Genomic DNA, 115343 nt, shown 5'->3' on the forward strand with positions numbered 1-115343 from the left:
TCCTTCCCGCCCGTCGGCTGTGCGGTAGTATCGTCGTTATCCGAACCGTCCGGATTGTGGCTACTTGCCATCGGTCGGTAGAATTAGCCTACTTTTGAAACAGTTATTACAGCCTCACGGTCGGTTCCCTCCGGGTACAGCATGGATGGGGTTCCGATAGTTACCAGACGTCTCCCTCCTTACCATACGAACGTCAGAACACCCCGTAACTATTGCCGACAGTTCCCGGTGCGCGATATAACGCGGTACGGTAACGTTTCTCGGGGAGTAAGGGGCCGAAAATACGATCGACGGCCGGTTGGCCAGGATGCCCGCCCGGTCCGACCGGTCGTCGGCCACTCGGCCGTCAGACCGCGGACACGCGAGGGGATATGTGGTGGTTACCCACGACGCTCGACAGCCGGGCGGTGGTCGACGACCGAGAGGCGAGACACAACCGAGAGGCGAGATACAAGTGTGACCCCCGCGCGTACTCGCAACCTGACTCGTGGCTGTCGTCGTGTGACGCGAGCGCGGGACGCGCGGACGTAGCCGGCTCTTACTGACAGTGACGAACCCTCGGACCCGATCGTCCCGCACCACCAGCGGTCCTCCTGCGGTCGAGCCCGATCCAGTCACGTTCGGGGGCGTCGACGGCGCTGGCCAGATGCAGGGACCGTTCGTCCGCGCCGGCTCAGACCATCTCGATCAGGTCCGTCACGAGGCCCGGCTCGACGACCATAAACGTCGCGTCCCGGATCATGTCCTTCTCGTTGGGCATGACGATGCAGTGCTCTTTCGACCCGCACGTCGACGTGATCAGCTCGAGTTCCAGCAGCTCGTAGCCGAGGTCGTGCTCGAGGTGGGGGTGGAGCGGCGTGTCCCGCCACTCCGGGGGCTCGGCGGACGCCACGTCAGCACCTCCCCGCCGGCCGTCCGGCGTCGAGAGCGTCGACTGCGTGCATCGACTAGAGCGCTCCCACGTCGACCTGGCTCCCGTCGACCGCGACGATCGCCTCGCCCTCGACGAACGTGACGGCGGTGAGTTCGCCGGTGAACTGGTAGGTGTCGACGTCGCCCTCGTTGGTGACCCAGCCCGTGACGGTCTGGCCGACGATCTCGTCCCACGACTCGACGTCGTTCGCGTCCGGATCCGCCTCCAGCCCGTCGCTGACGGTGATCTCGTAGTTGGTCTGCGTCCCCGTCCCCTCGACCGTCAGGGTGTGTGACTCCGGAGTGCCGGTACCGCCGTAGGGTTCGCCGTCGACCGTGACGGTCGCCTCGCCCTCGATGAACGTGAGATCGGTCACCTCGCCGGTGAACTGGTAGGTGTCGACGTCGCCCTCGTCGGTGACCCAGCCGGTGACGGTCGAGCCGGAGATCTCGTCCCACGACTCGACGTCGTCCGCGTCGGCGTCGGCCCCGAGCTCGCCGCTGACGGTGATCTCGTAGTTGGTCTGCGTCCCCGTCCCCTCGACCGCGAGGGTGTGTGACTCAGGGGCGTCGTCACCGCCGTCGCCGTAGGGTTCGCCGTCGACCACGACGGTCGCCTCGCCCTCGACGAACGTGACGTCCGACACCTCACCGGAGAACCGGTACGAGTCGACGTCGCCCTCGTCGGTGACCCAGCCGGTGACGGTCGAGCCGGAGATCTCGTCCCACGACTCGACGTCGTCCGCGTCGGCGTCGACCGCCAACTCGTCGCTGACGGTGATCTCGTAGTTGGTCTGCGTCCCCGTCCCCTCGACCGTCAGGCTGCGTGGGAGGGGTTGCTCCTCCGGTGCGTCGGACTCGTCGCTCCCGCCGCCGGGGGCGGGATTGCCGGTCGGCACCGGGCAGGTGCCGTCGGTCGAGATCCCGCTCGTCTGGACGTTCGACTGCGGCGTCGCCACGTCGGTCCCGGTCACGTTGACCGTGCTGTCGGTGACGGTGCTCCCGCTGGACCTGACGAACCGGATGCCGTCGCGATCGGTTCCCGTCTGCTGGATACAGCAGTTCGTGAGCTCCGACTGTTCGGCGTCGACGAACTGGAGCGCGCTCCCGTTGTTCGCGTCGCCGGTCACGCTCACGTCGCTCATCCGCACCCACCGCGCACCGGTCGAGGCGGGGTGTTTCCCGAAGTCGTTCTCGCCCTCGCGCAGGACGGCGGGGACGTTCGCGTTGACCTGGATCCGCGTGTTCTCGATCGTCACCGTCTTCCCCGGCCCGCGAACCATCACGCCGGGGCCCGGCGACGGGTGATCATTGATCACGATCTCGCAGTTGCGGATCGCCGCCCCCGGCGGTTTGTTGATGTACGCCGTCTTCTGGTTGATCACGATCCCGCGGTGACGGAAGGCGCGGCGCTCGTACTCCGACTCGCGCGCGCCGGTGTACTTGCTCGCGTCGATCTCGATCCGCGCGCCGTCGACGTAGCTCCCCTCGCCGCCGAAGCGCATCGCCTGGCCGTTGTTGTTCCGGTAGAGACCGCCTTCGATCTGGATCTTCCCACGGATGGCCGTCGCGTAGAGCCCCGATCCGCCGAACTCCTCGAAGTGGCAGTCGATCACGCGGAGCGTCCCGCGCGTCCCTGCGCCGGACCACAGCGGCGCACGCCCACCGCCGTAGCGCGCCCAGTGAGACCCTTTCTTCGCGACGACGTTCTTGAGCGTGCCGACGCCGTCGGGGTCGGTGACGCGGACGACGAAACAGTCGGTACTGCCGTCGCCCCGCTTGTACGAGTTGGCGTCGCCGCGGCCGATGAACTCCACGTTCTCGATGTGGAACCCTCTCCGTACCAGGATCTTCAGGCCGGTCGTGGTGTCGTTGGCCTGGATGTCGAAGTCGATGTTCTTGAAGAGGAACCGACCGACCGTGTTGTTCCCACCGCCGATGGTGAACAGGTAGTCGTCCCCTCTCGTCCCCGACGGCGGGACGAACGTGACGTCGCCGCGGCCGATGAAGCCGACCGTCGCCTTGTTGAGAATCGCTCGGTTCCGCTGGCTGAACCGGTACCGACCCTCGGGGAACTCGATGAGGGTTCGGTCGCTGATGGCGCGCTGGACGGCGTCGTCGACCGGTTCGTTGCCGGTCGGGTCCGCGCCGTAGTCGTCGACGATGTTGACGACGCGGTCGAACGGGATGCCGTTGACTCTCGTCGCTGCCGCCGCACTCCCGGCGGCCGCGGCGGAACCGACGCCGAGTGCCGCGGTCGCACCCGCGGCTTTCAGGACCGATCGGCGGTGGATCCGTCCTGCCGCCAGGCCACCGTCGGCGGTAGCCGTGTCTTTCGGGTCGGTAGATTCGCCTTTCCCGTGATCCGCCGCAGTAGTAGTATCTTTATCCGGACAGTCTGGATCGTGGCTACTTGCCATCGACCGGTAGAATTAGCCTACTTTTGAAACAGTTATTACGCCCTCGCAGTCAGTTACTGCCGGATACAATCCATATACGGATAGATACGTACCACGTACGTCTCTCCTTGCGGTAAGAAGGTCAGAATTCCCAGTAAGTGTTGCCTATAGATCCCGGTGCGCGGACGGCCGACGGCGAAGCGTGTATGAGGTTCCTACCTCGTGCCCGTCCCGACCCGACACCGGCGTCGGGCCCACGACCGAGCGGCGGCTCCGGATCGACCGACGACGGCCTCTCGCGGCTGATAAGTAGTAACTACCTGTGGTGAGCGACCGTCGAACTGGCGGACTCGGAGTGGGACACGACACGCCGAGGATGCCGAGTTGTTCTGTTCTCCGGTTGTTCGCTGCTCGCCGCGCGCACGCACGGGTTCAACGTGAATCCACGAGTCAGAGCGGGTTCGGTCGAGGCACCTGGGCAGACCGAGTAAGAACGGGTTCGTCGAGGACACCCGGAACGACCGAGTGAGAACGGCGTTCTCGCTCACGCCTCCAGCGACGACTGACGATCGACCCGAGACGCGTGCGGGTCGATCAGCGGCTGTTCTGGACGCTCTGGAGACACGGGAGGACGGTCCCGTCGGCGAGTCGCACCCCAGCCGTATCCTCGGTCCGACTCGTCAACTTCGGAGCGTTCTGGATGTCGACGTAACACTCCCCGTCGCTCCCACCCGAGCCGGGATCGACGACGACGGGGTACCGTGAGGCGACCACCGACCCGCCGTCGAGGACGCAGTTGCCCGACGCGACGATGTGGATGCCGTCGCGTCCCTCTCCCGTCTGGACGATGTCGCAGCCACGGAGGATCGATCCCGGCGCGCCCTCGATGATCACCGCGGCGCGACCGGACGCCTTGCCGGTGATCCGGACGTTCTCGAGCCGGATCCACCGAGGGTCCTCCGACGGGGGGTGCTTCTCGAACGACACTCGTCCGAACCGGTGGATCGCGGGGGTCTCCGGGGTGTCGACTCGTATCTCCGTGTCCCGAATCGTCGACTCCCTGGCGGGCCCCATGACGGCGATCGCCGGTCCGGGGCTCGGTGCCTTCCGGATGTGGATCGAACAGTTCCTGATCTCGGCCCCGCCCGGTTTGGCGATGTACGCCGACTTCTGGTTGATGATGATGCCGCGGAGCCTGAACGCGTTCTGTTCTTGCGTGCGCGGGCCCGTATACTGGTCGAGATCGATCTCGATCGAGGCCCCGTCGACGTAGCTCCCGTCGCCGCCGATCCGGATGGACGCGACGTTGTTGTTCTTGAACGTCCCCCCGACGACCTGGACGTTCCCCTGCGTGGCCGTGGCGTAGATCCCGGCCCCCCCGAACTCCTCGAAGTGGCAGTCGACGACCCTGATCGTCCCGCGGTTCAGCTGGCCGATGTAGATCCCCGTTCGGCCGTTCCCGTAGTGACCCCACGCGGACCCCTTCCTGGCGACGTAGTTCCGAACGATCCCCACCCCAGAGGGGTCCTTGACCACGGGGACCAGCGCGTCCACCTCGTAGGGCGCGGAGTGGGTCCCGCGACCGACGTGCTCGACGTTCTCGATCCGAAAGCCGGTCTCCGTGATGGCCCTGATGCCGGCGTTGACGTCCGACTGCCGGATGTCGATGTCGAAGTTGTCGATCAGGAGCTCTCCCACGTCGATGTCGAGCAACCAGTGGTTGAACCCCTTGGGGGGAACGAGTCGGACCTGCCCCTCGCCGACGAAGCCCAGCCGCGAGTAGCCGTCGATGGCGATCCCATCGTCGAACTGGTACCGGCCGGCCGGAAACCGAAACAGGGTGTTCGAGGACATGGCGTCCTTGATCGTCCGATCACAGGGCGACTCGCCGGTGGGGTCACACCCCAGATCGTCGACCACGTCGACGACCCGATCGAACGACTCGGCCACCTCCGGGGTCGCCGTCTCCGGCGTCGACGTGGGCTGTGGCGTCTCCGGCTCCGACTCGTCCGGGGAGCGTCCCCCACACCCGGCCAGCCCGGCCGCTCCGCCGGCGAGAAGCGCGAGGTATCTCCGTCGGTTCATCATGTTCGGTGAGCGGGCTTCGGTCGCATCGGTGAACGTAGTAGCCTGACGCGTATTGTTATTGATCGACATTCGTCAGAAACGTGCACCTACCCGATCACGTGCCGCCCAGGAACGTCGAGCGCAGCGGCACTCACTCGGAGTAAGAGCGTCCTACTCCGGCTCACCCGCCGTCCGCGCTCCCGATGTCGTGGTGGGGACATCGAGACGAGCGCGCGCCGCCGACTGTACGAAGAACTGACCTATTACTCATAACTATACCACATAGCTATACTTTTTCGGATCCTCGGAGCCGCCGGCTGACGCGTGCGGCCCCCAGAGTTCGGGCTCAGGCAGCCGGACGCTCCTCGACCGCGAGCTTCAGCCCGAAGCCGAGCAACACGCTCCCGCTCGCGTACCGGACGACCCGACGGGCGACCGTGGAGTCGAGCAGGAGGTGGCGAACCCGGCTGGCGAACAGGGCGACGCCGCCGAGGTAGAGGAAACTCAGCCCCGCGTAGAGCACGCCGAGGACCGACATCTGGAGGGCCGCGTTCGCGGTCGCCGGCACGAACTGCGGGAAGAACGCGAGCACGAACACCGCGACCTTCGGATTGGAGACGTTGACGACGACCGCCTTCCGGTACGACCGGAACAGCGAGCGCTCCTCGTCGACGAGTTCGCTCTCGATCTCGAACTCCTCGTCGTTCCGAAGCACCTGGATCCCGAGATACACCAGGTACGCGGCTCCGACGTACTTCACGAGGACGTACGCGACGGCGCTGGTGCGCAAGAGCGCGGACAACCCGAGGACGGCGGCGGTCGTGTGGACCAACACGCCCGTCGCCGTTCCAAGCCCCGCGGTGATCCCGGCCGCACGCCCGCTGGTGAGGCTCTGGGTCACCGCGTAGATGGTGTCGGGCCCGGGAGCCATGATGATCATCACGACGGCGGGGGCGAACGCGACTAGCGTTCCGACTTCGATCATTCGATGCCGTGTTCGACGCTCCGCCACTAAGTTCGTCCGGTCGGGGCTGTCGCGTCGACGGCCCTTCGACAGTCGATCGTCGATCGCGTCGCCCCGTCGGTCGGCGACATATAAATTCAAATACCGCACAATTCTAACCCGACGACGGACGATCGTCGATCCTCCACTCGTCGTGGCAATCGGTTCTCACTCGACGCGCCGATGGACGGTTCGCCGACGGCTCGATCGACGTATCGAGACGACGACCTGAGCCGATCGAACGGCAGACGTGGCGTCGATCCGATCCGCTCTGTCCCTCGGTTCCGAACGGTCGCGCTTCCCGGTTCGTCGCTGAGACCGGTTCGTCTCGGATCGATTTACCCCGTCAGATACTACCGATTTCGCGGAGTCAGTTCCGGGATCGATTTTGCGCTTTAGTAGCACTACTACTCACTGTCGACAGCGCTCGTGTCGGGTCGTCGTCCGCGATCCGACGTTCGTCGAACGCTCCCGCGAGACGCCCGCCGCGTGGATCCGCGAGTGTCGCCCCGACCGAACCCGCCGGCGAACTCACCGCGGTGCACGGTCGGTCAGGCCGGGGGACGAGCGTCGGCCCGCGCGGCGGCCCGCTCGAGCGCTCGTTCCGTCTCGACGGGGAGCACGTCCGCACGGAACGCCGCCGACGCCTCGCTGTCGTCTTTCATCGTCGACTCGTCGACGTCGGCCGTCGCTTGGGCCGCCGCCGCGGCAATCGTCTCGCCGTCGAGCGTCGCCCCGCCGAGCGCGCCCTCGACCGACGGGAGTCGCACGGCGTGGTCCGTCACGCCGGTGACGGCGACGCCGGCGTTCGACACCGTTCCGTCTCTGACTGCCAGGCGGACGGCGACACCGAGCAGGGTGTACCGCGACGTCGTGCTGGACCGTTTCACGTACGCGCCGCCGACGGCCCCGGTCGCGTGTGGCACCTCGATCCGGGTGAGCAGTTCGGTCGCACCGACGGTCGCGTGGGGTACGCGCAGGAACGCCTCGGCCTCGACGCGGCGTTCGCCGTCGACCCCCTCGAAGACGAGCGTCACGTCGCCGGCGACGGCGGCGGCGGACAGATCCGACACCGGATACGGGGCGACGAGGTTGCCGCCGACCGTCGCCCGGTTGCGGATCTGTGTGTCGGCGGTCGCGCCGACCGCCTCCACCAGCGCTGGCGCCTCCGGCCGGAGCCCGTCCGTGGCCTCGACCGTCGCGTACGTCGTCAGCGCACCGATACGCACCGCGTCGCCGTCGTCGACGCCGGTGATCCCACGCAGGGCGTCGATCTCGCCGACGTCGACGACGGTGTCCGGGTCGACGTGGCCGCGTTTCAGCCTCGGCAGGAAGCTGTGCCCGCCAGCCAGCAGTTCGGCGGCGGGGTCGTCGGCCAACAGTTCCAGCGCGTGGTCGACGCTGTCGGCCCGGACGTAGTCGAACTCGTCGGGCCGCATCAGTCGCGCGCTCCGTTCGGTCGGGTCGCGGTCCGGCCGCGCCGGCCGTGCGCCCCAGGGCGACGACGCCGGTGTGGACGGTGGCAGGTCATTCCACGGCGGCGTGGATCCGTCTGACGATCTCGTCCGGCGAGACCGCGATCTGCTCGGCGGCCAGCGACCGGGAGACGACGTGGACCAGGCCGAACTCCCGGAGGAGCCGCTCGGCCGTCTCCCGGGTGAGGCCGGTGTACTGGGTCACCTCGTGGACCGTCCGCGACCGATTGATCGCGTCCGTGAGCCCGGCGACGGTCAGCGTGTCGGGGAGAGCGACCCCCGCCGGCGACCCGTCCCGCCGTCGAGCGGACGCCTCGGCCAGCAGTTCCCCGACGGGCGTCGTCGCCACCGGCGACCCGGCACGGGCCCTCGACTCGCCGACGACAGCGTTCCCCCCGTCCGTGACGGCGCTCCGGGCGGCCGTCTCTTGCCGTGTGGGCGATCTCCGTGACGCCGGGTCGGACCTCCCTCTCCCGGACCCAGTGGCCGTACTCGCGTCCGCGTGGCTCGCCGTCTCGGGGTTCGGTTCGACCACACCGTCGACGGGACTTTGTAGATCGGTCCCGCCTTCGTCCACCCCGGTTTTCGCACACTGCGGGGTGGCGTCGTCCGGGTCGTGGATGTCGTGTTTGATCATGTGTCGGCGGACGGTCTCGGGGGTGACGTCCACGTCGAGTGCGTCCGTCATCTCCGGGAACGTGTCGTACCGCTCGTACGCCGCCCGCAGCGCGTCGGGTCGTTTGTACGCGGGGCGCGTGGACTCGGACCCCGAGCTGGTACCGCCGTCTGTACACTGCTCGCCGGTCGACGGAGCCACCGCTCCGTCGTCGGGTGAGACCGTCACTGTCAGATCGACAGCGACCCGTCCACCGTCCACGTCGGTGCCGTCGGCCGTAACCGACACCGCCTCGCTCGTCTCCAGCCCCGACGCGAGCGGCACTCCGACGGACAACTCGGCCGTGACGTCGTCCGTTCCTGTCAGTCGCTGGTCGACCGTAGCGTGTCGGACCTCGGTGCCGGACGATTCTAACCGCGCGAGTACCTCTGATAGCTCTTTGAACGCGCTACTGGCGACCATACTTGCGTTTCTCCAACCGAATCACGTTCTTTCCTGTGCTCACATAAATATTTCTCTCTTTGTTCAGACTCGACCGAACAACGAAGACGATCGAAGAGGAGATTATCGAATTCCCGGACGTTCGAGTAGTGTGGTCTGTTCGGCCCCCTGTCCGACCCGCCGTGGCGCGCTGGACCGGATCGGCGTCCTGCGGCGCATCCCCTGCCGACGAAAAGAGCAGGGAGACACGACGACACTCCCGCGTCGGGCGTCGGGTCGACACACCTGGCACATCTCCGACCACGTGTGTCGGCCGGGACCGTGCGTGTGTCGGTCGCCGGCCGGCGCAAACGCGTTCGCCGCCACCGACGCGTGCGGGTGGGGTCGTCCCGTTCGAGCCACTGCTCCAGACCGGGTGGGTTTGGAATTTTACCTGGTAGATGGGTACGAAACGACTGCACGAACGAGATATGCTTGTCGAACTTGGTCGAAATAAGTTGATTCAACGCAAAGATTAACATCGGTCCTCGGTAGACGTACGCCCATGAGAGGCGACGGCAAAGCGAGTCCGGAGAGCGGTTCGACCGCCGAACGTCACGGACGGGGATACGCATGGAACTCGAACTCACACTGAACGGCGACGACGCAACGCTCACCGTCGCGCGGTCGGCGTCGCTGCTCGACGCGCTCCGTCGGGCGGGGTACACCGGGGCGAAGCGTGGCTGTGACACCGGCGACTGCGGGTTCTGTACCGTCCTCGTCGACGGCGACCCGGTGAAGTCGTGCGTCCAGCCCGCCGTGCGGACCGACGGTGCGGCGGTCGAGACCGTCGAGGGGCTGGGGAGCCAAGACGACCTCCACCCGATCCAGGCGGCGTTCGTCGACAACGCGGCCCTCCAGTGCGGTTTCTGTATCCCGGGGATGATCATGCGGACGAAGGGGCTCCTCGACGCGAACCCGGACCCCGACGAAGGGGAGATCCGGGAGTCGCTCTCGGGGAACCTCTGTCGGTGCACCGGCTACGAGCGGATCCTCGACGCCGTGGACGACGCCGCGGGTCGGCTGGCGCGCACGGACGACGTCGCGGCCGACGGCGGCCGTCCGGTCCCGGAGAGACGGTCGTGTGCCGGCCCTGCCCCCGGCGGTGAACAGGAGTGAGCCGGACCGACGATCCCGACGACGGACGAGCCGGCGAACTCCCACCCGACGAAGCCGAGCGCGATGCAGGGGCAGACGCGGCTGACGACCCGGCCGGGGGGGAGTACGCCACGGTCGCGAGCCGCGAAGAGAAGGTCGACGCGCGCTCGATCGTCACCGGGGACGCGCGGTACACCGCCGACTACGCCGGCACCGTCCCGGACCTCGCCGAGGCCGCGGTGCTCCGTTCGGCGGTCGCACACGGCGTCGTCACGGAGATCGACACGAGCCGGGCCGCGGAGATGGACGGCGTCTACGCCGTCATCACGCCCGACTCGCCGTCGGTCCCGGACCGCCCGTACACGTCGGCGGGCCAGTCGTACCCCGAGCCGTCGCCGTGGGACCTGCACGTCCTTCGGAGGCGCGTCCGGTACGTCGGCGACCCGATCGCTGCCGTCGCCGCCGAAGACACCGCGACCGCCCGCGCGGCCGTCAGGCGGATCGACGTCACCTACGAGGAGTTCGACGCCGTCTTCAGCCCCGAGGCGGCGATGGCCGACGGCGCGCCGCGGCTGCACGACGCCGACGAGGTCGAGAACGTCCAGCCCGGTGCCGACTACGAACGGAACGTCGAGGCCCGCGTCGCCGGCGAGATCGGCGACGTCGACGCGGCGTTCGAGGCCGCGGCCGCTCGGCCGGACCGGACCGTCGTCGAGACGGAGTGGGAGACGCCACACCAGTCCCACTGCGTACCCGAGCCCCACACTACGATCGCCCGTCGCGACGAGGACGACCGCTACCACCTGGTGACGAGCACACAGGTCCCCTGGCACGTGCGCAGGCAGTTAGCCCACCTGTTCGACGTCCCCGTCCGGGACGTCCGGGTGACGAAACCCCGGATCGGTGCCGGCTTCGGCGGCAAGCAGTCGATGGTGATCGAACCGATCGCGCTCGCGCTCGCGCTGGCCGCCGACCGGCCGGTCAAACTGGAGGCGACCCGCACCGAGGAGTTCCACGCGATGCGGCTCCGCCGCCCCTCGCGCGTCACGGTGCGGAGCGTCGTGACCGACGAGGGCGATCTGGAAGCGCTCGACGTGTCGGTCGTGACGAACTCCGGGGCATACGGTCCCCACGGGATGACCGCGAGCGGGGCCGTCGGCAAGAAGCCGCTGCCGCTGTACACCCACACGCCGAACGTCCGCCTCGAGGCGACGGCCGTCCACACGAACCTGCCCGTCGCGGGCGCGATGCGCGGCTACGGCGCGCCACAGGGCCACTTCGCGATCGAGGGGCACATGGACGAGGTGGCCCGCGAACTGGGGCTGGACCCCATCGAGTTCCGCTCGCGCAACCTGATCGGCGAGGGGGACCTCGACGTCGCCTCGAAGATCCTCGACCCGGGCGAGGGCCACGGCCGGCGGATCCGTTCCTGTGGGCTGGACGAGTGCATCGACCGGGGGAAAGACGCGATCGGGTGGAACGACGTCGATCAGCCCGAGGAGGACCATCTCCACCGCGCCTGCGGCGTCGCGCTGGCGATGCAGGGCAGTGGCATCCCCGGCGACGAACTCGGGGCCGCCCACATCAGGATGAACGAGGACGGCTCGTTCGTTCTCCAGACCGGCGCTGTCGACATCGGCCCTGGGGCCGACACCGCGATGGCACAGATCGCCGCCGAGGTGTTGGGTGCCCGCCCCGCGGACATCGTCGTCCAGCCGTCGGACACGGACGTCTCGCCGTTCGACTACGGCGCGTACGCCTCGTCGACGACGTACGTCACCGGGCAGGCAGTAAAGAAGGCCGCCGAGGACGCGCGCGAGCAGTTGTTCGGGGTCGCCGCGCGACTGCTGGACGAACCGGCCGACGCGCTCACCGCCCGCGGCGGGGCCGTGCGCTCCGAGCGGACGGGCGAGTCGGTTTCGCTCGAGGCGATCGGCTACGAGTCCATCTACGGCGACGACGTGCGCGCGCAGGTGATGGGGCAGGCGAGCCACAGCACGGACGAGTCACCGCCGCCGTTCGGCGCGCAGTTCGTCGACGTCACCGTGGACGAGCGGACCGGGGAGTTCGAGATCCACGACCTCGTGTTCGCCGTCGACTGCGGCGTCGCGATCAATCCGGACCTCGCGGCGGGACAGGTCACGGGCGCGATGCACATGAGCTACGAGCTGGCGGTCGGCGGCGGGCTCTCGTTCGACGACGAGGGGGCTCCCGAGGTGTGCGGGTTCCGCGACTACGGCATGCCGCGGACGGACGACCAGCCACCCCTGACGCCGATCCTCGTCGAGACGCACGAACCGACCGGCCCGTTCGGCGCGAAGTCCGTGGCGGAAGTCCCGACCAACGCCGTCCCACCGGCGCTGAGCAACGCGATCCGCCGCGCCGTCGGCGTCCGCGTGAGCGACCTGCCGATCACCCCGGAGAAAGTGAACGCGGCGCTGGACACACAGTGACGCCGTCGCCCCGTCTCTCGTGTCGCGACCGTGCCCGCGGTCGACCCACGGCGACCGCCACCGCAACCGACACCGCCGCCCCGGGAGCGCCGCGGTGAGCGACACCGTCGACCTCCTGGTCAGGGGGACGGTCGTCGACGTCACCGCCGGGACTCTGAAAGAGCGGGCGGTCGCCGTCGACGACGGCACCGTCGTCGGGTTCGGGGAGCATCCGGCCGACCGGGTGCTGGAGGCGGCGTACGTGACGCCCGGCCTCGTCGACGCACACACGCACGTCGAGGCGGCGATGGTCACGCTCCCGCAGTACGGCGCGGCGGTTGTGCCACACGGCGTGACGAGCGTCGTCCACGACCCACACGAGATCGCCAACGTGCTGGGACCCGAGGGCGTCCGGGCGTTCTGTGCCGACGCCGAACGAACCCCGCTGAAACCCCGGCTGACCGTGCCGTCGTCGGTGCCGGCGACGGACCTCCAGGACGCCGGGAGCACCGTCGACGCCGCCGCGGTCGCGGAGTTACTCGAGATGGACCGGGCGGTCGCGCTCGGCGAGGTGATGGACCTCCCTGGCGTGCTCGACGGCGACGACGAGATCCACGCGAAGATCGCGGCCGCACGCGACCACGGCGTGACGGTCGACGGCCACGTCCCCGGCGTGACCGACCCGTCGTCGCTGGCAGAACTTGCCCGTCACCTCGACACCGATCACGAGAGCGTCACGCTGGCGGAGGCGCGGGCCAAGGCCGACGCCGGCTTCCGGCTCTTCCTCCGGGAGGGCTCGACGAGTCGGAACCTCGCGGCGCTCGTCGACCTCGTCGACGAGGTCGACACTCGGCGCCTCTCGCTGTGCACCGACGACCGGAACGTGGTCGACCTCCACGAGCGGGGCGGGATCAACGTCGCCGTCGAGCGGGCGATCGAACTGGGCGTCGACCCCGTCACGGCGGTCCAGATGGCGACGCTGCACACGGCCGAGGCGTACGACCTCCCGTTCGGCCGCATCGAACCCGGCGCGCCCGCGGATCTCGTGCTCCTCTCGGCTCTCGACTCGTGGGCCGTCGAGCACGTCGTCGTCGACGGCGTCGTCGATCCGACGGCCGACGCCGATCCGCCGACGGGGTCGGCGGTCGCCACGGAGACCGTCACGTTCGATCCCGTGACGCCGTCGGATCTGGCGATCGAACACGACGGGTCGGGCCCGGTCACGGTGCGCGTCGCGTCCGTCGTCGGGAGCTTCCGTACCGAGGAGACACGCGCGTCGGTGCCCGTGGACCCGGTCGGCGCGTCGGCGGGAGCTGGCGTCCTCGCGGCCGATCGCGACGCGGACGTCCTGCCGATGGCCGTCATCGAACGCCACGGCGGGCCCGGCACCATCGGTCGTGGCTTCGTTCACAACCTCGGGCTCGACCGAGGGGCCATCGGAACGACCGTCGCCCACGACGCACACAACTGTCTCGTCGCCGGCGTCACGCACGGCGCGATGGCCCGGGTCGCGAACCACCTGCGGGACGTCGGCGGCGGCATCGCCGTCTTCGACCCCGCGACCGACGGCTTCACGACCCTCCCGTTGCCGGTGGCCGGCCTCGTCGCGGCCGCCCCGGTCGACGAGACGGCTCGCTCGTTCGCGGCCGTCGTCGACGCGGCGGCCGACATCGGGCTGTCCGTTCCCGGGGGGCTGCTCGAACTGACGTACCTCGCGCTGGAAGTCATCCCGGCGCTTCGCCTGACGAACAACGGGCTCGTCGACGTCGCGGCCGGCGAGTACGTCGACGTGGTCGTCTGACTCTTTCCTGGCAAAGGGCTATGAGGGCACGGCTTCCTGGTCTCTTATGGACGTCGTTCGATTCGAAGAGCTGGGGCTGGACACCGTCGAGCAGGACACCGAGGGAGCACGCTGGCGGGCGGGGTTCCCGTTCAGCCCGGACCGCCCCGGCGAGACGACCGGCGACGCGGCGGACTGCACGGTGGTCTACAACGAACTCGACCCCGGCAGCCGTCTCGGCCGCCACCGCGACGGGAATGAGGAGCTCCTGTTCGTCCTCAGCGGGACCGTCGAGACCAGCGTCGACGGGACGACCACGACGGTCGACGCCGGGTCGCTCGCGGTGATCCCGGCCGGTGAGCCACACGCGGTGCGGAACGTCGGGTCGACGCCGGCGCGGCTGGTCGGCGTCTTCGGGTCGACGACGGTCGACTCCGCGTTCGAGTCCGACCCGACCGTCGCGGACGGGGCAGACAGGGTGGACGACAGATAACTCACCGAGCCGTGACGTGGCTCACCCGTCGCCCCACGAGCGCCCCTCGAACGCCTCGCGGGCGCGGCGGTACACCTCGTCGGTCCGCACGGTGGTCACGTCGCCGTCTTCGACGACCACTCGGCCGTCGACCATGGCGAACACGACGTCAGATCCGGTGGCCGCGTAGACGAGGTACGAGTGGACGTCGTGCAGCGGCACGCCGCGGCTGGTGTCGGTCCGGAGACCGACGAGGTCGGCCTTCCACCCCGCTTCGAGCCGGCCGACGCGGTCGAACCCTGCCGCCCTCGCGCCGTTTCGCGTCGCCATCCGGAACACCGTCTCTGCGGGCAGCGTCCGCGGGTTCTCGTGGGCGACCTTCTGGAGGAGCGTCGCCTGGCGCATCTCGGCGAGCGGGTCGAGCGTGTTGTTCGCCGGCGCGCCGTCGTTGCCCAGCGCGACGTTGATCCCGCGGTCGAGGTAGTCGACGATCGGGGCGATGCCCGCGCCGACCTTCATGTTCGACGACGGGCAGTACGTCACGTGCGTCCCCGTCTGGGCGAGGAGTTCGCGCTCGCGCTCGTCCGTCAGGATCACGTGCGCGAGGACGACGTCCTCGCCCGTGAGGCCGACCTCGTGGAGCCACTCGACGTCGCCCATGCCGCGTTCCTCGGTGACGTCGTCGATGACGGACGCGTGTTCGCTGGCGTGGGTGTGGATCCGGACGCCGTCGTATCTGTCCGTGAGCTCGCGCGCGCCTCGGAGACAGCTCTCCGAACAGGTCGGGGTGAACCGCGGGGTGACGGCGTAGCGGAGCCGGTCGTCGAACGCGCCGTGGTAGCGCTGGATGAGCCGTTCGGACTCGGCGAGCGCCACCTCGGTGTCCTCACGGAGCCCCTCGGGCGCGTTCCGATCCATCAGCACCTTCCCGAGCACGCCGCGGATTCCCATCTCTCCGGCGGCCTCGAACGCTCGCTCGGAGTGCGCAACCGAGAGGTGGTCGACACAGCAGGTCGTCCCGTGGGCGAGCAGTTCGACGTAGCTCAGCGTCGACGCCAGCGCCAGTTCGTCGGCCGTCATCCCGGCCTCGATCGGGAGGATGTGGTCGTCGAGCCACTCGAACAGGTCGGTGTCGTCCGCGAGCCCTCGGCCCGGGCTCTGGACGGAGTGGACGTGCGTCTGGACGAAGCCCGGGCAGACGACGTCGAACGCGCGGCGTGCATGCTCCGGGTACCGATCCACGACGTCGGCCGCCGGTCCCACGGCCTCGATCTCGTCCCCGTCGACGACGACCGCCCCGTCGTCGAGCACCGTCTCGGCGTCGACGACGACGGTCCCAGTGAGGAGCATCTACAGCGGTCCCTCGACCGCCGTGTCCTCGGGCCCGAACGGGGTCTGGAACCAGACGGAGAAGACGTACGTGTCCTCGACCCTCGCGAGCACCCGGAGCGACTGCACCCCGAGCGTGATCGACGTCCCCCGACCCGGCGTCGTGATCGCGAGGGCGTCGCCGGCCGGCGTCGTCACGTCGCGGACGAACACGTGTGAGTACTCGCTCGACACCGAGAGCGCCCCGTCGGCCTCGGCGGTCACGACGGGTTGTTCCGTGTCCCCGTCGGCCGTGGCGGCCGGGTCGGTCGCGACGGCGGTGTCGGAGCCGAGCAGGTCGTCGACCGCCGCCCGGTCGCGCTGCCACGACAGCCCCTCGAGCAAGAGCGCGTCGAGGCTGACACGCGCGTCGCCGCTGTCGATCGCCAGCCGCTCGCCCTTCGAGACGAGTTTCCTGACCGTGACCGTCGCGTCGCCGTCCGTGAGCCGGCGTTCGGCGACCGTCCGCGTCTCCCCGATGGTGTGGTCGTCGGCCATGGTTAGAGGAGCGGGAGGGTCAGGTTCTTCGTATTCAAGATCGCGTGGTCGAGGTAGACGGTTCGGTGGCCGATGGTGAAGCCGTCGTCCCCCCGCCGGAGCACGGTGTGTCGCTGTGCGGAGAGCAGGTCGTGATCGGCCGTGTCGCCGTAGCTCCGGAACACGTGCTGGTTGTTGGCGACCGTCAGCTCCTCGTCGGTCGCCTCAAGCACCCGCACGTTGCCGATGACGTGGCGGATCCGCGACCGCGGGTTCTCCGACCAGGCGTACTCCTTCGCCAGCCGGCCGACCCGCTCGCGGATCATCTCGTAATCCTCGCGCAGGTAGTTCGTCTCCTCGCTGAACGTCGGGCGCTCCGATCCCGGGTGGCGTGCGACACGGACCGGCACTTCGAGCAGGACGTCTTCGTCGAGCAGGTCGAGCCACGCCTCGAGCGCGAACGTGTCGAGCAGCTCCGCCTCGCGGGAGAGGAACTGCTCGACGGCGTGCTGTGTCTCCACGTCCACGGTCGTCTCCGGCGACACCGGACTCACGCCTCGCCCTCCGTCGTCGGCTCCGCGTCCGGGTCGCCCGTCGCCCCCTCGCGCATCAGCTCGTACCACGACCGCAGGATCGTTCGGGAGTTGCGCTCGTCGAAGTACAACCCCTTCGTGGTCACCTCGGCGGGGCCGTGGAGGGGGTCGTCGACAGTCTCCACCTCGTCGGTCATCGCGCCCAGCCCCTGTTGCATGTTGCCTCGTGTGTCGCGCAGTTCGTGCGTGACCGCGCCGCTGCTGTCGGAGATCCCCTCCCAGATGGTGAGGTCGTCGGACTCGAACGCGCCACCGGGGCTGAGGCTCTCCCAGCCGCGGTGAGAGTCGGCGAGGAAAGAGTCGTCGTCGGCGAACTCCCGCGGGACGAGCCACCAGCTCGTGGTCTCGGTCGTCCCCGGGCCGCGCGGGTTCCACTTCCGGATACAGGCCCACGGCCCGCCCCAGCCGCCCGACTGGATGCCGTGGATGATCGACATGTTGGGAAAGACCGTCCCGAAGTGGAACACGGAGCGACTGAACAGCTCCCGCTGTGCCGCCGAGAGGTCGGGGTGCAGACACTCGCCGATCCCGTCGGGATAGCCCATGAACGTCCCCGGTTCCTCGGAGAGGTAGTAGCCCATCGAGTGGCGGTCGGTGCAGGCGAGATACGACGCCGCCGGGAAGTCGGTGAGTTCCTCCCACGGTCCCTTGGCGAGGGTTTCAGTTTCGAGCCCCGCCTGGTGGGTCGTGAGGACGTGGTACGAGTCGCCGGAGAAGTTGTCCGCCGACGTCTTCCAGTCGTGGTCGGACTCCCAGCGGTGGGGTTCGCCGACGACCGTCATGCCTCTCTCGGTCGTGCCGAACAGCACGTCGAGATACCAGGTGAAGTCGCCGAGGTACGCCTCCAGCGACGGGCCCTCCTCGGCGATCCGACCGAAGATCAGCCCCTGATACGTCTCCAGACACGCCTCCTCGAGCGTGATCTCCTCCTCGTCGAGGTCCTGATACGCCTCCTTCATATGGGGCATCCCCTGGAGTGTCCCGTCGTTCCTGTACGTCCACCCGTGATACGGACACCGGAAGTGCGAGGTGTTGCCGTTCTCGGCGGTACAGAACTGCGCGCCGCGGTGCATACAGCTGTCGAGAAAGGCGTGTAGTTCCCCCCGTTCGTCCCGCGTCAGGATGAACGGGTCCTCGCCGATGTACCGGCGGGCGTAGTCGCCCGGCTCCCCGAACTCCGAGACGTGCCCGAGATACACCCACGCCCGCCCGAAGATCCGCCGCAGCTCCAGGCGGTACAGCGCCGGGTTGTTCGTGATGGCCAGCGGATACCGGCCGGATTCGAGCGCGCTCCCCGTTCGTTCGATAATTCGCTCTGTCGCTTCCTGTTCGTCACGCGTATGCGGCCCGCTCATCTACGAGTGACTGTCAAACCCCGCGATACTAACAGTTGTGTCTACCACAATCGGCGGGTCGCGGTGCGTGACCGGGGCCCGCCCCGGCCAGCCGGCGCACACTACCTGTGTGTGGCGACGGCTTCGATCTCGATGGCGGCCCCGTCGGCGATCCGCTGCACTTCGATCGCCGTTCGCGCCGGGGGAGCCGCGTCGAAAAAGGAGCGGTACGCCGCGTTCATGCCGTCGAACTCGTCGATATCGGTCATGTACACCGTCGTCTTGAGGACGTCGTCCATCCCGAGGGTCTCCTCGGCGAGGATCCGCTCGACGTTCGCCAGCGACTGTTCCGTCTGCACCTCGATGGGTTCGTCGGCGAGGACGTCGCCCGCCGGCGTGATCGGGATCTGTCCGGCGGTGAACAGGACCCGTCCGTCCGTCGCCCCGTGGCTGTAGGGGCCGAGGACGTCCGCGTTCTCCGTCGCGTCGATCGTTCGTCTCACGGGCGGACCACGGACGGCTCCGGGTTAAACACTCGCCGCGACACACGGAGTGACCACGGTCGTCGGCAGGGGCGTCGACACGAGATGTGGCCCGGGCGGCATCGGGAGGCGATGTGGTTCGGCTGACGGCGACGGTCCCCGATCAGGAGCTGGGTACCTCGCCGTTGATGCCCTCGACGTAGCTCTGCATCTCGCCGAAGAGGAACGAGTCGGACTCGCCCTCGAACTGCGTCCCCTGCCAGACCGTCCGGTCGCCGGCGACGAGTTCTTCTTGGTACGACTCGACCTCGCTCACGACGCTGTCGGGGACCTGCGGACCGAAGTCGTCGACGCCGACGACGCCGGCGTCCAGCCCCTCCCAGTACGCGTCGGAGCTCCAACTGCCGTCGTTGATGGCCTGCAGCGTCGGCGCGTAGAACTCCTCCCAGTTGAACAGCGCCGAACTGCCGTACCAGTCGCCGCCGGCCTCGGCCATCGAGGTGGTGTAGGTGAACGCCCAGGCCTCGTTCTCCGCGGCGGTCTGGGTCGCCGCGGTCGTCGTCTGGTGGTTGTTGATCACGTCGGCCCCGTCGCTCGTGAGGGCGTTGACCGCCTGCGTTACGGCCGGCGGGTCCACCCACGCGTTCGTCCACCTGACGTCCGCGGTCACGTCGGGGTTGACGGTCCGCGCGCCCTGGACGAACGCGTTGATCTGCCGGACGAGTTCGGGGATGGGGAACGCCGCGACGTACCCCAGCTGGTTCGTCTCGGTCAGGAGGCCCGCGGCGACCCCGCACAGGTACCGCGCCTGGTAGAGCCGGCCGTAGTACCGGCCCATGTTCTCCATCGTCTGAAAGCCCGAACAGTGCTCGAAGACGGTGTCGGGGTGGTCGGGAGCCATGCTCGCCATCGGGTCCATGTACCCGAACGTCGTCCCGAAGATGACGTCCATCCCGCTGGCGATGTACTGCTCCATGACCCGCTGGACGTCGCCGGGGGCGACCGCCTCCGAGAACTCCGTCTCGAGCCAGTCGAAGCGGTCGGTGACGGCCTGGCGCGCGTCCTCGTGGGCGCGATCCCAGCCGACGTCGCCGACCTCGGCCTGGTAGATGAACGCCGCCCGCACGCCGTCGCCGCCGGACGACCCGCCACTGCCGGACGAGTCAGTCCCGCTCGACGTGGAGCCGCCGGACGTCTCGGTCCCGTCCGACGTGGAGCCGCCGGACTCGCCGGAGCCCCCGGAACAGCCGGCGAGCCCGAGGGCCCCGGCGAGTCCGGCTGTGGTCTTCAGTGCGTTCCGTCGCGTGAGTGTCTCTCTCGTCATTGTTGATCCATTATTGTGTATGACTTCGGCTACTGAGGACTACAATCGTCCACCGAGTAGCGCGTTTTTGTGTTACATAGACACCTTATTTCACAGGAACATAAACATTCCCGATACGGCGTGTTTTTCGAGACCGGCGTCGTCAGCAGTCGTGTCGGCCGCCCACGACTGTCCGGACCGATCGCCCCCACTCCGCGCGTCGTGTCGGCGTCTGCCACGTCGGCTCCGGACGGGTGGGCGCTCTCGGGGCCCGTCGGAATCAGTCGGACTCGCGGCTGTACGACTCCACCAGCGCCGACGGCTGTGCGAGTTCGCGGTTCTCCGCGCGTACGACGGTGACGACTAACACGAGCAGGGTCGCCAGGTAGGGGTACGTCGACATGATCGTCGGGTTCATGACGAAGTCGATGACGGGGTTGAAAAGCGACGCAAAGGGCGTCCCCGCCGCGAGGGTCAGATCGAGCGCCTGCGAGTACAGCTGCAGCGCGTTGAACAGGCCGAACAGGTACGCCCCGAGGAGGATGCGCTCGGGCCGCCACCGCGCGAAGATGACGAGCGCGACCGCGATCCACCCGCGGCCGGCGGTCATCCCCGCCGACCAGATCTGGTTGAACGCCAACGAGAGGTGTGCCCCCGCCGCGCCGGCGAACGCCCCACCGACGATCACGGCCAGGTAGCGCATGCGGTAGACGTCGACGCCCATCGTGTCCGCCGTCTCGGGGTCCTCGCCCACGGAGACGAGTTCCAACCCGAGGTTCGTCCGGTAGAGGAACAGCCAGACGCACGGCACGAGCAGTAGCGCGGCGTAGTCGGTCACGGTGCTCTGAAAGAGCGCCGGCCCGACGATCGGGATCCCCACGAGAACCTCGCCGACGAACGGGATGGTGCGCTCGGGGAAGCCCGAGATGGAGTTGCCGGAGTAGCTGTTTCCGAAGTACGTCGTCAGCCCCGTCCCGAGGAGCGTCAGCATGATCCCGCTGACGGCCTGGTCGGAGTTGAGCGAGATACAGAGGAAGGCGTGGACGAGCGACAGCAGCCCGCCGGCGATGATGGCGACGCCCAACCCGAGCCAGTAGCTGCCGGTCACGACGGTGGTGACGAAACCCGACAGCGCGCCGACGAGCATGATCCCCTCGACACCCAGGTTGAGCACCCCGGCCCGCTCGCTGATGAGTTCGCCCAATCCGGCGAGGATGAGCACGGTGCTCGCGTTGACCGTCGCGTTCGCCAGCCCCGCGAGGAGGCCGGCCATCAGAGCTCACCCTCCGGCTCCGCCCGCGCGGCGGCCTGTGGCTCCGGGCCGGGCTTTCGACCGACCGAGAGCGCCACGCTGTAGCGCTTGAAGAACTCGGCGGTGATCAAAAAGAGGATGATGAGCGCCTGGATGACGTCGACGATGGCGGCGGGGACGCTCATGAGCGTCTGGACGCTCGACCCGCCGACGAAGATCACGGCGAAAAAGAGCGCGGCGAGCAACACCTGAAACGCGCCGTTGCGGCCGAGCAGGGCGATGGGGATCGCGGTGAAGCCGTACCCCGGCGCGAAGAAGGCGCGCAGCCGCGTCTGGACGCCGGAGATCTCGCTGATGCCGGCGAACCCGGCGAACGCCCCGCCGACCATGAGCACGAACAGGTAGATCTTCGAGGTGCTCATCCCGGCCTGTTCGGCCGCCTCGTCGTTGGCCCCGATGAAGGTGATCTCGAACCCCAGCCGGGTGTGGTTGACGAGCAGGTACGTCAGCGCGACGAAGACGACGGCGAGGAGCACCCCGACGGGGAGCCCGACGCCGGGGACGGTCGGCAGTTGCCCGGCGACCGGGAGCTGTGCGGTCTGCGGGAAGTTCGCGCCGGGAGCCTGCATCGGCCCCCGGACGACGTAGTTCTTGATGTCGGCGGCGACGAAGGTGAACAACAGCGTGGTGATGATCTCGTTGATGCCCCAGCGTGCGCGGAGCCACGCTGGCACGGCGATCCAGAGCGCGCCCGCGGCGCCGGCTCCGACGAACATCAGCGGGAGGAGCCCGATCATCGGCAGCGACACGTTCAATCCGATCCAGGTCCCGACGACCGCGCCCATGAACAGTTGGCCCTCCGCGCCGATGTTCCACAGCTGCGCTTTGAGCGGGAGGTAGACCGCCAGCCCCGCGAAGATCAGCGGGACGGCCTTGGCCACCGTCTCGGTGAGACCGAACTCCGTCGTGACCGTCTGGACGAACATGACCTCGTAGGCGGCGAGCGGGCTCACGTCCAGCGCGACCAGCGCCACGGCACTCACCGCGAGGGCCGCCAACACGGTGAACACGGGCGTCCCGTACACCATCCACCGCGGGACCTCCTCGCGGGCCGTGAGTTCGACGTCGACCTGCATCACGACCCGTCCCCGCCGCCGTCGGCCGCGACTTTCGCGTTCGGCGTCGGCTGGCTCCCGCCTTCGCCGCCGTTCATCTCCAGGCCGAGGCGGCGACGGTCGGCCGCCTCCGGCGTCGTCTCGTGGACGAACTCACCCTCGTAGATGACCAGGATGCGGTCGCTGAGGTCCATGATCTCGTCTAAGTCCTCCGAGAGGAGCAACACGCCCGTCCCCCGGTCGCGTTGCTCGATGAGGCGTTTCCGGATGAACTCGATCGCGCCGACGTCGACCCCGCGCGTCGGTTGGCTGGCGACGAGCAGATCGGGGTCGCGGTCCATCTCCCGTGCGAGGATCAGCTTCTGCAGGTTCCCGCCGGACAGTTCGCCGGCCCGGGCCGCCGAGACGTCGTCGACCCCGCGGACGTCGAACTCCTCGACGAGCGTCTCGGCGTACGCGGCCGTCGACTCGTAGTCGAGGCGGATGCCCTCGCCAAACTCCGTGCTCTTGTACCGCTTCAACACCGCGTTGTGCATGACCGAGAGCGTCTCCGCACAGCCGGTCCGGTGTCGGTCCTCGGGGACGAACGACACGCCGGCGTCGATGAACGCGCGCGGCGGGGCCCCCGTCAGCTCCTCGCCGCCGACGCTGATCGATCCGGCCGTGGCCTCGCGGACGCCGACCAGCGTCTCCGCCAGCTCCATCTGTCCGTTCCCGCTGACGCCCGCGACGCCGACGATCTCCCCCTCGTGGATCGTCAGGTCGACCCCCGAGAGCGCCTCGATCCCGCGCTGGTCGTCGGCGTGCAGGTTCGACGCTTCGAGCACCGACTCGCCGGCCGTCACGGCCGCCTTGTCGACGTCGAACAGCACCTCCCGCCCGACCATCATCCGGGCGAGGCCGTCGCGGGAGACGTCGGCTGTCTCGACCGTCCCGACCCGCTCGCCGTCCCGCAGGACGGTCACGCGGTCGGTGACCGACTCGACCTCCTTGAGCTTGTGCGTGATGATGATGATCGACAGCCCGCGTTTCGCCAGCCGCCGGAGCGTGTCGAAGAGCCGTTCCGCTTCGGTCGGCGTGAGGACGGCCGTCGGCTCGTCGAGGATCAGCAGGTCGACGTCGCGGTACAGCGCCTTGAGGATCTCCACGCGCTGGCGCTCGCCGACGTCGAGTTCCCACACCGGCGCGCCCACGTCGATGTCGAAGCCGTACTCGTCGGCGAGCGACTGGATCTTCGCTTCGGGCGCGTCGAGCCCGAGCGTGAACCGAGCGGCGAGCCCCCGCACCAGCGGGTTCGAGGCGACCGACCCGAGCAGTCCGTCGGCCGTCGCGTCCTCCCTGAACGGCCCGCTGGGCTCGCGCATGCCGAGGACGATGTTCTTCGAGACCGACAGCCGCGGGATGAGCTTGAAGTGCTGGTGGACCATCCCGATACCGGCGTCGATCGCGTCCTGCGGTGAGGCCATCTCGACGCGCTCGCCGTCGACGTAAATCTCGCCGCTGTCGGCCGAGTACAGCCCGTAGAGGACCTTCATCAGCGTGCTCTTGCCGGCCCCGTTCTCCCCGAGCAGCCCGTGGATCTCCCCCTTCCGGACCGACATCGAGACGTCGTCGTTCGCGACTACCCCGGGAAAGGTCTTCGTGACGTGTTCCAACCGGACGAAATCGTCCTTACTCATGATCTGTCGTTGTCCAGTACGCTCGGCCCATTAATATATAAGTCCTGCCACATTGGCGGATTTGGCGGGGAATGTTCTACCTTTCACTCTCTCTGCTCCCGGTTCGTCAAATCCGACGCGGCCGGTCGGTCCCGCGGGCGCTCGATCGGCGTTCGATCACTTCGGGACCGCGCGCGGCCCCGAAGATCGAACGTCACTCCGCATCCGACTGTCCGAATGTTTATTTCTGTCGGACATAACACCGGCTGTATGAACCGAACTCGGTGCCGCGGAGGACTCCTCGACAGCCGGACGCCCGCACTCCCCGAGGGGGCCGAATGACGGACCTCCTCGTGACCAACGGCCGGGTCGTCACCCAGAACGCCGCCCGCGAGGTGATCGACGACGGGGCCGTCGCCGTCGCGGGCGACGAGATCCAGGCGGTGGGGCCGGCCGAGGAACTCGCGGCCGACGCCGACCGGGTCGTCGACGCTGAGGGCGGGGCGGTGATCCCGGGGCTGGTGAACCCCCACACGCACGTCTCGGACATCCTCCTTCGGGGGTCGTTCGCCGAGGACCGCGGCCTCTTAGACTGGCTCTACAACGTCAAACGCCCCGGGACGCTGGCGATGACGGTCGACGAGCACGCGCTCGCGGCGACGCTGTACTGCATCGAGGCGATCCGGGCGGGCGTGACGACGTTCGTCGAGAACGACACGGAGGTCGTCTGGGACGACTGGTCGACGATCGAGGCCAAACTCGACGTGTACGACCGGTCGGGGATCCGGAACGTCTACGGCGCTGGCATGGTCGACCGCGGTGCGGACCCGGAGTTTCAGGAACTCGTCAGGGACATCCAGGCGCGGGAACCGGGCGTCGACCACCCGCCGCTCGAACTGTTCGTCGAGGAGACCGACACCGTCGTCGACGAGGTTGCGTCGCTGATCGAGACGCACCACGTGCCCGACGGCCGACAGTCGGTCTGGCCCGCCCCGGTCGTCGTCCCGACCACCACGAACCGGTGTTTCAGGGAGGCGTACGCGCTCGCCGAGGAGTACGACGTGATGACGACCGCCCACGTCGCCGAGGCCGAAGCCGAGGAACGCCGCGACATCTCCAGCATCGAGTACCTGCGCAACGTGGGCTACCTCGGCGAGCGCGCCCTCCTGGGTCACTGCGTCCAGATCGACGCCGGTGACGTACGACTCCTAGCGAAGACCGGCACGGCCGTCGCGCACAACTTCATGGCGAACATGCGGCTGGCGACCGGCTTCGCGCCGGTCGTCGCGATGCACGACGCGGGCGTCACCGTCGGGCTCGGCACGGATAACTCGATCCTGAGCGACACGGTCAACCCGCTGAGCGACGCCCGGGCGATGGCCGGCGGCCACAAGGGGTTCCACCGCGACCCCGGAGTCGTCCCCGCCCAGACGGCGTTCGACATGCTCACCATCGACGCCGCGGCGGCGATCGGCCACGCCGACAGCCTCGGGTCGCTGGAGGCGGGCAAGCAGGCAGACCTCGTCGTCGTCGATCTGGACCACCCGCATCTGACCCCCTGCTCGGACCCGGTGTTCACGCTCGTCCACGCCGCCCAGGGGTTCGAGGTCGATACCGTGATCTGCGCCGGCGAGGTCGTCATGGCCGAGCGCGAACTCCGGTCGTTCGACGCGGACGTCGGAGACGTGCTCTCGCGGGCGTCGACGGCGGCGGCTGATCTCGTCGACCGAACCGGCTTCGAGTAGTCGCGGCCGGGCTCAGGGTTTCTGCTGCCGTGCCGCCTCCCGCTCCTCGTCGAGCTCCATCCCGAGGGCGACTTCTCTGCCCCGCCGGCGGATCTCTTCGGCGTCGACGACCGTCACCTCCCCCTCGCGCATGAGGACGTCTCCGTCGACCATGGTGAACCGCACGTCGTCGCCGCGGGCGGCGAAGACGAGATGCGAGAAGACATCGTGGATCGGGACCGACCGGGTCTGGTCTGTGCTCAGGCCGATGACGTCCGCCCGCCAGCCCTCGCGGAGCGCGCCGACGCGCTCGAACCCGGCGGCCTTCGCGCCGTTCAGCGTCCCCATCTCGAAGACGGTCCGGGCCGGGACGGCGGTCGGCTCCAGGCGGTCGACCTTCCCGAGGAGGCTCGCCTGACGCATCTCCGTCAGCGGGTCGAGCGTGTTGTTACACGGCGCGCCGTCGTTGCCCAGCGCGACGTTGATCCCGCGGTCGAGGTAGTCGACGACCGGTGCGACGCCGCTCGCGAGCTTCATGTTCGACGACGGGCAGTGGGTGACGTGCGTGCCCGTCTCGGCGAGCACTTCTCGCTCGCTCTCGTCGGTCCACACGCAGTGTGCTAACACGACGTCCTCGCCCGTGAGGCCGACCTCGTCGAGCCAGTGGACGTTCCGCAGGCCGGTGTCTGATTCGACCGTCTCGATCTCGCCGCGGTTCTCGCTGGCGTGGGTGTGGATCCGGACGCCGTCGTATCTGTCCGTGAGCTCGCGCGCGCCTCGGAGACAGCTCTCCGAGCAGGAGACCGCGAACCGCGGGGTGACGGCGTAGCGGAGCCGGTCGTCGAACGCGCCGTGGTAGCGCTGGATGAGCCGTTCGGACTCGGCGAGCGCCGCCTCGGTGTCCTCACGGAGCGCGTCCGGTGACCGCCGGTCCATCAGCACCTTCCCGAGCACGCCGCGGATTCCCATCTCTCCGGCGGCCTCGAACGCCTCCTCGGCGTGAGCGACCGAGAGGTGGTCGATGCAGCACGTGGTCCCGTTCTCGATCAGTTCGAGGTAGCCGAGTTTCGCGGCGACTGCCATCTCCTCCGCGGAGAGCGACGCCTCCATCGGGAGCACGTAGTCGAACAGCCAATCGAGGAGTTCGGTGTCGTCGGCGATACCGCGGCCGAGGCTCTGGACCGAGTGGACGTGCCCGCCCACGAACCCCGGGAGCAGGAGGTCGTACGAGTGTGTCTCGCGGTCGCCGTAGCGGTCGGCGAGGTCGGCCCGCGGGCCGACGGCCTCGATGCGTGACCCCTCGACCACGACGGCCCCCTCTTCGATCACCGTCTCCGCGTCCGCGACGACCGTCCCTGTGAGCAGCATTCCCCTCCCACGTTACCGGTCGCCGATGAAAAGCTTCCGCTCGCAACACCGCCGCGGCACACCCGCCGGCACTGACACGGGGCACGCAGATCGTGTGGCGGCCCGTGTGGCGTCAGGCACGTTTGCGGAGTCCGTAGCGATCCGACGCGCTGCCGGACGGACGTCGAAAGTATGCCGCGGAACAAGGCCTTTTATACAGCCGGACGGAGTATCACCTGGACAATGACGTTCATCTGTCCCCCGACGAGGAGACGACGGAATCGCGGACGGGACGCTCCGGACGCCGACAGACGGAGGTGTCGGTAACGTATGGTCGACGACGCGGCCGACACCGGCCAGCGCACGATGAACTACGGCAAGGAGCACGTCGCCGTCTACCGCACGTACGGGACCCCGCTCGAAGGGGTGCGGACGATCCCCGAGTCGACGTTCGACGGCCGCGACAACGTGCTCTTCGGATTGGAGGCGCGGATCCAGGTCGAGGGTGAGGCGTTCCTCCCCTCGTTCAGCGAGGGCGACAACAGCATGGTCGTCGCGACGGACTCGATGAAGAACTTCGTGCTCCACCACGCCGGGGAGTACGACGGCGCGACCCTCGAGGGCTTCCTCCACTTCGTGGGAGCGCGGCTGTTGGAGACGTACGAACAGATGGAGGCCGTGCGGCTGTCGGCGGACGAACTCCCCTTCGAGGAGCGACCAGTCCCCACGGGCGACGGCTTCGAGGCGAGCGACCTCGTCTTCCGGGTGTCGCACAACGAGGCGGGGTTCGGCGACGTCTCGCTCGTCCGGAGCGACGACGGGCCGGTCGTCGACGACCACGAGAGCGGCGTCACGGAGATCGAACTGGTGAAAGTGAAGGACAACTCCTTCACCGGCTACGTTCAAGACGAGTACACGACCCTGCCCGAGCGGGAGAACCGCACGCTCTACGTCGCGCTCGACGTCTTCTGGACGTACGCCGAGGCGTCCGACGCGCTCGGCGAGGACCCCGAACGCTACGTCCCGGCCGAGCAGGTGCGAGATATCGCCCAGACCGTCTTCCACGAACACGACGTGAACTCGATCCAGGACCTGATCTACCGGATCGGCCTGCGGGTGCTCGAACGGTTCCCTCAACTCGAAAGCGTCCGCTTCGAGGCGAACAACCGCACGTGGATCAAAGAACGGGACGACCTCGCGGGTGACGGGAAGGTGCTCCGGGAGCCCCCACGGCCCACCGGCTTCCAGCAGTTCTCGATGGACCGCAGCGATCTGGATGGGGAGGACGAGACATGAGCGCGGGGCTGACGACACACGTCCTCGACACGAGCCGGGAGGGGCCCGCCGAGGGCGTCGCGGTGACACTCGACAGGGTAGACGACTCCGGGGGGACAGAGCCGATCGCCAGCGGGACGACGAACGACGACGGGCGTCTCGACGAGCCGCTCCTGACCGGGTCGGAGCTGGAGCCGGGAACGTACGAGCTGACGTTCGACGTCGGTCCCTACTACGAGAAGACCGGCACGGCGTCGACGTTCTTGGAGACGGTCCCGGTGCGGTTCGTCGTCTCGGAGCCCGACGAGCACTACCACGTCCCCCTGTTGCTCTCCCCCGGCGGCTACACGACGTACCGCGGGAGCTGAGCCCGTTGCGGCCGACCGCCCGCCGTTCACCCGCTGGTCGCCGTGACAACTGATAAGACCCGCTCACCACAACCGACACACCATGCCGACAGCCGACGACGAAAGACGATGACCGAGCGAGTGGTACGAGCCGACGTCGATCGCCTCCGGCGGGACATCGAGACCAACGCGCAGTGCGGCGCCGTCGCGACAGACGAGGGCGTGGGGCGGACGGTGCTCCCGGGGACCGAGGCGAACCGCAGGGCCCGGGAGCTTCTCGTCGACCGCATGATCGTCGCGGGACTGGACGTGACCGTCGACACCGTCGGCAACGTCGCCGGGACGTGGCGGCCCGACGGCTGTGACCCCGGGACGGCTCCCGTCGCGGTCGGGAGCCACCTCGACTCCGTCCCGAACGGCGGCATCTTCGACGGCCCGTTGGGTGTCTACGCCGGGCTCGAAGCGGTCCGGGCGATGCAGGACGCCAGTCTGTCCCCGGCCCGTCCGATCCAGGTCGTCTGCTTCACCGGCGAGGAGGGGACCCGGTTCGCCGACGGCGTCCTCGGCTCGTCGGTTGCCGCCGGCGTGCTCGACGTCGAGACGGCGCTCGACCGCTCGGACGGGAGCGAGACCCTCCGCGAGACGCTTTCCGACATCGGCTTCCACGGCGAGGGCCGCCTCGACGCGAGCGAGTGGCACGCGTGGCTGGAGCTCCACGTCGAACAGAGCGATCGGCTCGAACGACTCGACACGCCGGCCGGCGTCGTCACGACTATCACGGGCACGAGTCGTCTCCGCGGGACCATCGAGGGAACGCCCGACCACACCGGATCGACGTCGATGACGGAGCGGACGGACGCGCTCGCGGCCGCCAGCGAGTTCGTGCTCGCGATGGAGGAGGCCGCACGGAGCGCCCCCGACGCCACCGAGACGACCGTCGCGACGGTCGGGGAGCTCACGGTCGACCCGGGCGTCGTCAACGTCGTCCCGGGGCGCGTCGAGTTCAGCGTCGACGTCCGGGACGTCGACGGGACGGTGATCGACGGGCTCGTCGACCGGGCGAGCGCGGAACTCGACCGGATCGAACGGGAACGCGGCGTCACGACGACGGTCACACACCCGTACGAGGTCCCGCCCGTGGAGATGGCCCCCGTCTGCCGCGACGCCCTCCACGACGCCGGGCGGGCGCTCGACCTCGACACTGTCGACCTCCACTCGGGGGCCGGACACGACACGATGCAGGTCGCGGCCGCCACCGACGCCGGGCTGCTGTTCGCGCCCTCGCGCGGCGGCCACTCGCATAACCCGCTGGAGTGGACCGACTGGGTCGACTGTGCCGTCGCGACCGACATCCTTGCGACCGCGCTCGCCTCGCTCGCTGGCGTCGACCACGACGCCGACGCGCGCTCACACCCGAACCACGACTAGTTCCTCCCGACCGGTCGGGCTGGACCTCGTACTCCGTCCGTGGCTCCGCCTTCCCAGTCACACACGGCGTGGCGGTCGCCGCCTCGGAGGCGATGTGCAAAAAGCGAACGGAACGCCAGCGAACCTGCCCGAGCCGAGCGCCGTCGAGGGGCGTTCGAGTTATTGGGCGCCGACCTGCATCGCGCGGTCGACGACGTCCGCGCCGTACATCTCTTCGAGTTCCTCGTGCTGGTCCGGACGGTGCTCGTAGACGTCCTGGAACAGCGCGATCGGAGTCTGTGCGGCCTGGTAGGTCGCCTCGTCCCACATCCGGTCGGCGCTGACCTCGACCTCGACGCCGTCGATGACCAGCGTCGCCGACCGCGTCATCGCGATCGCGCCCTTGCCCGCTTCCTTGGCCGCCTCGAACTCCTCCATCGAGTCGACGATGTCGTCCATGCTCGGGACGTACGCCGTCAGGTTCAGCAGTTCCTCGTGGAGTTCGTCCTTGGCCAGTTCGTGTTCGTCGCCGCCGACGCCCAGCACGTACGTCCCGTCGTCGGTCGTCGCGAGCGTCAGGGCGTCGCCGTCGTACACCTGTTTGCCCTCGACGGCGTCGAGTTCGACCTCGTCGCCGTCGACCTCGACGAGCCACTGCCCGGTCTTCGGCGGGAGCGGGGCGGTGTTGGCCTCGACGACCTGCCCCGGCGTGAGCGACCAGATGCCGAGCATCCCCTTCGCGTGGTTCTCGGTCATCCGGTCGTGGTAGCCCGCCACGTCACGGATGTCGTCGTACGGCCCGTCGACCGCGATCAGGCCCGCCGCGCTGGCACCCCGGGAAGTGTTGTGTCGCAGTTCGGGCCACGGCGGCAGTTCGCCGGTCGGCGTCATCGCCCGCATGTCCTTCGTGTAGTCGACCTCGCCGTCGACGAGCATGAACATTCGCTGGAGGTTGTTCGAGGGCTTGCCCATCTCCGCGCGGAGGTCGCCCATGGCGAGTTCGGCCTCGCCGCTCTCGACGATGACCGACATCGAGAGGCTCCCCTCCTCGAGACCGTGCTCGTTCTCGATGATGGTGAAGAACTCGTCGGCCTTCTTCCAGTCGTCGATGTCGCCCACTTCGGGGATGACGAAGCCGTCGATGTGCTCGACCGCGCCGTTGTCGGGGTCGGCGATCTCGAGCATCTGCTGGAAGCCCTGGTAGCGTGTCGTGGGGCGCTCGCGGTGCCACACCACGCGCGGGTGGATCTCCCCGGGGAACGCCGCGCCGTGTTCGGCGACGACCTCGACGATGTTCTCGACGCCCTCGTCGCGCATCGACGGCGCTGTCGCGTCCTCGTTGTCGGGGATCCACGTGTCCGGGGCCTGCATTCCCCGAAGCTGGGCCGCGCTCCGGAGCATCTTCGCCGAGTCGTCTTCGCCCTCGACGGCGGTCGGGGAAGTGAAGAACGTCCGAACGAACTCGCGCTCGTAGTTTCGGGTCACAGTCATATCGATACTGTATGCCCTCTTGCGACGAGCATTAAAGTTGTGAAACCGTGGATCGTCGCCGCTAGCGCGCCCGCACCGCGCGCGACCGGGTGGAGGCTGTCAGTCGTGGTTGTCAGTCGTCAGTCGTCGGCGGACGCCGGTGCGTCGGGCACGTCGTCCGTCTCGGTCGGTGCGTCGGGCGTGAGCCCGTCGGTGTACTCGGTCGGACCGGTGCCGACGCCGCCGCCGGGGATCACGACGTTGAGGACGAGCGCGGCGATGCCGCCGGTCACGAGCGCGGAGCCGAACAGCGTCTGGACCGCGGCCGGGAACTCCTGGAGGACGGCCGGCTGGAACGCGACGCCGAGGCCGAGCGCCATCGACAGCGCGAGGATCGTCGAGTTGCGGTGGTCGAGCGTGACGTTCTGGGTGATGATCCGCGCGCCCGACGAGAAGATCATCGCGAAGAGGATCAGCGCCCCGCCGCCGAGCACCGCGTCGGGCATCGCCGAGACGACCGCGCCGACCTTCGGGACGAAGCCGAGGACCACGAGGACGACGCCGCCGATCCCCGCGACGTAGCGGCTCGCAACGCCGGTGAAGTTGACGAGCCCGACGTTCTGCGAGTAGGAGGTGTTCGGGAGGGCGTTGAACACCGCCCCGACGACGCTCATCACTCCGTCGGCGAAGAGGCCGCCGCGGAGCTCTCTCCGCGTGGCCTCGCGTCCCGTCGCCGAGACCGTCCCCGAGATGTCGCCGATCGTCTCGATTCCGGTGATGACGTAGAGGAACGCCACGGTGACGCTCCCGTAGCGTATCTCGGACAGTCGGAACAAGATGTGACTGCTGGTGGTGGGTCGGCGTATATCGCGCCCGCTGTCACCCCGACAGAGACGAAAAACAATAGTAGCAAACCTTCCTCGTCAAGCCCAGCGACGTTTGGTGTGTCCCGTTTTGCACGGGTCACTACCAATTGCTACCGAAAGTACGAACGGTTTGTCCTCGATACCGTACAGTACGACGGAGTCGCCGGTCGTGGCTTCCGATCCACCCGTGTGACTTCGTCGCACGGGATCAAATTTCAACGTTTGCATCAAATACCTAATATTCTCGTAGGTATTTTAGCTCGTATCGGATCGATGTCCGTTTTGCATCGGAGACACGGTCGAGACGGATCATCCGTCCACTCCTAACTGCCGCGTATGGCCGCTCCGGACGGCTCCAGCGACGGCCGCACCGGAGCGGTCCCCGGTGCCGCGTACGTCGACCCGCGGCAGTTCGTGATCGAACGGCGTGATTTAAGTAATCGGTCGACAGACGAACGGGAAGCGATGAGCGAACTCACGATCGAGGAACTGAACCGGGCGAACAGGGAGACGTTCGTCGATCTCCTGAGCGGCGTGTACGAGACGTCCCCGTGGGTGGCCGAACGGACCGCCGCGGAGCGGCCGTTCTCCTCGCTCGACGACGTCCACGGCGCGATGCGGGACGCCGTCGAGGAGGCCTCGCGAGCGAAACAGCTCGAACTGCTCCGGGCGCATCCCGACCTCGGCGAGCGGACGGAGATGACCGAGGCGTCACAGGCGGAGCAGGCGTCCGCCGGACTGGACCAACTCAGCCCGGATCAGTACGACGCCTTCCAGCGGCTGAACGACACGTACCGCGAGCGCTTCGGCTTTCCGTTCATCATGGCCGTGAAAGACGAGTCGCCGGACGCGATACAGGACGCGATGGAAACACGGGTCGACCACTCGGAGTCTACGGAGTTTCGGACCGCGCTGGACGAGGTGCACACGATCGCGCGGTTCCGGCTCGAAGCTCTGCTCGGGTCGTGACCGAGTACGCCCCTGGCACTCCGCAGGCGGATGCGTCGCCTGGGTCACGGTGGGTCCCGACGACGAGGTCGCGCTCCGGTCGGTAAACACGGCAGTATTGGCAAATTATATGAACACGTGTCCGCCATAGCGGACGAATGACTGTCGAGACGGTTATCGCGAACGGGACGCTCGTCACCGAACACGGAACCCGGGAGGGGGCGCTCGCGATCGACGAGGGACGCATCGTCGCGGTCGGAAAGCGCGACCGCCTGCCAGTGGCGGACACGGTCGTCGACGCGACGGGGCAGTTGGTCATGCCCGGCGTCGTCGACCCGCACGTCCACGTCGGCGACCACGTCTCCCTGGACACGTACGAGACGGCGTCGAAGGCGGCGGCCCTCGGCGGCGTGACGACGTTCATCGACTTCGCGTGGCAGGGGTTCGACGGCGACGCCGGCCCGGACCCCGAGGTATCGCTGCTCGAGGGCATCGCGGACAAGCGCTCTCGGGCGGCGGCGTCTGTGGTCGACTTCGGCCTTCACGCCGGGCTCCTCCGCGAGGACCCGGCCGCGTTCGACTCGTTCCCCGACCTGGTCGAGGCCGGCGTGACCTCCGTGAAGATGTACACCGCTTACGAGTTCGGCCTGTCGCACGGCTTCATCCGTCGGGCGCTCGATCGACTGGCGGACCACGGGATCGTCGCCCTGTTCCACACGGAGGACGACTCGATCTGTGAGGCACTCACCGAGGAGTTACGGGCGGCGGGACGCACCGACGAGCGGTGGTATCCGCGGTCGCGCCCGGACTACACCGAGGCGATCGCCGCGAACGCCGCCGCCCGCATCGCACGCGAGGTCGGCGCGAAGTACTACGGTGTCCACACCTCGTGCGAAGAGGCGGCCGACGTCCTCGCCGCACACCGCGACGACGGCACGAGGATCCGCGCGGAGACCTGCACGCACTACACGGCCCTCACCGACGAACGGTACGAGTCCGACGGCGCGCTCCCGCGGATCGCCCCGCCGCTCCGGACGGCGGCGGACCGCGACGCGCTGTTCGAGCACCTCCGGCGCGGCAGTCTCCAGGTCGTCTCGACCGACCACGTCGCCCAGTCGGCGGCGACGAAGACCGCGTCGAACTGGTGGGAGGGCCCCTACGGCGCGAACGGCCTCCAGCGGAGCTTGCAGGTGTTTCAGGACGAAGCGGTCGCCGAACGGGGCCTCTCGTACCCGTTCGTCGTCCGCGTGATGTGCGCGAACCCCGCCCGGACGTTCGGTCTGCCGAACAAGGGGACGCTCGACCCCGGGACCGACGCCGACATCGTCCTGTTCGACCCGACCGCGTCCGACGAGATAACCGCCGGAGAAAACGCCTCGGTCGCCGACTACAGCCTGTACGAGGGCCGGCAGGTGACGGGGCGGGTGACGAAGACGTTCGTCCGGGGGGAACTGGTCGCCGACGACGGCGCGGTCGTCGGGACGCCCGGCCACGGCAGGTTCGTCGAGCGAACCGTGCCGGAGTGGACCGCGTGAGGGCTCGTCGGGCGGCGCGAGACGGTTCCCAACCGGGTGGTTCGTTCAGTCGAGGGCCAGCGTGATCGGCTGGACGCCCTCCTGGAGGGTCAGTTCTTCGAGTTCGCGGAGCTCCGACCGGGTCGCGTCGACCATCGCGAAGTGGTTCCCCGCGAGTTCGCCGGCGGGGCTCTTGAAACACGTCGGGCCGCAGGGGAAGAGGATCTCCTGTTCGTTCCGGAACCCGGGGTACAACAGGAGATCCCCCCGCGAGGGGTAGACGGTGTGGTTCTCCCGGGGAACCGCGGGCAGGTCGATGTCGTCGATGTTCATCCACGTCGCGTGGCCGCTCCAGCGGACGTGCATCAACTCTGTCCGCAGTGGCAGGAGGTCGCGGACGGTCTCAACGGTTCGCGGGGCTTCCTCGGGGAGTAGCGTCGCGGTGAACTCGAACGCCCCGTCGGCGATCGTCAGCGTCAGTGCGCCCGGGCCAGCGTCGGCGTTCGTCTCAGTGGATCTCATGGTGGGTCGTATTCGAGCGGAGCGATCTGTCGGGGGGACCCCACAGGCCGCCGTCTCCGGGTGTCGTTCTCGACGCGGGTCACTAAACGTTTCAGTATCACACAGCAGTTGCCGCCGGGGCGCGCTCGGGTGTGGTTTCTCCACCACTGCGGGCGATTCCAGCCTCGTGGGGGCGGGCGGAGGAGTACACAGACCGGACCCACGATCGACCCGTCGGAGCCGCCGATGTAGAATCGGATGGAGCACCCCGTTTATCGAATATTGTAGCCAGAACGTCCAGCAGATAGCGGTTCTCGTTTGGAATATGAAAACAATCAAGTGGTAACCCACGGAATCGTGTGCCATGAACCAGCGCCCCGGGACGAACGGCGGGCGGGAGTTGAAGACCGTCAGGACGGCGACCGAGGTGATCGACGCCCTCTTGGACGGCGGTCCGTGCGGCGTCACGGAGCTCGCAACCCGCCTGTCGCTCCCGAAGAGCACGGTGTACACCCAGCTCAACACGCTCCGCAACGGCGGGTTCGTCACGAAGGACGGCGACGAGTACCAGCTCTCGTACAAGTTCTTGACCCTGGGCGAGTACGTGCGAAACGAGACGACGCTGTACCAGGTGGCACGGACGGAAGTCGACAGGCTGGCCGACGAAACCGGCCAGTACGCACATCTCGTCACCGAGGAGCACGGCCGCGGGATCGACCTCTACAAGGCCAGAGGCGAGACCGGCGTCGGCGACACGTACCAGGCCACGAAGCTTCAGCGGCGCGATCACCTCCACATCACCGCCTCGGGGAAAGCCATTCTGGCCCACCTGCCCCGCCAGCGCGTCGACGAGATCGTCGACGAACACGGGCTGGGCGGACGGACCGACGAGACCATCACCGACCGTGAGACGCTGTACGAGCGGCTGTCCGAGATACGCGAACGTGGGTACGCGTACAACGACGAGGAGGAGGTTGTCGGGCTCCGAGCGGTCGGCGCGCCGATCAGACGGGCAGACGGCGCGGTCCTCGGATCGATCAGCGTCTCCGGGCCGACGAGCTTCGTGCAGGGCGACCGCTTCGAGACGGCGCTCCCGGAGCTCGTGACGAGCGCGGCGAACGTGATCGAGGTGAACATCAACATGGACGACATGCGGTCCGAGCTCTCCGAAACCGGGTCCCGGTGAGGACGTCACGTCGACGTGTCCGACGGCGTGTCTCGTGAACCCGCGTTCGGATATCTCGGACGGTCCTCACCCCGCGTTCGAGGCCGGACCGGCCGCCGGTCAGTTCGAAATCAGTTACAGCCCTACTCGTGTAACACCTCGGCGTCGGAACCGAGAGACTCCCGACCAGACGAGGACGCCCTGGGATCGTCGGTCCGCCGATCAGCCCTCGACGCGGTCGGTCACCGTTCGATCGGCCGGTAGTCGACGCAGCCTATACCCGGATTAGTATTGCTATTTAGAAACAATACTATTACGCGGAGCACCCGTCGACCGATCCGCGACCGACGGAGCGATCGGGCCATCCAGATGCGTGTGAGACAACGTTTCGACGGGAGTCAGACCGACGAAGGCAGGACCATACCCGGTTCTAATCGAACGAACTGTGCCCGATTTCGAAGGATTCGACCGGAGGCCGGTCGTCCGGACGGCGGTGTCTCACAGCGAGTTTGCTTGTGAGTCGCCGTCGCTGTCTCGGTCGCCCGTCCTTCGAGAAGACCGACACTGCCGGGTGTTTCTTCGGCATTTATATTGCATATTAATTGCAATATAAATCGCCCTCGAACCGGGCCACGGTCCCATTGCCCCGACCGGGCTCGCTGCAGCGGTCGGGGGAGTCACGCGCCGTCTCACGAGTGCGGTCGGCACGGCCATCGTCCTCGCGGATATCGAGAGCGATCGCGCGCGACAGATCCACGTCCCGGCTCCGAGATCAGTCGTGATACTGGGAGCGTCGGCGAACCGGGACACGGCCGAGGGCCGTCTCAGCCGGTCGCCGACGCGTTCGTCGCGTTGCCCTGGACGACACGGACGGTCTCGTTGCCGTAGAGTTCGAGAGTCTCGACGACCGTTCCGTTCGGGGCGACCCGCTCGACGACGAGCGTGGGCGTCCGATCCGCCGCGTCGCTCTCCCCCTCGGGCGACGCCGTGACGCGCTCACCTTCGAGGAAGGCGGTCACCTCCGCGGTCGTACTGACTTCGTGGACGTCGCTCGACCGGGCGTTGACGAACGCGATGTACGCGATGCCGCTGCTGTCGCTCGGGACGACCCGCACCTCCCAGTAGAGCTGCCCGTCGACGACGACGGGGATCGGTTCGGACGGGGTGAACCGGTTCCAGTCGGTCGTCCGCGCGGCCTGTCTGACGTAGTCGGTCGCCTTGCGTGCGCCGAACAGTGACTGCCGCGGGGAATAGCTCTCGTACTCGCCGGTTCGACCATCGACCGTCCACACCTCCTTGAGCCCCTGTGCCTGGCCGTACGGTTCGACTGCGACGACGTACTCCGGCCCCTCGGTCGTGAACACGAGGAACGGCTGGTCGTTCCCCTCGCCGGGGACCGGAGCGACCTCGATCTCGTCTTCGTGGCTGGTGAACGTGTTGACGATGCCGTTGCGGTACTTCGTCGCGGCGACCTTCTCGCGGGCCAACGCGAAGGGGTAGAGCTTCTGTTCTTCTAAGACTGAGTGGCCGCGGGCTTCGGCGGGTGAGAGGTCCTCGACGTCCCCGTCCGGGCCGATCAACACCACACCACCCCACTCGGGCGTCGTGTACGGCAGCGGGAGCCAGTGGAACACCGGCTTCGTGTACGGCACCGCGACGTACTGGTCACCCTCGTGGACGACCATGAACGGGTCGCCGTACTCGACCAGGTAGTTCGCCTGTTTCAGCATCGCGAACCGATAGTTGTTGTAAAAGGCCGGTCCGACGCCCTTGTCGAGGTCGCCGACGACCGTGTCGACCTCGGCGTTCTGCTGGGTCACGTCCACGAGGACGGTCCCGTGTTGGCGTTTGGTGTAGTGGTTGTACGCGCCGTCGGGGGCGAGCGCGTACGACCAGTACGGCGTGCCGTTCCGAACGGTGATGTCGCCGCCCTGGATACGATACTGCGGGAAGTTGAGCGTGTTCGAGGCGTACCGCGAGGCGACGCTCTTGGTCACCACGCGGGGCTTCGCCGGGTCGGTCTCGCTCAGGTTCCCCGTCGTGGCCGCACGGTCCATGGTCGTCTTGCCGATGTCCTCGCCGGCGAGCAGGCCGGCCACACCCGCACCCGAGACGAGCACGACGACGAACACCACGACCCCGAACTGACCGCTCACGAGTGAGCCGAAGGACCGTCGGGCGAACAGGGCGATCCCGAGGCCGACCAGGGCGGCGAACGGCAGTATCGGTGTCGTGTAGACGCCGTAGACGATCCCGTGAAGCCATGGCCGGAAGTACCACGCGAGGGCGAGCGCGACGCCGGTCGCAACGAGCGCGAGCCCGGCGAACCGCCGGGGGTTCTCCGCGCGCAATCGCCCGAGACGATCCGCTCCCGCGAGGAGGAGTTCGCCGATGGAGGGCATGTGTCACGGCGTCGTGATCGAACGCTCATTACTGTACCGACATCCGACAAGCGCGAGAATCCAGGCGGGACCGACCCCTTGCGGGCGACGCCGCGCCCCGCGGGGGCGGGCAACGTCAGGCGAACGCAGTCGAGGTCCGACTCGTGTCAGTCGCGATCGTTCGTGCCCGGTGGCTCCGGCGTCGTTGTTTTATGACTGTCTCCGTGCTATGCGGAGGTGAGACATGTACGACCGCATCCTCGTTCCGACCGATGGCAGCGATCACGCCGTTCGGGCCGCCGAACACGCCCTCTATCTCGCGGATGCCTTCGATGCGACGGTGCACGTGATCAGCGTCGTCGACGTCCAGGAGGCGGCCGGTCCGTTCAGCGCCGGCGGCGTGGACCAGTCGTTCATCGCGCGCCTCGAAGCGAACGCCGAATCGACGATCGACGAGATCGAAGCCGCGGGCGACGGCAGCGCCCCGATCGAGTCGACGGTCCGCAAGGGTGAGCCGACCGCGGAGATACTCGCGTACGCGGACGACCACGACGTCGACCTCGTCGTGATGGGGACACACGGCCGCCGCGGGCTCCGTCGCGTCATCGCCGGGAGCGTAACCGAACGCGTCGTTCGAACCGCCGACGTCCCCGTGATCACGGTGAGCGCGAACGAGCGAAGCCGCGTCGACGGTGGGTACGACGAACTCCTCGTGCCGACGGACGGGAGCGAGCCGGCGACCGCGGCCGTCGCCCACGGGCTCGCGATCGCGGAACACACCGGCGCTCGCGTCCACGCGGTGAACGTCGTCGATGTCGGAGCGCTCGTCGCCGGTCCGGAGTACGCGCCGTCGGCCGAACTGGGAGCGCACCTCGAAGCCGCCGGCGAGGCGGCGACCGGGGACATCGCGGAGCGCGCACGGGACCGTGGACTCGACGTGGTCACGGCGGTCGAGACCGGGGTTCCGGCTCGCGCGCTCCTCGCGTACGCCGACGAACACGACATCGACGTCGTCACGATGGGCACACGCGGGCGGACCGGGCTCAGTCGGTACGTCCTAGGCAGTACGGCCGGCCGCGTGATCCGGGACGCCGAGATGCCGGTGCTCTCGCTCAACGTCCGAGGCCCGGGAGCCGACGAGTCGGCCTGAGCGGCTCCCGACGACGCTCCGGACGGGACCGGTCACGGGCGACCGTTATCTGAATCGAGGCGCTAAGACCCCACCCGCAAGCGCGAGCCGTCAGGCGAGCGGTAGAGTAGGGTAGTTCACTGCGCCATGTAGCCACCGTCGACCGGGTACGACGTGCCGGTGACGAACGAGGCCTCGTCGGAGCAGAGCCAGACGACCGCGTTGGCGATCTCTTCCGGCGTCCCCATCCGCCCGAGCGGCTGCATCTGCACGAACCCTTCGATCGAGTCGGGGTCCGCCTCGGCGGCGCGCTGGACCATCGCCGTGTCGATGACGCCGGGACAGACCGCGTTGACGCGGACGTTCTCCGCCGCGTACTGCGTCGCGGCGACCTTCGTCAACCCGAGCACCCCGTGTTTGCTCGCGACGTACGGCGTCCCCCCGGCGGCGACGAGGCCGGCGATCGACGAGGTGTTGACGATCGCTCCACCGCCGTGTTCGACCATCTCCTGGAGTTCGTACTTCATGCACAGCCACACGCCCTTCAGGTTGATGTCGATCACTCGGTCCCAGTTGTCTTCGGTCTGCTCTGCGAGCGGGTCGTCGCGGCCTTCGATCCCCGCGTTGTTGTGGGCGATGTCGACGCTCCCGTACGTCTCGACGGCGGTCTGCACCATCGCCTCGACGTGGGCCGGATCGCTCACGTCCGTCTCGACGAACGTCGCCGTCCCCCCGTCGGACTCGATCTCGTCGACGACGCGCTGCCCCTCGTCACCGACGACGTCCGCGACGACGACGTTCGCGCCCTCTCGGGCGAACCGCGCCGCTGTCTCCTTCCCGATCCCCGATGCGGCACCGGTCACGATTGCCGTCTTGTCAGCAAGGTCGTACGCCATGGCTCCAGTTGCGCCCGCCGAAGAAATGTAGTTTTACAGTCATTCTCGGAGATCGGGAACGAACCTGACTGGCCGACCAGAACCGGGATCGCTTCGGCCACCGTGCGCTCAGGAGTCCCCGAGGAGCGCCGACCGACGGAGGATGCGGAGAGATCGCCGAATGAGGGCACCAGTCCCGTACGCGAGCGTGCCGAAGAAGACGGCCGCAGTGCCGAACACAGCGAGACTGACCGGGTCGAAGAAGAACGCGAGCTCTTCGGCGACCCCCCGTTCCGAGAGTCCGAGGAACGCCCAGTCGGCGTGAAACCCGAGATACGGCGCGAAGAGCGCGAGCCACGCGACGACCAGGCCACCGCTCCGGTAGCCGACCACCGTCGCGACGGCGAGGCCGACGAGCGTCGCGTCCCCCGGAAGGATGAGGACCCCCCCGGAGACGGCGAACAGATCGACGGCGTAGGCGACGAACGTGGCGACGGCGAGACCGACCGCACCGAGGAGGGCGAGGGTGCGCTCGAAGCGACTGTGCGCGGAACCGAGAAGCAGTTCACGGAGCGGAGGGACCATACCGACGCTTCGAGCCGGGGAGGCAACTGTTCTGTGGCACCCAAACGGCCGGCCAGCCTGGTCGACGCCGACGTGATCGGTGCTCCGTGCCCCGACGAAGGGGGGCAGAACCCGCCACGGAGAGACACACGGCTACGGGACTCACTCCGACTCGCGGGATCGTTCCGCGCGGCGAGGAGCCGCGTCGGCTGTCGACTCCACCCGTCTGTCGGCATCGAGGAGTCTGTCGAGTCGCGCCTCGAACTCCGCGTCGGAGAGTTCGCCGTCGGCGTACCGCTGTTTGAGCCTATCGACCGGGTTCGTCCGCTCGGGACTGTCAGTCCGCTCACCGCCGTCGCTTCCGGACCGACCCACCAGACGCAGTCGGAGCCAGCGCACGCCGATCCAGAGCGAGAAGACGAGGAGAACGCCGGCTGCGACGGCACCGGCCATCGTACCGGACAGCCGGCCGACGTACCACAGTGCGGCGACGATGACCAGCGTGTCGGCACCGAACGCGAGGAAGGTGCCCAGCACGAACCCGGTGAGGACGCGCGGTTCGGACCGTGTCACGTCGACATGTCTGCTCCGCTGTCACTTGATGGTTCTGTTCGCGCGCCGACGCCCAGTACGGCGAACGCCGCGGTGGGACGCGTCGGGGAAGGGTGCAAAACCGGCGGGTGTGACAGCGCCCGACGAACGGGACGCCGTGCAACCGCGCGACACCTTCCGGGAGGGCGTACCGACGACAGCGCGTGTCGTCGCCAAAGCCGTCACGAAACGTTCAGGTCGTCAGCTCAGTCCCAGCGTCGGGCGAACCCACGCGCCCATGCGCTCGACCGCGTGATCGGCTTCGCTCTCACGCCCGGCCGAGTACGCAAACGCGTGCTGCACGTCGGGGACGACTTCGACCGTGACGTCGACCCCCGACGTCTCGGCTTTCGCCGCGAACCGCCGGGCGTCGTCGACGAGCGCCTCGCCGCTGCCCACGTGGATCAGCACCGGCGGAACCCCCGTCAGATCGGCGTGTAACGGACTGGCCAACGGATCCGTTGGTGAACCGTCTCCGAGGAACAGGTCGGCCATCACTTCGACGAGCCCCCGCTGGACCAGCGCGTCGGTCGACGCGTTGCTGTCGAGGGAATCACCGTTCAGCTCTATGTCGTACCACGGAGAGATCGGCATGATGGCGGCCGGCAGAGGGTCGCCCTGGCTCACGACAGTACCCATACATAATAAATAAATGCTTAGGTTATGTGATTAACCCGTCTGATCGTACAGGAGAGACGACCGTACGGACGGCTGGGAGACAGGGTCGACGACCGCGTCCCCACAGCACGTGCGTCTCGGTCGTCTCCGGGCCCGGAGCGGTGGCGGGCCGTCGGCGAACGGGTCCGGCCTCCACTCGGCTGCCGTGTAGAACTCCAGCCGAGTGAGAGAATCGAGAGTGGGGGTGCGCGAGATGCGAGTACCTATGGGTCTCCGACCGTGAGAGCGGACGATGACCGAGTTGTCGCACGCGAACGCCGGCTACCGACGACTGTTCGACCGCGAGGGGTTATCGTTCGGGATCGGCTTCCCGCTGACGGGAGTGCGGGAGTCGACACCAGCCGTCGAGCGCGAGGTTCGACTCGCACGTCACGCCGAGTCGGTTGGCTTCGACGGGCTCTGGGCACGGGACGTGCCGACGTACTGGCCGCGGTTCGGAGACGCCGGCGGGGCGTTCGACACCTGGCCGTTGCTCTCGCACGTGGCCGCGGAGACCGACGAGGTCGCACTCGGGACGTCGAGCGTCGTCCTCCCGCTCCGACACCCGATCCACGTCGCGAAGTCCGCCGCGACCGTCGACAGGCTCTCCGGTGGCCGACTCGTCCTCGGCGTCGCCTCGGGCGACCGCGACCCCGAATACCCCGCGTTCGGCGTCGACCCGGCCGACCGAGGACGACTGTTCAGAGAGCGCGTCGACGCCCTCCGGACGCTCTGGCGTGAGCCGTATCCGACGGTCGACGGCTCGTGGGGACACCTCGACGGCGACGTGGACGTCCTCCCGAAGCCGACCACAGAGACGCTCCCCCTCCTGCCGACGGGGAACGCCCGGCAGTCGACGGAGTGGATCGCCCAGCACGGCGACGGCTGGCTGTTCTACCACCTCCCGGACGACACGCTCAGGACGTACGTCGACAGGTGGCGGGAGCTCGCCGGCGACAAACCCTTCCTCATCGCGGTGCGCGTCGCACTCGCGGACGACGCGGACGCCGACCCGGAGCACCTCCACCTCGGCTACCGCGCCGGCACCGAGTGGTTCCGAACGTACTTCGGTCGGCTCGAGGAGTTCGGCGTCGATCACGTGATCGTCGGCCTCCAGGCCGACGACCCACAGCGCGCGATGACGACGTTCGCCACCGAGGTCGTCGACGGACGCTGACCGAATCGCCCGCGACCGACGGTGTACGCCATCGACTCAACAGTCGGTGACGAACGACGACAGCACGTAACGGGGACGTGCGACGTACCCCTCTCGGTACAGGGGACGTGTGCAGCGCGACCACCGAAACCGATCACGTCTCGTGCGTTTCGACAGAGCCGGTGGTTTATATTCGCGCGGAGTAGCTACCGGATATGAACGCGCAGACGCGGACGCTGCTCGATCAGCTTTCGTCCGAGCGGCGAGCCGAGATCGAAGCACACGTCGAGAGGTCGCTCTCCGAGCTATCTCTCGAACAGAAAGTGGGGCAACTGAACCAGGTGAACGCCGACTTCGCGACGGGAACCGCCGTCGGCGATATGGACCTCGAGCAGGGGATTCTGGACGGCGACATCGGTTCGGTTCTCAACTGCAAAGACCTCGAAGAGGCCCGGCGGCTCCAAGAACTCGCAGTCGAGGAGTCCGACCACGGGGTCCCGCTCGTGCTGGCGCTGGACGTCATCCACGGCCATCGGACGATCTTCCCGATCCCGCTCGGCGAGGCGGCCTCGTGGGATCCGGAACTCGCGGAGCTGTCGGCTCGCGTCGCCGCGGTCGAGGCGGCCGCGAACGGGGTGCAGTGGACGTTCGCACCGTCGGTCGACGTCAGCCGCGACCCACGCTGGGGCCGTGTCATGGAGGCGGCGGGCGAGGACCCGTACCTCTCCGGAGCGCTCTCGAACGCACGCGTCCGTGGCTTTCAGGGCGACGACCTCACCGCCGACGACACCGTCCTCGCGTGTGCGAAACACTACGTCGGCTACGGTGCCTCCGAGGCCGGCCGCGAGTACAACACCGTCGACGTCTCCGAGACGAACCTCCGCGAGATCCACCTGCCGCCCTTCGAGGCCAGTCTAGAAGCGGGCGTCGGCAGCGTGATGAACGCGTTCAACCTCTACGAGCGGATCCCGGCCAGCAGCAACGGGGAACTGGTCAACGAGCTGTTGCGCGGGGAACTCGGCTTCGAGGACCTCGTCGTGTCCGACTGGAACTCGTTCGGCGAACTCCTCGAACACGGCGTCGCCGAGGATCTGCGTGACGTGGCCCGGGCGTGCATCGAGGCTGGCTCCGACGTCGACATGGTCAGCGGTGCCTACGCGACCGAACTGGTCGGACTGGTCGAAGACGGCGTCGTCGACGAGTCGCTCGTCGATCAGGCGGTCCGACGCCTGCTCACCGTCAAAGGTGCACTGGGCCTGTTCGAGGACCCTTACCGGTACTTCGACGAGGAGCGCCGATCCGAGCGGACCCTCACCGACGAGCACCGCGAGGCCGCCCGCGAGGTCGCCCGCGCGTCCCAGGTCCTCTTGAAAAACGACGACGAACTGTTGCCACTGAGCGGTGACGACGAGATCGCACTCGTCGGTGGACTCGCAGACAGCGCGACCGACATGCTCGGTGCCTGGCGTGCCGAAGGCACACCGGACGACGTGACCACGCTCAGGACGACACTCACCGACCGCGTCGAGAGCCTGACGTACGTCGAAGGCTGTGATCGGGACGGCGCTGTCAGCGACGAGCAACTGGAGGCGGCGGTCGAGACCGTCGCGTCCGCGGAGGTCGCAGTCGTCGCCGTCGGCGAGCGCTACAGCCAGAGCGGTGAGGCAGCGAGTCGCGCCCACCTCGACCTCCCTGGCGACCAGCGGGCACTGCTCCAAGCACTCCTCGAGACGGGGACGCCCGTCGCCGCCGTGCTGTTCAGCGGCCGACCGTTGGCGATCGACTGGGAGGCCGAACACGTCCCCGCGATCCTCGAAGCCTGGTTCCCCGGTGTCGAGGCTGGGCCCGCGATCGCCGACGTCCTCCTCGGTGCGTACAACCCGTCGGGCCGTCTCCCGATGACGTTTCCCATCACGGAAGGGCAGATACCCATCTACTACAACCGTCTGAAAACCGGGCGGCCGGCGGAGGACGCCGACGTGGACCTGACGGAACCACCGGCGGACCACGCTGAAAAATACGTGTCGCGGTATCTCGACGTTCCGAACGAACCGCTGTACGCCTTCGGCCACGGGGAGAGCTACACCGACTTCGCGTACACCGACGTGTCGCTCGGAGCGACGACGATCACGCCCGAAGACTCCCTCTCCATCGACGTTGCCGTCGAGAACACCGGCGACCGGGCCGGGACCGAGGTGGTTCAGGTGTACGTCAGAGACCCGGTCGGCAGTCGCGCACGACCGGTCAGAGAGCTGGTTCGCTTCGAGAACGCCACCCTCGCTGCTGGCGAGTCGGCGACCGTTTCGTTCGAGTTGACGACTGCCGACCTCGCGTTCTGGACGGCAAACGAAGAGTACGCCGCGGAACCCGGCGAGTTCGAGGTGCAGGTCGGCCACGCAGCCGACGATATCGCCGTCGTCGAGACGTTCGAACTAGCCGAGTAACGGAGCGCGGGCCACGGAGTCGTGAGATCACGACACGGTCCGGTTCGGTGTCCGGAACGGTCCCGACAAGACGGTAGCGTTCGCCGTCACACGACCGCTGGCGTCTGTCGTGACCTCGTCGATCCGACCGGCGGAGCCCGTTGGACGGCAGTTCACCGCACACTTTTGTCGGCGAGTCTATAATAACGACGCATGACGCTCGGGAACCCATCACGCCGAACAGTGGCCACCGTCGTCGCCGCCGTGCTCCTCTCGGCGGTCATAAACGTCGCGGTCGGTGCCGTCAGGCTCGTCCGAACCGACGGCGGGGGCGGTTGGCAGGCCAGCGGGTCCGTGCCGCTCCCGAGCCCGGACCTCACAGGGGACGTGTCCGTCGAGGACGCGATCGCGAACCGGCGTTCCAGACGCGAGTACGACGACCGCGCACTCGACCGTCGGGAGCTGGGGCAGTTACTCTGGGCGACCCAGGGCGTGACCGACCGGGTCGCCGGGTACCGGGCTGCGCCGAGCGCCGGCGCACGCTACCCGCTGGAGGTGTACGTCGTCGTCGGGACACCGGGTGTCGAGGGGCTCGAACGGGGCGTCTATCGGTATCGCCCGCCGATGCACGAACTCGTCCGTGGGAGGACGGGCGATGTCCAACGGGAGCTGCGGGCGGCGTCGGTCGATCAGGAGTTCGTCGAGGCGGCCGCAGTCGACGTCGTCATCTGTGCAGCGGACCAGCGGACGACCGCGAAGTACGGCCCCCGAGGAGAGCGACGGTACGTCCCGATGGAGGCCGGACACGCCGGACAGAACCTCTACCTGCAGGCCGAGACACTGGGACTCGCGACCGTTTCGGTCGGTGCGTTCGACGACGAGCGCGTGCGAGGGATCATCGGTGCCCCGGTCGGACAACGGCCGTTGTACGTCTTCCCCGTCGGAGCGCGGGCGTGACGATGGCCGAGATCGTCTTTAGTCACGTGGGGCTCGCGACGACGACCGTGATCCACGCCCTGTTGACGCTGGTCACGGGGATCGCACTGCTGACACACCGCTACGGCTACCCGCCGCGAGGTCGCCGGTTTGCCGTCGTGCGAGTCGCTCATACGACGTTCGGCGTGCTGATGATCGTCTATCTCGTCGCGACGTATCTCGTCGTCCCGCTTTGAGCGCGCGGGGCACGCCTCGTCGACGACTGTGTTCTCCAGCGCTCACTGCCGATCAGCCCCGCTTCGATCGACCTCGGCCGTGTCCGTGACGCCTCTCGACGGTCGTGTTACAGTTCTCGGTAATTGAGCCTCAGTTCTCAAATTCAGGATGGCCTTCGAGACGGAACGGATAGCCGTCTCCGAACACCTCCCGAACAATATTCAGTACTTCACGAAGCCGGTTAGTTGAGACGTCTGCTTGCGGAAGGTGTGCTTAGAACCCAGCAAGCAGACAGTAGACTCCATGAGGACCAGATTCTTAACTTCCTCGTCAACACCCTTGACGAGGAAGTTTCGATCACTCTCGGTGAGAACGCTCAGATAACGTCGGAAGAGATCTGTGAGGTCCTCGTCGGCGCGTGCGCCGACGGGACCTCAATCTCGACACTTTGTGAGAATAGTGCTAACTCCCCTCGTGCCAACGCCGTCCTCTATCATCTTCGGACGAAGTTCGAGCTGGAACAGCTCGAACGAGTCGGAAACACACTCCTCCAGCGAGATATTCTCGATGCCCTTCCCAAGCAGGTGGAGGTCGTCGCTGACCTCCACCTGCGTCCCTACTACGGTGACGAAGACGGCACAGAGGGCCTCTACCACTCGGAAGCCAAGCGTGGAACAACCGCATTCCACGCGTACGCGACGCTGTACGCACGCGTGAAGAACAAACGCTACACGCTGGCGGTGCGCCGTCTTGTCGACGGCGACACCGCCAGCAGCGTCCTCGCCGAGTTTCTCGGTATCCTTGACGGCCTTGACCTCGGCGTCAAGGCCGTCTACCTCGATCGAGAATTCTACGACAGCAAGTGTCTCACGCTGCTGCAGGCGCACAACCACGCGTACGTCATCCCGATTATCCGGTGGGGTCAGTCGATCAAGCAAGAACTCTCCGAGGGCTGGAGTCGCGTGATTCACCACGACATGACGGCGAAACTCGACGGTCACAGCTGGACCGTCGAGTTTCCCGTCTACATCGACTGTACCTACCAGAACGGACGATACGACGAACATGGCGTGGCGCGTCACGGCTACGCCGCTGACGCGCCGTTCATCAATTCTCCTCGCGACGCTCGATACCACTACGCGAAACGCTTCGGTATCGAGGCCAGCTACCGACTCTCCGAGCAAACGATTGCGACGACTACGACACAGGATCCGGCGGTACGGCTGCTGTACGTCGTAGTGAGTTTGCTGTTACAGAACGTGTGGCGGTATCTGCACTGGGAGTATGTGGCGACGCCCCGCCGAGGCGGGCGTCGCCTCTGGGAGTGGTCGTATAAGGAGTTCACCAACATGATCCGACGGGCAGCGTGGACGGCCCTCGCGACGCGTCGGGCCGTCCCCGCAAACCGACCGCCGGACGACCGGTTCGTCCGGTAACGACCGATCGAGTACGCCCCTGCGGTGAGTGGCAAGGCTGTCGCGTCGGCGGCGGATCGCCGCCGACAGCGACGATCTTCTCTTGATCTTCCGGTGACCCCCTCGTCAAGATCGATAGTGGAGTCGATTCGACACGGAACTTAAGCTTCAGAGGTGGTTAGCCGAGGAAGTTTCGTGAAGTACTGATATTACCTCGAACTGGTGACATCCTCCCCGTGGTAAACGACGGGGCTTCCCGTCCCGCAGGTGGGATATTTGCTGGTCTACGACATGACCTGTTCTCGCGGGGAAAACGCCCTACTCTCTGAATCAAACAAGTATGTGGCTCTGTTGAAATCCTCTAAATCTGATATAAACGGCGTGCTGAATACAGGGCGCGAATCTTGCGAAGTGGCTAGCTGCGGGTTAGCCATAGGATATACACAGCGATTCCAAACAGTGCGACCAAGAGAGAAAGTAGGAATTGCTGGGCAATAATCAAACCGTAGAGGATAACGGCAATGACGAAGACACCTGTGAGACCGAGAGCTATCGCGTGACCTATCAAGTTATACGTCTCATCGGAGGGCATTTTGCCTATATTTTCTGTAGAATGCAAAATGAGTTTTGATACATAGATTATATTCAGCACGACCGCAAAAACATATCACTCTCTGAGGATTTCAACAGAGCCACTGCCGTCTTATTATCCTTAGTGCGAGAGATCTGATCTCAACTGCGTCGAAAAGGTACTGGTATTAGACACTCACGAAAAGGGGGGTGTCTATTATATACTTGACCTGGCAAAATGGAAAGTGTGACTCACGTCGCGTTATGCGCCCGCGTCTCGACCGACCGGCAAGACCACGAACGACAGATGATGGATTTTATGACAGACTCAATTCATTTAGTAACCGCCACCCTCCACTCTTTCGAGTGTTCAACCCGTGACTAGACCGTGGGTAGTTTAACGCTAAATATGGCTCCCCCAGGTTCGTTGTCTTCAATCCACACGTCGCCATTATGTATGTCCACAAGCGTGTTAACAAGGTGTAGTCCTATCCCGGTGCCAGAACTGTCCAGGCCCCGCTCTCCTTTCCCAAAGATCGTTTCTTTTTGATTATCAGGGACCCCAGGACCATTATCAGCAATTGTGACTGTTACTGTATCCTCATGGTCGGTGGCCGAGACAATCACCTCAGCCACCTTCTTGTCATTGTGCTGAACGGCGTTCTTCAACAGGTTCCGAAACACAGAGGAGATCATATCGTTTGCTGCAAGGGTGGCTGACGGTATCTCTGTCCCGAACTCAATAGTAGCGCTGGGGTATGAGGCTTGTACTTCGGTAACTTCGTCTGTCAGTATCGTTTGGAGAGTAACTCGCTGTTCCTCGACGCTGTCAGAGAGCATAACTTCAGATAACTCTCGCGCCGTCTGCGTGAGTTCAATAGCGTGGTCGGCGCTTTTATTGATCGTGTTTATATACTGCTGTTTCTCTTCTGTTTCACACTCGTCATCAAGCATGTCACCGTACGCTGTGATCAGTTGGAGGTCGTTACGTATGTCGTGTCTCAGAACTTGATTGAGAGTCTCAAGGTCATCTCGTTGCTGTTCAATCTGTCGTTCATACTGTTTTTGCGCCGTGATTTCGTGGAAGACGAACGCACGGCCTCTCTCGTCGTCACCGACTGTTGACGCTGACACCGAAAAGCATCGCCTTTCACCGTCAGGCGCGGTTGCGACCTTGATCTCGCTGTCGGCCATGTCGATGATCCAATCGGGACGTCCACCGATGATCGAATCAAAAAGGTCGTCTGCCGACATATCCGTATACTCCCGACCGGTATCAAACACGTCTTTGGCAGTCCGGTTAGCATAAACGAGACGGTCCTGATAATCAAGAACAATCGTCGCATCCTCGATATCCTCTAATAATGTTTTGCGTGCGACAGGAGTCAACTCCAGAAAGTCAGCGTAGAATAGGGCCCAAAGGAACGTCACGGATAGGACTGTACTCCCTGCCATCGTTGCATTATACAACAGATCGGGATACGGCTCAAGTCCGGCAACCTCGACAATCGCTGTAATATACATGGCTGCGACACCACCGAGTATTGCGCGGGTCTGTTGGCGATACGCGCCACTCTCACTCAGATATGCTTGGAAAAACATTCCCAGCATAGCAGTAGCTGCGGTAAACACCACAGCGAGATGAACTGTCCACCAGACGCCGAACTCATATACTGGCGTCCCAGTTTGAACGATTGTCGGCACACGAGTATAGAACAGACCTCTAGGATTAAGCCAGATCAGTAATGCCTCCAAACAGAGGTAGCCACCAATACTACCTAGCACCACTGGCTGTTTGAACCATGTGCGTTCGGTGTACTCAACAGCAACGTACATACCGGAAAAGGCCACGACAACCACGGCAAGCCACGAAAGACCAAGCAGGCTGGGAGCAACCAGTTGGCTATTGAGCCTAGTGCCAGCTCCGTAGCTGAAGATCCACACTGTTGACCCAAGCGCATGGATAACGAGCGGTGTGCCCCCGGGATTCGAGCGATATTGCCACGCAAACAGTGCGACACTTGCTGATAGGATCGCCGGGAGCCCGAATAAAAACAGGCCAGACAGGCTCATCATTACGCTACGTAATCAAGTGAAGGCTCATAGGGTTTTATAATTTGAAACGTTCGGCTCTGTTGAAATCCTCAGAGAATTGCATGTTCGTCCTGTAATTCCATGACATGAAGACCCTCCCGAAGTCGCAGATTCTGCGTTTTACTGAGAAGGCGATCCATCTGGCACGCCGAGCAGTCTCTCGATACTCTTCGAAATTCTCCAAACACCGCTATACACTCCCGCAGCACGTTGTTCTGCTGTGTCTCAAAGTTCGGAAGAACACGACCTATCGTGGTCTGCTTGACGAACTGATCGAAATGCCACGCATTCGTCGAGCTCTTGGATTAGCTGAACTCCCTACGCCATCAACGCTCTGTAAGGCGTTCAATCGGCTTGATATGGCTGTATGGCGTGTTATATTGACTCTCTCAGCAACGGTACTTCCGACAAGTGGAATCGTTGGAGTCGATGCGTCAGGTTTCGACCGGAGTCATGCCTCGAAACACTACACGAAACGGGCTGAGCTTACGATTCAGCAACTCAAAGTGACACTGCTGGTCGATACAAAAGTGAATGCAATTCTCGATCTACACGTGATGACGACACGAAAACACGATAGCTAGATCGCCCCCTCTTTGATTAAGCGCAATCCCGAGAGCATCGATATTCTGCTCGGTGACAAAGGGTACGACGATCAGAAAATTAGACGGCTTGCCCGGCAACACGAGGTTCGACCACTGATTAAGCATCGTGAGTTCACAACGCTTCATAAGGCGTGGAATGCACGGTTGGACGCTGATCTCTACGGCCAGCGGAGTCAATCCGAGACTGTGAACTCAACACTCAAGCGCAAGTACGGTGCGTTCGTCCGCTCACGTCACTGGTGGAAACAGTTCCGTGAACTCACAATCGCCTGCCTCGTTCATAATCTCGACCGGTCGCTCTGAGCGGTCAATACAGGTGGCAAACGTACCGAATGAAGACGACGATCTCGATTCACATTTCGTCCCAGGCAAGGGTGATAAATCCCAGAATGTGTGAAGTGATACTCAATCCTATAACAATGTTTTCCAACTCACCACATTCTGCAGGCTTGGTCACGCCCGGCGGAGACGAACAGAGCAGATTATCGACGACTGGCACTCCGAGGGCTACCTGAACAAGCAACAGGATACCTAGTCCGAGTAGGAGTCCCCCGACAATCCGCATCCTGCTCATATCCTCCGAAAATATCGAACTCTACTTTATCTTCACGAAGTAGACGTCATGTTCTGAGAGATGGTATTCCTCGAACCTTTGTAAGAATAGCCAGACAGCCCCCGGCCGGCACAACTCAAACACCCCCATTCGCTCACTCCGTCACCCCGTTCGGTCGTTCGTTCATCCCTCGCGTAATCGCGGCAGTGAGACCGCGGCTAGCGTGTGCCCCCACACAGCCATTGCTCAGTCCGCACTCTTCAGCGACCAGTTGTTTCAGGAAAGAATATGTTTGAAGAATAGTATTTCAACAAAGCCGGTAGGTTATAAATTAGCAGGTGTCACCTCTCATCCATCCCGATTTCATCCTCCGCACCGTCGTACTGCGATGGGCTCCGGTATCGGGCTTCCTCCCGGTCGTCCCTGGCATCGTACTCGTCGGCACAACCGATCCAATCAATGAACGGTAATAGAGTTCTACGTGGATTTGATAGATTCGTTGGCTTCCTGTTCCTGAGTGCTCACAGCCTCCTCGAACTCACGCATGAACTCATCAACCGTGTTTCCCATGATGACGACAGGCTTGCCCTCTGCGAGAAGATCGGTCAGTACAGTCTCGGCGTCGGTTCCTCTGTCGTGTCGGGTGACCGGTAGCTCGGTATTCTCAGCGAACGCACGCGTGTTGGCCCCACCAACGTGAGCGCTATCGATGTGGCCCTGCTCGTAGAGAAGGTCAACATACTCTGCGAAGGAGGCGGTTCGCCCCCGCCGATCTCGCCTGAGATAGACGAACGGCAGTGTTTTTCATCGGGAACGAGTGCCTGGCGCACCATCTCCGTGCTCTCGACATCGTTCACCTGTGCTGCGTTGAATATACGACCGTTCGGGAGTTGCGTCCATTCCGGCTGGATTGCGTCTAAAAACGCTTCGAGCTCGCCCTCGGGGAGCGGCGATTCGTCGAGAAATGCCAGCACCGCGTCAATTGCGTGAGCGGTCTCTGCCCCAATCATCCCCTCGTGTCGGTCGGGAATCTCGACCTGTTCGATAGTACCGCCCCGTCGTTCGATCTCCTCTTGCATGTAGTCGTGAAGAACAGGATTTTGTTCCCCACTGACGACGTGCGTCCCGGCGAAAATCGACCGTGCGAACGACCGGGCGATATTGGTTCGCGTCTTGCCGAGCGTATCGTTGTGATCCTGGCGGACGTTTGTGAGGACGACGATGTCCGGATTTATCAGTTGCTGATTGATCAGTCGCGTCGTGTATTCGGTGATACCCTGGTTTTCGAAAATGCCGATATCCTCGGCGGCATAGGCATCGAGCTCCGGAGCGAACTCTCCGATCACGCTGATGTTCTCGTACAGCGTGGTCCGAGGGCCGCGTCGTTCGATGGGGTGAACCTCGCCGTTATGGATGAGTGTGGGATGGTTCCCGGTAATCTTCGTCAGCGTATCGTAGCCCCGGCGATTGAACACATCGTCGAGGCGACGGGTCGTCGAGGTCTTGCCACGGCTCCCCGCCACGGCGATGCGAGTGTCCAGACGTCGGAGTCCCTTTCGATGACGGAACCCTCGTGTTAACTCCTTCACAATCCCGGTCAGACTCGGCTTGCCGACCTCGATGGACCGCAGACCACCCCGCCACTCGTATTCGGCACCGACCATGAACATCGGGAGCGCACCGGCGGCACGCGTGAGAAATCGATCCAACGCAGTTCTGGCATCGCTCTCGGTTGGAAACCGGTCTGCGCTGTTTGCGAGGGTGCGCTCTGGCGTCTGTAATTGCCACACCCAATTGTTCCGGTCCTCTGGAAGGTCACCACCCGGGGTCGGGTCTTCTCTGACGACCGTTCGAGGATCGGCAATATCCTCGCTTTCGAACGCCTCGTCATCACCAGTGACCGAGGCAACCGCTCCGCGAACGCTGTCTACAGCCTGTCGGGCCTCTCGTGACGCATCGTAGTGATGTCCTCCGGTTGCAACCACGCGTTCCTGAATGCGAAGTCGCCATGACCAGCCGAATCCCCGTCCATATATTTCGTACGCTCATGGGAAGCACGTTGTTGGTGAGTCAGAGTACAGTTCGAACGACCTCTTTGAGAGCTTCTTGACCAGGTTTGCGTAAGATTTGACGGCGAAGTTGGAACGCTCTGAGATACGGCGTGAGCTTGTCTTTTGAGACGCCTCGATGCGGCGAGAGCCACCGTCGCGCCAGCGACGCGTGGCTCTCGCAAGTGTTCACGTGTGCGTCTCCATCGACGTATTCTCCATCGCCGTGAATCACCGCTTCTCGCTGGAAGTTCTCGTCTTCTTCGAGCGGATCGTACGCTCGAAATCCGTCTGTATAGACGGTTAGCGACTCCTCCTTGCGGTCGCCGAGGAGGAGTCGCACGGTCGATTCACCAGCGGATTTCGCAGGGACGACGTACCGCTGATCGCTGCCGCGATCAACGAGCGTGAACACCGGCGGCTTGTCCTCGGCATAGCTTCCGCGACCACGTTTCGAGAGGCCACGCGAGCGCGATTCCCGGTCACGCTCGCGGCCTTTCAGCCCCGCAGACACGTAGAACTCGTCGATTTCGACCGGACCGACGAGATCGATGGCTGGCGCGTCGAGCGTTCTGGCGAACTGCTCGACGCGCCGCCGAAGCGACCGATACGACACGTCGAGTTCAGCATCAAGTTGGCGGATGCTCGTGTTGAACCGGAGCAACGTGTAGAACGCAAACAAGAGCTTGTCGAGGCCGATCTTCGCGTGCGCGAAGATCGTGCCGGTCTTGGGGTTGAACGTGCGGTCGCAATCCTTACAGAGATACCGCTGATACGTCCGATAGCTGCCGTGTTTGATCACTAACTCAGACCGGCAGCGCGGGCAGTAGAGGCCGTCGCGCCAGCGAACCTGCTCCAGCAGGTTCGCGGCGCTCGCCTCTGAGCTAAGCAATTCAAATGGGAACATTGCGTTCGGGAGACGCTGCCGCGTCACCCTTGCCCGCTACGCTTTGCCAGCGGCGGCTCTACTTGACCAACAACCTGCTTCCGAAGAGCGTATTTCGTATGCAGTCGTGCTCATGAGTTATCCCCCGAAAGAACGGACACAGACCGCACCTCGGCCTCGTCAGGTTGGGCGACTGAATACCAGCGTCCGAGTCCCAAGCCTACAAACACTAGGAGTATGCCCGTCAGTATCACAGGCAGCGTGAGTTCTTGCGGGATACCCCGTGGTTCCGGGTTGGCGAACACCCGTGCGATGAGCAACGCTGGAACGAAAATGACGGCTTGGAGGGGTAGTACCAGCCGCCGCTCGAATGGCCCTGTCACGTGAGCGTTGTATGCTATTATTCCACTGAGGAACGCGACAAAAAACGCAGACAACCCACGATCAATCGGGAACCGGAGCGTGAGTGGAACTGCCATGAGAACCGCAAATGCGATGGTGGTTCCGAGGAGTACCCTGCCATACCGCAGTGTTGCGTGGTTCGCTGCCTGGACAAAGCCGAACGCAAGGATGAACAAAACGACGTACATAACGATAAGCCAGTAGTTCGTGAGGGCGAAGACTGCCAACAGGATAGCCGCGATGATGCCGATCCGAACGCCGAATCGCGCTCTGATGCGCTCGGATATGATCAGACCGATTATAAACAGGCCAGCCACGACTTCCCTCGATATGACGACTGCTTCTGTTGGGATACCAACGACTGCATTATTATATACCGCAACGTCGGCGGTTGCTGCGAACAACGCCGGTGGCGTCACCGTCCCATATCGGACAGCGATTCCGGGAGAGACCAGTACAAAACCGAGAGCGAACAGTGCCGTGAACAGGCCGATAGTTGCGAGTAAATCGTTCCGTCGAAACTCCGGCTTGATGCTATGAAAGTTGTACGCCGCTAGCCCCGGAAGAATACTGCCGAGTAAGACGATGAGATCTGCACCAAACCCAACCTCAATGAGCCCAAGAAGCGTTACCAACGGGACTGACGTTCCGATGATCAATGCGGCGAGGAATTCGTCTCGACCGTAGATCAGGGTCCGCTGTCGAAGATACCAGAGGCCGATGTACGCTGCGATCGTACTGAGGACGAACACCGGCAACATCAGGACATTCTTGAGCGTGTACATCGCAAGTACCGGCACGGTGATCGCTCCGCCAAGACGGTACCCGGTAAACTGCGTGGTCAATGCTACGCCGAGGATCCCAACAACGACCAACAGCGTAGCAACCCACATTCGGTAGTTCCCATCGAGTCAGCGGATAGTCACAACTGATGAGGTTAGATTCTCAGGAAGCGTCTGGATGGGTGTATGAAGTTCCTCTACCATCCAGACACTGTCATTACGTCCTCTGACCTTGAAACCTTAGCGGAGGATCTCATCGCAGAGATACCAATCCCCGGAGTCGAAGTCGGAGCCTTCGACTCCGGGATTATCCGACAGACGCTTCTCCAAGCCGCTGTCGATCAGAAATCCATCAAGGCCGTCACCGACACCACTCGGGGAACGTACTCCGACGACTACACGCTCGCACAGCTTCATACCGTCCCGCCTGCTGAACTCGAAATCGTCGTCAACGACCTTCTCGTCCAGCAGGCGACGATGATCCTCGGCCCTCGCCCGAGGATCATCTGCCTCGACTTCGTCGATTTCCACTACCACGGCTCACCCTACGCTGATGCTAGCGAACTCTGCTACACGAAACCACGCGATGGCACAAGTCAGTGCCATCGCTACCTTGCTGGATTCGTCCTCTGTCGGGCGAAACCACTCGTCGTCGCAGTCACACCGGTCCGTGGTGACGAACCCAAGAGCGACGCGGTCGAGCGACTGCTCGACCACGTCGCGGCCCTCCCGTTCGATATCGCTGGCCTCCTCGCTGACCGTGGATTCTACGACGGCACGTCGATCGAACGACTGGATTCGGTCGCATCAGTCGCTCTCCCCATCGTCCGCGGCAGTCAGCAGATGGCCGAAAAACTGGACACGACAGTCTCGTACTGGACGGAGTACGTGATGTACGAAGGAAGCGAGCGGGAACTCCGTTTCCCGCTCGCGGTCTGTGTCTCCTACCAGCAGGGCAACCGCGGCAAACACGGCCTGCTCGTGCGGGCGTACGTGGCGTGCGATCTGGCCGATCGCACGCCGAAAGAAGTCGAAGCCCTCTACCAGAAACGCTCAGCCATCGAGACGGCCTTCCGGACGATGCGTGAAGCGCGTGCGCGGACAAGCACGGCTGATCCAGCGGTGCGGTTGTTGTTCGTCCTCGTGAGCTTCCTGTTGCGGAACCTCTGGCTCATCGTCCGCTGGCGCGTGCTCGCCACGCCGCGGCGCGGCGGGCGAGCACTGCCCGTCTGGTTCCGGTTCAAGGTGTTCCGTAAGTGGATTGACCATCCGTGTTCGGTTAAGACGTTGAATCGGGTGACTGCGCTCCACTGACGAAGCTATCGATGTAGACCGCGTGGGGAGAGAATGTGTTCAAGACGCTCTCCCCGAACCTCATACGACGGCGGCTCACTTCCCTGTTTCCAGCAGCGGTTATCGAAGACATCGCGCGCGAGCGCGATGTCGTCCAACGCCACCGGACAATCGACATCACGATGCTCGTCTGGACGCTCATCATGGGCTTCGCCGTCGACGGCGAAGCCCGCACTATCGCCGGGTTTCAGCGGGCTTACTCCGCAGCGACCAACCAGACTGTTGCCCGCTCCAGTTTTTACGACCGGTTCACACCAGCACTTGCGACACTGTTGAGCGACCTCCTCGAGCACGCTCTCGAGGAGGTCGCGGTTCCCCACACGATCGCTCCCCAGTTCGAGTTGTTTCGTGAGGTGTTGATCGCCGATGCAACCGTCTTCCGGTTGCATCGGCTCCTCAGCGAGTTTCCGGCGACTCACGCGGATCAGTCCGGCGCGAAGCTTCACCTCGTCCATAACGCGACGACACAGACGATCGAGCAGTTCCAGCTCACCGACGAATGCACCCACGAGAGCAGCCAGCTCCGCACGGGGAGCTGGCTGCGAGGCCGGTTGGTGCTGTTCGATCTCGGGTTCTACAATTTCCGTCGGTTCGCGTTGATCGAGGAAAACGGTGGGTTCTTCCTGACACGGCTGAAGTCGAACGCGAACCCGTTGATCGTCGGAGAACGGCGGAAATGGCGGGGCGCGCCATTTCCTTGCCAGGACGTCGCCTCCAGGACGTCCTGAGTGACCTCACACGGGAGATAATCGATGTGACCGTGGAGATCTCGTTCAAGCGGCGAGCATACGCTGGGAAGGAGTCAACCGATTCGATGGAGGTTCGCGTCGTCGGTGTCCGCAACGAGGACACCGACGACGACTACCATCTGTACGTCACAAATCTCCCCGACGCGTTCACTCCGAGGCAGATCGCGGCCCTGTACGGGTTGCGGTGGGAAGTGGAGTTGCTGTTCCGGGAACTGAAGTCGCTGTATGGGCTGGAGAAGTTCCAGACGAGTGATCCAGCGATCGTCCACCTGTTGGTGGTGGCGGCTCTGCTGACACTGACGGTCAGCAGAGCCTTGCTCGGCGTGTTTCAAGAGCTGTTTCCAGAGACGGTGTTCCCCCGTGAGCGCTGGGCGAAGACCTTCCGGTCTTTCGCCCAGCTCATCCTCGAAGATCTGGCACAGTCGCTCGGACATCCACCGCCGAATCTGTCGGAGCTGATGTTTCGTGACGCCCGCCAACCAGAGAAATCGCGGCTCTTACTCAGCGAACGAGTGGCTGAGGCCTTCATGAGGCGATCCAATGCTTAACCGAACACCGATGGTGGATTGACCACGCTCTCGATGACAAGTTGAGCCGGATATGGGAAGCCCCGACCAACCGGATCGGAATCCCGCCGACATACAGTCAGCTGGACGCGGGCTGAACCGCCCGCGTCCAGCGGCTCCCCTGTGAATGAGCGACAGCTTCGTGTTTTGTCTGAGGCAACGGCGTTCTCAGTGGATTGAAACCGCCGTCTCTGTTCAGTTCCCTGAGCCGGTCGCTCTGGTCGCGTTCGTATTGTTCCAGGAATCGAGTTAGTAATCAGGAACGATGGGAACTACCGACAGTGGAACCGTATTCAGAGCTCCTTAAAAATGGACCCCGGATGATCAGTCGTCGCTCGGTTGTGGATCAGCAGCTCTTGGTGGATTCTCGATCCGCATACCCTTAATGAGGATCTCTCGGTACTCTGTCTGACGATCCTCGGGGACAGATGCTGTTGCCTTACTGACGCCGTAGTAGACTGCAGCAGTCAGGGCGAGACCGTAGACTGGCGGCCCGAAGACAGGGAACAGACTCCCGACCGGTGTCCAGATAGCAATCTGCAGGAACACGAACCCGATAAGAAGCGACCACTTCGCTCCTGCCGTTGACGCTTCATCCCAAAAGAGCATCCCGAGCACGCAGGGGATATAAACGAGTGCCAGTGCAACACCATCACTTGCAAGCGGAATGATCGCCTGTTCTGCCGCTGGACTGAGTGCGATTCCGAGCACAACTAAGGAGAAGAAGATGGTGAAGTACCGTCCAATCCGTGCTTCCTTCGAGTCATCCATATCGGGTCTGAACGGCTTCTTTGCGATATCACGGACAAAGATCGAACTGGTTGTAAGGATCTGACTGCTGATCGTTGACATTCCTGCTGCAAATGCCGCGACGGTGATGACGATGGCTCCGATCGGCAGAAACTCGGCATAAAGGATTGTCATGAATCCATCAGCTGCAGTACCCTCCGGTAGTTCAGTAATCAAGCTAGAGCCGATTCCGCCGATGAGTAACGCGCTAAATGTAATCACCCAAAGCGAAATGGTTCCCGAGACAGCCGCAGTTCTCGCGATGACCTTCGGATTTTTTGCCATCAGCATCCGCTGCCACATGTGAGGGATGAACACCCACGCCATTGTCCACACGAGAGCTCCCGTATACCACGACCCAGTCCCGGCAGCCGAGAACGTCCACAGCTCGGGATTCTCGGCAAGTGTGGCACTCCATCCAGCAGAGAGCCCACCCGACCAGTAGACGGTGGCAGCGGCGGTGATGATTAGTGCCGGCATAAATATGACTGCTTGGAGGGTGTCTATCCAGGCAACTGCCCGGAGGCCTCCAACAAAGAGGTAGAGTGCAACCATACCCATCAGCAACAGCACTCCGGTGCTGAAATACTGCTGAGCACCAAGAGCGCCGACGAGGGCTTGAGCAGCCCCTGTCAACTGAATAACCGAGTACGGTACCAGTGCAAGGATCGCAATTACGGCCACCAGAATCCGGACCGAGTCATCGTCCTCATAGAACTGTGCAAGGAGATCCGAAGGGGTCACGTGGTCGAACTTTCGTCCGAGAAGCCAAAACCGGGTTCCAATCACCCAAATCAGGATTGGACCAGTGATGTTGAACAGCCCGAACCAAAGCCACCCGCTACCGCTCGAAAAGAACGTCCCAGGACCGCCCAGAAACGCGAATGTACTGAACCACGTTGCTAAGACGGTCCCGGTCAAAACCAATGTTCCGAGCCCGCGACCAGCGAGATAGTAGTCATCCGGGGTTACGTCAAGTCGTCCCATCGCGACGTACGCGATACCAAGAACGACTACGAGATACGCGCCGAGCGCTAGTGCAATATTAGTGAACGTCAGGACCATCAGTCGTCACCTCCCATCTCTGGGATCGGTTCTGGGTTACTGCCTGCTCCAGACTCACTAGTCTGCGGATCGATCTCAGAGTTCAGTTCCACGTCAACGTATTCAGTAGCGGCCTCGGACCACGGTTTGAATAAATAAAAGTAGGTTCCAAGCAGGACAACGTTGATCATCCCGTACCAGAAGTACGTCCAGAGAGCAACTTCTGGCATCGGACCTAACATCTTGGCGTCACTGAATACTACCCCACTCACTGAGAGTGCGATTGCCACAAACGACAGTATGTACAGCCCGAGAAGCCCTTTTCCGATCGCCGTCTTTGGGATGAACCGGAATGGCTTGCCCTCCGGCGTCGTATTCATAGAGTGATCACCTTTTGACTTGACTGATAGGAGCTCCCACCGTGTTCTCGCTCCATCGTGAGTATCTGAGATGGGCCACTATTTTCTGTTTTCTCGCCAAATTTAATCATTTTTAGTACGATCTGGCACATCGTAGCGATATTTTATCTAGCACTGGGGTATAAAACCGTTAGTGTTGGACATAGTTGTTTCCGGTACAGCTCACAACAAATCCTAATTCTTGGATGTTTCAGGCTCTATTTACCCCTCTCGGCTTCCTCTACTTACAGGAATCCGTGAAATCAGAGCGGTGGCGAAGCTACCAGTAGATTGGGGAGAAAGCAAACGAGTTCAATCATGGGGGTGCCCCTACGACAAAGAACTGTTACGTAGCAGCGCATCGCTGGTTATATGATCAATAAGAGGGCACACAATGTATGCAAATTGGATTTGTGATGTACAACGGATTGACTGCGCTTGATTTTATTGGAATCCATGACGCAGTCACACGATTAAAAACAATGGGATTCAATGAGAACATTTGCTGGGAGACCTGTGCACTGACTGAAAGAGTCACGGCGACGGGAAAAGTAACCTTTGAGCCAACTGCTGTTGGAGAGGAACTAGATCGGTTTGACGTTGTAGTAGTCCCTGGCTGTGTCGATGTTGACTCTGTGACCGCGGACGACGAACTGATCGGTTGGATCGGAACAGCAAAAGGGGCAGATCTCTTAGTTTCTGTCTGTACTGGATCGATCCTCCTTGCTGCAGCCGGACTGCTCAAGGACATCCCGGCGACGACCCATCCAACGGCCTATGATACGCTCTCGGAGTACTGCGAGGTCATTGATGACCGGATCGTCGACACTGGAGACATAATTACCGCCCGCGGCGTCACCTCATCAATCGACCTCGGGCTGCACCTTTGCGAGAAATTTGCTGACAGAGAGACCCGCGAAGCGATTGCGGCACAAATGGACTACCCACATTACAGTGGATCTCAGGCAACGTGAGTTGCCCACGTTTTTGTGCAGCGGCCTGCGGGACTACTCATTTGACGTAGACTCGTCTACTTCGGGCGGCTGTCTTGCTGACCCCGATTCAGAAAGGTTCCCTGAATGAGTCGTCTGTTGTGCCTGTGCTTGGCCCTGCTGAAATTGCTCGTGGAGTGGCTTGAGTTCATCTCGATTAATGTTGAACTCAAAGATGTCGAACCGATTGTACTGCCCCACTACGTCATGCATCAGCTTCGGCTCTATTGTCTCTTCGAGTGAAATATCTGCGTATACGATTCCTTCTTCATCGCCCAAGGGCCCAGCAAGGATTTCTCCAGTCGGACCAACAACCGCTGTAAAGTAACTCTGGTTTTCTCCGCCCAGCAGTTCTCTCGCCCGGTCACTCTCGCACACCTCGTAGAAACTCTCGTCGAAGTACTCGGTCGAGACTATGTTGAACACCTTCCCTTCGAATGCATGCGTGTGTGATCGGATCTTGGTGGCAAGCCCAATATCGTACTCTTGATTGAAGTGGAACGCGGGGTAGTTCGAGACGTGAATCTGTTCACCCTGCGCCATCAGCGCGTACCGAGCTAGAGGATTCGTGTTCTCCCCGCACGCTAGAGTCCCCAGTTGACCATAGGGCGTATCGTACACCGTTATTGAGGAGCCATCGCCGCGACCCCACGAGAGCTTCTCCGCGTGAGTCGGCACGATCTTTCTGTGCTTTCCAAGTAACTCACCTTGATCGCTGATAATGAGATTTGTGTTGTACAGCGTGCCGGTCGTCGCAGGATCCCGTTCGGTGATGCCCATCACGACAAACGTATCAGTCTGATTGGCAACCCTACAGAGTTGTTTCGTAACGGAACTCGGAACGTCAACAGCCTGCTGTCGGTACTTCTTATACCAATCGTAGCCATCGATTGGTGCGTTGACCCAGTTCCAGTAGGGATAGCCCGGTATGAATGTTTCAGGGAAACCAATGATTTTGGCCCCATTGTCAGCGGCTTCTCTTATCAGCCGGCACGCCTTCTCGACGGTTGCATCCCGGTCTAGGTATACTGGTGAGGCCTGAACGGCGGCAACAGTAAATTCCTCTTCGGAGTAGTTGTGTGGGTTGCTCATGGGTTGATATCTGATTCAGTCTTGTTTTTTTGTAATCTCTTCACCATATTGCAACGTCCGACCGAGAATCGTCTATGTGGCACATCGACGAGCATGCAATAGAACGTGATAATAGTATTTGTATAGGAAAATATATTCTAAAAACTTGTTTGTTTGTCTAATAACAATGTTGAAAAGGATTGTATGGTCGAGTCGGTTCGTTACAGGCATTAAAATTCAGTACTTCACGAAGCCGGTTAGTTGAGACGTCTGCTTGCGGAAGGTGTGCTTAGGAGTGGGTGACCGTTGTCCGGTACGATCACGATAGTGAGGGGAGAACCGAAGCGACCCACGATGTCACCGAGGAGGGGTTACACATCAATGTCTATCGTGACGGGGAGAAGACCGACAGCCACGAAGTCACCCCACCGCTTCCGGCGAACCAAACACTCAACGCCGCCGAGGACCATTTGAGCACGCACCTGGATGGGTACATACGGAGATTAGAACGATGGCACGGGATTCCCCGCGACGGCCCATGACTGACGCCGAACTCGAGGAGCTGCGCGAAAAGATGGAAGAGCAGCGTGGCGAGATTCGTGACTACCTCGAGGACGAGGGCGTCGACGTGAGCACGTGGGAGATCTCAGGCGAAGCCAGCGCTGACCCCGACGCCGAGCGCGACACGGCTGATTCTGACTGAATGCGAACGGCGTTGACCGACGCCGAACTCGGAGATATTTCTTGATTTCTCCTTGGATCTCAGCTTTGCACGTTGGGAGAATAATCATTCGTATTCGGTTAAGACATGAAACCAGCATACAGCGCTGCATTCACCTCCTCAAGTAGAGTCAGCCGTGATGGAGACGGTTGCCTCGCCTCCCGATACCACGTGTCTGGGAGATTCGGTTCGTAGCTGAACGAAACGACGATCTCGGAGAGGACTTGCTGGGCGTACGACCGGAAGGTCTTCGCCCAGCGTTCGGTTGGAAACACGCAGTCATCACCCAGTTCCTGGGCGTGATCGACGAACAACCGAAGGATGGCTCTGCTGACCACCAGTGTCAGCAGAGCCGCCGTCACCTGAATCCGGACGATGTGTTCCTTCTCCGTCCGAAATCTCCCCAGCCCATACTGCGACTTCAGCTCACGGAAACAACAAACTCAACGACCCACCGAGCACGGTACAGCGTCGCTACCTGCTCCGGACTGAACTCACCGCTCGGCAAGTTCGTGATGTACAACCGATAGCCGTCGTCGGCGTCCGAATCGCGGACGCCGACGACTCGGAAACCGCTTGCTGTCCCACGATTTTCCGTTCGTTGTACGCTCGCCGCTGGAACCTGACTTCGACCTCAACGTCGATGTGTTCCCTACACAGATCACCCGACAACATCGAAGACCGCGTTCCGTCGATGCGAGAATGGCGCGCCCGCGCCATTTCCGCTCAGTTTCTCGGACGATCAGCGGATTCGAACTCCGCTTCAGTCTGCTGACGAAGAAAGCCATCGTTTTCGTCGATCAACGCGAAACGACGATACTTGAAAAAAGCCGAGATCCAGCAGGAACAAAGCCGTCCTCGCAGCCACGAGCCGGTTTTGAACAGGGTGCTTTCGTGGTGTGCGTTCGTCGGTGATCGCGCGCGCGATCACCGACTGGTGGTGACGCTGTGGACGAGGTAGAGCTTGAGCCCGGAGACACCGGATGCGTCGCAGGGAACGCTGAGAGGAACCGAATCAACCGCACCACCGTGGCGTCAGCGACGACAACGTCGCGGAAATCGGTCGAAGGCTGGAGCGATGGATGTGAGGACAGCGACTCCTCGACGGCGTGGTCGAGGAGGTCGCGCAGGAGCTGCTCCAGTTGTGCGGTGAATCGGTCGTAGAAACTCGAAGCGACGAGATTCTGGCCGGTAGCGCCGTTGTACGTACGGCGATACGCGGCGATCGAACGGGCTTCGCCGCCGACGGCGAAGCCCACGACCATCGTCCAAACCAGTACACGGACGTCGAGTTTGCGCTCTCTCACGACGACTTCGCGCTCACGCGCGAGGTCGTCGATCATACCTGACGGAAACAGCGAAGTCAACAGCGACGTAATTGCATCTGGGGAGAGCTTCATTCACCTCCCCTTTGCTCTACGAGTTCAGGTAGCCGTCGGCTTGCGATTTAGCTCCTAAACCGAATACGAATGGGAGAATAATATATTGATCTCACAAACGGACACGAGAAACGGTCTTCCGTCGGATTCTCACAGTCAGCGGAACAGTGGGAGTCGGTCTTCACCGGGGCAACGTGACCGCATGTCTGGTGTAGATTGTGATTTCAAGCGAGGAGTCACCGTCCACCCCGTTGTCCGAATACTGCCACAAGGCCGCTTCTGTTGCTGTTTCGTCGCTTAGACGTATGAGTGAGTCAGCGGCTCCGTCGATGCGACCGGGGCGATGCGGTCTTAACCAATAGTGAGAAAGGTCGGCTCTAAATGTTGGTTAATATTCTTCGACTAGCTGATCGTTGAGTGTATCAGGCCTCGGGAGGTCCTCGACCGTGGCCGCGATCTCTTCGGGAGTACGGTTGGTCCCCTCCGCGAGGAACTCGGTAACGCGGTCGCCGAGGTCGTCGATCGCCTCCTCGAACGCTTCGAGTTCTGCGTCATTCATTACCTCGTCGCGACGAGGCTGGTCACTCCCCACCATCGGGAACAGCTTCGCTGCTGTCGTCAGACTCGTCGAGAGATGAAAAGTAGCGGTCGGCACGATAGTCCTCAGGGTCACCACCGAGATCCTCGGCGAGATCGGCACGTACCTTCTCCCGGAGTTCCTGAATCGCGTCACTCGCCGCGGCGAGTTCCTCCTCCGTCATCGATCCTCGCGTATCTCGTGCCATTCTTCGTACTTCTGTACGAACCGTTCGAGGTTCAGGGGGGCTCTGTTGAAACCCTCAGAGCTTGATACGAATCGCGTGCTGCATACAGAGGATGTGTACAGCAGAGGGTTATCGACAGGCGAAAAAGGTAACCCGGGCGTTATTGTCCGATGGTGACAGGACAGCTGTGCTGAATATAGAGGTGAGCTCGTTGACTGAGAACGGGTGAACGCCTCGATTCCTCCGGCACCTCCGACGGGACCCATCATTATATACGATATCGTGATAGATTGTGGGATTACCCCTTCCCCCAGTTATGAACCGTCGGGCGCTCATCGAAATATTCGTCGTCGTAGTCGTCCTCGGTAGTACCGCGGCGATGCCGTTCGCGTCGGCCCACGAGACTCCTCCTCCCTATCCCCAGTTCGAGCCGAACGACGACTTCGATCGAGCGACTAAGATCACTCCCCGGACGCTCCATGGCCTCGAGGCGATCAAGTACACGAACGCGACACATCGACCCGCCATCGTGCCACCGCCAGCCTGGGAAATCTGGCACGACGACGAGGACGTTTATGCAGTTGACCTCGAACGAGGCGAGCCTCTGCCGGTCACGTTGTATCACTACGGCAACGACGGGAACCTCCAATACGAAATCTACGATCCATCAAAAAGCGAAGTTGCGAGCGTCGATCCTGATGGGAACTGGCAGCAAACCGGTTCCGCACTCGGTCGGAGCGAGAAGGCCATCCAGAAGGGGAATTCCACCGTCCTGGCCCGGTGTAGCGGCACCCACTACATCAAGGTCAAAAACGAAGAATCCACTCGGGCCTCGTACCGCCTCGAAGTCGATGACCGATTTGAGCACAACGACGAGCTAACCTCCGCGGCGACGCTGACCGAGGGGACCTACGATGATCTCATGATCACCACGTACGACGAGGACTTCTATCGGCTCGACGTCGACAAGGGGGAGACCATCGAGGCCACGATCAGACTCACGACACAGGCCCACTGGGAGGGAACCCTGCCCCCGGAGCGCGTGACGTATGGGAGCTCGGTCACCTACGAGGAGTGGGCGCCGTACGATCACCCACGGTGGGAGACGCCGTCGTTTCACTTTGAGGCTCGGTCGGGCGTATCCGGCGGGGGAGACTTTCGAAGCAGGCCGGTCAATCAGGTGGAAAATGATCAAATCCACCAGGACACCGTCTCCCTGGAAATCACGGAAAGTGGGACGATATTCCTCATCGTTCGGGCCGATAGCTGGTGGACCTCCGCCATCGACGGCGCGCCCAAGTGGAAGGCGAACAGCGCCCGGTACGACCTCACCATCACTCGAAGTGGTTCGCCCACAGAGCCCGACCAACCGGATCATGATTCCGACGACACGTCGACGGACTCGGTCGAGGAGGCATTCGATCGGCTCGAAGTGGACGCACAGACCACGGACGTCGGATTCGCGACGTCCCAACTCGGTGGCGAGATCGTGAACCTCCACGTTCGTGGGCGTGGAACGTACTCCTTCGAACTCGACGAGAATCTCGACATCGAGGACTTCTCGGGGTGTGGTCGCGACGACGCCACCCTCGAAGTCGAAACCGACGATGACACCGTCCATCGAATCGGGAGTTCGGAACGTCCGAGTAGGGAACTGCGGACTGCGTTCAACGGCGACGATATCAGAGTTCGTGGGGTGGGTCCCGTGAAAAGGTTGAAATGGGGCGCGATAACCGTCGCGAAGGACCTGTTGGATGAGCTCCCGTTTTCCTGAACAGATCGATCCCGATTTCGGTTCAGGACTCCAGGCCAACCGAGTACATAGTTTACCGGCCGAGTTAGGGAGATATCCGTCTCCCTCGACCAACTCCACTGAGCCGCTTCCGTAGCATCGATACTCACTGTGAATGGTCTCCTTGGTGGTCGACGCGAGCTCTTAGCATACAGTTCCCTGGAATGCTGAGTGTTCGACGTGAATGCTACTGGCGCGGGAGAATTCACGGACGGATTCGCCTGGTCGAACCTGCGAGATACGCGCTCTCTATGCAGCGCGCTCTCAGAAACCTCACCGAGTGCTGTCACAAGGTGCTTGCGAGATACAGAGGCTGAATTCAGCGTGATGGCGTATTTCCCCTCCGGCCGAATCGGCTGAACCAGTTTTCAATAGCTACGCTATTCACTCGGTCATGCACTTGTGAGGTGGAGCGGTACTTCGGGTTACAACCCACGAAAAAGAGTAGTGTGAGTGTTAGTCGTCGGACACAGAAATCGTGTCCGCTTGGGGTGTAACCTCAGACTGGGGGTAGGTGTCGAGAACCCAAATTTTCATTAGGCCATAATAGACGCCTACGCTCACGAGCATTGCCACGAAGAAAGCCAGGTCGGGAAACAGAAGGCCCAGTGCCGCAGAGACTGCGTACGTGACCATCGCGGCAGGGTTGAAATTCCGCCAGTAGGAGTACTGCCCGTTGGCGTCATACAGGTCTTTAAGATTGAGTTCGCGCTTCCGAATGGCGTAGTAGTCAGTAATCATAATGCCGACAATTGGGCCGAGAAGGGCCGAGATCCAGAGCAGAATCGTGGGGATGAGGTCCGCAAACTCCCAGGGCTGGATGAGCAACCCGACGACACCCGCAGCCGTCACCGCAGTTGGGAACGTAATACGTCGCGGGAACAGATTCACGAACACGTATCCCGGTGGGAGAAGGTTCTGGCCGGTGTTTGAAGCGACCTGTGCGAAGATGACGAATGAGGCCAGTACGAAGACCAGCAACACGGTGTTACCACCGAAGACCTCCGCCATGACAAGGATTGGGTTCCACTCACCAGTGGCGATTCCGCTAGTCATGCCGACGATGACGAAGAAAGCCATCGGGGGCACCAATCCGAAGAACTGCGCCCAGGCGCTCCCCTTGTTACGTTCCACCCAACTCGTGTCACCCTCCGGGCGCTTGAGGAACTGGGTGAAGTCAGCGATGTTGACCGCCATCGTGATCTGTGCACCGGCCATGATGGCTACTGCCGAGAGGAACGAGATGCCGCCTTCACCACTGGACGAGAAGAGTTGTGCGAGGGTCAGGTCGTACCGCTGAATGAGTACGACTTCCATGATAATCCCCGTGATGATGAGGATCGGTGCCGCGACCCAGTCAAACTTTGAGATGGCATCAATTCCGAGCGCTGTGTTCAGGATTTGGAATAGGCCGAATATGGCGATGATGAGGATTAGGTTTGAGTAGCCAGTCAGCGTCTCCATGATGAGGTTCAACGCTGTCGCGCCAAGCCAGGTCTGGAATCCGAACCAGAACACAGCGGGCAGGGCCCGAACGAGCGCCGGGATGTGCGCCCCCAGATATCCGAAGGGTGCCCTGATATACACCGCGAATGGAATACCGTGTTTAAGACCGATATCACCAGTCAAGACGAGTAAAACCCACACTGCGATGTTACCAATAATGACCGTGGCCACAATCATCAGCGGCGATAGCGCGGGATACACCTGAGCGCCGGCAACAAACGAGACAAGTTGTACGTAGAGCCCGACGCTAATCAGAAAGAATCCGAGACTTGAGATGCTTCGGTCCTCAACGGACTTTGGCATGATGTCCTTTCCTTTCAGGCTGAGCCCGGTCGCTTCTTCTACCGTTTCTTCGTGTGAAATATTATTATTTGTCATTATTTGAGTCGACTCCTAAATGTTTGTGTTGCGTTACTCCCATCGGTGGGGACGTAGTCCCCGACCTTCTCACCGACAAGTGTACCGTCCTCCACCACCACCTCACCGCCGACAATTGTGGCTGTTGGCCGGCCTCGCATCTGCTTCCCCGCGAAGGGGGTGTAATCAGTCGTCATATGCAGTTTTTCAGCCTCAAGCGTCCACTCGGCCTCCGGGTCGAAGATGACGAGGTCGGCATCAGCGCCAACACTGATACTTCCCTTGTGTGGGTAGAGCCCGAGCATCTTTGCGATGTTCGTGGCGGTGAGGTCGACAAAGCGCTCGACCGGAAGTCGGCCTTCTGCGACTGCATCAGTGTAGAAGACGGTATTCCGCGTTTCGACACCGGGTAGCCCCATCGGCATGCGTGTGATGTCATCGCGGTACTGCTCCTTCTGCTCTGTATCGTATCCGCAGTGATCGCTGTTGACCGTCTGAATCGCGCCACGTTCCAGCATCTCCCAAAGACGATTGTTGTTCTCCCGAGAGCGGATTGGCGGACTACAGACGAACTTCTCACCGTCTTCGCGATTATACACTTCGCGCCTTAGGGTAAGGTAATGTGGACAGGTCTCGGCCAGTAGCGGTAACTCCCGGTCAGCGGCCGATTCCAGCACCCGCTGGGCCTCCTTCGTGCTGACGTGGACGAAGAACGCCGGGCAGTCCGTCTCCTCGACGAGATCAGCAATCGTCCACATAGCAGTAGTTTCTGAGACGTTCGGATGCATGTCGGGATGGACCGAATAATCGGTCTCACCACGCTCCACCTGCTGTTCAATCAGATGGCCGATGATCTCCTCGTCCTCCGCGTGGATGAGGGCGAGCCCGTCGTTTTCCTCAATGGTCTTGAAAGCGTCCCGGATTTCACCGTGAGAGACCATGAGACGACCTTCGTACACCATGAACATTTTGACCGAGGCCGCACCCCGGTCGATGAGCTCTGGGAGTTCGCCGAGCGTTGTCTCGGTGACTTCGGTCAGGCAGGCATGGAGCCCGTAGTTCGTGAAGACATCACCGTCCGCATCTTGCCGACGTCGTTTGTATGCCTCAAGTGGGGTCTCGTCAGGGTCGGGTATGGCGAACGGGACAATCGTTGTTGTCCCGCCGTGAGCAGCAGCACGCGTTGCGTCCGTGAAACCGTCCCGAGTGACGAACTCCCCTAGTGGAATCTTCACATGAACGTGGGAATCGATGAAGCCCGGGAAGACGTACTGACCGCTCGCATCGATTGTTTGCTCGGTGTCATCAGAGAGCGATCCGACATCGGTGAGAGTTACAATTTTACCATCCCGAACGCCGATGTCCATCTCGTCAGTTTGTTCAGGTGAAACAACAGTTCCACCGGTTACTATTAAATCATGCAATGGATTACCACACCGCGTGTCTCCACTCAAGGATTTATATATTTTAACGAGACAGAAAGATTTTCCGGCATTTGACTTATTCGAAGTGGTGAGTGACGTCTGCTGATGAAGGCCACGGCTATCGCTGGCAGTCCACTGCGTAGGTGGTGATAGGCGAGGAAGCAGGCAACCAGTCGGCCGTGAACAGGGAGACCGTTAAGCGAACGTATTGCTGCATACTCACCTAGCGCCCTGAGTGCGACAACTTGCTCGGTTATGACTCGGAGTTCGCGAAAAGTATCGACTTACTCTCTTGGCATCTGGTCAATAAGCGCTCTGTATTCAGCAAGACTGCTGAAACCTATCACCGATTGAGGGTTTCAACAAGGCCGTTCCGGGCTAAATGGTCTTCGGCGTGATCGAGGGCGGTGTTCGCCGGCATCGGCCCGACAATGAACTCGGTCGCGTACTTCTCGTCGTCTCGGTAGATGTCGACGTGGAGTCCCTCTTCGGTGACGTCGTGCATGCACTCTCGACCCTCTCAGCGGAGCGTCTCGTACCCACCGCGTCGCCCGCGACCCGGCGGATGATCAAGGCGCTGCTTGAGGCTGGTGAACCGCTCGGGAAGGACGAACTCATGGAGCGAGCGGATATCTGCGGGAAGACGTACTACAATCGGATTGAGGACCTGCGGGCAATCGCGATCGTTGAGCAGGACGAGGGGGGCGTGTGGCGTCTCTTCGTTGAGCCCTGGTGGGCAGCTGAGGCACAGACTGACGAGCCGTATTTGGATATGACCGAGGAGATGCGAACTGCGTTTACTCGTGAGTTCCCCGAGGATCTGCTGTTTGAAATTGCCATACAGCACCGAGCATCCGTATTCGGTTAAGGATGTGAATCGATAGACAGCGATGAGTTCGGCTGCATCTGTCCAAGTTCCCACTCAGGATCAGAATCTCCCCGAGCTGGGCCTCGGAGACACCGTTCTCAACGAGTCTGTATCTGCCGTTAGTGGCACAATGAAACTTAACCGAACACGGATGATCGAACACCCTGTCCATTAAGACGTTGTCGACGTGAACGAGCTCTTCGGCGGAGTCAAGCAGATCCTCGACAATTTCCAGTTGTGTCTCCCCCTTTCGGACGGGGCGCGCGTCCAGCACGATTGGGACGGCATTGCCGACCAGCTGGACCGTCGCCCACTGGTAGGCGTACTCGTCGCTGTTGTCTTTCGTTCCGATGATTTCGTCCTCGTGGCCTGTACGGTCACCTGTGAAAGGATCAGCTTCGGTAATGTCGATTACGACGATACCTGCTCGGAAGAATTCCTCTGTCTTCGCGACCTCGTCCAGCAGTTGACGGACAGCTTGTCGATACATCTCTCGGATCTGCTCGATAGAGAGGTCGCGCAGCTGCTCCCGATGAGCGTGGCCCAACGGTGTCCGATCCCGGGTCGACTCGTGGACGAAACTGCGAGCCCCCTCATTTGCAGCGAGGCCCTCACGAAGTCCGAGATACGTCTGTAAATCCCAGTACGCGTTCTCGTGTATCTCACAGCCGTCCCCACGATCCAGCGAAAACGCCGGGAAAACGATGCGGCTGACGTGGTCCGTGATCGCCTCTGCCTGATCCAGCACGGTTTGATCGTTCGGTTCTGACTCACCAGACTCGTCATCATGGTGCCGAAGCTTTCGTTCCGGTTCACGCGGGACCGAGACACCCGCATTCTGTGCTTTGATGAGGATTGTCCGAGCCGCTGTCTCGACTGTCTCCCTGAGGTCAGCGGAGAACCGCTCGTGCCAGCTTCGCCACAGTGTTGACTGCTCCGGAATCGTCTCGAAACCCAGTTGCTCACAGAGTTCAGGGCGGTTCTCTCGGTAGTCGGCGAGTGCTGTCTCGTGGTCCCACCCGTGGAGTTCTCTCAGTACGAATACCCGAAAGAGGGTGTTCATCTGGTAGCGTGTTGACCCCGCATAGCGGTCGTCGGCGGAGAACCGGAAGTAGGCTAGCGGGAGTACACAGACAAACTCCTCAACCGAATTGTGGCTCTCGTGGACGAACCACGTTTCTGAGACTGTCCGGATATCTGATTCCAGTCCCACCAGCGACGTTCGATCGTACAGCGGTATCGAATCATATGCTGGCCAAGTAGTGTACGAGCGCTGGGCAATCTGTCGAAAAACATCACGACGTGAGGCAAGCGTTGGAGACACAGTTTTACTAAAATCGTGATTTCATATCCTATAACAGACAATTTGATGAAAGTAACAAAAATATATTCAGAACACGCCGAGAATGAATCCAACGCCCATGCTGATAAGGATCGCAGCGGAAAAGGCTGGTAAGTACGGCGTGTACTGTTTAACCGTCTCCTCGTGGTGCTGATAGCCCGCGACCAGTAGCATCGTTAGTCCCACGATGCCGATAATAACAGTAATTGCGTATGCACTCATCAGTTCGAGACAATAGTTCGACCCGGCACAGAGAGCGATAATCTCGAACTCCTCCTCGTGAGCGAATCCGAGCAGGAAGGCAAACCAGGTAATTCCGAACAATCCCCTCTCGGCAACATCATCGGACCCCTCGTCCGTATGTGAGTGCCCCCCAAAGAACGGAATGGTGCGTTTCAGGCGAGAAACAAGTCCCTCATCGTCCTGTGAATTCGGATACTCATGAATATCACCGTGGCTGTCGCCGTGTACGGAGTGGTTCGTCGACTCGTGGTCGTGACTCTCTTGCGAGTGAGAGTGGTCGCCATCGGGACTGTCATGCGAATGGTCGTGGCGGTACTCTCGGATCCCAAGACCGATTAGCAGTACGCCCGCAACGAGACTGACCGGGCCACCGATCTGGATACCATTGAGAATCGTGACTGGCTCGTTGATCTGGGTGAGACTGAAATAGGATTTCGCGTAGAAGAACACGCCAACCATCGCGAGACTACTGATGAGGTGGCCAACACCAATGATGAGCCCCGCCGCAAGGCCGTAGAGCCACTTGTTCGTCTGATCTAACGCGTATGAGGCGGCGACGGGCCATCCATGACCGGGCTCAACACCGTGGACGGCCCCAAGTGCGATCGCACCGAGCAGTAGTCCGAACGTGTCGCCAGACACTATCGTCATACCCTGAACTCGGCAAGAGTGCCGAATAACGGTTGTTAATACCTGATTGGGGAAACCATCATACTCGGGACTCTTGTGTCCGGGCATCAAATATGACCGTATGCGAACGAGTTTCAATATCCCCGATACAGTGGTCGACGAGTTCGATCAGGTCTGGCAGGATGAGGGGTTGGACAACCGATCCCGGGCCGTCCGTGAAGCGATGCAGGAGTACATCGAGTCGCATTCCCGACTCGAAGACCTTAGCGAGGACGTTATCGCGCTCGTCGCCTTCGACTACCGCCATCACGAGGTAATCGGGGAACTCCACGGTGTCCAGCACGACTATCAGGACGTGATTCTCAACACGAGTCACACACATCAGGGGGAGTGGTGTCTTGAGTCCTTATTCTGCCAGGGGACCGGCGAACGCGTTCGGGAATTGACCTACCGCCTTCGTGACTTCGACGGCGTGAATCGGGTGAAAATTATGGTGATTCGAGATAACTGAGCGCGATAGACGGCCCGTGAATTCGAACGCTCAGTCCGCTGCTGTCGCCGTGTTTCCGGCTGACTTGGACGGCGTGTTCAGATAGAGGTAAATCAACACGAGGATCAAGGCGACCTGAACTGCCTTGTCGACGTAGTCGATCATCCCATATTCTGACTTGGCTACGATCCAGAGGGGAAATTGCACGGCAGTATACGGAATCCCGATCAGGTAGAGCAGCCGCCGCCGGTAGTCGATGAAAAAAAGCACAAGTGCACCGGCGTAGCCGACACCTGCGAGTGCAACGGGAATCCGCCCCTCGACGAGGCCAGCATACACGTGGAGAACGCCAGTGACGACGACTAACGCAACTGCTAGCCACTGGAGTTGGGTGAGCGATCCGATCCGACTCGCTGACTTGTTTTGTGCGTTCATCACAATACTATGTCGTTCGGGATAGGAAATAAGGACTGTTATTATCAGACTCCGGGTGTCATAATACGACGCGCATTACGCAGTTGTGCCGGTTTCTCAGTCACGATGGTTGTAGCTACGCCTTCGCCCGGAAAAGAACAGTATCCATACAACTGATTTGTTCACTCACTACCAGCTATGCATTGAGATGGCCAGTCTCAAGTTCTGACATCGGTCAGCTCGAGGAGATGGGCCTGCTCTCCCGAAACGATGGGGTGACACCGACGACGGTCACTGTCGCTCCGATTCGGCTCCAACCCGACACCGAGCACGGCGACGTCCTCGCGACACCAACGCTCGTCGACGCGGTCGGCCGACAGCTGGAGACCGATGACATTCGGGTGTTCGTCGAACGCCAAGGGGTCGCGAAACTGGCTGCAGCACTCCACTACACGCTCCGCGTGATGAACGGTGAGCTCACACAGCGGACGGCAGCGACGAAACTCGGTGTTCACTCGGTCGAGGGGATGACCGTGTTCACTGCACTCCAGGACGTCGTCGAGGACGCCGCATCCTACGACCCGTATCTGGAGCGCCCTGAATAATGTCGGCGGTGGAGAGTCCGCACAAGGAACATCCTTTGTGTGATACCGCTGTATCACAGCACGTGAGCACTGACACGGATCAAGACAATGACCGGATGGAGAAAATCAACGTCCGGGTCCCTGAAGTCCTCCTGAACCGAATCGACGAGGAGTGGGAACGACGTGGCTACCCGAGCAAGTCTGAAGCGATTCGGGATGCGCTCCATGACTGGGTCAATCCACCCGCGACGCTCTCAGAGGATACGCTCGCGGATCTCGAGGAGAGTCGCGAACGGGCCGAACGAGGCGAGACGGTGTCGGCAGCGGAGGTCCGCGAATGACTGGGTCTGGATGACTGACGCCGAATACACTAAGAACCGTCTGGAGTCACTCTCTGACTATCGGTATTATTCACGGCGAACCAGTCACCGGTTCAGCCACCGTCGTCACTCAACAGAGTCGGGATTCGCTTCTCGAACAATCGATCCAGAGCGATCCAGAAAATCTCGGTTGGAATCGTTTTCTGGAACTGAGCGCGCTGGTGGTCACTCTCGTCCCGTCGTGAGTGCTCATACTGGAAGTGCACTGGTCCGAGATCCGGGTGATCGTCGTCGCGATGCCAGCCGCAATTGAACCCCGTGTTCGGATCGGCGTAGTGGATGCGGTAGTACGGCTCGCCATCGACGAACCGCCATTCGACGTCGAGCGTGGGCGACTCCGGGCCAGTAGGCGGGACGACACGGTCGGGATCGATCCGCGCGCAGAGATACCGCTTGACGATGCTATCCGGTTCGTAGGTGACGGATGTCACGGCAGGACGCCGCTGCAGGACGTCTTTTAGCCCCTCGTAGACCGAGCTGTCGGTCGTTCCGGGAAGACCCATTGACTTAGACGGAGACCCTGTCTCGCTCGGTCGCCCAGTCGTACTCGGCGAGTGCCGCTCGGACCACTGGGATCCGGTCGGCGAGGTGCTCCCACTCGCTGGCGATTTCGCGCCGCTCCTCGATCTCGTCGGGATCGTCCCGGTCGGCGATACTCGCACGGAGTTCACCCGGCGTCTCGACGTTGTACGTCTCCTGCCAGCGCGTGATCTTCCGCCGCATCGATTCCAGCGCCGTCGTGAGTTCCTCGCGGTCGTGCTCGCGCTGGAGGGACGCGACCTCACGGTAGGTAGCCATGAGCTGGTCGATGCAGTAGAGCGTCTGATCGCCCTGCTCAATCTTCTGGAGGACGTTGTCCTCGACGAGCTGGTCGAGATATTTTTGTGCTGTTTTAACTGAGACTTCCGTCTCGTCGGCGACCCACGACGCAGTTCGGGGAGTTCGGAGAGTCCGCGCCGCGGCCCGCACCCGCTCGCCCCGCGTCATCGACGTGTGAGTCGCATCATCGCCTCGGTCGGGATCATCGGACATACCGACGACTACGTATTACTGAAACATATATCCACTGCACTGGACATAATTATCTATCGTAGTCCGGATCCTCTGAAATCCCGGTATCGACGAGGCGGGGTATGGTACCGTCGCGTAGCGCTCTTGGACAGATCGGTATGAGGCCCACACGACGTGGTCGTAGAGATATCGGACTCGGAGAAGCGGCCTGATGCAGTCCACAGATGTCGAGGAGATACATCACACGCTCTTCAGCCGGGTTATTTGCCCTGGCCCGTGAGCTACCCCTCCCCGTCAGCGAACATATTTATTGCAGTCTATTACAATCTATTACAGATGCCGATCAACATCGACCGATTCGACGAGGAACCGACCGAGGTCCTCAATCTTCAGGAGGGGACACAGCCCTACCGGATCCTGCAGTTCCTTGCCGAACACGACGACAAGGCGTTCACCCAGACAGAGATTCACGAGGCGACCGACATCAACCGCGGGAGCGTTGGTGCCGTCCTGTCGCGCCTCGAGGACCGTGGACTCGTCCGTCACCGGGGTCGATACTGGACGATCAGAGGAGACGACCGCCTCGCGTCGTACGCGGCTCAGACACAGGCCAGTTCAGCCTCGACGACCGATGACTACTACGGCGAGGAGTAACCCGTGTTGTACGACCGCGGCGTTCGTAGCGGTCACGACAGTCGAAGACGCTCGCGTGCATCAGTCATCGTCTCCAGTCTGTACTCCAGCGTTGAACTCGTCCCGTTCCACGTATGTACCAGATCTCTAACTATAGTCTGAACGTTTGTTCTATAGCCTCACGCTTCAGCTGTTCCTATCTCGCGAGCGCCATTTCCATACTCGGATTTGGCTTCGAGACGCCTCGAAACCATCGAAATTGGCTAATGAGTCGATGACGCGTACTAATTACCGGCACCATTTGCTTGTATTCCCAATCGGTTTTTGACCCACTGACGCGTCGAGACGACTGTAGAGGGGCTATCGACTGCTCTCACGCGGTTCATAATCGGAAAATCTCCCGCAAGAAGAGGCGTCTATGGGGATATGAAACCCGAATAAGGATATGTGAACTGATACGTAAGCGCGGACCGGCCGGTTCGCCGAGATGGGGCCGGAGGCGAGCGAACGGTCTGCCGAGGGGCATGCACTCCACGATCCGACATTTATCGAAAGACTGTCCTGACCCGTCTCACTGAGCGACTGGACTCGACAGTCCTTCTCGTGCTCTCTGCTTCGTCGGAAGGTCATCCATACGCTCCGAGAGAAAACAGAGATCGAGGAACCTTCCCCTCGGTCTTACAATTGTCTCCTGGTACGGCTCCCTAGTGGCTGGTATGCTGAGAGCGACTGTAACTACTCAGATTGAAGGAAGTTTCACACTCAGATTCGGGTGTGTTAGCGCTCGGAAGTTCTCAATTCGACGAATCAGGGTCGTGAGCTCGGAATCGGCGGTTGCTCCCGGTCTGTTTTCACACTCGGATTTGAGCCATGTGACGGTGTCAACGTCGCCGACGAGGCCTGTCGAGACATCTCGCGCGGTATACACCCACTGACTTTCGCCGTAGGTGGAAGGGTGTACACTGCGTGTGAAGGGGTGTACATCGGTCACGACAGCTGTCTGGGTGTGGGCCGCATCTCCTGCACGAGTTCCTCACCCGTTACTCGTTCCCAGTTCCGCCTCAATTCGGGTAATTCGCGAGGTGATCTCGTCTTCAGTCTCCCCCAACATCGATCGAATCTTCTCTGCTGACTGTTCCAACTGCGTGCACTGCGTCTTGATTTTGCCGAACGACTCGATCGACTGCTTCAGTCCATCCAATTCGGCCTTCATCGCTTCAGGATCCACGTCGGAACCCATCTCGACCGCGGACAGGAGGGTCCGCGTTCGTGCCCAATGATACGCGAACTTCAGGAATCGCGGTTCGATTTCGTCATCCGGCGCTTCGCTCAGTGCGACGACCACGTAGTCCTGGTCGATCTCCGAGAACCAGCCAACTTTGGTTCGCGGGAGATACGCCAATGAACTCGCGACGCATATTCCGTAGTCGGCATCGCGGTTCTCGATCGCTTCTTCCATTTCCGACTGGATCGTTCCACTGAACTCGCCGTTCTTCGCCTCGACGACGATCCGTTGGCCCGTCCCCTCCAGCGTGAGGACGAAATCACCCTTCTTCGAGGTCGAGACGTCACCTGTCTCCTCGCTCTTATTCTTCAATCGGTTCGGCGTCTGGTGGACGACGTCCTCCAGCAGCGTCTCCAGCTGTTCTTCGAAATCAAATCCTTTCAGCCGAGTCTTCTCGCGTACCTCCTGTTGCGCGGCTTCCTGAGTGACTTTCTCTTGAACCTCTCTGATCTCTTCTTTGAGTTGATGCGTCGGTGTCCCAGGCTCGTTCGGATTAAGGGCCTGCTGGATCTTTTCGCCACCCTCGCCCAGCTGTTCGTCCAGACGGGTCGCGAACTCGCCATCGGTTCCGAAGACGTCCTCAAGTTGTCTGTCGAGTTGGCCGTCCTCCCCAAGGTGGTCATCGAGCAACCGACTGACCTCTCCCTCGTCGCCGAATCGGTTATCGAGTTCGTCACGAAGTTCGTCCAGTTCCTCATTGAACGTCCGCTCCAGTTCGCCGAACCGCCGTTCGACAACCTCGATCTCCTTCGTTGTCTCGACGATGTCCAACGTGGACGCCCCGATGCGGAGTGCTTGCGTGAGCGCTTCACCACGCTCGGCCGGCTCGATGTCCGAGAGATAGTCCGTCAGTTGCTCGTCCTGTATTGTGAGATTCTCAACGACGACGCGGCTCTCAGCGGTATCAAGCGTGACGTTTTCCACCGTCGACATACCACCTCCAGTGACTGTCTGTAGCTACATCAATCTGTGTCGCAAACGCTCACAAACGAGAACGGTCCCTGCTATTTGTTGATCTTCAGAAGGCTCTTCGCGCGCTTGTGCACCTCGTCCATCCGAACGAGGTCGGGATCGTATTCGACATCGAGTTCTTCGAGGAGCATCTCGGTATCCGTCTGGTTGAACTGCCTGTGGAACCGGTCGTCCTCGTAAGCGATTCGGGCCAACCGTTTCTCCTCCTCGGGGTCAGTCCTGGCCTCTTTCTCGATTCGCTCTTGCATTCGTTCCAACTGACGCAGGCGCATCGACTCGACCCTGTTCTCGAGATCGAACCGCTCGGACTCTTCCAAATAGTCGGCGTACTGATTGAGGAGTTCGGTCGCGACCTCTTTTTTTCGCTGTACCTCCTCTTCGCTCTCGTCCCTTCCAAATCCCCCGAGCATCCCGACGCTCCCACGGGATTCTGACTGCTCTTGTTGTGGTCCTAGTCGCTCGTCAGACTCTACATACCGGGTGTGTGCCCGCTCCCCGTGGATGTAGCACACTCCACCGAAATCGACGCCTCCCTCCGCAGTGCGATCCTCGAACACGTAGAACTCGTCGATGCCACGATCGACTGCCTGGTCAATGAACTCGACCAGCGAGACGTCCGTGAACACAAACCCCTCGAAGGGTTGATTCTCGACATGGAACGCGGTGAGGTCGGCCTGCACGTTTAGTTGGCTCTTCGCGTCTCCGAGTTGGCGTTCGATCTCTTCTTGATTCATATACTCGACGTCGGATGCCGTCCAATTCAATCCCAGCCTAGATGCGCAGCTTGACTTCTTCTCCTCCCCTCGGATGGCCGGCTCACTGGGTTTTCACCACGGCTGCGACCCCGGTACAATATATGTCGCAGAAATAATCCATCGAGCAGACATGACGTACATTGGTGTCGACTGGGGCTCGAACGGGTGGATTTGCGCGGTTCTCGACCACGACGAACGCGGATCGCGGGAAACGTACAGCTGGCGATTCGTTCGACGGCCCTCGATTCTGAGCGTCTGGATGGAGTTCGGTGCTGGCCACGAGGACGACGTCGGTCGAATTCTCGTCGATATTCCCATCGGCTTGCCCACGGACGACGCTCGTGCTGCAGATCTTGAGGCACGTACGTTCCTCCCTCCGTCGCGTCAGTCGTCAGTGTTTCCGGCACCGTGTGAACAGGCGGTATACGAAGATGAGTACGATGAGGCGGCAGAGACCCACGAGGATGTTCTCGGCCGTGGGCTCTCGCCGTACTCCTGGAGCCTCTCGCCTCGAATTCGCGAGGTCGACGAGTTTCTCGGCCAGTACACCGACGCACGAGGACCGATGCTCGAATCCCATCCGGAGGTCTGTTTCCACGCGCTCGACGTGGATGACGACCTCGAGGACTCGAAGCAGGACGACTCGGGACTAGAGCAGCGTCACGAACTTCTCACGGACTGTGAGCGAACAGCCGGCCTCTCGAGTAATGCGACCGCAGCCTATACCGATCTCGTAAAGCGGATCGAAAGGTTATCGCCGTTCGCTCGCCGGATCGGCCTGGGGAACCGGGATGACGTCCTCGATGCGATGGCGATGGCGCTCACTGCCCGGCTCGCTGACGGCGACTTCGATTGTCTCCCCGACAAAGACGCGCCCAACGGGGTGAACGAGATCGTCTATTTCGATGGGGAACGCCTGGATCCGATGTGAGTTCCCTCAGAAGCTCTCGGTCGTGACCAATCGGTGTCCGTTGCGTCGGCCAGCCTGACTGCGTCACTCACCGTCTCTTTGAACGCCCCCGGGCGCTCGACTCGGGGGGCTCGCTGCGCGCTTCGGCTCGCTCACGGGGTTCGCTCGCCTCCAGTGCTTACACCGAAGCGACGCAGTCGCTTCGAGCCTCCGCTCACTCTGTTCGCGGAGACGTCGCCCGCCGTCACCAGAACGCTGCGCGTTCTGGTTGGCTCACGAGAGCTTGCTCTCGTGAACGTCGTCGAGCGCCCGGCCCCGTTCAGTCCCACCCCTGCTCGTGTGAGCTTCCATCGTTCGCCCGGTTGTCCTGGTGTGCCCTCCCGAGTTGGATGCCGAGTTGTCGCTCTCGTGTTTGACCGGTGTGACGACCACGCCTCGCCGTACTCGCCTCCCCGAGGCGGGGACACACGTGGAACTCCCTGCGGTCGTTCCACGCCTTGCTCACGGCTGGCGCCGTTCGCTTCGAGGGACTCACTGCGTTCGTCCCTCGCCTCGCTCGCACCTTCCCGGTGCGCCAGCAGCCAAGTGTGGTTGCGGTTGCGCCCCTCGCGGGCTTTCGCGTTCCAGCCCTCGGTGCCGCTGGCGCGCGGGAACGCACCTCCCTCACGGTCGGCGCGTCCCCGTGCTCACGACAGTCGGCCTGGACACGGACCCGCAGTCCGGGCCGGACCGCGAACCACCTTGGCGCTGGCCGCTCAGGTCCCCACCCGCGGCGCGCGCGGCTGGTTCTTTCACTCGTGAGGAGGCGTCTCGCTCGCGCCCACAGGGGGCGCTCGAAGGCGCGAGCGAGACGCGGTCGGTGTCGAGAATCATCGGACGAAGTTGGAACTCATGTAGTGGTGAGTGTCGGAGAAGACGCGGTAGTGGACGCGCCTTCGGGTAAGTAACCCAATGAGTAGTAGCTACGCTATCGGACAAGAAGCTTCGGACGGACAGGCGCGAAAACAGAACGCGGAACGCCCTACGGGTCGGTGTGACGAGTGCGGTGGGCTACTGGTGCGGGAGCAGATCGAGACGGTGTGCGCGGCGTGTGGACTTGTCGTTGACGAGGACGCCCTTTCGCGGGGGATGAGCCCGAGCGTGCACAAGCAGGGTGAAGTCGGTAACGGGCCGGTCGAGTGGAGTCTGGAGACGACGACTGCATTACGAGTGGACTCAGGGCTGCACACGACGTTCTTCCTCGGGTCGGATGGGTACGGGAACTCGTTGACAAAGGCGCAGAAAGACAAGTTCGGGCGGCTCCGGATGCGGCACAAGCGGTTTCAGATGGAGTCGAAGCGGTCGATTCGGCTCAACGAGGGGCTCCGTGACGTCCAGATGATTGTGGGCAACCTCGGGCTTCCGGGGTTCGTCGCGACAGACGCGGCGGCGCTGCTGAAGCAGGCGTCTGAATCGCGGCTTCCAGGCGGGCGGATGGCGTGGGAGGCGCTCGCGGCTGGAGCGGTCTACGTGGCGACGAGCCAGACCGGTCTGAGGCGAACGACGGAGGAAGTGGCGGTGCACGCGAAAACCTCCCACGAGCGGGTATGCGCAGCGGCGCGGAAGCTGCGGTGTGAGCTCGGACTAGTTGGGGAGGTGCCACCGACACAGGCATGGGCGGTCGACGCGGTTGTGGAGACGCTCGGGGAAAGTCAGGACGTCGAACTGAAAGCGTGTCTCGAACTCAGGCGGGTCGGTGAGTTCCTTCTTGAGTTAGCTGATGAGGCGTGCATCGGGCCGGGGACGCCGCGAGTGGTCGTCGGGGCGGCGGCGGTGTACGCGGCGGACCGGCTGACCGAGGGGAAGACCGTGACCCAGGCGGCAGTCGCGGAGGCCGCAAGTGCGATCGTGCCGACGTCGACCGGCGTGGTGGCGGGCTACTCGCGGGAGGTGTACGATGCCCACACGGCGCGGTACGGGACCCGTGACGTCGACGCGGTGGTGACGGGTCGGCTGGCCTGAGCAGGCCGGCTGCTCGTCTTTTTTGTGTCCCCCACCCACGGACCCGCCCCCCTCCCCACCCACCGCTCCGTGCTCGCGCCGCCGGAAGACTCGCGATACTCGTCTTCCGTGCTCCCGCTCGCTCCGCTCGCGGGAACTTCGGCGCTGCGCGCGCAGCCACGACCTAATGATTCTCTCATCTTCTGTGGGGTAGTCAATGTAGGTCCGGTCGAGCGCCTCGATGTGGTCGTACAGGAGGTCGAACGCCTGCTTCGACGTGGACTCGGCGAACGCGGGGATAAGATCGTTCTGCATCGCGAACAGTACATTGTCCGTGACGATCCGAACATTCCACGAGGGGACTACCCTGACTCACTACTGGATGGCGTGTGGAACGTTCTGCCGGATTCGAAGCTGGTGAGTTCCTCGATACGCCGTTCCAACTCCTCGATTTCTTGCTGGAGTTCGTCAGTATCCTCGCCGTCGACAGCGGCCAGCCGGCCTTTTAGCCCCTGCAGCCGCGACTCCTTGACCTCCTCGTCCACCTCGGCCTTGCGAACGTACTCGCTCTCTTCGATATCGTACACGTCGGATTCGGACAGGTCGGTCACGTCGAGAGCGTCGTCGACCTTATTTCGGTCCACGCTCAGGACACGCTCGCGCTCGATGCCCGCCGCTTCGAGCGTCTCGAGTACCTCCTCGTCGCCTTTGAGTGAACGGTTCCGCCGGATCGTGCGCTGGACCGAGCCGTACTGACCATAGATGGGCTGATCGTGATGCAGCCGGTCGAGCAGGACACTGCGTACCGCTTGTCGGAGATCGTCGGCGTTGCGCTGGACATCCGAAAGAAGCGTGTAGAGGTTGACCAACGCAGGTGTCCCCCTCCCCGCGAGATCCCTGGGATCGTAACGCTCCAGCGCATCGATGAGGAGGAGAGCATCAGCGTAGACGTCGATATCGGGCTCTTCACGCGTCTCTTCATCAGATTCACTCTCGAGACGGATGTCCACAAGCTGTGTGTCAGTCGGCGCATCAGCTTCGGTAAGTGCGCCCTCCCGGTCGTCCACCTCGAAACGCGGGTGAAGACTCAACACGGTCGCGTATGGTTCGGCGTCCGCCGGGAGCCGGTCGAGATCGAACTCGCTGTGTGTATCTCTGACGCGCTCGTACAGCGTCTCGAACTGCTCGCGCTGGAGTGGGATCATTCCCGAGTCGTCTCGGTACTCGATGAGCACGCGCTGTTCCTGCACGTCGGTAATACGGAAGGGTCGCCGACTGAGCGGCGTGACAAGTGTCGCGTCAGACGGTAGGTCTTCCACCCGGTCGAGGAGGCTGTGCCAACTCGAGGTGAACGGCATGGTACTGCATTGTCTGTCATCCGCTAAAAGGCCGAGGACGGTAACCCTAGTCGTGCCGCTCAGGTGTCCGGTCCCGTCGGAAACGCCGATAGCGCCCGTTGGAACTGCTCTCTGTGTGGGCCCGTCCCCGTGTTGGCTCGTTCGGCGAGAAACGCCTCGTGTGCGCCTAATTCGGACTGGTCAAGGTCGCCTCCTGTGATGCACTCGACGTAGGCGTCCAACGCGTCGCTGAACACGCGAGCGTAGTAATCGTATGCAGCGTCAACGAGGTGGATGTTATCGTCGAGACTGGCGACGAGTCCACGGTACACTGCTGCCGCGTCCCGATATCGGCCGCGCTCCCGGTAGCGCTCACCAAGTTCGGTAAACCGACTAAAATCGACGCTCTTCTGTAGGAGATTGTTGATACAACAATCCGACTCGGAGTGAGAACAGTAATCGCCAGTGTGAACCCGTGACGAACTGGTTCTCGAATCACTCCAGTTCACACCGAATCGCAAGACAGCTCTACATCAACAATGTGCTACACATGTACCCGTTATCGCTTTAGCTCAAGATGGTCGTTTAATTCCGAAGTTGGAGCTCAAGCGATGCTGCTGAAGTAGGAGACGTAACTCACAGCAGGACGTGATCCGCGAGATCACACTGATCCTTCGCGGCAGAGTGGCGGGATTCCTCCATGATTCTGGAGAAACCAGAGCGTTGCCACTCACCGCTGGCGTTCCCGGCCCGGCTGAACGCTGTCAGCCGGGCCGGATTGTCGCCAATTCACCGTCGTTGATCAGATTCGGATCGACGGTCCCGTGAGCCACGCGCTCGGTCAGCGCGTGGCGATTCACGTTCGGATCAATCACCCCTTCAAGAATCACCAGTCCGACGCAATCCCACGGATAGCCCAGTTGCTCGGCCATCGTTTCCAGCAGCTTTCCACTGAACCACTGGAGTCGCTTCGAGAACCGCATCGGTTGCACCCGAGTCGTCTCCTCAACAGAGTCCAGTGAGGCGGGTCCGAGCCGTGCTCGCACCCGCCGTAACAGATACCCACTCAACAGGAGCATAAGCACCGCCGCCAGTAGAAAACAGTTGACGGCGGCTTCTCGGCGGACCGGAATCACCTCCAAGCCGAAGATCTACTTGAGTTCTTGAATGATGGTCTCGACGCTCCACTGGTTGCTGTACAGCGCCGCGAGTTCTCGCGGCGCGAAAACTTTTCTGGGAAGATTCGTCGCGTAGAGGTGGTACTCGTGGTCGGCATCAACGTCGTCGCGATAGGCGGGTGCATCCTCGTCATCCTCGTGTCGTACACCGATCACTCGGAGGTCGTAGGGAAGGTGTGGCTCGTCCTGATCCGCACCGACTGTTGCGGTGACGTCGATGATCTGTCGGTAGAGGTCGGGCAGCACCTCTTGGAGGTGCGTGCCCTCTAGGTCGATCGAGTTCCCGCGCAAGGTGCGGGGTTCGTCAATGACGTGTGGATGCGCATCGGCGTTGAGCCGGCAGACGAACCAGCCACCGTTATTGTCGATACGTCCTAACCGACCGTAGTCGAGATAGCCGAGATCGAACATTGTGAGGGAGTCTTCGACCCACTTACCGATCTCGAACTGGGTGGTTTCCTGGGTTCGAGCACTCGTAATCGAGTCGAGGAACGGGGCGACCGAGGCGAGTGATTCGACCACGTGGAGCTTCGCTCCAGCGTGGTCGTCATCAAAGCCGGGGAAGTCGTTGACCGATTCCGGTGAGAGCGTGCAAATGATCGCATCCGGGATGAAGATATCCCGGAAGCGACTGTACCGTCCACCGAGGGATGACTGGGTTCGTCCGAGTTCAACACTGACGTAGTCGACAAGATCAGCGAGAAGCTCGGTCAGTTCGGGAGTGATCCACTGTTGGATCGATGAGTAGGCGACATCGTCACTGGTGAACGCTTTGTAGAGGTCACGAACAGCGCTGACGGAGCCGTTGGCTTGGGTTGTCCCACTCAGAAAGGTCCAGAGGAACGGAACAGGCTCGATATCGCGGTGACGTTCAATGAGGTCGGTGGCGCGACCGTGGTCGCGCACCGACCGAGGAGGGACCAGATTGTTCAGTTCCTGACAGATGAGGTGAAGCCATCGGTCCATATCTCCGTGTGTACGCGGGTGGGAATTGCCGTTGCTGTTCGAGTTGAATCGTTAAGCGAAAACGGGTGGTATGGCCCAGTCTTTGTGGGATTCCGTCGGACAACGGCAGGCAGGGATACTCATGATGGGTCTCTCGCTGTTGGTGTACCGTGTCGCCGGGTTGGATGGACGTGCTACTCCATCAATCATCGCGGGACTCCTTGTCTTCGCCGCGTTTGGAGGATTCCTGTTCGTGAGACCGCTGTCATAATGATAAACATTTAGATGATGCACTGGTCGGTTGCCCTGATCTCGTCTGAGTGACTCGGAGACTCTCAGTGAGCGTTTTTCATTCACCGGTGACCATATCCAAATTATATCACTTGAAGCACATAATTATAAATGGTGTTGAATATACGTATTAGGGGCAGTGAGGCGAGATAACACATGAGACAAGACATCGAATTCGAGGCGGAAGGGGATACACTTCGAGGATGGCTGTACACTCCCGACGAGAGGGACGGATCCGTACCCACGGTCGTCATGGCGCACGGGTTTTCGGCAGTCAAGGAGATGTACCTCGACAAGTACGCAGAGGTGTTCAGCGAGGCTGGACTTGGTGCGCTGGTGTTCGACAACCGGAACTTTGGTGATAGCGAAGGTGAGCCACGCTACGAGATCGACCCGTGGCAGCAGGTTCGTGACTACCGACACGCGATCACGTATGCGACGACACGTGAGGAAATCGACGGTGATCGTATCGGCGTCTGGGGATCGAGCTATAGTGGTGGGCATGCACTCACGGTTGGCGCTCTCGAAAACCGGGTGAGTGCTGTCGTTTCCCAAGTCCCGGTGACTGACGGGTATCACAACGTGCGGCGACTCGTTCGTGCGGACATCATGGGCCAATTACGAGGTCAATTCGATCAGGACCGACTCGCTCGGTTCAACGGGGAAGATCCTGCGATGATTCCCGTCGTCTCCGAGGACCTTCTGGGCGATGCGGCACTGCCGACACAGGATTCCTACGAGTGGTTCACGGAGACCAAGGAGAAACGGGCTCCGAACTGGGAGAACGAGGTTACGCTCAAAACCATCGAAATGTTGGCCGAGTATGCGCCCATCGACTACATAGATCAGATCAGCCCGACGCCGATGATGATGATCATCGCGGAAGGCGACCATCTCGCAGTCGCTGATAAAGCGTTCGAGGCGTTCGAAGAAGCGCTTGAGCCGAAGAAACTCGTCACGATTGACGGTGGTCACTTCGGCGCCTACGTCGAAAAGTTCGAGGAGTCTAGCGGTCCTGCTCGTGACTGGTTCGTTGAGCACTTGGAGGCGTAAGCATGGCAGACCAACTGGCCGGGCAAGCTGCCATCGTCACCGGTGCGAGTTCAGGATTCGGTCGCCAAATCGCCCTCTCCTTTGCGGAGGAGGGTGCCAGCGTTGTCTGTGCGGACATCCGTGAAACCCCGCGAGAGGGTGGCTACGAGGAGCATCCCGATCTTTCGACACCCGAAGTAATCGAGGACAACGGAGGTGACGCGACCTTCGTCGAGTGCGACGTCACCAATGCTGATTCCGTGGCTGCAGCGGTCGAGGAGTGCGTTGAGGCGTACTCACGGTTGGACATCATGATGAACAATGCTGGGATTTACCCTCCGAACGGGCGGCTACACGAACGTCCCGACGAGGATTTAGAGAAGGCCCACGCTGTGAACGTCAAGGGAGTCTGGAACGGATCGAAACAGGCCGTTCTGCAGTTCTTGGAACAGGGTGACGGTGGAAACATCATTAATCTCGTCTCAACAGCCGGACTTCACGGCTGGCAGAATCAGCTTGCGTACAACGCTTCGAAGGGCGCTGCGAAGCAGATAACCGAGACGCTGGCGACCGACTACGGTCCTGACGGTATCAGAGCGAACGCGATCTGTCCGGGGTTTGCACCGACCGCACTCACCTCGGAACTCTACGAGATTGAGGAGTTCAAACAACACGTCATCGAGACGACTCCGTACGGGGATCGGTGGGTCAGTCCGAACGACGTCGCCAACCTAGCCGTCTTCCTGGCCTCCGACAACTCCGGATTCATTACTGGGCAGTGCCACGTCGTCGACGGCGGACACTCACTCGTTTACGCCCACACAAAGGACCTGTAATCGATCCTACGAGGAAATATCACTCCGAATACAACAATGGCAGACCAACTATCGGGCCAAACGGCCATCGTCACCGGTGCGAGTTCAGGCAACGGGCGAGCGATCGCGAAAACCTTCGCCGATGAGGGTGCCGCGGTCGTTTGCGCGGATATTCGGTAGTTCCCATCGTATCAATAATATCATATATTGTAGATGTGAACGAAGAAGAGTTTAATCGATAAAATCGAGAGACCTAGGGTCATTATGCCTATATTCATTTGTTACCGTAAATTGTACCGTAACACAGCTCATGTGAAGATGCATGCCACCAGACGGATACACAACTGTCACGATCAGTGATGGGTTGGCTGAGAAACTCGTTCGGATCATGAACCGCCACAATCGGCCCAGCTACGCAGAAGCCATCAAGTATGCCGTCGATTCGACTCTCGTCCGTGAGGAAGATATCACGGTCAAAGAACTCGTTCAGTTCCTCGCTGAACGAGTCGACGAATTGGAATAACTACTTACAGTAACATTTACCATAACACTCGGAATGAATCATTGGCTAGTGGTTTTGGACTCCGACCGCAGCCGGTAATGATGATTTCCCAACTAGATGGGAACTACCGACAGTGTGAGCCTCGCGGGCAAGCCCGCCCGAGTCGGGGTTGCCCGTTCGCTTCCCCAACGCTTGTTTGGCTACACGTAGTGCTGTCTCAACGAGTTCGAGTAGAGCGACGCCCATAATCGCCTTCTCGACCTCGTTTCCTCAAACTCCTTACGGAGCAATCCTGCTGCTGTCGTCCATTTTCAATAGAGCAGAAATCATGTGTCTTGAATCAATCGCTACAGTGGCAGAATGCCGAGCAGAGACAACTGCCAGGCGAACAGGAGTGCGAGCGCCGTCACCACCGAGTAGTGCACTCGGCCCCAGCGAGTCCAGAGGCCGTCGCGCCACGCGAACCCGGTCTCGATGACGGCACTGATTGTCCCGGCGAGGGTGACGTACCGGAGCACCTTGCCGGCCCGAAGTGCCAGCGACAGCGAGGCGGTCTCCGCGTTGAAGTTGATCCAAGCCAGCAGGAAGATCGCTAGCACTGCCAGCCAGAGCAGACTCACCATGCCGAGGAGTCAGCGGGCCGCCCGCTAACGGTCGCTCGGGACCTCACCGCCTCGCCATCGTCGCCACACCGGGTTACCGAGCCGTGCGAAGAACTATCAGACGAATATTACTATCGGTATATAATAATATAAATGATATAAAACTCTTCGACAAAGGTAGAAGGGTTATCTATTCACGACTGACTAACCGAACCCGACTGCAATTAAGATGGACTATGCCGGCGAGTGACCGGGTGTTCCGAACCGGTTGGGGCCGGCCGTCGGCTGACAAAGTCGAACCGCAGTGGCGGAGCAGTTTCGGGTAGAGAGCTGGCGACTGCGACCACGTCCTATCAACACCTATATACTGATGATTATATGGGCCAAAGCCATGACCTGAAACATGGGAACCAGCCGCGTATTGTCGACGACGAACAACTCTCTTGAGGTTATCGAGACGATTATAAAACTCGACGGCGCATCGCTCTCAGAAATCAGTGACGAGTTGGAGATGGCCCGGAGCGCGGTTCACACTCACCTGAATACCCTCCTCAAGCACGGCTACGTTGTGCGAGAGGGGAACGTCTACCGAATTGGTCTGAAGCTGGTGCATCTAGGTGAATACGCGAAGAACCAGCACGAGGTACACTCGATGGCCGAAAAATGGGTCTCACGATTGGCGGAACGAACCGAACTAGAGACCGACTTCACGGTCGAAGAAAACGGTCGGATTATCTCTCTGTACGACAGCACGAAGTACTCCACGGATGGGGTGACGTTCCTCGATAACGGTCGATATTACTACTGTCACAACACCGCGGCCGGTAAAGCGATACTCAGCCACTACTCCGAAGAGAAGGTCGGGGAGATCCTCGACCAGTGGGGAATGCCGTCGGATACGTCGCGGTCGATAACGACGAGAGGGGAGTTCTTCGACGAACTCCAGCGGGTCCGAGAGCGTGGGTACGCCACCAGTCTGGAGGAGTGCATCGAGTCACTCAACGCCGCCGCCCGTGCGGTCCAGAATCCACGGGGCCAGATCTGTGGTGCGTTCGTCGTCACCGGGCCGTCGTACGTGCTCGACGAAACTCGTATCAAGGAAGTGAGCAACCAACTCGTCGAAACGGCACAGGAGTACGAGCGGAATCTCGAGCGATACTACGAAGTAAGTGAGTAGCTCTCACGGACGGAGCAAGCGTTCCAGGTTCGTTCCGAGTAGCCTGGTCCGGCACGTCGTGACTCCCCGTTCGGGTATTCTCTCCTGTGACTCCTCGGTCTACCGTCGTCTGGATCGAAGAGAATAAACGAATATATTTTTGTATCCATAGTTATATAATTTTAGTGATACTATAGTAAGTGGGACTAGAAAATAACAATATAACAGTATACATGTTTCGACGATAGATAGCATGCGTCACGCCACCCGCGTCGATGGATTACTACGGGGCGATCGAGAGCGGTCTTGGAGACGCCCTACACCTGGAGACATTCGTCTTTAGTTAAGAAATCGCGTGACAGCGGCAGGATTTCTTCACTGTACAAGAAATAGCTGAGATTTCTTCTGATAAATATTCAACTTGAACCGAAATAAGACAATAAGCTTACGGTGCACCCGGTGCACGCATTTCTAAGAGTGTCTAAAACTATGAGCCGAACCAAAATGGGCGTCTCCATCCGGACTGAACTCGTCGATGAACTCGATACAGTTGTTGGTGAGTGCTCAGATCTCGCAGCAAGCCGCTCCGAGACCGTTGAAGCCATCCTCGTAGCATATTTCCAGAACGAGGAAGAGAGAATCAAACAGACACGAGAGGTGATTATCCGCAACAGAAAACGCTCTAACTCGTAGAGAAGTCCGTGCACTATAGTAACAGTCAAAAATAGCTGCTCACACTTGGGACGGAAATCTGGTCAAGTGCCTTGTCGATCGCTGCGTTGAGTTCGTTAAGAGAATCGAAGAATCGGTTGCCGAGAGCGTTTTTTAGCTGTCTCCAGCACTCTTCGACTGGATTCAGTTCAGGTGAATACGCTGGCAATCTCACGAGGGCGAGGTCGTCACGGGCCGCTAGGTCCGTGACGGCCGACGCCCGGAAGTATGGCGCACCGTCGAGGACGACAATTAGATCTTCTTGGAATTCTTCACACAGTGCGAGGATGAAGTGCTTCGCGTGTTTGGCGGTGACGTACTCTTCGAATCGTGAAAAGAAGCGATTACCGTCCTCGGTGATCGCGCCGAGCAAGCACGTCCAGTCACGTTGTCCAGAAAGCTCAACCGACGGCCGCGTGCCGCGCGGAAACCACGCGGCTCAACTTGCACGGATTTCTTGATTTGGTCGATACAGACTACCGTGGCGTCCATCTCTCGTCGCTTTTTTTGAGTTCTTCGTGAAACTCGTCGCGGTCTTCAGGCTCAGCTTCGGCGGCTGTTCGACGAGGCTTTTGATAACTCAATCCCGCTTCTTTCATCAACCGCCGACAACTGGGGATTGAGTACTCAACGCCGAACGTTTCTTCGAGAAATTCGTCGAGAAGCGCCGGCGTCCACGCCGGCGCGTCGATTCCTGCTTCAGTGGGTGGTTGCTGAAGCGTCTGTTCCAATTACTTCTGTTGTTCTTCGGTAAGCTTACACGGTCTTCCTGACCGATGATCGTCCTGAACAGCCTGCACAAGCGGCTCTTGTTCGAGCCGCTTGAGCCAGCTGTAAATCGTCCGTCTCTGCACACCGTACCACTCAGACAGCTCGGTTTGTGTGACACCGTTTTTGTACGCAATCGCTGCTGTCAGTCGCTGTGCCGGCTTGTTTCCCTCAACATTGTTGAGCGCGTGTTGAAGTTCCTCGACAGAAATCTCGTCGAGATGGTCCATAGTTAACCACTAATACTTGGGTAGAAAGTTCTAACGCCTAATATAGGTGCACGCACTTCTTAGAGCGTTATTCGAAGTCACAATCCAACTGGATCAATATTGTCTCCATGTATCATGAATAGAAGTCGCCTTTTCGCTATTCAGTCCCTACGCTGTAATGCGGTTTTGCTCTTAACTAAAGACGAATGTGGCTGTTGGTTAACACCGTCTGAGAAATCGAGTATCGTCTCATCGAACTCTGACGTTACGCATCATCAGTCGGGACGAACTCAGACAACTCGGTGTCTCGAGTTCCGCTTAGCCTTTGTCTGATGTCCGTCCGGTCCCATCCGAGGGGCGAGAGAACACTCTCGACAGCTCGAACGAGCTGCGTTTCATAGTACGACGCGTCGTATGTCTCAATACATTCGTGCCGGAGAGCGACTCGATCCCGAGACGACTTCCCGTCATCGACAACCACGTACTCGATATCCTGTCCCGGATGGACCGTGAGACCTCGGTCACGGGCTCGCTCGAGCGCCGCGACGTCCTGCGTGTACTGTGTGTATCCCTCGATCGGTTTCGAGACACGGTTCCGTTCGACGAGCCGATCCACCGTCACCGCTCCAGCGCGAAGCTTCGAAACAGCCCGCCTCAGACACCCAATAACGGCCTCTGGCGACCGGGTCTCGTCGAACCGCTTCAGGCACTCCCGCTGGACGTCCGCGACAAACGCCGGTGTCGACCGTTGTCGCCACTCTATACCCCGTACCTTGAACTCGTCTTCTTCAGCGACTTTGCCGAAGTACTTCGTCAATGCACCAGCGTCACTCTCTCGCTGCGGCACGAACGCCACCCACTCGTATCGTGCTTCGTACTCGAGCCGAATCTCGACCGTCTCCGTGATTTCTTTCGCGAGGTCCTTGAGATTAACTCGCCTATCATCCTCGACATCGGGATCGGGCGTCACCCAGATCGAATCGACAATGCCGTGAACGACACGCCACCCACCAGCCTCCAACCGTTGTTTCGCGGTCAACAGAATATCCCGAGCGAACGCATTGATCGCCTCGTGACACTCGATCCGACCGAACTTCGCGTTACTGAACCCTTGATACCCGAAACAGGCGACGAGAATCCATTTCAACGCGCTCGACCGCCCGTTGAGTGCTTCGAGACGTTCTTGATCGGGCGTCTCCCGCCGCTGTTCGCGACGGATTTCGGCTTTGATCTCGTCGCGAGCATCGATGATCGGTTGGAGCACGTCGACGAGGTACCCACGTTCGTCACAGATGGCGTACCCCAAGCCAGGCACGTCTTCACGACAGCGGTGACACTCACACCGTATCACGTCCGGTGACACGTTTCGCGTGCAGATGATGTTCGGATACAGACTCGAAAAGTCGAGTTCGTGGACGTCTTCGTGGAGACCAACCTCGGGCGCGAAAATGAAGCCACCTCGATCGGCGCCGTGGAGCGTCCGCATCGGTTTGTAGAACTCGTGCCGCCAGGAATTCCACGGCACCAACACATCTCTGTCGTGAGCTTCGCAGATCTGGATGGCCGTTAGTACGTTCCCAATTGACGCCCAGGCGAGCTCTTGGACCGGCTTTTTCGACCGCGACACGAGATCGAGGACGCCATCGAGGTTCGTCTCCCCGTAGAAGAACGTGTTCGACTCGTCGATGATCGCCCGACCGGGCACGTTGTACCGCGCCGGTGAGTGACCGACGCGATCATAACTCGAGTACGTTGACTGACTCGCGAGCTGCTGGTGGTCCACGTCTGGCCACCGACTCAACGAGAAGTCGTCGACGCCGACGGCCGTCGCCATCTCGGACAGCGTCGGGACGATCTCGCTCGTTGAGCAGACCAGGACGTCCGGATCGTGTGCGTCGAGCGCTGCCTGCACGGCGGTCAAGAGCTCCGAGGGCGAGCCAATGACGGTGTCGCCGGCGACGGACAGTTCCTCGTAGAGGTCGTTGCTCGTTTCGGTCACCGGGACGCTAAGCCGGAGCGTCGCCAGATCGATCGCCGGCGTCGGATCGACGCCAGTCTCCAGACAGTACCGGAACTCCCGCGAAAAGTCGACGTTGAAGCAGGCGAGATCCCCGACTGGATAGTCCGACAGCTGGCGCGCCTGCTGGGCGAGTGGGGTGACGCGGTCGATGTGGCGGATGTCGACGGCCAGGACTGGTTCCTCGTCTCGTCGAAAACCGGGCCGTCGCGCAACCGTCTCGCTTGCGACGACATCTGGGTGTTGGTCGTACGCCGACTGGAGTGTCGTGAGGTCGAGGTCGGCGTCGGGGTCGCGAGGGGCCACATAGAAGCGTGAGGTGTAGTCAACTACCCCGGCCTACTCGCGCTGACGCGCTCGTTGAGGCCGGGGCTTGCACGCCGGCTCGTCGGGTGGACTCACCCGCTCGCAGTCGGCTTGTAGGGCAGGGCCAGACGCCAGAGGCAATTTAATTGTCGGTGTCCTCCACTCTACCCCCGGTGGACACCGAGCGACGGAGAGGCACATGGCGTCACGTTCGCTTCGACGGACCCGACTTCGGGGCCGGTTGACCGCGACCCGCCCATGCCGAGAAACGCACCGTGGCCTCGTTGGCACGCCAGCCCTCGTGGACTGTCTGTGGCCCGCCATGGACGGTCAGACGGTTCTCGCGCCCGGTTGTAAACCTTCGTACGCGCTCCTCTCCTCCCTACTCGCTCACTCCGTTCGCTCCTTGAGGAAGGGGACCCCGCGCTACCGCGAACTTGACATCCTCCCACGGCTGAACCGTGGGATTCCTCCGGTGGGGCAGTGGGCTATGCCGTCCCCACGGAGGCAAGTTTCCCCTCGCCGGTACTCCGGTTTGTGCGCTCCTCGTTGGGACTGGCCCTCTCGGGAGAGCGTGGTGACTCCGACCAACAGTGGTCGTCCCACGTGAGGAGCACGGGCCGTGCCATCGACCCTGTCTCGAACTCAGTGCCAGTCTCCCGTTCAAGAAACGTCCGTGAGGCGTCGAGGTCAGCGTGGCTCTCGTGTCCACACGAACACCGAAACACGTCGCCATAATGCTCTGTCTCCACCTGCTCGCCACACTCGACACAGGTTGCCGTCGTGAACGCCTCTGACCGCTCTTCGACAAACATTGCGTACTCCTCGGCAGTGTCTTTGAGGCGGTCGACAAACGACCGGTGTGCTCAAAACTGGTCTGTGAGATGTACGCTTCCGCGATATCGAGTCCCCTTTCAGCCGCGTCAGCTTCCAGGTTCGCGATCGACTCTTCCAGCTCCCCGAACGTCGTCGCTATCGTGTGCTCGCGCGTCTCGGTGATCCGCGACGCTTTCGCGGGTGTCGCGTGTACCGCCGACGGGGAGAACGACGCCGATCCGTCGACGATTGTCGCGAGCGACACGAGCAGCGGGACCGTTCCGAGCGCCGCGCCGACGAACGGATCACCGACGAGCGCGTTCCCGACGAGCGATCCCACCCCGAAGAACAGGATCGCCTTAGACACCCGCGCTTGATCCCACTTCTCGACGGTGTACGGTTCCCCGCCGTCCGTTTCGATGCCGTCAGCAGCAGCGGGCGGATGCTCGATCGTCTTCCGAAGCGACGACGTCGAGATCTCGATAGCGGGCCACTGGATCGACAGCATATCTTCGACATACAGCTTCTCGTCTTCCGCGTCTCCCCGATACTCGACGCGCGTCTGAAGATCGCTCGTCGGGATCGTCGGGGGCTTCGCTCCGAGCAGGACGATCAGGAAGTGTCGAAGCGACGAAGACGGAAGGATCGCCGTCGTTCCGTCGTCGCGATCCACCATATGATACGTCTTCCCCCGCTCGAACTCGATATCAGGGACGGACTTCTCGATCGCATTCTCGATCTTCTCGGTTAGCAGCTGCTCGACACGAACCGTCCGAGATGGATCGAAGTATTCGATCGCCGCGAAGAACGCGAGCACTAGGGGTATGAACCCGAGCACGATCGGGAGCGTCACGATTATCTTGCCGATCTTCCCGAGCGCGAAGTACAGGATCAGCCCGCCGACGATCACGTACCACATGGCACCCTTCCCCGGCCCTCGTCCGGTGCGATCGAGCGTCTTCACCGCCGCGCCGATCCCGCTCGCGCTCGCATCCCTCCCCCACCTGATTGAAGTCCTGCCAGCGGATTTCTGTCTGTACGTCAGTACCGTCGTTTGGCCCGTCAGGGCCGTCGTCTTCCTGTTCGCTAGGCATAGCGATCTCCTCTCTACCCAGACGCGGGTAGGGGGGTATCCGGGGCCTCCCGGATACGACGGCGCTTCCCCCGCGGTTCGAAGAATCCACGGAACGCCTCGGGGGGACAGCTCCGGCCGTATTGACGTGAGTAATCTTTTTCCGGTACGGGGTGGCCGGGAACCCAGCAGAAATAGCAGAACTTCTGAAACTCAGAAAATTGGGTAAGAACTCCGCGGGAGACAACGGCGGGATCAGTCTCCCGAAAGACACGCTCCGGCTTGAGGGACTGATCGGGGGGGAAGGTGAACTCGTCCAGCAGCCGTATCTCCGCGTGGAGTACGAGGGAAATGGTGGGTGGCACGTCTCGCGGATCGACGAGAAATAGATTCCCGATTTGGCAGACTGAGATGCTTGACGAAGGCTCCGGAAACCGATCTTCCGATCTGACCCGTGGGGTCCGACTCAAATGTATGCAGCATCCTCGATGTATGCACCCCTTCGCTTCCAGTCGAGCGGTCTGGTGCATAGAATCGGGGCTGGTATCAGATGTAATCGACGGGACCGCGCCCTGGGCGTGGGCCAGGTATATGAAGAATCGATGTTCAGCCAGCTCAGAACGACGCGCTCGCACCCCTGGTGCATACCTTCATCCATATGACCAAGCGAACGAGTCTGAAACTCACTGACGACCGGCAGCTACTGTCGGTAGTTCCCATCACGTCAGCTGATAGCTACGACTGTCGTGGTTAGATTCTCAGGAAGCGTCTGGATGGGTGTTGATGAAGTGTTTATACCATCCAGACACTGTTCTTACGGCCTCTGACCTTGAAATCTTAGCGGAAGGCCTCCTCGCAGAGCTACCGATACCCGGAGTCGAAGGCTGCGGCTTCGACTCCGGGATTATCCGACGGACGCTCCTCCAAGCAGCTGTTGACCAGACCTCGATCAAGGCGGTCACCGACAGCACTCGTGGAACCTACTCCGACGACTACACGCTTGCTCAGCTTCACACCATCCCACCTGAAGAACTCGAAGCCACCGTCAACCTCCTCCTCAGACAACAGGCGACGATGATCCTCGGCCCCGGCCCGAGGATCATCTGTCTTGACTTCGTCGACGTCCACTACCACGGCTGTCCACACCACTCTCCCGGTGAACTCTGTCACACGACGCCCCGCGATGGCACCTCACAGTGCCATCGCTACCTCGCTGGATTCGTCCTCTGTCGGGCGAAACCACTCGTCGTCGCCGTCACTGCTGTTCGTGGAGACGAACCAATAAGCGACGCGGTCGAGCGACTGCTCGACCACGTCGCGGCACTTCCCTTCGATGTCGCCAGTCTCCTCTGTGACCGCGGGTTCTACAACGGGGCGTGCATCCAGCGGTTGCGTGAGACTGCTCCGGTCGTTCTCCCGGTCATCCGACGCGGCCAACGGATGGCCGAGAAACTAGAGACGTCGATCTCCTACTGGACGGAGTACACAATGTACGAGGGAAGCGAGCGGGAACTGCGCTTCCCGCTCGCTGTCTGTGTCTCCTACCGACAGGGCAAGCGGGGGAAGCACGGACTGCTTGTTCGTGCCTACATGGCGTGCGATCTGGCTGATCGCACGCCGAAGGAGGTTGAGGCTCTCTACCGGAAACGATCAGCCATCGAGACAGCCTTTCGAACCATGCGCGAAGCGCGTGCACGCACAACCACGACCGACCCGGTCGTTCGGTTGGTGTTCGTGCTGGTGAGTTTCCTGTTGCGGAATCTGTGGCTGATCGTTCGCTGGGGCGTGCTCGCCACGCCGCGGCGCGGCGGGCGAGCACTACCCGTGTGGTTCCGCTTCGAGGTATTCCGAGCGTGGATCAACCACACGCTCGACGAACTGCTACACCGGAAGTGGGAAGCACCGACCAACGGTGTGGGGATTCCCGCGACGTATGGTCAGCTGGACGCGGGCTGACCGAGCCCGCGTCCAGCGAGTGCCCCTGAAGAGCAGTTGCTAGGCATCGCCATCACATATTCGGCGCTCTCACTGACGTGAGACCGCCTTTCGCTGGCTATTGTCTCCGTACCGAGATCGAACTTGTCGCTTCCGCCGTGGAAAATCAAGTCAGCGTGTAGAACCGATGGGAACTACCGAATTTATAAATACTACAAAGGTAAGTCTGTTTGTCTGCGACTGGACGTTGGTGAGTTTAGTCTGTACGACATCGAAAGCTTCGTCTTTGGCCTTCTCTCACGACGCTAAAGTTCCGCGATTATCTGCCTGGAGCGCCGAGTTACTCGTTACGCTCCGCCAGCATCTGTCTTATTTCTTCCAGTTTGAAGTACGAGGCGAGACTGAGTATCGTGACGGGCCAGAGACCGACGAACTGGCCACGCTGTTTGTCACCGCGCACGTAGTAGAAGTATAGCGCAAGGGCGACCGAGCCAACCGATGCCAGCACGGCAGGGCTGAGACCGTCAGCACCGATTCCTTCCGCAGTTTCTATTGGCGTCTCTTCAGTTGTGTCACTCACACATTTAGTTATGTTCGTACAGCATTCGTGTTCGGTTAACACTGCCAGTAATATTTCTCGAGTAGTGGCAGCCATACCTGTTCGCTGAACTCGCCGAATTCGGCTGTTTGAACGTGGCCAATCAGATCCGGTACCCGGACTATTTAGCACTCCTGACCTTAACCGAACACGGATGGACCTCCTCGAGAGCGTGCTCGAGGAGGTCGCGGTCCCCCACACCATCGCTCCACGGTTCGAGCTGTTCCGTGAGGTGCTGATCGCCGATGCAACCGTCTTCAGATTGCATCGGCTCCTCAGCGAGTTTCCAGCGACTCACTCGGACCAGTCCGGTGCGAAGCTTCACCTCGTGCATAACACGACGACACAGACGATCGAACGGTTCAGACTCACCGACGAATGCATCCACGAGAGCAGCCAGCTTCGCACCGGGAGCTGGCTGCGAGGCCGGTTGTTGCTGTTCGATCTCGGGTTCTACAGTTTTCGTCGCTTCGCGTTAATCAACGAGAACAGCGGCTTCTTCGTGACACGGTTGAAGTCGAACGCGAACCCGTTGATCGTGGGGAAGCGGCGGAAATGGCGCGGGCGCGCCATTTCCTTGCCAGGACGTCACCTCCAGGACGTTCTGGGCGATCTCACACGGGAGATCATCGATGTGACCGTGGAGATCTCGTTCAAACGTCGGGCATACGCGGGGAAGCAGTCAACCGATACGATGGAGTTTCGCGTCGTCGGTGTCCGCAACGAGGACACCGACGACTACCATCTGTACGTGACGAACCTCCCAGACGAGTTCACACCGAGGCAAGTGGCGGCGTTGTATGGACTGCGGTGGGAGGTAGAGTTGCTGTTTAGGGAACTGAAATCGCTGTACGGCTTGGAGAAGTTCCAGACGAGTGATCCAGCGATCGTCCACCTGTTGGTGGTGGCGGCTCTGCTGACGCTGACGGTCAGCAGAGCCTTACTGGGCGTGTTTCAAGAGCTGTTTCCAGAGACCGTGTTCCCCCGTGAGCGCTGGGCGAAGACCTTCCGGTCTCTCGCCCAGCTCATCCTCGAAGACCTCGCCCAGTCGTTCGGCCATCCACCGCCGAATCTGTCGGAGTTGATGTTTCATGGCGCTCGTCAGCCAGAGAAATCACGCCTCTTACTCAGCGAACGAGTGTCTGAAGCCTTCATGAGGCGATCCAGTGCTTAACCGAACACCGATGGTTCGTACAGATAATACAACCAGTGGCCGATTGCGGCGATTGGCGATGGAATCCTCTCTCACGCTTCGTCAAGCACCTTCTCAACTCGACTGACAAGCTCGATTTCGGAAAAGGGTTTTGCCACAAAATCGTCAGCACCGGCGTTGAGGGCTTGAACGATATCTTCCTCCCGGTTACGGGATGTCAACATGACGACTGGCAGATCGACGAGTGCGTCATGATCCCGGATGCGTTCGAGGACCGATATTCCGTCGAGTTCGGGCATCATCACGTCCAACACCACGAGGTCCGGTGGGTCGTTGGCTCGTGATTCGAGATGCTCCCAACACTCATCGCCATCCGTAAACGCCAGTACGTCCCACCCTTTGTCACTCAAGTTGAATTCGACGACTTCGCGGGTCGTCTCATCATCCTCAGCAATGACAATTTCAGAGGTCATGTGGAATTCCTTATTCACACTTTATTACGGGCACGTTTGATTCCACGGTTCACCCGCTTTGCTCACCAGTTCGTATTTCGATGCGTGCTCCGTCGTCCGTGTCGGGGACTGTGAGTTCCCACTCGTGTGCATCTACGACATCGGTAACGCTCATCAGTCCGATTCCCGTCCCCGATAGTTCGTCCGTTTTTCCGAGTTCTTCGATCTCTCTCCGGCTCTCGGCGGAGAACCCTGGCCCGTCATCGGTAACATAGAACCACTTGTCGTCAGCGAGAGGGCCGACCTCCACGGCAACGTCGTCGCCGCCGTGTTCGACGCTGTTGCGAAAGAGATTGCCGAACAGTTGCAGCAGTCGTGTCTCATCGGCCTGTATCTCACCGAGCGGGTCGTCTACGGACAGGGTCGCGTTCGGGGTGTCGATATATGACCACGCCTCCTCAATGATTGATTGGAGTTGGAGTGCGCGTACGTTGACTGCCTGGCGATCACCGCGTGCGATCATCAGCAACTTGTCGATAAGTTCATCCATCCGGTCCAGGGACTGTTCGACGCGTTCGAAATGCTGTGACTCGTTCGTTTTGCGGGCAATTTCGAGGAAGCCGACCGCTCCTGTCAGTGGGTTCCGGAGGTCGTGGGCCACGACATCGGCAAACTCTTCGAGGCGTTCGTTCTGTCGCTGGAGTGCTTCACCACGCTCGGCCAGCTGTTCTTCGCGTTTGACTGCGGTGATGGCCTCTGTCACCAACGCCTCGAGCAGGCGGAGGCTTTCGATGTCAATCTCGTCGAAGGCACGTGGCTCGGTCGCGGCACTTGTGATGATTCCATGATTCCCGCAGGGAAGGTGGACCTCTGACCGTAACGGAGTCTCCGGATTAGAAACTCCTGGTTGTTCGGCCAGGTCCTCGTAGTGACGGAGTTCGCTACTGTCGAAACTCTCCCAAAGGAGTGCGTCACCTCGCTCGAACGTCGGGGCCTCCCCGACGATCCGTACTGCTTCGTCTGTCTCGGCCACCGCGCGTAAGACGTCTTCGCTGGCATCGTACTCCCAAAACGCACTCACCGGGAGATCGAACAGGTCCAGGCCCATCTCGATCGTGATTTCTGCGACGTCCGTCGTCGTTTCAGCCGCCAACAACTGCTGTGAAATCCCGTGTAGACCTTCCAACCGTTCTTCGAACCGCTGCCGTTCGAGTTCGTACCCGGCCCACTGTCCGAGGAGCCTGATCACCTCGCGCTCGCCAGAGGTGAATTCCAAGTCACGGTCGTGGGGGGCCGCAAAGCAGAACGTCCCGTAGAGGGCCTCCCCGACCATGACCTTCGTTCCGATATAACAGCCCAACTCGAACAGTTCGTACGCCGGGTCGTTTTCGCCTAACTCCGCTCGGGCGTCTTGCATACCCACGAGGCTGTCACTTTCGATGGTTTTCCGACAGTACGACTGCTCTATTGGTGCCGATTCGTCCGGCTGGAGGAGTGTGTGATCGCCAACAGCGTGGACAATCTTCTGTACGTCCTCTTCCAATCTCGTTAAGAACCCATACGGCAGGTTCAGGTACTCACATCCGATAGAGAGGATGCGCTCGGCTTTTTGTTCGAACGTGAGACCGGTCTCAGCGCCAACCTGATAGAGTTTTGCCAGCACCTCCTGCTTTTGTTCTGCAGCCCGAGCCCTCCGCTCGCGCTCTGTCACATCCCTGACCACGCCGACGATATCTTCAGTGCCGTCGTCCCGGATATGTTTCGAGATGCGAACATCTACCACCTGCTCGGTTCCGTGGCCAATTTCGAATGTCAGAATCTCATCCTGGATTTCTCCGTCGGCAATATTGTCGATGGCCGTAACGAATCGATCAAACTCGCCCGATTGAACCAGTCCTGACTCGACCAGCGTGTCGAACGTCTTGCCGACCAGTTCGTTCCGCTCATGTCCAGTCAGTGAACAAAGCGAGTCGTTGACGTAAGCGATGGTACCGTCCAGATTGACGACGAAAACGCCGTCCCGAACCGCTTCAATGATGGACCGATCCGGGTTTGTGATCTCTTCGTTATCCCCCGAAGCCTCATTGTGGGGGCCTGTCTCCATATTTACATATCACACTCATTCAACATAGCAGTTTTGTTCGACGGATCGCAACGTCGTGCAGCGGGAGTGCCGAACAGTGCGGGGTCTAGCATCACAGCATTGGCTACGAGTTGCGAGAGATCATCTGTAACAATGTTCAGGATCATGAGGGGTCGCGAAGAACTCCGACTAGGTTACGCGTTATAGACTAGTCGAAATATATCCCGGAATTACGAATCTGAATTTGAGAATCGAGTCTCAATTACCGAGGGCTGGTTAGCTTTAGCATCGAGTCCACCAGACAGCGAAGGCGTTCAACCACGAGTCCGCGGTCACCAACCGTGCGTTCGAGAACGTATTTGAGAACGAGGAGGTTCGTCATTTTACCTCACGAAGGACACGCTCGATGGCGTTCCGAGTTCCATATCGTTCGGATCGAAATCGGAGGCCGAGTCGCTCCAGCGCGTTCTTGAGATGATGAGCGTCATCGACGAGAAGCGTCACGTCTGAAAGCTGCTGTTTCTCGCACAGTTCGCGAAGAACCAGCACGGGAAGTTGCGTTGTTCGCGTCTGAAACAATCGAACATAGGGGAATTGGTTTGAGTCAGGATCGACCGCCGCAAACAGCCAGTGACGCTGTCCGTTGACGCGAATCATCGTCTCGTCAACCGCGATCTGATTCGGTTCGACGTCACTGTCGGGCTGTAGAGTGGCCTTCCGAACCCAGCCGTGAATTGCTGTGCGACTTCGTTCGACACCCAACCTCTCACGATGTTGTTTGGTATTCGAGAGCATCTGTCTTTAGCGGTATGATCCACGCAACCGAGGCGAAACAGTTGTCTCGTGCTGCTTCTTCGTTGTCGTTCACGGGGCTCGATTTCGGAACGAAACCGAACGGGCAGTATCCGAGCGAGGACTTCGAGAAAGTCCTCGCTCGGAGTGCCTTCGACGGTGAATTCGTCCATACAACCGCGAAAGAGCTACAGCTTGCACGGGGAGAAGACATCAATCTCCAGCATCGGAGTCCGCTCGCGAAATCACTCTGTAGACGCTAGAGATCGGGGCGGGCCGCACGCGAGTGAAGACAGACGCACGTCAATTCCCACTCTCTCTCAGTGTTGATATTCAAGCGACATGATATATAGCACGGGTTTGTGTTGGGTATCTCGAACGATGAGCCAGAACCGACCAGAAGACGACGTTTCGACTCTATCGGGCGGTGGGTCACCGACGAAACGGAGACGGTTTCTGACCGGCGTTGGATCTGCCGCATCGGTGCTTCTCGCCGGCTGTAACGAACGAACCTCGACGTCGTTCGAGGCCACGCCCGCCGGCTTCTCCGAGGAAGGGATGCAACTGGCAGGCTACGAGGCGGCAACTCAGCGCGAACAGACCACCGAGCGGAGCCCCTCGGCCGCGGGGCTGTCCGTCGACGTGACGGTTACGAGCTACCTCACGACGTACGGCGTCGAGGACGCGAAGACGGTCGTCGGCGGAGTGCTCGCGACGCCGGAGATCCGTCTCCAAGGGCGGCGATTCAACCCTCTCGCGACCGACTCGCTCGCCTCCATCGTCGAGAGCGACCGGGCGAAACGGCTCCTAGTCGAACTCGACGTCGTCGGTGAGGAGGCAAGGTGGGCGGAGCCACCGACGGCGATCGAGGGGCCGGGAACGGCCACGATGCTCGGCAGTGACGTTGAGATCGAGCGGTTCAGCGGCCGTGCAGTCGGCCCGAAAGACGACGACGCGACGGCGGTCGTAATTAACGTTGCCCGCACCACCAGCGAGGGTGATGCGGTCATCGGGGTCGTCGTCCAGCACGCGCCGCTGTCGGAACTCCGGACGGACGAGCGGCGCCGTCGACTGCCGGACGTCACCATCGACGGCGTCGACACTGAGGACGGCGAGGACCCAACAGCCGACGACGAGGCCACAGAGCCGGAAGAGTCGGAGACCCCGTTCGACGCGGCGTTCCTCGATCGGGTGGGCGAACTCAGCCTGGACCTCTTCGAAACGGTCACTCCGCGGTCCCCCGAAGAGATCGGCACGCTCGCCGGCATCACTGTCGAGGACCTGCGACTCGTCCAGGTCGTCGACGATACCGAGGTACGGAATCTCTCGAACAGTCGGACGTTCTCGCCGCCGCGTCCCGACCTCGTCGAGGAAATGCCGACGACCGCCTTGTTCGACATCGACGTGCGGAACCGGTCGCTGCTCCCGAAGCAAGTCACCTTCGAGGTTCGATTCGTCCACTCCTGGGGGGGTCACATGAGCCACGTCAGCTTCGAGCGCAGCGAGATAGAGGAAATCCTCGACGGGAGCGACATCCGGGGATACTTCGACAACGGCTCGCGGGACGACGACTGGTCGAAGATGCTTCCCGTCGTTCCCCTCGACGACGAACTCGAACGGGTGGAGGTTACCGCGGAAGCCGCCGGGGGGCCCGTGTACGACACCACGACCATCACAGCTGGCGCAGACTGGACGACGACACGGAAACGCGTGCTCAACGTCGGCGTCTGGGACGTCAGAGACCCCGAGAAGGGGAGCAACTACGGGTCGACGAACGGGTTCGCCTCCGAGTCGAGTTCAATGGCCTGGTCGGTCTTCGAGTATCTCAAGCGCACGTTCCCCGGGGCGGTTCGGCTCTGGCAGTACAGCAGGGGGCTTTCACTCGACGGCCACAAGAAGTGGCTGCCGAAGTCGCCCAACAGTGACTTCCGGCGAGCACGACGCGGCCTCGACAACACCGTCGCGGGCAACAACTCGGCAAACTTCCCGGATGACGGTCGGTTCTTCCGCTACGCGACGGGGACCTCGAACAGCACCACGAAGCTCACCCCGAAACAGGCCAGACAACGCGACGTTAGGGCGGTCGAAAAATACGGTTTCGACGTGACGCTGCTCATCGTTCCGTCGAATCACTCCTCGAACAACGGCGGCGTCGAATACTACACCTACCACAACAAGAGCGTCGACGGCCTTTTCCCCGGTTACAGGGGGATGGCAGTTTCCGCGGTCGACCCTGGTGATTCACGTGCGAGACACCTTTCGGCTTGGATTGCAGCTCAAGAGATCAGCCACTACGTGAGTGAACAGCCGTATCGACCGCACGTCGAGATGGCACAGCGAGACACCGATGGGTCCGACAGCACGTACAAGGGTGCACACGTCGACTTCGACCATGCGCGCCACGAACACTCTGACAACGACGACGACGGGACGAAAGACGTACCGGGCGTCACCGCCGTCGGCTACGACCTGACTGATGGCCGGTTCAAACTCGTTCAGGGGTATTCCATCGGGCAGTTCGGCCGATTCTCGCCGAAACGAATCCACAAATCCGGCGTCGACAGCCAGTACGTCCCGCTTTCGATGTCGAGTTACATGAGCTACGACACCAGTAAGAACTGGACCGACGCGATAATCCGCCAGCGCCTCGTCGAGAGCGCCTACGCGTTTCAGGGGAGCGATACGACGAACGCGAGTGTGGGAGCGCGTCCGACGAAGACGACCATCCTCGACGCCGCCGGGCTGCCGACCGACGGCGGCGGTGTCGAGTTCTACGACGTCGGCGCCTACGAGGGGTACCCACAACGCTCGATGGAAACGGGTGACGGCGTTGAGGTCGAACTCGTCACGTCGGCCGGCGAGGCCGTCGTGACAGCGACCGTTCCGAGTTCCAGACGCGAGACACACACCGGTGAAACGACCGAACACGTCGTGTTCCGCCTCCCGTTCCCCGAGCGGGTCGTCGAGTTCAGGACCCGACTCGATGGCGTGGAGACTCGCGTCAATCCCATCACGCGCAGCGTGCGCGACACCGTCGGTCGGGTTCCCGATCGCGGCCTGCGGACGAGTCCAGCGGCCGCGGCCGAGATGTTCGGCGCGGCGCTCGACAGGGTGGGGGCGGCGATGGACGAGGGCTTGTACACAACCGCTGCCGAGCGAATGAAGAGCGAAGTGCGACCGCTCGTCGATCGTCACGTCCGCGACGAGTTTGACGCGACCATCGACGACCCGACCCGCCAGCAATTGACGGACCTCGTCGATCGGATGACCAGTCGGCTCGACAGAGTAGCCGACAGATAGATTATACATAGTGCGAGCGCATACCCGCGTCTTCAGGCCTGTCTCTTACCCACATGTCCGTCGGACTCCAACGTCACGTTGCAGACGCTCTCGACGATGATCTGGATCTGAAGAATCAGGGTCGAGATATGATTCCAGCGCAGCCACTGAGGAGGGGATGGTCGGATCGGAGTTCTTCGGCCATCTGTGATCGCTTCTGTTCGCGAGCGAGACGGGCATATACCGCTCCTTTTGCTCTCAGTCACGACGGTGCATCTCGTCCCGCCGGGTCGACTTGTGGGTAAGAGACAGAGCTCTAGTTGTAGGGCTCTGATGATGGGCTACGGTCTTACACTGATTCGAGCGCGGCGTTATTGCGGCGCTGAACGATTCGCGATCCGGAGACATCGTTGGACAGAGGGGCGCATTCACATATAGACCGCCGTCGCCACCAATGTACACCCGCCCACACCCAGTGTACACCATTCACTTGCGGAGAAATCCCGTGGGGGCACGCCGCGCGAAATACCTTGAGAAGCATCATCAGCAATGTTGAGGCCGTAAGATAGATCACGCATGGGGTGGACAAGCGGACCGATATGGACCAAACAGCCAGGAAAAACCTAACCCGTCGAATATTGGCGCTCTGAGCCTTGAAGAGGGCGAATATGAGCGGACAGTCGTGTTCGACCGGTGGGCTCAGGGACCCCATGGGGCATGGGCGAGTTACTAAACCCCCCGGCATGCTGCCTCGTGTGTTCCGAGAGACGCGCCCGCCAGTGACCGCCGCTGAAGGCGCGATAGCCGAGATAGCGACCGGTGCTCTCCGCGAGTGAGTCACCGGGCTCGTCGCGAAGGAGGACCGAGCGCGTGCCCGAGAAGGTCGTAGCCAACGTCGACGAACTCTCGGAACCCGACTCGCTCGACGACGATCGAGTTCATACTCATCCTAATTTGGATTTACACCCCGTAACTTGCGGGAGTCTAAGCCGATTATGGGCGGTGTGAGAGTGGCCAAGAAGTACTCTCAGCCCCTTTCGATCCGTAATCTGGTTAAATCTAATTATGGAAATACGGTCTGAGAGAGATAATTTCGTCTATTGGTGAAGTGAATTATGTGAATTCGACTGTTGTAAGGGTTCTATCTCCAAAATCCGATTATGGAAACTACTGTTTCGGCCTTCGAACGCATCGGTAAGCGTGTTGAAGAGAGGCTTTCTGAAGTAGGGCAGGGATGGCCCGAATCAACGCCCGTGGAGACTGCGCTCCCTACGGGCACGCCTGACTTTCAGCGTGTGTCTGCAAAGCGCGTCGTGGAAACAGGAAGCCTCGGGTCTTGACCCCCGAGGCGATTCACTACACCGTGAACAGGTAGCCTGTTGGTGAGTGTTTAGTAAGTTTGAATACTGACGCACGGCTGTTTTTGATCGAGGCGTCACCCCTCCTTCCCCCCTTCCCCCTACAGTGGTGGCCCTCACTTTTCCGCCGGCAGAGTACCCCGGAGCGACCGCCCCCCGACCGAGACGTGGTCGGCCCGTGGAGACGAGCAGGTATCCGGTCCCCTCCGAGCCACTCAGTCCCCAGTCCCGGCTTCTCGTTGTCCAGTGAACTCCTCGGGCGTGAGCCGGAAGAATCGGAACTCCAGAGTGAGGGGGTGGCTGTCGTACACGTCCACGAACGGGATGCTCACTCGCTGCATCGCCTCTTCGACTGCGGGGTCGAGCGCCGAGTTCGTGATCTCCTCCAGTCTGCCGGTCGCGACGACGCTCCGCCAGCCGTGCTCCGTCTCGTCGTACGTGACGAACGATATCTCCCGATCCGCGTCGACGAGTTCCGCCTTGCCGGCGTCCTCCGGACCGACGGCGAGCCGGAAATAGAGGTTCCTCGTCTCCTCGTCGTATCCGTACGAGATCGGTCGAGTGTACGGAGGACCGTCGCTGGACGTCGCGAACGAGATGACGCCTGTCCCACCACTGCCCAGGAACTCGTTCCGTTCTTCCGTGCTCATCCGTACCGAGCGGACGTCTTCCATAGGGAGACATGAAGCCGAACAATCAAAAACCGTGTCTCCGCACGTCGCACGCGACCGGAGGAGTGGTCCCTCCGATCACGTGAGGCTGGCCCGGCACATCGAGTTCACGCTCGTCGGAAAACGGTTCGACCGATGTGACTGCTGGGATCGAGGTGCCGTCCGAGTGGAGGACCTCGACGAGATAGCGGAAGACTGCCGGGCGCCAGAGGTTCTTCAGGAATCCGGCCAGCGGTGGATCACCGCCCGTTCGGGCACGTCGTCGTCCCGCCTCGTGCAGCCAGACCGGGACGGGGGCCGCTGTTCGCAACTGTTCGGCGAACCCGATGTGGTCCGGATGGGCATGCGTCAACAGACACGCGTCGATGTCGGCAAGCTCGTAGTTCAACGCAGCCAGCCGGTCGAGTAACTCCTGCCAGTGGGTGGAAATCCCGTGTCGACGACGGTGAGAGTGTCGTTCTCCTCGACCAGATACCAGTTGACGTGCGTGCTGCCGCACCGGTGGATTCCCTCAGCGATCTCCGCTGTCGCGTCAGTGGTGGTCATGGGGGAGTTGTGGGTTGGCTCCCCGACGCGTCCACACGACACACCTCGATCTCCCCCCTGCACGGTGACGGAACGGACGCCCGGTACTGAGTTCGACGGTGGGGTGTATTGAGTGTTGACACGAAATGGTGAGCCCGGTCCGTCCCCACCGGGGAGAGACGCGCCCTGGAGACGGCACGGCTCTCGAACCCCCTCGCCCCCTGAGACTTCCGAGGGCCCCGGAGATGTCGAAGATCCCGTCGATCACCGATCGACGGAGGTGGGCGCTGGGTCGGCCTGGCCGCGCCAGAGGTCGGCGTAGGTCCCGTTGGCCGCGAGGAGTTCCTCGTGAGTGCCCTGTTCGACGATCCGGCCGTCGTCGAGGACGACGATCTCGTCGGCGCTCTGGATGGTCGACAGCCGGTGGGCGATGACGAACGCGGTCCGTTGCTCGACGAGTCGTTCGAGGCTCTCCTGGATGAGTTCCTCCGTCTCGGTGTCGACGTCGGAGGTGGCCTCGTCGAAGACGATGATCGCGGGGTCGTTCAACAGCGCGCGGGCGATCGCGAGTCGTTGGCGCTGGCCCCCCGAGAGCTTCACCCCGCGCTCACCGACCTGCGTATCGTATCCGTCGGGGAGGTCGCGGATGAACTCGTCTGCCGCCGCTGCGGTCGCCGCCGAGATCACCCGGTCGCGCGCCGCCGTCTGGCCGTCGCCGGACCACTCGGCCGCGAGCGTCTCGCCGTCGCCGTAGGCGATGTTCTCGGCGACCGTGCCGGAGAACAGATACGGGTTCTGTTCGACGATCGCGATCTCGTCGCGCAAGGCCTGGAGGTCGTACTCGCGGACGTCGACGCCGTCGACGCGGACGGCTCCGTGGTCGTCACCGTCATCGTCACGCGAGTCGGCGTGATCGGTAGTCGGTCCGCTCCCGTCGACGTCATGGAACCTTGCGATGAGTTTCACCAGGGTCGACTTGCCAGCGCCGGTCGCCCCGGCGAGACCGACCGTCGTGCCCGCGGGCACGTCGAGCGAGACGTCGCGTAGGACCGGGTCGCGGTCGCCGTACGAGAACGTCACGGAGTCGAAGCCGACGTCGCCGTCGATCGAGTCGGGCGTGTACGCCGACGGCGGGCTGGTGATCGTCGGGTCGCGTCCGAGGAGTCCGAACACCCGCTCGGCACTGGATTTGGCGAGTTGGTACTTGTTCGCGGACTTGCCGACGCGGCGCATCGGCGAGTACAGCCGCCGGAGGAGGAGGAAAAACAGCGCGAAGCCGCCGAGGGTCAACGCACCGCCCTCACCCGGGATCCCCGTAATGATGTCCCTGCCACCGATGTACAACACGAGGACGAACACGACCCCGGTGAGCAGTCTGAGAGTCGCGAAGAAGCCGCGACGGATGCGGAGGGCGGCGATCTTCTCGTCGTGATACGCCGCGCTCTGCTGGGCGACACGCTCGCGCTCGAACGCGTAGCGGTCGAACGTCTTGATGACGGCCGCGCCGCCGAGGTTGTTCTCCAGCCGGGTGTTCAGCCGAGCGACCGTCTCGCGGATGGATTTGTAGCGTGGCTCGATCCACGTGAGGAACTGCCCGCTGGCCAGGCCGATGAGCGGTACGGGTGCCAGCGCGATGGCGGCGAGCGTCGGCGAGTACGTCCAGAGGATGAGCGCGATCCCACCGACGGTGGCGACCACGCGGATGAGCTGGCGGAACTCCGTGTTGAGGAACTGTTCGAGGCGGTTGATGTCGCTGTTGAGGATCGACATCATCCCGCCGGTCTGGTGGTCGACGAAGAAGTCCATCGAGAGGCGTTGCAGATGGTCGTACGTGTCGTTGCGGAGGTCACGCTGGACCTTCTGTGCGGTCGCCTGGAGCAGATACCGGGAGACAAACCGCGTGACAGACCGGAGGAGGTACGCGAGGACCGCGATCACGACGAGCTGTTCGAGGACGGCGAGCCGGGCGGCCTGGCCGGTGAGTTGGCCGGGCGGCAGCAGGCCGAGATCGGTCAGGAGTCCCGTCTCGCCCGACTGCCTGATCGCTCGGTCGATCGCGGCCGCGACCACGATCGGGGGGACAAGTCGGGCAAAGCGGGTGAGGAAGGCGGCGACGACGCCGAGCGTCAGCCGAATCCAGTACGTCCGAGTGTACGCGAGCAGGTTCACCATCGGGTGGCCGTCGACGTTGTCGCGAACGTGCTCGAAGCCACCGTGGTCGTCTGGCATCACACGTCCTATCGGATTCGTGGTGAAATATCCGGTGACTCCGGGGCGGCCGACTGTAGAGTCTGTCGGGGGCGAGGACGCGTGCGAGGTCGGTCGAGCGGACGAACGACACCGCTGAGACAGTGGCCGGGCGATCCACGGATCGCGACCCACATCAGGAGTGCCGTATCGCGTGTGTCACCGAGTCACCGAACCCACTATGTTTGCGGGGCAATACGTCACACGAGTGAGTCAGTCGCTTCGATCGCAGTTTCTTACGGTCGCTTCCCTCTCGATCGTGGTCGGCTTCGCCGTCAGTGCCGTGCTGACCCCGCCGGATCCCGCCACCCAGATACGCACGGCGCTGGTGGTCCTCCTGGTGACGGTTCTGTTCTCGTACTGGCTGGTCTACGAGCGGGAGCTCCCGCTCTGAGTTCGGTTCCGGGCGACACACGCGTCGCGTCAGGTCTCGGAAACCGCCGGCCGCCGGGCGCGTCTACGCCAATCCTGGGACGCTCAGAGGGCTGTTCTCCCCGGAGCGCGACGCGGCAAAAAGAGTTTAGTAGACACTGACGCAGGCATATATGTATGACAACTGAAACTACTGCGCAGGTCTCCCACCCGCTGGATCCGCTAGCACCCGACGAGATCGAGACGGCCGGGAGCCTGCTGAGCGGCGCGAGCGAGTTCACCGACGGAGCGCGCATTGTCAAGATCGGCCTGAACGAGCCCTCGAAGGAGGCCATCGCGAGTTACGAGGAAGCCGGCACGGAGATCGAGCGTGAGGCCTTCGCCGTCGTTCGGGACAGTCCCGAGCGCAAGACGTACGAGGCGACCGTCTCGCTGGACGACGAGGAGATCACCGCGGTCGAACACGTGGCGGGCGCACAGCCCTCGATCGCCATCGAGGAGTTCATCGAGTGCGAACGGACGGTGAAAGCCCACGAGGAGTGGCAGGCCGCCCTCGAAGACCGCGGCGTCGAGGACACCGAGCGGGCGATGGTCGACCCGTGGTCGGTCGGGTACGACTTCATCCCCGAACATATCGACCGCGACCGCCGCATGGCCCACGGCCTGACGTACGTCCGTCCCAGCGCCGCCGACGGCGACGAGGGGTACGCGAAGCCCGTCACCGGGTTACACGTCTACGTCGACCTTGACGAGATGTCCGTGATCGACGTCGTCGACCACGGCCCGCCGGACGAGGACCACCCGCTGCCGCCCGAGGAGATGCAGTACCGCGAGGCGGACGTCGAACTCCGAGAGGACCTCAAGCCGTACGACGTGGTCCAGCCGGACGGCCCGTCCTTCGCGGTCGACGGCCACAAGGTCGAGTGGCAGAACTGGGAGTTCCGCGTCGGCTGGAGCCAGCGCGAGGGGCTCGTCCTGCACAACGTCGGCTACGACGACGACGGGGAGTTCCGCAAGATCCTGCACCGCGCGTCGCTCGCGGAGATGTCGGTGCCCTACGGCACGCCCGACCGGAACGACCGCTTCAAGAACGCGATGGACGCCGGCGAGTACAACATCGGCCGGATGGCCAAGTCCCTCGAGAAGCGGTGTGACTGTCTGGGCTACATGCACTACTTCGACGCGGTGATGAACACGATGGACGGGGAGGTCAACGTGCTCCCCAACGCCATCTGCATGCACGAGGAGGACTACGGCCTGCTGTGGGAGCGGTCGGACTGGCGCACCGAGAGCGCCGAGTCCCGCCGGAACCGCCGGCTCGTCGTCTCCTTCATCGCCGCCGTCGGCAACTACGACTACGGCTTCTACTGGTACTTCTACCAGGACGGCTCCGTCCAGATCCAGGTGCGGCTGACCGGCATCGACAACGTCTCCGCGGCCCCGAAGAACAAGGATGTCAACGGCTACTCCGAGTTGGTCGCACCGCAGCTGAAAGCCCCGATCCACCAGCACTTCTTCAACTTCCGACTGGACTTCGACGTCGACGGCGTCGAGAA

General features: G+C 62.1%; 89 protein-coding genes and 14 pseudogenes (2 of these 103 cut by a window edge). 43 read left to right on the plus strand and 60 right to left on the minus strand.

The features are described 5' to 3' along the window. The 7 genes from NKJ07_RS22795 to NKJ07_RS22825 form a co-directional block, all read right to left on the minus strand. Nucleotides 1–71, minus strand: the 5' end (the start) of a protein-coding gene (locus tag NKJ07_RS22795; protein ID WP_318571125.1) for a glycosyl hydrolase family 28-related protein. The gene continues 1858 nt to the left of window position 1, outside the view; the window shows 71 of its 1929 coding nt (coding positions 1–71); it begins with the start codon at nucleotides 69–71; its stop codon lies off the left edge, out of view. Nucleotides 72–673: 602 nt separating this feature from the next. Then, nucleotides 674–892 (minus strand): hypothetical protein, encoded by a 219-nt coding sequence (locus NKJ07_RS22800; RefSeq protein ID WP_318571126.1) that lies wholly within the window; start codon nucleotides 890–892, stop codon nucleotides 674–676. A gap of 55 nt (nucleotides 893–947) precedes the next feature. After that, nucleotides 948–3332, minus strand: coding sequence for a glycosyl hydrolase family 28-related protein (locus tag NKJ07_RS22805; protein WP_318571127.1), 2385 nt, complete (start codon nucleotides 3330–3332; stop codon nucleotides 948–950). A gap of 573 nt (nucleotides 3333–3905) precedes the next feature. Next, on the minus strand, nucleotides 3906–5396 hold the full coding sequence (locus NKJ07_RS22810; RefSeq protein WP_318571128.1) for a right-handed parallel beta-helix repeat-containing protein: 1491 nt from the start codon (nucleotides 5394–5396) through the stop codon (nucleotides 3906–3908). Nucleotides 5397–5724: 328 nt separating this feature from the next. Then, a complete protein-coding gene (locus NKJ07_RS22815; RefSeq protein ID WP_318571129.1) occupies nucleotides 5725–6363 on the minus strand; it encodes a LysE family translocator in 639 nt (212 codons plus the stop codon). 569 nt (nucleotides 6364–6932) lie between these two features. Beyond that, on the minus strand, nucleotides 6933–7820 hold the full coding sequence (locus tag NKJ07_RS22820; RefSeq protein ID WP_318571130.1) for an FAD binding domain-containing protein: 888 nt from the start codon (nucleotides 7818–7820) through the stop codon (nucleotides 6933–6935). Nucleotides 7821–7908: 88 nt separating this feature from the next. Beyond that, a complete protein-coding gene (locus tag NKJ07_RS22825) occupies nucleotides 7909–8934 on the minus strand; it encodes a DUF8073 domain-containing protein (RefSeq protein WP_318571131.1) in 1026 nt (341 codons plus the stop codon). A 591-nt stretch (nucleotides 8935–9525) separates the two neighbouring features. On the opposite strand from NKJ07_RS22825, the gene NKJ07_RS22830 reads away from it, so the two are divergent. The 4 genes from NKJ07_RS22830 to NKJ07_RS22845 all read left to right on the plus strand — a co-directional run bounded on the left by NKJ07_RS22830 (nucleotide 9526) and on the right by NKJ07_RS22845 (nucleotide 14755). After that, nucleotides 9526–10071 (plus strand): (2Fe-2S)-binding protein, encoded by a 546-nt coding sequence (locus NKJ07_RS22830; RefSeq protein WP_318571132.1) that lies wholly within the window; start codon nucleotides 9526–9528, stop codon nucleotides 10069–10071. Next, on the plus strand, nucleotides 10068–12503 hold the full coding sequence (locus NKJ07_RS22835; protein WP_318571133.1) for a xanthine dehydrogenase family protein molybdopterin-binding subunit: 2436 nt from the start codon (nucleotides 10068–10070) through the stop codon (nucleotides 12501–12503). The genes NKJ07_RS22830 and NKJ07_RS22835 overlap by 4 nt, the downstream gene beginning before the upstream one ends. Nucleotides 12504–12597: 94 nt before the next feature. Further along, nucleotides 12598–14283, plus strand: a complete 1686-nt coding sequence (locus NKJ07_RS22840) for an adenine deaminase C-terminal domain-containing protein (RefSeq protein WP_318571134.1) — start codon at nucleotides 12598–12600, stop codon at nucleotides 14281–14283. Nucleotides 14284–14329: 46 nt separating this feature from the next. Then, nucleotides 14330–14755 carry a cupin domain-containing protein gene (locus tag NKJ07_RS22845; RefSeq protein WP_318571135.1) on the plus strand — a complete coding sequence of 142 codons (426 nt, stop codon included), beginning with the start codon at nucleotides 14330–14332 and terminating at the stop codon, nucleotides 14753–14755. Between the two features lie 21 nt (nucleotides 14756–14776). On the opposite strand, the gene NKJ07_RS22850 is transcribed toward NKJ07_RS22845, so the two are convergent. From NKJ07_RS22850 to NKJ07_RS22890, 9 genes are all read right to left on the minus strand, one after another. Next, the gene (locus tag NKJ07_RS22850; protein WP_318571136.1) at nucleotides 14777–16084 is read right to left on the minus strand and encodes a 5'-deoxyadenosine deaminase; all 1308 of its coding nucleotides are present in this window, start codon (nucleotides 16082–16084) and stop codon (nucleotides 14777–14779) included. Continuing rightward, the gene (locus NKJ07_RS22855) at nucleotides 16085–16600 is read right to left on the minus strand and encodes a hypothetical protein (RefSeq protein WP_318571137.1); all 516 of its coding nucleotides are present in this window, start codon (nucleotides 16598–16600) and stop codon (nucleotides 16085–16087) included. It lies immediately after the preceding gene. A 2-nt stretch (nucleotides 16601–16602) separates the two neighbouring features. Then, nucleotides 16603–17133 (minus strand): aromatic-ring-hydroxylating dioxygenase subunit beta, encoded by a 531-nt coding sequence (locus NKJ07_RS22860; protein WP_318571138.1) that lies wholly within the window; start codon nucleotides 17131–17133, stop codon nucleotides 16603–16605. Beyond that, nucleotides 17130–18527 (minus strand): aromatic ring-hydroxylating oxygenase subunit alpha, encoded by a 1398-nt coding sequence (locus tag NKJ07_RS22865; RefSeq protein ID WP_318571139.1) that lies wholly within the window; start codon nucleotides 18525–18527, stop codon nucleotides 17130–17132. The genes NKJ07_RS22860 and NKJ07_RS22865 overlap by 4 nt, the downstream gene beginning before the upstream one ends. 101 nt (nucleotides 18528–18628) lie before the next feature. Further along, nucleotides 18629–19009, minus strand: a complete 381-nt coding sequence (locus tag NKJ07_RS22870) for a RidA family protein (RefSeq protein ID WP_318571140.1) — start codon at nucleotides 19007–19009, stop codon at nucleotides 18629–18631. A gap of 142 nt (nucleotides 19010–19151) precedes the next feature. After that, nucleotides 19152–20312, minus strand: a complete 1161-nt coding sequence (locus NKJ07_RS22875) for a BMP family ABC transporter substrate-binding protein (protein WP_318571141.1) — start codon at nucleotides 20310–20312, stop codon at nucleotides 19152–19154. 259 nt (nucleotides 20313–20571) lie between these two features. Next, the gene (locus tag NKJ07_RS22880) at nucleotides 20572–21564 is read right to left on the minus strand and encodes an ABC transporter permease (protein ID WP_318571142.1); all 993 of its coding nucleotides are present in this window, start codon (nucleotides 21562–21564) and stop codon (nucleotides 20572–20574) included. After that, nucleotides 21564–22679 carry an ABC transporter permease gene (locus NKJ07_RS22885; protein ID WP_318571143.1) on the minus strand — a complete coding sequence of 372 codons (1116 nt, stop codon included), beginning with the start codon at nucleotides 22677–22679 and terminating at the stop codon, nucleotides 21564–21566. The genes NKJ07_RS22880 and NKJ07_RS22885 overlap by 1 nt, the downstream gene beginning before the upstream one ends. Next, the gene (locus NKJ07_RS22890; protein ID WP_318571144.1) at nucleotides 22679–24337 is read right to left on the minus strand and encodes an ABC transporter ATP-binding protein; all 1659 of its coding nucleotides are present in this window, start codon (nucleotides 24335–24337) and stop codon (nucleotides 22679–22681) included. Before NKJ07_RS22890 ends, NKJ07_RS22885 begins: the two co-directional genes overlap by 1 nt. A gap of 317 nt (nucleotides 24338–24654) precedes the next feature. On the opposite strand from NKJ07_RS22890, the gene NKJ07_RS22895 reads away from it, so the two are divergent. Then, nucleotides 24655–26061, plus strand: coding sequence for an amidohydrolase family protein (locus NKJ07_RS22895; RefSeq protein ID WP_318571145.1), 1407 nt, complete (start codon nucleotides 24655–24657; stop codon nucleotides 26059–26061). 12 nt (nucleotides 26062–26073) lie between these two features. Here NKJ07_RS22895 and NKJ07_RS22900 read toward each other — a convergent pair whose 3' ends face one another. After that, nucleotides 26074–27408 (minus strand): 5'-deoxyadenosine deaminase, encoded by a 1335-nt coding sequence (locus NKJ07_RS22900; protein ID WP_318571146.1) that lies wholly within the window; start codon nucleotides 27406–27408, stop codon nucleotides 26074–26076. Nucleotides 27409–27717: 309 nt separating this feature from the next. Here NKJ07_RS22900 and pucL point away from each other — a divergent pair, with 309 nt between their 5' ends. From pucL to NKJ07_RS22915, 3 genes are all read left to right on the plus strand, one after another. Next, on the plus strand, nucleotides 27718–28683 hold the full coding sequence (gene pucL, locus NKJ07_RS22905; RefSeq protein ID WP_318571147.1) for a factor-independent urate hydroxylase: 966 nt from the start codon (nucleotides 27718–27720) through the stop codon (nucleotides 28681–28683). Beyond that, nucleotides 28680–29030 carry a hydroxyisourate hydrolase gene (gene uraH / locus NKJ07_RS22910; RefSeq protein ID WP_318571148.1) on the plus strand — a complete coding sequence of 117 codons (351 nt, stop codon included), beginning with the start codon at nucleotides 28680–28682 and terminating at the stop codon, nucleotides 29028–29030. Before pucL ends, uraH begins: the two co-directional genes overlap by 4 nt. Nucleotides 29031–29138: 108 nt before the next feature. Continuing rightward, nucleotides 29139–30437, plus strand: coding sequence for a Zn-dependent hydrolase (locus NKJ07_RS22915; RefSeq protein ID WP_318571149.1), 1299 nt, complete (start codon nucleotides 29139–29141; stop codon nucleotides 30435–30437). Nucleotides 30438–30596: 159 nt separating this feature from the next. Here NKJ07_RS22915 and aceB read toward each other — a convergent pair whose 3' ends face one another. Together aceB and NKJ07_RS22925 are read right to left on the minus strand one after the other, a co-directional pair. After that, nucleotides 30597–31907 (minus strand): malate synthase AceB, encoded by a 1311-nt coding sequence (gene aceB / locus NKJ07_RS22920; protein ID WP_318571150.1) that lies wholly within the window; start codon nucleotides 31905–31907, stop codon nucleotides 30597–30599. Nucleotides 31908–32026: 119 nt separating this feature from the next. Beyond that, nucleotides 32027–32689, minus strand: a pseudogene (locus NKJ07_RS22925) (solute carrier family 23 protein); the annotation flags it as partial. Between the two features lie 528 nt (nucleotides 32690–33217). On the opposite strand from NKJ07_RS22925, the gene uraD reads away from it, so the two are divergent. Together uraD and NKJ07_RS22935 are read left to right on the plus strand one after the other, a co-directional pair. Continuing rightward, nucleotides 33218–33721 carry a 2-oxo-4-hydroxy-4-carboxy-5-ureidoimidazoline decarboxylase gene (gene uraD, locus NKJ07_RS22930; RefSeq protein WP_318571166.1) on the plus strand — a complete coding sequence of 168 codons (504 nt, stop codon included), beginning with the start codon at nucleotides 33218–33220 and terminating at the stop codon, nucleotides 33719–33721. Nucleotides 33722–33858: 137 nt separating this feature from the next. Then, the gene (locus tag NKJ07_RS22935) at nucleotides 33859–35235 is read left to right on the plus strand and encodes a dihydroorotase (RefSeq protein ID WP_318571151.1); all 1377 of its coding nucleotides are present in this window, start codon (nucleotides 33859–33861) and stop codon (nucleotides 35233–35235) included. 45 nt (nucleotides 35236–35280) lie between these two features. On the opposite strand, the gene NKJ07_RS22940 is transcribed toward NKJ07_RS22935, so the two are convergent. Beyond that, entirely contained in the window at nucleotides 35281–35736 is a 456-nt protein-coding gene (locus NKJ07_RS22940; RefSeq protein ID WP_318571152.1) for a DUF3830 family protein, read from the minus strand. Between the two features lie 343 nt (nucleotides 35737–36079). Here NKJ07_RS22940 and NKJ07_RS22945 point away from each other — a divergent pair, with 343 nt between their 5' ends. Beyond that, nucleotides 36080–36901 carry an IclR family transcriptional regulator gene (locus tag NKJ07_RS22945; protein ID WP_318571153.1) on the plus strand — a complete coding sequence of 274 codons (822 nt, stop codon included), beginning with the start codon at nucleotides 36080–36082 and terminating at the stop codon, nucleotides 36899–36901. A gap of 803 nt (nucleotides 36902–37704) precedes the next feature. Here NKJ07_RS22945 and NKJ07_RS22950 read toward each other — a convergent pair. Continuing rightward, a complete protein-coding gene (locus NKJ07_RS22950; RefSeq protein WP_318571154.1) occupies nucleotides 37705–39282 on the minus strand; it encodes a hypothetical protein in 1578 nt (525 codons plus the stop codon). Between the two features lie 223 nt (nucleotides 39283–39505). On the opposite strand from NKJ07_RS22950, the gene NKJ07_RS22955 reads away from it, so the two are divergent. Beyond that, nucleotides 39506–40411 carry a universal stress protein gene (locus NKJ07_RS22955; protein ID WP_318571155.1) on the plus strand — a complete coding sequence of 302 codons (906 nt, stop codon included), beginning with the start codon at nucleotides 39506–39508 and terminating at the stop codon, nucleotides 40409–40411. A 116-nt stretch (nucleotides 40412–40527) separates the two neighbouring features. On the opposite strand, the gene NKJ07_RS22960 is transcribed toward NKJ07_RS22955, so the two are convergent. The 4 genes from NKJ07_RS22960 to NKJ07_RS22975 form a co-directional block, all read right to left on the minus strand. Then, nucleotides 40528–41286: an SDR family oxidoreductase gene (locus NKJ07_RS22960; RefSeq protein ID WP_318571156.1), complete on the minus strand. Its 759-nt coding sequence runs from the start codon at nucleotides 41284–41286 to the stop codon at nucleotides 40528–40530. A 108-nt stretch (nucleotides 41287–41394) separates the two neighbouring features. Further along, on the minus strand, nucleotides 41395–41850 hold the full coding sequence (locus NKJ07_RS22965) for a hypothetical protein (protein WP_318571157.1): 456 nt from the start codon (nucleotides 41848–41850) through the stop codon (nucleotides 41395–41397). A gap of 141 nt (nucleotides 41851–41991) precedes the next feature. Next, nucleotides 41992–42402, minus strand: a complete 411-nt coding sequence (locus NKJ07_RS22970) for an SHOCT domain-containing protein (RefSeq protein ID WP_318571158.1) — start codon at nucleotides 42400–42402, stop codon at nucleotides 41992–41994. A 219-nt stretch (nucleotides 42403–42621) separates the two neighbouring features. Next, entirely contained in the window at nucleotides 42622–43059 is a 438-nt protein-coding gene (locus NKJ07_RS22975; RefSeq protein WP_318571159.1) for an alpha/beta hydrolase fold domain-containing protein, read from the minus strand. Between the two features lie 271 nt (nucleotides 43060–43330). On the opposite strand from NKJ07_RS22975, the gene NKJ07_RS22980 reads away from it, so the two are divergent. The 5 genes from NKJ07_RS22980 (at nucleotide 43331) to NKJ07_RS23000 (ending at nucleotide 49244) form a co-directional block, all read left to right on the plus strand. Next, a complete protein-coding gene (locus NKJ07_RS22980; RefSeq protein ID WP_318571160.1) occupies nucleotides 43331–44254 on the plus strand; it encodes a TIGR03571 family LLM class oxidoreductase in 924 nt (307 codons plus the stop codon). Nucleotides 44255–44448: 194 nt separating this feature from the next. Next, a complete protein-coding gene (gene bglX / locus NKJ07_RS22985; RefSeq protein WP_318571161.1) occupies nucleotides 44449–46677 on the plus strand; it encodes a beta-glucosidase BglX in 2229 nt (742 codons plus the stop codon). A gap of 192 nt (nucleotides 46678–46869) precedes the next feature. Beyond that, a complete protein-coding gene (locus NKJ07_RS22990) occupies nucleotides 46870–47613 on the plus strand; it encodes a SagB/ThcOx family dehydrogenase (protein ID WP_318570904.1) in 744 nt (247 codons plus the stop codon). 2 nt (nucleotides 47614–47615) lie between these two features. After that, nucleotides 47616–47828, plus strand: coding sequence for a hypothetical protein (locus NKJ07_RS22995; RefSeq protein ID WP_318570905.1), 213 nt, complete (start codon nucleotides 47616–47618; stop codon nucleotides 47826–47828). A gap of 249 nt (nucleotides 47829–48077) precedes the next feature. Further along, nucleotides 48078–49244 carry an ISH3 family transposase gene (locus tag NKJ07_RS23000; protein WP_318567202.1) on the plus strand — a complete coding sequence of 389 codons (1167 nt, stop codon included), beginning with the start codon at nucleotides 48078–48080 and terminating at the stop codon, nucleotides 49242–49244. 930 nt (nucleotides 49245–50174) lie between these two features. On the opposite strand, the gene NKJ07_RS23005 is transcribed toward NKJ07_RS23000, so the two are convergent. Next, on the minus strand, nucleotides 50175–51869 hold the full coding sequence (locus NKJ07_RS23005) for a sensor histidine kinase (protein ID WP_318570906.1): 1695 nt from the start codon (nucleotides 51867–51869) through the stop codon (nucleotides 50175–50177). 104 nt (nucleotides 51870–51973) lie between these two features. Between NKJ07_RS23005 and NKJ07_RS23010 the strand changes: the two are divergent. Beyond that, nucleotides 51974–52795 (plus strand): annotated as a pseudogene (locus tag NKJ07_RS23010) (IS5 family transposase). 855 nt (nucleotides 52796–53650) lie between these two features. On the opposite strand, the gene NKJ07_RS23015 reads toward NKJ07_RS23010, so the two are convergent. The 3 genes from NKJ07_RS23015 to NKJ07_RS23025 form a co-directional block, all read right to left on the minus strand. Further along, entirely contained in the window at nucleotides 53651–55030 is a 1380-nt protein-coding gene (locus tag NKJ07_RS23015; RefSeq protein WP_318570907.1) for a Mur ligase family protein, read from the minus strand. Between the two features lie 85 nt (nucleotides 55031–55115). Beyond that, nucleotides 55116–56000: an IS1595 family transposase gene (locus NKJ07_RS23020; protein WP_318570908.1), complete on the minus strand. Its 885-nt coding sequence runs from the start codon at nucleotides 55998–56000 to the stop codon at nucleotides 55116–55118. 110 nt (nucleotides 56001–56110) lie between these two features. Next, complete coding sequence (locus tag NKJ07_RS23025; RefSeq protein WP_318570909.1) at nucleotides 56111–57274, minus strand: poly-gamma-glutamate biosynthesis protein PgsC/CapC; 1164 nt, start codon at nucleotides 57272–57274, stop codon at nucleotides 56111–56113. A gap of 75 nt (nucleotides 57275–57349) precedes the next feature. Between NKJ07_RS23025 and NKJ07_RS23030 the strand changes: the two genes are divergently transcribed. After that, nucleotides 57350–58477 carry an ISH3 family transposase gene (locus NKJ07_RS23030; RefSeq protein WP_318570910.1) on the plus strand — a complete coding sequence of 376 codons (1128 nt, stop codon included), beginning with the start codon at nucleotides 57350–57352 and terminating at the stop codon, nucleotides 58475–58477. A 35-nt stretch (nucleotides 58478–58512) separates the two neighbouring features. After that, nucleotides 58513–59813: pseudogene (locus NKJ07_RS23035) on the plus strand (IS4 family transposase). A gap of 342 nt (nucleotides 59814–60155) precedes the next feature. On the opposite strand, the gene NKJ07_RS23040 reads toward NKJ07_RS23035, so the two are convergent. Both NKJ07_RS23040 and NKJ07_RS23045 read right to left on the minus strand, forming a co-directional pair. Beyond that, nucleotides 60156–61685: a sodium:solute symporter family protein gene (locus NKJ07_RS23040; protein WP_318570911.1), complete on the minus strand. Its 1530-nt coding sequence runs from the start codon at nucleotides 61683–61685 to the stop codon at nucleotides 60156–60158. Then, the gene (locus tag NKJ07_RS23045; protein WP_318570912.1) at nucleotides 61685–62044 is read right to left on the minus strand and encodes a hypothetical protein; all 360 of its coding nucleotides are present in this window, start codon (nucleotides 62042–62044) and stop codon (nucleotides 61685–61687) included. Before NKJ07_RS23045 ends, NKJ07_RS23040 begins: the two co-directional genes overlap by 1 nt. 416 nt (nucleotides 62045–62460) lie before the next feature. On the opposite strand from NKJ07_RS23045, the gene NKJ07_RS23050 reads away from it, so the two are divergent. Continuing rightward, nucleotides 62461–63036 (plus strand): DJ-1/PfpI family protein, encoded by a 576-nt coding sequence (locus NKJ07_RS23050; protein WP_318570913.1) that lies wholly within the window; start codon nucleotides 62461–62463, stop codon nucleotides 63034–63036. Between the two features lie 33 nt (nucleotides 63037–63069). Here NKJ07_RS23050 and NKJ07_RS23055 read toward each other — a convergent pair whose 3' ends face one another. Beyond that, nucleotides 63070–64146 (minus strand): carbon-nitrogen hydrolase family protein, encoded by a 1077-nt coding sequence (locus NKJ07_RS23055; protein ID WP_318570914.1) that lies wholly within the window; start codon nucleotides 64144–64146, stop codon nucleotides 63070–63072. Between the two features lie 278 nt (nucleotides 64147–64424). On the opposite strand from NKJ07_RS23055, the gene NKJ07_RS24510 reads away from it, so the two are divergent. Next, on the plus strand, nucleotides 64425–64667 hold the full coding sequence (locus tag NKJ07_RS24510; protein ID WP_425504789.1) for a DUF7718 family protein: 243 nt from the start codon (nucleotides 64425–64427) through the stop codon (nucleotides 64665–64667). Then, nucleotides 64664–64828: a hypothetical protein gene (locus NKJ07_RS23060; protein ID WP_318570915.1), complete on the plus strand. Its 165-nt coding sequence runs from the start codon at nucleotides 64664–64666 to the stop codon at nucleotides 64826–64828. The genes NKJ07_RS24510 and NKJ07_RS23060 overlap by 4 nt, the downstream gene beginning before the upstream one ends. A gap of 98 nt (nucleotides 64829–64926) precedes the next feature. On the opposite strand, the pseudogene NKJ07_RS23065 reads toward NKJ07_RS23060, so the two are convergent. From NKJ07_RS23065 to NKJ07_RS23075, 3 genes and pseudogenes are all read right to left on the minus strand, one after another. Next, nucleotides 64927–66246: pseudogene (locus tag NKJ07_RS23065) on the minus strand (IS4 family transposase). A 367-nt stretch (nucleotides 66247–66613) separates the two neighbouring features. Then, nucleotides 66614–66784 carry a hypothetical protein gene (locus NKJ07_RS23070; protein ID WP_318570916.1) on the minus strand — a complete coding sequence of 57 codons (171 nt, stop codon included), beginning with the start codon at nucleotides 66782–66784 and terminating at the stop codon, nucleotides 66614–66616. Nucleotides 66785–66806: 22 nt separating this feature from the next. Further along, nucleotides 66807–66986, minus strand: coding sequence for a hypothetical protein (locus NKJ07_RS23075; protein WP_318570917.1), 180 nt, complete (start codon nucleotides 66984–66986; stop codon nucleotides 66807–66809). Nucleotides 66987–67305: 319 nt separating this feature from the next. Here NKJ07_RS23075 and NKJ07_RS23080 point away from each other — a divergent pair, with 319 nt between their 5' ends. After that, complete coding sequence (locus NKJ07_RS23080; RefSeq protein ID WP_318570918.1) at nucleotides 67306–68763, plus strand: hypothetical protein; 1458 nt, start codon at nucleotides 67306–67308, stop codon at nucleotides 68761–68763. Between the two features lie 474 nt (nucleotides 68764–69237). On the opposite strand, the gene NKJ07_RS23085 is transcribed toward NKJ07_RS23080, so the two are convergent. The 3 genes from NKJ07_RS23085 to NKJ07_RS23095 all read right to left on the minus strand — a co-directional run bounded on the left by NKJ07_RS23085 (nucleotide 69238) and on the right by NKJ07_RS23095 (nucleotide 72573). Continuing rightward, a complete protein-coding gene (locus NKJ07_RS23085) occupies nucleotides 69238–70590 on the minus strand; it encodes a cytosine permease (RefSeq protein ID WP_318570919.1) in 1353 nt (450 codons plus the stop codon). A gap of 74 nt (nucleotides 70591–70664) precedes the next feature. After that, on the minus strand, nucleotides 70665–72098 hold the full coding sequence (gene hydA, locus NKJ07_RS23090) for a dihydropyrimidinase (RefSeq protein WP_318570920.1): 1434 nt from the start codon (nucleotides 72096–72098) through the stop codon (nucleotides 70665–70667). 313 nt (nucleotides 72099–72411) lie between these two features. Beyond that, nucleotides 72412–72573 (minus strand): DUF7718 family protein, encoded by a 162-nt coding sequence (locus tag NKJ07_RS23095; protein WP_318570921.1) that lies wholly within the window; start codon nucleotides 72571–72573, stop codon nucleotides 72412–72414. On the opposite strand from NKJ07_RS23095, the gene NKJ07_RS23100 reads away from it, so the two are divergent. Further along, nucleotides 72568–72936 (plus strand): hypothetical protein, encoded by a 369-nt coding sequence (locus tag NKJ07_RS23100; protein ID WP_318570922.1) that lies wholly within the window; start codon nucleotides 72568–72570, stop codon nucleotides 72934–72936. The genes NKJ07_RS23095 and NKJ07_RS23100 overlap by 6 nt on opposite strands. Nucleotides 72937–73090: 154 nt before the next feature. Here the strand turns inward: NKJ07_RS23100 and NKJ07_RS23105 are convergent. Both NKJ07_RS23105 and NKJ07_RS23110 read right to left on the minus strand, forming a co-directional pair. Continuing rightward, a pseudogene (locus NKJ07_RS23105) lies at nucleotides 73091–74260 on the minus strand (transposase); the annotation flags it as partial. Nucleotides 74261–74326: 66 nt separating this feature from the next. Next, a complete protein-coding gene (locus tag NKJ07_RS23110) occupies nucleotides 74327–75166 on the minus strand; it encodes a sulfite exporter TauE/SafE family protein (RefSeq protein ID WP_318571167.1) in 840 nt (279 codons plus the stop codon). Nucleotides 75167–75272: 106 nt separating this feature from the next. On the opposite strand from NKJ07_RS23110, the gene NKJ07_RS23115 reads away from it, so the two are divergent. Next, the gene (locus tag NKJ07_RS23115) at nucleotides 75273–75662 is read left to right on the plus strand and encodes a CopG family ribbon-helix-helix protein (protein ID WP_257628835.1); all 390 of its coding nucleotides are present in this window, start codon (nucleotides 75273–75275) and stop codon (nucleotides 75660–75662) included. 30 nt (nucleotides 75663–75692) lie between these two features. Here NKJ07_RS23115 and NKJ07_RS23120 read toward each other — a convergent pair whose 3' ends face one another. Continuing rightward, entirely contained in the window at nucleotides 75693–76076 is a 384-nt protein-coding gene (locus NKJ07_RS23120) for a hypothetical protein (protein ID WP_318570923.1), read from the minus strand. A gap of 227 nt (nucleotides 76077–76303) precedes the next feature. Between NKJ07_RS23120 and NKJ07_RS23125 the strand changes: the two genes are divergently transcribed. Further along, nucleotides 76304–76660, plus strand: coding sequence for a DUF7437 domain-containing protein (locus tag NKJ07_RS23125; RefSeq protein ID WP_318570924.1), 357 nt, complete (start codon nucleotides 76304–76306; stop codon nucleotides 76658–76660). A 62-nt stretch (nucleotides 76661–76722) separates the two neighbouring features. After that, on the plus strand, nucleotides 76723–76980 hold the full coding sequence (locus tag NKJ07_RS23130) for a ribbon-helix-helix domain-containing protein (RefSeq protein WP_318570925.1): 258 nt from the start codon (nucleotides 76723–76725) through the stop codon (nucleotides 76978–76980). 92 nt (nucleotides 76981–77072) lie between these two features. Here the strand turns inward: NKJ07_RS23130 and NKJ07_RS23135 are convergent, their stop codons facing one another. Together NKJ07_RS23135 and NKJ07_RS23140 are read right to left on the minus strand one after the other, a co-directional pair. After that, nucleotides 77073–77450: a hypothetical protein gene (locus NKJ07_RS23135; RefSeq protein ID WP_318570926.1), complete on the minus strand. Its 378-nt coding sequence runs from the start codon at nucleotides 77448–77450 to the stop codon at nucleotides 77073–77075. A gap of 76 nt (nucleotides 77451–77526) precedes the next feature. Next, nucleotides 77527–78051, minus strand: a complete 525-nt coding sequence (locus NKJ07_RS23140; protein ID WP_318570927.1) for a DUF7342 family protein — start codon at nucleotides 78049–78051, stop codon at nucleotides 77527–77529. 315 nt (nucleotides 78052–78366) lie between these two features. Between NKJ07_RS23140 and NKJ07_RS23145 the strand changes: the two genes are divergently transcribed. Beyond that, nucleotides 78367–78684 (plus strand): helix-turn-helix transcriptional regulator, encoded by a 318-nt coding sequence (locus tag NKJ07_RS23145; protein WP_318570928.1) that lies wholly within the window; start codon nucleotides 78367–78369, stop codon nucleotides 78682–78684. Nucleotides 78685–79696: 1012 nt separating this feature from the next. On the opposite strand, the gene NKJ07_RS23150 is transcribed toward NKJ07_RS23145, so the two are convergent. Further along, a complete protein-coding gene (locus NKJ07_RS23150) occupies nucleotides 79697–80881 on the minus strand; it encodes a hypothetical protein (protein ID WP_318570929.1) in 1185 nt (394 codons plus the stop codon). A gap of 71 nt (nucleotides 80882–80952) precedes the next feature. Next, nucleotides 80953–81600, minus strand: a complete 648-nt coding sequence (locus NKJ07_RS23155) for a hypothetical protein (RefSeq protein ID WP_318570930.1) — start codon at nucleotides 81598–81600, stop codon at nucleotides 80953–80955. Nucleotides 81601–81727: 127 nt separating this feature from the next. Between NKJ07_RS23155 and NKJ07_RS23160 the strand changes: the two genes are divergently transcribed. Continuing rightward, entirely contained in the window at nucleotides 81728–82606 is an 879-nt protein-coding gene (locus NKJ07_RS23160; RefSeq protein WP_318570931.1) for a DUF429 domain-containing protein, read from the plus strand. A gap of 1035 nt (nucleotides 82607–83641) precedes the next feature. Next, entirely contained in the window at nucleotides 83642–84586 is a 945-nt protein-coding gene (locus NKJ07_RS23165; RefSeq protein WP_318570932.1) for a transcription initiation factor IIB family protein, read from the plus strand. A 341-nt stretch (nucleotides 84587–84927) separates the two neighbouring features. Here NKJ07_RS23165 and NKJ07_RS23170 read toward each other — a convergent pair whose 3' ends face one another. The 3 genes and pseudogenes from NKJ07_RS23170 to NKJ07_RS23180 form a co-directional block, all read right to left on the minus strand. Beyond that, nucleotides 84928–85923 carry a DUF7983 family protein gene (locus NKJ07_RS23170; protein WP_318570933.1) on the minus strand — a complete coding sequence of 332 codons (996 nt, stop codon included), beginning with the start codon at nucleotides 85921–85923 and terminating at the stop codon, nucleotides 84928–84930. A 59-nt stretch (nucleotides 85924–85982) separates the two neighbouring features. After that, a complete protein-coding gene (locus tag NKJ07_RS23175) occupies nucleotides 85983–86234 on the minus strand; it encodes a hypothetical protein (RefSeq protein ID WP_318570934.1) in 252 nt (83 codons plus the stop codon). A gap of 432 nt (nucleotides 86235–86666) precedes the next feature. Continuing rightward, a pseudogene (locus NKJ07_RS23180) lies at nucleotides 86667–88046 on the minus strand (IS4 family transposase). A gap of 426 nt (nucleotides 88047–88472) precedes the next feature. On the opposite strand from NKJ07_RS23180, the gene NKJ07_RS23185 reads away from it, so the two are divergent. The 3 genes and pseudogenes from NKJ07_RS23185 to NKJ07_RS23195 form a co-directional block, all read left to right on the plus strand. After that, complete coding sequence (locus tag NKJ07_RS23185; RefSeq protein ID WP_318570935.1) at nucleotides 88473–89369, plus strand: alpha/beta hydrolase; 897 nt, start codon at nucleotides 88473–88475, stop codon at nucleotides 89367–89369. 2 nt (nucleotides 89370–89371) lie between these two features. Next, entirely contained in the window at nucleotides 89372–90184 is an 813-nt protein-coding gene (locus tag NKJ07_RS23190; RefSeq protein ID WP_318570936.1) for an SDR family NAD(P)-dependent oxidoreductase, read from the plus strand. A gap of 36 nt (nucleotides 90185–90220) precedes the next feature. Further along, nucleotides 90221–90340, plus strand: a pseudogene (locus NKJ07_RS23195) (SDR family NAD(P)-dependent oxidoreductase); the annotation flags it as partial. Between the two features lie 430 nt (nucleotides 90341–90770). Here NKJ07_RS23195 and NKJ07_RS24515 read toward each other — a convergent pair. Next, nucleotides 90771–90911, minus strand: a pseudogene (locus NKJ07_RS24515) (IS5/IS1182 family transposase); the annotation flags it as partial. Between the two features lie 101 nt (nucleotides 90912–91012). Continuing rightward, nucleotides 91013–91288, minus strand: coding sequence for a hypothetical protein (locus NKJ07_RS23200; protein ID WP_318570937.1), 276 nt, complete (start codon nucleotides 91286–91288; stop codon nucleotides 91013–91015). A 382-nt stretch (nucleotides 91289–91670) separates the two neighbouring features. Here NKJ07_RS23200 and NKJ07_RS23205 point away from each other — a divergent pair, with 382 nt between their 5' ends. Continuing rightward, entirely contained in the window at nucleotides 91671–92444 is a 774-nt protein-coding gene (locus NKJ07_RS23205) for an IclR family transcriptional regulator (RefSeq protein WP_318570938.1), read from the plus strand. Between the two features lie 483 nt (nucleotides 92445–92927). Further along, nucleotides 92928–93116 (plus strand): hypothetical protein, encoded by a 189-nt coding sequence (locus tag NKJ07_RS23210; RefSeq protein WP_318570939.1) that lies wholly within the window; start codon nucleotides 92928–92930, stop codon nucleotides 93114–93116. A gap of 25 nt (nucleotides 93117–93141) precedes the next feature. Here NKJ07_RS23210 and NKJ07_RS23215 read toward each other — a convergent pair. The 3 pseudogenes from NKJ07_RS23215 to NKJ07_RS23225 form a co-directional block, all read right to left on the minus strand. After that, nucleotides 93142–94132: pseudogene (locus NKJ07_RS23215) on the minus strand (IS630 family transposase). A gap of 244 nt (nucleotides 94133–94376) precedes the next feature. Beyond that, a pseudogene (locus NKJ07_RS23220) lies at nucleotides 94377–96455 on the minus strand (type B DNA-directed DNA polymerase); the annotation flags it as partial. 467 nt (nucleotides 96456–96922) lie between these two features. Further along, nucleotides 96923–97300: pseudogene (locus tag NKJ07_RS23225) on the minus strand (zinc ribbon domain-containing protein); the annotation flags it as partial. Between the two features lie 1243 nt (nucleotides 97301–98543). Between NKJ07_RS23225 and NKJ07_RS23230 the strand changes: the two are divergent. Continuing rightward, nucleotides 98544–98711, plus strand: a complete 168-nt coding sequence (locus NKJ07_RS23230; RefSeq protein WP_318570940.1) for a DUF8053 family protein — start codon at nucleotides 98544–98546, stop codon at nucleotides 98709–98711. 394 nt (nucleotides 98712–99105) lie between these two features. Further along, the gene (locus NKJ07_RS23235; RefSeq protein WP_318570684.1) at nucleotides 99106–100278 is read left to right on the plus strand and encodes an ISH3 family transposase; all 1173 of its coding nucleotides are present in this window, start codon (nucleotides 99106–99108) and stop codon (nucleotides 100276–100278) included. Between the two features lie 319 nt (nucleotides 100279–100597). On the opposite strand, the gene NKJ07_RS23240 is transcribed toward NKJ07_RS23235, so the two are convergent. Beyond that, a complete protein-coding gene (locus NKJ07_RS23240) occupies nucleotides 100598–100837 on the minus strand; it encodes a hypothetical protein (protein ID WP_318571168.1) in 240 nt (79 codons plus the stop codon). Nucleotides 100838–101009: 172 nt separating this feature from the next. Here NKJ07_RS23240 and NKJ07_RS23245 point away from each other — a divergent pair. Next, nucleotides 101010–102029, plus strand: a pseudogene (locus NKJ07_RS23245) (IS4 family transposase); the annotation flags it as partial. Between the two features lie 71 nt (nucleotides 102030–102100). On the opposite strand, the gene NKJ07_RS23250 reads toward NKJ07_RS23245, so the two are convergent. From NKJ07_RS23250 to NKJ07_RS23260, 3 genes and pseudogenes are all read right to left on the minus strand, one after another. Further along, a complete protein-coding gene (locus NKJ07_RS23250; RefSeq protein ID WP_318570941.1) occupies nucleotides 102101–102481 on the minus strand; it encodes a response regulator transcription factor in 381 nt (126 codons plus the stop codon). A gap of 49 nt (nucleotides 102482–102530) precedes the next feature. Then, a complete protein-coding gene (locus tag NKJ07_RS23255) occupies nucleotides 102531–104564 on the minus strand; it encodes a PAS domain S-box protein (protein WP_318570942.1) in 2034 nt (677 codons plus the stop codon). Between the two features lie 261 nt (nucleotides 104565–104825). Continuing rightward, nucleotides 104826–105508 (minus strand): annotated as a pseudogene (locus tag NKJ07_RS23260) (IS6 family transposase). A gap of 310 nt (nucleotides 105509–105818) precedes the next feature. Here NKJ07_RS23260 and NKJ07_RS23265 point away from each other — a divergent pair. Beyond that, complete coding sequence (locus tag NKJ07_RS23265) at nucleotides 105819–108635, plus strand: DUF6517 family protein (RefSeq protein ID WP_318570943.1); 2817 nt, start codon at nucleotides 105819–105821, stop codon at nucleotides 108633–108635. Nucleotides 108636–109790: 1155 nt separating this feature from the next. Then, nucleotides 109791–109954: pseudogene (locus NKJ07_RS23270) on the plus strand (RNA-guided endonuclease TnpB family protein); the annotation flags it as partial. Nucleotides 109955–110187: 233 nt separating this feature from the next. Here the strand turns inward: NKJ07_RS23270 and NKJ07_RS23275 are convergent. The 3 genes from NKJ07_RS23275 to NKJ07_RS23285 form a co-directional block, all read right to left on the minus strand. Beyond that, nucleotides 110188–110646 (minus strand): pyridoxamine 5'-phosphate oxidase family protein, encoded by a 459-nt coding sequence (locus NKJ07_RS23275; protein ID WP_318570944.1) that lies wholly within the window; start codon nucleotides 110644–110646, stop codon nucleotides 110188–110190. Between the two features lie 22 nt (nucleotides 110647–110668). Further along, nucleotides 110669–111142, minus strand: coding sequence for an MBL fold metallo-hydrolase (locus NKJ07_RS24520; protein WP_425504790.1), 474 nt, complete (start codon nucleotides 111140–111142; stop codon nucleotides 110669–110671). A gap of 290 nt (nucleotides 111143–111432) precedes the next feature. Then, the gene (locus tag NKJ07_RS23285) at nucleotides 111433–113397 is read right to left on the minus strand and encodes an ABC transporter ATP-binding protein (RefSeq protein WP_318570946.1); all 1965 of its coding nucleotides are present in this window, start codon (nucleotides 113395–113397) and stop codon (nucleotides 111433–111435) included. A gap of 226 nt (nucleotides 113398–113623) precedes the next feature. On the opposite strand from NKJ07_RS23285, the gene NKJ07_RS23290 reads away from it, so the two are divergent. Continuing rightward, nucleotides 113624–113809: a DUF7534 family protein gene (locus NKJ07_RS23290; protein WP_318570947.1), complete on the plus strand. Its 186-nt coding sequence runs from the start codon at nucleotides 113624–113626 to the stop codon at nucleotides 113807–113809. Between the two features lie 155 nt (nucleotides 113810–113964). Then, nucleotides 113965–115343: the 5' portion of a primary-amine oxidase gene (locus NKJ07_RS23295; RefSeq protein ID WP_318570948.1), read on the plus strand. Its footprint extends 673 nt past the window's final position; only the first 1379 of its 2052 coding nucleotides appear in the window; it begins with the start codon at nucleotides 113965–113967; its stop codon lies off the right edge, out of view.

It is taken from the genome of Salinigranum marinum, assembly GCF_024228675.1.
Lineage (GTDB): Archaea > Halobacteriota > Halobacteria > Halobacteriales > Haloferacaceae > Salinigranum > Salinigranum marinum.

Excerpts from the sequence above, each read along its gene's own strand:
- NKJ07_RS22955 (WP_318571155.1), top strand. The coding sequence starts at position 39,506 with ATGTACGACCGCATCCTCGTTCCGACCGATGGCAGCGATCACGCCGTT.
- NKJ07_RS23145 (WP_318570928.1), top strand. The coding sequence starts at position 78,367 with ATGCCGATCAACATCGACCGATTCGACGAGGAACCGACCGAGGTCCTC.
- NKJ07_RS23210 (WP_318570939.1), top strand. The coding sequence starts at position 92,928 with ATGGGCGTCTCCATCCGGACTGAACTCGTCGATGAACTCGATACAGTT.
- NKJ07_RS22815 (WP_318571129.1), bottom strand. The coding sequence starts at position 6,363 with ATGATCGAAGTCGGAACGCTAGTCGCGTTCGCCCCCGCCGTCGTGATG.
- NKJ07_RS23060 (WP_318570915.1), top strand. The coding sequence starts at position 64,664 with ATGACTGACGCCGAACTCGAGGAGCTGCGCGAAAAGATGGAAGAGCAG.
- NKJ07_RS23160 (WP_318570931.1), top strand. The coding sequence starts at position 81,728 with ATGGCCGGCTCACTGGGTTTTCACCACGGCTGCGACCCCGGTACAATA.
- pucL (WP_318571147.1), top strand. The coding sequence starts at position 27,718 with ATGGTCGACGACGCGGCCGACACCGGCCAGCGCACGATGAACTACGGC.
- NKJ07_RS23205 (WP_318570938.1), top strand. The coding sequence starts at position 91,671 with ATGGGAACCAGCCGCGTATTGTCGACGACGAACAACTCTCTTGAGGTT.
- NKJ07_RS23235 (WP_318570684.1), top strand. The coding sequence starts at position 99,106 with ATGAAGTGTTTATACCATCCAGACACTGTTCTTACGGCCTCTGACCTT.
- NKJ07_RS23140 (WP_318570927.1), bottom strand. The coding sequence starts at position 78,051 with ATGTCCGATGATCCCGACCGAGGCGATGATGCGACTCACACGTCGATG.
- NKJ07_RS22895 (WP_318571145.1), top strand. The coding sequence starts at position 24,655 with ATGACGGACCTCCTCGTGACCAACGGCCGGGTCGTCACCCAGAACGCC.
- NKJ07_RS23120 (WP_318570923.1), bottom strand. The coding sequence starts at position 76,076 with ATGAACGCACAAAACAAGTCAGCGAGTCGGATCGGATCGCTCACCCAA.
- NKJ07_RS23055 (WP_318570914.1), bottom strand. The coding sequence starts at position 64,146 with ATGAGCAACCCACACAACTACTCCGAAGAGGAATTTACTGTTGCCGCC.
- NKJ07_RS22975 (WP_318571159.1), bottom strand. The coding sequence starts at position 43,059 with ATGGGTACTGTCGTGAGCCAGGGCGACCCTCTGCCGGCCGCCATCATG.
- bglX (WP_318571161.1), top strand. The coding sequence starts at position 44,449 with ATGAACGCGCAGACGCGGACGCTGCTCGATCAGCTTTCGTCCGAGCGG.
- NKJ07_RS23250 (WP_318570941.1), bottom strand. The coding sequence starts at position 102,481 with ATGACCTCTGAAATTGTCATTGCTGAGGATGATGAGACGACCCGCGAA.
- NKJ07_RS22890 (WP_318571144.1), bottom strand. The coding sequence starts at position 24,337 with ATGAGTAAGGACGATTTCGTCCGGTTGGAACACGTCACGAAGACCTTT.
- NKJ07_RS23085 (WP_318570919.1), bottom strand. The coding sequence starts at position 70,590 with ATGCCAAAGTCCGTTGAGGACCGAAGCATCTCAAGTCTCGGATTCTTT.
- NKJ07_RS23125 (WP_318570924.1), top strand. The coding sequence starts at position 76,304 with ATGGGCCTGCTCTCCCGAAACGATGGGGTGACACCGACGACGGTCACT.
- NKJ07_RS22900 (WP_318571146.1), bottom strand. The coding sequence starts at position 27,408 with ATGCTGCTCACAGGGACGGTCGTCGCGGACGCGGAGACGGTGATCGAA.
- NKJ07_RS22875 (WP_318571141.1), bottom strand. The coding sequence starts at position 20,312 with ATGACGAGAGAGACACTCACGCGACGGAACGCACTGAAGACCACAGCC.
- NKJ07_RS22950 (WP_318571154.1), bottom strand. The coding sequence starts at position 39,282 with ATGCCCTCCATCGGCGAACTCCTCCTCGCGGGAGCGGATCGTCTCGGG.
- NKJ07_RS23200 (WP_318570937.1), bottom strand. The coding sequence starts at position 91,288 with ATGGTGAGTCTGCTCTGGCTGGCAGTGCTAGCGATCTTCCTGCTGGCT.
- uraD (WP_318571166.1), top strand. The coding sequence starts at position 33,218 with ATGAGCGAACTCACGATCGAGGAACTGAACCGGGCGAACAGGGAGACG.
- NKJ07_RS22885 (WP_318571143.1), bottom strand. The coding sequence starts at position 22,679 with ATGCAGGTCGACGTCGAACTCACGGCCCGCGAGGAGGTCCCGCGGTGG.
- NKJ07_RS23255 (WP_318570942.1), bottom strand. The coding sequence starts at position 104,564 with ATGGAGACAGGCCCCCACAATGAGGCTTCGGGGGATAACGAAGAGATC.
- NKJ07_RS22865 (WP_318571139.1), bottom strand. The coding sequence starts at position 18,527 with ATGAGCGGGCCGCATACGCGTGACGAACAGGAAGCGACAGAGCGAATT.
- NKJ07_RS23170 (WP_318570933.1), bottom strand. The coding sequence starts at position 85,923 with ATGCCGTTCACCTCGAGTTGGCACAGCCTCCTCGACCGGGTGGAAGAC.
- NKJ07_RS22820 (WP_318571130.1), bottom strand. The coding sequence starts at position 7,820 with ATGCGGCCCGACGAGTTCGACTACGTCCGGGCCGACAGCGTCGACCAC.
- NKJ07_RS23150 (WP_318570929.1), bottom strand. The coding sequence starts at position 80,881 with ATGTCGACGGTGGAAAACGTCACGCTTGATACCGCTGAGAGCCGCGTC.
- NKJ07_RS23050 (WP_318570913.1), top strand. The coding sequence starts at position 62,461 with ATGCAAATTGGATTTGTGATGTACAACGGATTGACTGCGCTTGATTTT.
- NKJ07_RS22805 (WP_318571127.1), bottom strand. The coding sequence starts at position 3,332 with ATGGCAAGTAGCCACGATCCAGACTGTCCGGATAAAGATACTACTACT.
- NKJ07_RS23040 (WP_318570911.1), bottom strand. The coding sequence starts at position 61,685 with ATGGTCCTGACGTTCACTAATATTGCACTAGCGCTCGGCGCGTATCTC.
- NKJ07_RS22810 (WP_318571128.1), bottom strand. The coding sequence starts at position 5,396 with ATGAACCGACGGAGATACCTCGCGCTTCTCGCCGGCGGAGCGGCCGGG.
- NKJ07_RS23285 (WP_318570946.1), bottom strand. The coding sequence starts at position 113,397 with ATGCCAGACGACCACGGTGGCTTCGAGCACGTTCGCGACAACGTCGAC.
- uraH (WP_318571148.1), top strand. The coding sequence starts at position 28,680 with ATGAGCGCGGGGCTGACGACACACGTCCTCGACACGAGCCGGGAGGGG.
- NKJ07_RS23275 (WP_318570944.1), bottom strand. The coding sequence starts at position 110,646 with ATGGAAGACGTCCGCTCGGTACGGATGAGCACGGAAGAACGGAACGAG.
- NKJ07_RS23030 (WP_318570910.1), top strand. The coding sequence starts at position 57,350 with ATGAAGTTCCTCTACCATCCAGACACTGTCATTACGTCCTCTGACCTT.
- NKJ07_RS23185 (WP_318570935.1), top strand. The coding sequence starts at position 88,473 with ATGAGACAAGACATCGAATTCGAGGCGGAAGGGGATACACTTCGAGGA.
- NKJ07_RS22855 (WP_318571137.1), bottom strand. The coding sequence starts at position 16,600 with ATGGCCGACGACCACACCATCGGGGAGACGCGGACGGTCGCCGAACGC.
- aceB (WP_318571150.1), bottom strand. The coding sequence starts at position 31,907 with ATGACTGTGACCCGAAACTACGAGCGCGAGTTCGTTCGGACGTTCTTC.
- NKJ07_RS22960 (WP_318571156.1), bottom strand. The coding sequence starts at position 41,286 with ATGGCGTACGACCTTGCTGACAAGACGGCAATCGTGACCGGTGCCGCA.
- NKJ07_RS23045 (WP_318570912.1), bottom strand. The coding sequence starts at position 62,044 with ATGAATACGACGCCGGAGGGCAAGCCATTCCGGTTCATCCCAAAGACG.
- NKJ07_RS22845 (WP_318571135.1), top strand. The coding sequence starts at position 14,330 with ATGGACGTCGTTCGATTCGAAGAGCTGGGGCTGGACACCGTCGAGCAG.
- NKJ07_RS22965 (WP_318571157.1), bottom strand. The coding sequence starts at position 41,850 with ATGGTCCCTCCGCTCCGTGAACTGCTTCTCGGTTCCGCGCACAGTCGC.
- NKJ07_RS22825 (WP_318571131.1), bottom strand. The coding sequence starts at position 8,934 with ATGGTCGCCAGTAGCGCGTTCAAAGAGCTATCAGAGGTACTCGCGCGG.
- NKJ07_RS22850 (WP_318571136.1), bottom strand. The coding sequence starts at position 16,084 with ATGCTCCTCACTGGGACCGTCGTCGTCGACGCCGAGACGGTGCTCGAC.
- NKJ07_RS23115 (WP_257628835.1), top strand. The coding sequence starts at position 75,273 with ATGCGAACGAGTTTCAATATCCCCGATACAGTGGTCGACGAGTTCGAT.
- NKJ07_RS22935 (WP_318571151.1), top strand. The coding sequence starts at position 33,859 with ATGACTGTCGAGACGGTTATCGCGAACGGGACGCTCGTCACCGAACAC.
- NKJ07_RS23095 (WP_318570921.1), bottom strand. The coding sequence starts at position 72,573 with ATGCACGACGTCACCGAAGAGGGACTCCACGTCGACATCTACCGAGAC.
- NKJ07_RS23025 (WP_318570909.1), bottom strand. The coding sequence starts at position 57,274 with ATGTGGGTTGCTACGCTGTTGGTCGTTGTTGGGATCCTCGGCGTAGCA.
- NKJ07_RS22940 (WP_318571152.1), bottom strand. The coding sequence starts at position 35,736 with ATGAGATCCACTGAGACGAACGCCGACGCTGGCCCGGGCGCACTGACG.
- NKJ07_RS22990 (WP_318570904.1), top strand. The coding sequence starts at position 46,870 with ATGACGCTCGGGAACCCATCACGCCGAACAGTGGCCACCGTCGTCGCC.
- NKJ07_RS23190 (WP_318570936.1), top strand. The coding sequence starts at position 89,372 with ATGGCAGACCAACTGGCCGGGCAAGCTGCCATCGTCACCGGTGCGAGT.
- NKJ07_RS22830 (WP_318571132.1), top strand. The coding sequence starts at position 9,526 with ATGGAACTCGAACTCACACTGAACGGCGACGACGCAACGCTCACCGTC.
- NKJ07_RS22945 (WP_318571153.1), top strand. The coding sequence starts at position 36,080 with ATGAACCAGCGCCCCGGGACGAACGGCGGGCGGGAGTTGAAGACCGTC.
- NKJ07_RS22980 (WP_318571160.1), top strand. The coding sequence starts at position 43,331 with ATGACCGAGTTGTCGCACGCGAACGCCGGCTACCGACGACTGTTCGAC.
- NKJ07_RS23020 (WP_318570908.1), bottom strand. The coding sequence starts at position 56,000 with ATGTTCCCATTTGAATTGCTTAGCTCAGAGGCGAGCGCCGCGAACCTG.
- NKJ07_RS23080 (WP_318570918.1), top strand. The coding sequence starts at position 67,306 with ATGAACCGTCGGGCGCTCATCGAAATATTCGTCGTCGTAGTCGTCCTC.
- NKJ07_RS22880 (WP_318571142.1), bottom strand. The coding sequence starts at position 21,564 with ATGGCCGGCCTCCTCGCGGGGCTGGCGAACGCGACGGTCAACGCGAGC.
- NKJ07_RS23070 (WP_318570916.1), bottom strand. The coding sequence starts at position 66,784 with ATGAATGACGCAGAACTCGAAGCGTTCGAGGAGGCGATCGACGACCTC.
- NKJ07_RS22915 (WP_318571149.1), top strand. The coding sequence starts at position 29,139 with ATGACCGAGCGAGTGGTACGAGCCGACGTCGATCGCCTCCGGCGGGAC.
- NKJ07_RS23005 (WP_318570906.1), bottom strand. The coding sequence starts at position 51,869 with ATGATGAGCCTGTCTGGCCTGTTTTTATTCGGGCTCCCGGCGATCCTA.
- NKJ07_RS23075 (WP_318570917.1), bottom strand. The coding sequence starts at position 66,986 with ATGACGGAGGAGGAACTCGCCGCGGCGAGTGACGCGATTCAGGAACTC.
- NKJ07_RS22995 (WP_318570905.1), top strand. The coding sequence starts at position 47,616 with ATGGCCGAGATCGTCTTTAGTCACGTGGGGCTCGCGACGACGACCGTG.